Here is a 115,343-nt window from a genome sequence, read left to right as displayed (position 1 = left end):
TCCTTCATGCCCATGTGTTTTCACTCCTGAGAAGTGGTGGGTGGGGCGTGACCCAGCCTGGCACGAGGGAACAGAAGCCGCATTCCGGACAGTTGCGCTGTGTGATCGTCGCGGGTCACGCCTCCCGCGGCGGCAGTTTCGGGCGCCGCCGGTCCGGCACGTCCGAGTGGTCGGGCGGCACCGTGGCCCCGTGCCGTTCGAGCAGGTCGAGCGCGAGCCTTACGGCGTCGTCGAGTTGGGCGTGCCGGCCCTCGGCCCAGTCGAGCGGGGTGCGCAGCACTTCGAGGTCCGGCTCGACGCCCTTGTTCTCGATGTCCCAGCCGTACGCGTCGAACCAGGCCGCGTTCATCGGCACCGTGATCACCGTGCCGTCGCCGAGCCGGTGCCGTCCGGTCATGCCGACGACGCCGCCCCAGGTGCGCTGGCCGACGACCGGGCCGAGTCCGAGCAGCTTGAACGCGGCCGTGATCATGTCGCCGTCGGACGAGGTGGCCTCGTCCGCGAGGGCAACGACCGGTCCGCGCGGGGCGTTTGAGGCGTACGAGACGGGCTGGGCGTTGCGGGTCAGGTCCCAGCCGAGGATCGTGCGGGTGAGCTTCTCGATCACCAGCTCGCTGATGTGGCCGCCCGCGTTGCCCCGTACGTCCACGATCAGGGCGGGCCGGGAGACCTCCATGCGCAGGTCGCGGTTGAACTGGGCCCAGCCGGAGCCGCCCATGTCCGGGATGTGCAGGTAGCCGCACTTGCCGTGGCTCAACTCCCGTACGACGTCCCGGCGTTTGGCCACCCAGTCCTGGTACCTGAGGGGGCGCTCGTCGATCAGCGGGACGACCGCCACGCGCCTTGCCCGCCCCTCGCCCTCGGCCGGCTGGAAGGTCAGCTCGACCGTCGTGCCGCCCGCGCCCGCGAGCAGCGGGTAGGGGCCGGTCACCGGGTCGACCGGGCGGCCGTCGACGTGGGTGAGCACCGCGCCCTCGCGGATGCCCGCCCCGGCGAGCGGCGAGCGCGCCTTGGAGTCCGAGGACTCGCCCGGCAGGATCCGCTTGACCAGCCAATTCCCGTCCCTGCAGACCAGGTTGGCGCCGAGCAGGCCCTGGGCGCGCTGGTAGTGCGGCGGGCCCTCGTTGCGCCGCGAGGGCGTGACGTACGCGTGCGATGTGCCGAGTTCGCCGAGGACTTCGCGCAGCAGGTCGGCGAACTCGTCGGGGGACGCGACCCGTTCGACGAGCGGGCGGTACTGGTCGAGGACCGCGTCCCAGTCGATGCCGCACATGCCGGGGTCCCAGAAGTAGGCGCGGATGATCCGGCCTGCCTCGGCGTACGACTGGCGCCATTCGGCACCCGGGTCGACCTCGTGCAGGATGCGGCGCAGGTCGATCCAGACCGTCGAGTCGCCGTCGCCGGGCTCGGTGGCGGGGACGGCGCGCAGGTCGCCCTCGTCCACGACGACGAGCCGGGTGCCGTCGCCGCTGAGCGCGAACCAGTCGAGGTGGTCGACGAGTTCGGTCCTGCGGGCCTTGGCGATGTTGAAGTACTCCAGGCTCGGCCGGCCCGAGGTGTCCGTCGGGTTGGCGAAGGTCTCGCCGAGCGCGCCGGAGATCGGCCAGCGCATCCAGACCAGGCCGCCGTCGCTCACCGGCTGCAGCGCGCTGTACTTCGACGCGGCCACCGGGAACGGCGTGACCCGGTTCTCCAGGCCCTCGGTCTCCACGATGACGGTCGTGCCCTCGCCCCCGTTCTCGGCCGGGTCGAGCCCGCCCGCCGCGGGCCGCCCGTCCGGAAGCAGCGCGAACGGCGAGGGCGTCGCCGACGACAGCGGTACGAGATAGGGGCGGCAGCCGAGGGGGAAGGAGAGGTCGCCGGTGTGCACGTCGTAGACCGGGTCGAAGCCGCGCCAGGAGAGGAACGCCAGATAGCGGCCGTCGCTCGTGAAGACCGGATTCTCGTCCTCGAAGCGGCCGTTGGTGACGTCGACGATCGTGCGGTCCTTGATCCGGGCCAGCTTGATCTGCCGCAGCGAGCGGCCGATGCCGGGGTGCGACCAGGCCAGCCACGCCCCGTCGGGCGAGAACGCCAGGTCGCGCACCGGCCCGTTGATGGACCGGATCAGCTCGGTCACCTCGCCGTTGGATTCCTCGGTGGCGTCGATGAGCAGCAGCCGCCCGTCGTCCGAGGCGATGGCGAGCCGTTCCCCGTCCGGGTCGGCGACCATCTCCTGGACGACGCCCAGCTCACCGGAGGCGAGCCGGCGCGGCTCCCGGTCGCCGCTGGCCCGCGGCAGATAGGCGATCTCGACCGCGTCCGCGCCGTCGGCGTCCGTGATGTACGCGACCTGTCCGCCCGAGCCGGTCATCTCCGGGAGCCGGACCCGTACGCCCGGGGTGTCCGTGATGGTGCGGGCCGGGCCGTCGCGGTGGGTGAGCCAGTACAGGCTGCCGCGGACGACGACCGCGCTGGCCCGGCCCGTCTCGTCGACGGCGAGCGCGTCCAGGTTGGTGGCGGCCGGGACCTGGTAGATGCGGCGGCCGGTGCGTGGGCCGCCGAGGCGGACGTCGAGCTTGCGCGGCTTCGAGTCGGCGGTCAGCTCGTCCACGATCCACAGCTCGCCCGCGCACTGGTAGACGACGCGCTCGCCGTCGCCGGCCGCGTGCCGGGCGTAGAAGTCGTCGTGGTCGGTGTGGCGGCGCAGGTCGGAGCCGTCGGGGCGGCAGGAGTAGAGGTTGCCGATGCCCTCGTGGTCGGAGAGGAAGGCGATCCGGCCGCTCACGAACATCGGGCTGGCGAAGTGCCCCCGCAGATCGGGCAGCAGCCGCTCGCCGTGCAGCCAGAGCCGGCCGGTGGCGCCGCCGCGGTACCGCTTCCAGGCGGCCGGCTCGTGCGGCGGCCGCCCGGTGAGCAGCAGGGTGCGGCGCTCGCCGTCCAGGTCGGCGACCGCGATGTCGTCGACGGGGCCCCAGGGCAGCTTGCCGCCGGGGGAGCCGTCGGTCGGCACCGAGTAGGCCCAGGTGAAGTACGAGAAGGGCTGGCCGTGGGAGGCGACGGCGAGGACGTCGCCGTCGGGGGACCAGCCGCACACCTTGGTGTCGGTGTTGCCCCAGTAGGTGAGCCGGGTGGCGGGCCCGCCGGCGACCGGGACGACATGGATCTCCGGGTCGAGGCTGCGCCAGGTCGTGAACGCGATCCGGGTGCCGTCGGGGGAGAACCGGGGGTGCCCGATCCGGGTGCGGTCCACGGTCAGCCGCCAGGCCCGCTCGGGCCCGTCGGCCCCCGGCTCGACGGGGGCCACCCAGAGGTCGTCCTCGGCGGCGAAGCAGAGGAGGTTGCCGTGCAGATGCGGAAAGCGGAGGTATGCGGCGTCTCTCACCTGACCATGCTTTTCCGGTATGTAGGGGGCGGCAACCCGAACGGCAGAACTCGGCGCACCGTCGTCGGAGCGTGACCCAGCACACGTACGAAACGGTTTCGTTTCGCTGGGCTCCGGCGTACGGTCGTAGGGGAACGAAACGGTTTCGTTCACTTCGCATCTCCGGAAGGAGCCCCCGTGGCGCGCAGCCGCATCACCCCCGAGCGCGAGGCCGAGCTGTACGGCGCCGTGCTCGACCTGCTGCGCGAGGTCGGGTACGACGCGCTGACGATGGACGCCGTCGCCACGCGCACCAGGTCCAGCAAGGCCACCCTCTACCGCCAGTGGGGGAGCAAGCCCGAACTGGTCGTCCGGGCGCTGCGGTCCGACAAGCCGGTCTCCTTCGAGGAGATCGACACGGGCTCGCTGCGCGGCGACCTCCACGCGCTGGTCGACGCGATGGACGACGGTCGCCTGGAGAAGGACTCCGCGCTGATGCGGGGCCTGGCCCAGGCCGTCCACGGCAACCCGGATCTGCACCAGGCGATGCGGGAGCTGCTCATCGCGCCCGAGCTCACCGGGCTCGACGCGATGCTCCAGCGCGCCGTCGACCGGGGCGAGGTGCGCGAGGGCCACCCGGCGCTCAAGTACGTCGTCCACATGACCGTCGGAGCCGTCGTGGCTCCCCTCCTCATCGAGGACATCCCGCCGAACCGGGCGTTCCTCTCCGACTACGTCGATGCCGTGATCCTCCCCGCCCTCGGCATCTGACCCGCCCCGTACCGCCCCACCTGACGCACCGCTCACGTCGTCGGGCCGGTTCGACCTGCCCTGAACACCCCACGACCTGACCGGGAGTACGCACTCGTGGCCACGTTCCTCTACAAACTCGGCCGGTTCTCGTTCCGGCGACGGCACTTCGTCGTCCTGATCTGGGTCGCGCTGCTCGCCCTCGCGGGCGTCGGCGCCGCCAACGCGTCGGGCACCGGCTCGACCTCCTTCTCCATACCGGGCACCGAGGCCCAGCGCGCCTTCGACCTGATCGAGGAGCGCTCGCCGGGCGCCAAGGCCGACGGCGCCACCGCCCGCGTCGTCTTCAAGGCCCCCGCCGGGGAGAAGATGACCGACCCGGCGAACAAGTCCGCGGTCGACCGGGTCGTACGCGAACTGCGGGGCGGGGGCGAGGTCGCCTCCGTCGTCGACCCGTACCGCGCCAAGGCGATCAGCAAGGACGGCACGACCGCGTACGCGCAGGTCTCGTACGACGTGTCCGGGATGAACCTTCAGGAGTCCTCGCGCGAAGAGCTGAAGGCGGCCGGGCAGGACGCGCGGGAGGCCGGGCTCACCGTCGAGATCGGCGGCGACGCGCTGCAGGCGATTCCGGAGACCGGCGCCACCGAGATCATCGGCGTCGGGGTCGCGGCCGTGGTCCTGGTGATCACCTTCGGCTCGCTCGTCGCGGCCGGGCTACCGCTGCTCACCGCGCTGATCGGCGTCGGCATCGGCGTCTCGACGATCACCGCGCTCGCCTCGGCGCTCGACCTGTCCAGCACCACCTCGACGCTCGCCATGATGATCGGCCTCGCCGTCGGCATCGACTACGCGCTGTTCGTCGTCTCCCGCTACCGGGCCGAGCTCGCCGAGGGGCGCGCACCCGAGGAGGCGGCCGGACGGGCCGCCGGAACGGCCGGCTCCGCGGTGGTCTTCGCCGGGCTCACCGTCGTCATCGCACTGGTGGGCCTGGCCGTCGTCAACATCCCGATGCTCACGAAGATGGGCATCGCCGCGGCGGGCACGGTCGCGATCGCGGTCCTGATCGCCCTGACGATGATCCCGGCGCTGCTCGGGTACGCGGGTGGCCGAGTGGTCGGACGCAAGGCCCGCAAGAACCCGGACTCCGGGGCGGCCAAGGACAACCTGGGCACCCGCTGGGCCCGCTTCGTGCTGCGCAAGCCGCTGGTCGTGCTGCTCGTCGGCGTGGTCGGGCTCGGCGCGGTCGCGGTGCCGGCGAGCAAGCTGGAGCTGGGCCTGCCGGACGACGGCTCGCAGCCGACGAGCACCACGCAGCGCAAGGCGTACGACCTGGTCTCGGAGGGCTTCGGCCCCGGTTTCAACGGCCCGCTGATGGTGGTCGTCGACGCGGCGGACGCGGACGACCCGAAGGCGGCCGCGGGCCAGGTCGGCCGGACCGTCGCGCAGCTCGACGGGGTCGCCGCGGTCACCCCGGCCCAGTTCAACAAGGCCGGCGACACGGCGATGCTCACCGTCGTACCGAAGTCCAAGCCGAGCAGCGCCGAGACGGAGGCGCTCGTGCACGACATCCGGGACGCCGGCGGGCAGATCGCCGCGGACACCGGGGCGAAGACCATGGTCACCGGCACCACGGCGATGAACATCGACGTGTCCGAGAAGCTCGACGAGGCGCTGCTCCCGTATCTGGCGCTCGTCGTGGGCCTCGCCTTCCTGCTCCTGATGGTGGTCTTCCGCTCGGTGCTCGTCCCGCTCAAGGCGGCGCTCGGCTTCCTGCTGTCGGTGGTCGCCGCGCTCGGCGCGGTCGTCGCGGTGTTCCAGTGGGGCTGGCTGGGCTCGCTGTTCGGGGTGGAGCAGACCGGCCCGATCATGTCGATGATGCCGATCTTCATGGTCGGCGTGGTCTTCGGCCTGGCGATGGACTACGAGGTCTTCCTGGTCACGCGGATGCGTGAGGCGTACGTCCACGGGGAGCGGCCCGGCCAGGCCGTCGTCACCGGCTTCCGGCACGGGGCACGGGTCGTCACGGCGGCCGCGGTGATCATGATCGCGGTGTTCGCGGGCTTCATCGGGTCGAGCGAGCAGATGGTGAAGATGATCGGCTTCGGCCTCGCCATCGCGGTCTTCTTCGACGCGTTCGTCGTACGCATGGCCATCGTGCCCGCCGTCCTCGCGCTGCTCTCGCACCGCGCCTGGTGGCTGCCGAAGTGGCTCGACCGGATCCTGCCCGACGTCGACGTGGAGGGTGAGCAGCTGCGCGAGCGGCTCGGCGACGCGTCCGAAGGAACGGACCGGGAGCGGGAGTTGGCCGGGGTCTGAGCCGGCGCTCCCTCGACATGAGGCGGCCGGGACCGGGGCGATGCCCGGGTCCCGGCCGTTTCGGTCTGCTGCTCGCGCCGTTCGGTCTGCTGTTCGCGGTTCAGGCCGGGGTGGTCGCGGTGGGCGTGGTCGAGGCGGGGGCGGCGCTCGGCGTGGCGGCGACCGCGTACGTGCGGCGCAGGAAGCGGAGCAGGGCGACGCAGTCGAACTGCAGCACCGTGACCCCGGCCTCCGAGTGGAACTCGATCACCGTCTGGACCCGGCCGCACGGCCAGACCTGGACGTCACCGCTGCGGGTCGGATTGCGCAGCCCCTTCTCCAGAAGCGGACGCGGCAGCTCCCACTCCACGTCGCCGGGGGAGCCCGGCATCGCGACGTGGATGTCGGCGCCCTGCTCGGAAGGGTCGTACCGCAGGGCGACGCGGATCGCGCGATGGCCGTCCGGGGCGTCCGTGACGAGATGGGCCCGTGCTTTTTCCTCGACCAGGGCGGCGGACATCACGCGCTCCCTCAACTCCGTGTTGCTGTTGCGTACGTACGGCGACCACGTAGAGACGACTGATTTCGTTACGTCCCTAATGTCGCATATTTCCCGAGGGGTGCGCGGGTCGAAGTGACCTCCGCCTCATGTGACACAGCGGACAAAGTGCCCCGGCGGTCCGGAGGTTGAGCGCCCACGATCCGGGGTACGGCGCGGCCGCCCCGTCTCCCTCGTCCCTCACGCCTGCCCGGAAATCCGGCGCGCAAGGGTCGTGGAACGCCGAAATCCGCAGCGAGATGCCCCCGGCCCGGCGACGAGCAGACCCGGAATCCGCACCGATAGGTGAACGTTGCACCATGGAGGGTCGGCGGCGGCGCGAGCGGCGGCCGGAAGCAGACACGGAAAGGGCACGGACGTGGACGTCCAGGGCAGTGTGGCGTCGGGGTTCGAGCCCGTCGAAGACGCCTTCGCGAGGAACTTCGCCGAGCGGGGCGAGCGCGGCGCGGCCGTCGCCGTCTACCGGCACGGCCGCAAGGTCGTCGACCTGTGGGCGGGCAGCCGGGACGTGGACGGCGAGGAGCCCTGGGAAGAGGGCACCGCGCAGATAGTCCGCTCCGCGACCAAGGGCGTCGCCGCCGCGGTGCCGCTGCTCCTGCACCAGCGCGGGCTCCTCGACCTGGACGCGCCCGTCGGCACGTACTGGCCCGAGTTCAAGGCCCACGGCAAGGACCGCACCCTCGTCCGGCACCTGCTCTCGCACCGCGCGGGCGTGCCCGTGCTCGACCGGCCGGTCGGGATGGCCGAGCTGTCCCGCGGCCCCGCCGCCGTCGCCGCGCAGGCCCCCGTCTGGGAGCCCGGCACGGACCACGGCTACCACGCGCAGACGTACAGCTGGCTCGTCGGCGAACTCGTGCAGCGCGTGACCGGACGCAGCATCGGCACGTGGCTCGCCGAGGAGGTCGCCCGGCCGCTCGGGCTCGACCTGTGGCTCGGGCTTCCGGAAGCCGAGGCGCACCGGGTCGGACGGGTCGGGCCCGTGGAACCGCCCGCGGCCCTGCCGGGAAGCGAGCTGCGGCTGCGGCCCAAGCGGAACGTGGCCGAGGCGTACGCGGACCCCGAGTCCCTGACCCGGCGGGCCTTCGCCGCGCTCAACGAGCCGGACGAGAACGCGGCGGAATACCGGGCCGCGGAGCTTCCCGCGTCCAACGGCATCGCCACGGCCCGCGCCCTCGCCCGGTTCTACGCCGGGCTGATCGGTGAAGTCGACGGCCACGCACGGCTGTTCGCGCCCGCGACGGTGGCGTTGGCGCGTACGGAGGAGTCGGCGGGGCCGGACCGGGTGCTGGTCGTGAACACGCGGTTCGGGCCCGGGTACATGCTGCACGGGCCCGCCTCGCCGCTCCTCGGGCCCGGGTCGTTCGGGCACCCGGGGCGCGGGGGGCCGCTCGCGTTCGCCGACCCGGAGTCGGGGGTCGCGTTCGGGTACACGACGAACGGGCTCCAGTCGGGGGTCACGGCCGACCCCCGGGCGCAGGCCTTGGTACGGGCGGTACGCGCGGCTCTGGCCTGAGCCCGTCCGGCCTCTCGTCTCGCCCTTCGGGCTCGATCGGGTCCCCTCCCCGCCCCTTCCCGAAAGCCTGCGGCGCCGTCGTGGTTGCTCGCGCAGTTCCCCGCGCCCCAAATGGGGCACGTCATCCCGTCCCCTTCCCCCCCCGCCGCTGTGGGCAGGCGTTCCGCAGGGCGGAACGGGTGGGCACAGCGGCCACCACGACGGTGGGAGAGCCGAAGAGGGAAGCCTCTCCGGCGGTTGAGGAGCGGGGGTCCGGGGGCGGAGCCCCCAGGGGATCAGGCCGTGTGCAGCATCAGGCCGATCCCGACCACCATCAGGCCCGCCGCCGCGATCCTCGGCAGTCCGAAGCGTTCCTTGAAGAAGATCGCCCCGATCGCCGCCCCCACGATGATCGACGACTCCCGCAGCGCGGCGATCGGCGCGAGGGCCGCGCGGGTCTGGGCCCACAGGACCAGGCCGTACGCCGCCACGGAGAGGCCCGCCCCGGCGAGCCCGTGCGCCGCGTGCGGGCGGAGGAGGGAGGCGAGCCGGGAGCGGTGCCGGTGGAGCGCGTACGCCGGGATCGCGAGGCCCTCCAGGATCATCAGCCAGGCGACGTACCCGAGCGGGGTGCCGGAGGCGCGTACGCCCACGCCGTCCACCACCGTGTACGCGGCGATGGAGAGCCCCGTCGCGAGCGCGGCGAGCAGCGCCGGCCAGTGCGGGCGGCGGCCCGAGCCGCGGATGCCCCACAGGGCGAGCCCGACGAGACCCGCGCAGGCCACGGCCACCCCGGCCAGCTGCCAGCCGTCGAGGCGCTCGCCGAGGAGGACCGCCGCGGCCACGGTCACGACGAGCGGTGCCGTACCGCGGGCGATCGGGTACATCTGGCCGAAGTCGCCCAGGCTGAACGACCGCATCAGCAGCGCCTGGTAGGCGACGTGGAGGAGCGCGGAGGCGAGCAGCGCGGGCCAGGCGCCGGCGGCCGGGAACGGCGCGAAGCAGGCGAGGACGGCGCCGATGAGGGCGCCGCCCCCGGATATGAGCGTGAACGCGACCAGCTGGTCCTTGATGCGGTGCGCCATCGCGTTCCAGCTGGCGTGCGTGACGGCGGCGAGGACCACCGCCCCCGCGACCAGCGGCGTCACCGGTCGGACTCGCGTACGTCCACCAGCGTGCCGCCCGCGTGCGCGATCAGTTCCTTCGGGTCCATCGGGAACACCGTGTGCGGGGTGCCGGCGGCCGCCCACACCACGGCGTGGTCGAGCAGGCCGCGGTCGGCGAGGACCCGGGTGCGGGTGCGGTGCCCGAAGGGCGGCACCCCGCCGATCGCGTACCCGGTGGTCTCCCGTACGAAGTCCGCGTTCGGGCGCGTGACCTTCTCGGCGCCCAGCTCGCGCCGGACGAGCTCCATGTCCACCCGGGACGCCCCGTCCATCAGGACCAGGACCGGAACCTGGTCCGCCGCGAAGATCAGCGACTTGACGATCTCGCCGAGCGCGCAGCCCACCGCCTCCGCGGCCTGCGCGGCGGTACGGGTGGCGTCCGGGAAGGAGCGGACCTCGGACAGGACGGATTCCAGGCCGAGTTCACGCAGGGCCTCGGCGAAACGGGGGTGGGCGGCGGTGCCGGAAGAGCTGGTCATGGCCGCACGCTAGCCGTACGTGTACGGGGCACGCGACCACAATCCGGCCCGCCCGCCCGGAACTACGCCCCGCCCCGCAGCACCGAAGCCACCAGCGGTCCCGCCGACGTGCCGCCGCGGCCGCCCTCCTGGATGACCGCCGCCGCGGCCAGGTCGCCGCGCCAGGCCGTGAACCAGCCGTTGGGCTTCTTCTGCCCGTCGACCTCGGCCGAGCCGGTCTTGCCGCCGATGTCGGGGCCGAGCCCGGACATCGCCTCGGCCGCCGAGCCGGACGTCGCCGTGTACTCCAGGAGCTGCTTCAGCTGGGCCTGCGCGGAGGCGTCCAGCTTGCGCGGCGCCTTCGCGAGGGCACGGCCGTCCACGTCGGGGGAGACCAGGTACGGCTGGTTGAACGTGCCGGTCTTGGCGGTCGCGATGACCGACGCCACGTTCAGCGGGTTCGCCCGCACCCCGCCCTGGCCGATGAGCGAGGCGGCCATCTGCGCGTCGGACTGCACCGGCACCGCGCCGTCGAAGGTGGAGACGCCGCTGGTCCAGTTGCCCCGGCCGAGCCCGAAGACCTCCTGGGCCTGCTTGGTCAGGTCGTCGTCCTTCAGCTTCTTCGCCTGCGAGATGAACGCGGTGTTGCAGGACGCCGCGAAGCTGGAGCGGAACGTGCCGTTCTTGATCTCGAACTTCTCGACGTTCTGGAACTTCCAGCCGCCGTACGTCTCGTACTTGGGGCACGGGTGCGGCTTGTCGATGCCCGCGAGGTTCTTCTCCAGAAGCATCGACGCGGACACGATCTTGAACGTGGAGCCCGGCGCGAGCGAGCCCTGCAGCGCCACGTTCATGCCGGTGGTGTTGGAGTTGGCGGCCGCGAGCACCTCGCCCGTGGACGGCTTGAGCACCACGACGGAGGCGCGCTGCCGCTTGGCCACCTCGGCCTCGGCGTTGGCCTGCGCCTTCGCGCTGATCGTCGTCTCGACGGTGCCCGGGGTGCCCTTGCTGAGGGTGAGCAGCGTCTTGTCCGGCAGCGCCTTGTCGTCGGACTTGCCCGACTTCTCGGCCCCCGAGTCGCCCCGCACGATGCGGAGTTCGACACCCGGCTCGCCGCCCGCCTTGTCGCCGTACTTCTCGCGCAGCGAGTCGAGGACCGTGCCGAGCGACGGGTACTTCTTCGCCGTCAGTTCCGTGCCGTCCCGGTCCACGGCCTTGATCGGCGGCTTCCCGGACTCGTCGGCGCGCAGCGAGTCGCCCTCGCGCAGCTCCGGGTGGATCACGGACGGGGCCCAGCGCACGACCGGCTTCCCGCTCTTCTCGTCACGCACGACGGTCAGCTCGGACTCGTACGCGAAGGGCTTGCTCGTTCCCTCGTACGACGCCGTCGCCGAGACCGAGAACGGCACCTTCCCGTCGCTCGCCCGGCCCGGCTGCAGCTTCACGTCGGTGAGGTGCGCGTCCTCGCGGTACGAGGTGAGGGCGGTCCGGGCGGCCGCGGCGTCGTCGGTCTTCGCGGCGGCCGCGGCGGCGTCGCCCTTCGCCCACGCGGTGAGGAACTCCCCGCCGGTGGCCCGGACTTCGGCGGCGGTCAGCGGCCCCAGCTCGGCCTTGGGCTCGCCCGCGGCCGTACGGTCCCCACCCTGGGCCGAGGTGTTCTCGCTGCCGCCCCCGGTCAGGGCGTACGCGGTGAAGCCCGCGCCCGCGGCGACCGCGACGACGGCGGCCCCGATCAGCGCGATCTTGGCCTCCTTGCGCATCCCGCTCGTCGAGCCCGAGGCTCCGGTGCCGTACCCGCCCTGGGGTTCCATGCGCTCTCTCCTGCCCACAGCTGCTTCCTCCGCGGATGCCCCGCGCTTCCCGACCCCCGCCGAATGGGCACCCTATAGGCCCCGGGTGACAAGCCTCACCGGCCGGGCGGCCGCGCACAGGACGGACGGCGCACCGTTATACGAACGGGATCAACACCCCCGTACGAGAAGGGGATCGACGCCGTCTGTCACACCCACGTGTCGAACCACATCCGCGCCCGCCACGAGTCGACCGGGATCGGGGTGCCCGTGTAGATCGGCCAGAAGTAGACGAAGTTCCAGATGATCAGCAGGACCAGGACGCCCGCGCCGACCGCGCCCACCGTGCGGCGGCGTTCCGTCGAGCCGGGGCGGCCGAGGATCGCGCCGATCATCATCGCGACGGCCAGGCACAGGAACGGCACGAAGACCACGGCGTAGAAGTAGAAGATCGTCCGCTCCTGGTACGCGAACCAGGGCAGGTACCCGGCCGCGATGCCGCACAGGATCGCGCCCGCGCGCCAGTCGCGGCGGAAGAGCCAGCGCCACAGGGCGTACGCCACCGCGAAGCAGGCCGCCCACCACAGCAGCGGGGTGCCGAGCGCGAGGACCTCCGCCGCACACTTGCCGGACGCGGTCGCCGGGCAGCCGTCGATGCCGGGCGCCGGGGACTCGTAGTAGTACGAGACGGGCCGGCCGAGGACGAGCCAGCTCCACGGGTTGGAGTCGTAGGTGTGGCCGGAGGTCAGGCCGATGTGGAACTGGTAGACCTCGTACTCGTAGTGCCACAGGGAGCGCAGCCAGTCCGGCAGGAACGTCCAGCTGCCGCCCTTGCCGTCGGTCGCCGCCCAGTTCCGGAAGTAGCCGTTGTCGGTGACGATCCAGCCCGTCCAGGAGACGACGTACGTGCCGAGCGCGACCGGCACCGTCGACACGAACGCCGGGAGCACGTCCCGCTTCAGGACCGTCAGGTACGGGCGGCCGGCGCCGGCGACGCGGCGGGCGCCCACGTCCCACAGGACCGACATCAGGCAGAACGCCGCCATGATGTAGAGGCCGTTCCACTTCGTCGCGAAGGCCAGGCCCAGGCAGAGCCCGGCTGTGATCCGCCAGGGCCGCAGGCCGAGCCGGGCGGTCTCCGCGATGTCCGCGTCCGGGCGCACCAACCCGTCGTCGTCGACCGGGAGTTGGGCGAGGAGCCGGGCGCGCGAGCGGTCCCGGTCCACGACCAGGCAGCCGAACGCCGCGACGACGAAGAACATCAGGACCAGGTCGAGCAGCGCGGTCCGGCTCATCACGAAGTGCAGCCCGTCCACCGCGAGCAGCGCGCCCGCCAGGCAGCCGAGGAACGTGGAGCGGAACAGGCGGCGCCCGATCCGGCAGATCAGCAGCACCGACAGCGTGCCGAGCACGGCCGTCATGAACCGCCAGCCGAACGGTGTGAAGCCGTGCATCCACTCGCCGAGCGCGATGACCCACTTGCCGACCGGCGGATGCACCACGTACGCCGCGTCATGGCCGAGCGGCACCTCGGAGCCGAGCCGGATGACCTCGTCGTTGTAGTCCTTCGGCCAGTTCACCTCGTAGCCGCGGTGCAGCAGCGCCCAGGCGTCCTTGGCGTAGTACGTCTCGTCGAATATCACCTTGTCCGGCCGACCCAGGTGCCAGAACCGCAGCGCGCCCGCGACGAGGGCGACGAACAGCGGCCCCGCCCAGGCCAGCAGCCGGTTCAGGGGCGCGGCCCGGTCGGCGTCCACACCGAAGGCGGCCCACAGACGGGGCCCGGGTTCGGTGAAGGCGGGGACCAGGCGGGCGCGGACGTCGGCTCTGGGCCGCGCCGTGTACCCGAATCGGCGCAGCCGCAGCTGCCAGGCCCGCTCCGCGGGCTCCTCCGTCTCGGTGGCCGGGCCCGCTTGCGCGTCGGTGGAGTCCGTCGTGGACGCTGCACTGGTCACCGCGCCATCGTAGGGAACGACACTGTGGGCAGGCCGGGGTACTCGCCTCCCGGGCGGGGCAGGCCGGGGGCGCGCGGGTGGCCGGGGCGGGGCCGGGACGCCTGGCGGGGCGGGACTCGGACGCCGGGTCGGGGCGGGGCGGCGCGGGGCGCGGGCAGCTGGTCGGGGTCGAAGCCGCCCCCTGGTCGGAGTTGGCGTCCGACCCCAGGTCGGGCCACGACGCGCCCCGGACCCCTGGTTGGAGTCGGACTCGGATGCCCGGCCGCCGGGGCGGGGCGGGACTCGGACGCCGGGTCGGGGCGGGGCGAGGCCCGGGCCCCTGGTCGGGGCGGGGCGGGGCCCGGATGGCTGGTCGGGGGTGGACCCGCACCCCTGGTCGGAGTCGGACGCGAGGTCGTAGCCGGGGGACGGCTCGGGCCCAGGGGCGGGCCGGGGCGGCGGGGGAGGGGCCGGAGGCTCGGTCGGGGTGCGTTCCGTTCCCTGGGAGGATGGGCCCGTGACAGCAGGAACGCTCGTACTCGCAGGGACCCCCATCGGCGACACCTCCGACGCCCCGCCCCGGCTCGCCGCCGAGCTGGAGTCGGCCGATGTCGTGGCCGCCGAGGACACTCGTCGGCTGCGCCGGCTCACGCAGGCGCTCGGGGTGCAGCCGGGTGGTCGGATCGTGTCGTACTTCGAGGGCAACGAGGCCGCCCGTACGCCGGAGCTGGTCGAGGCGCTCGTGGGCGGGGCGCGGGTGCTGCTCGTCACCGACGCGGGGATGCCGTCCGTCTCCGACCCCGGGTACCGGCTGGTCGCGGCTGCCGTGGAGCGGGACATCCGGGTGACCGCCGTGCCCGGCCCGTCCGCCGTGCTCACCGCGCTCGCCCTGTCCGGGCTTCCGGTCGACCGGTTCTGCTTCGAGGGCTTCCTGCCGCGCAAGGCGGGCGAGCGCCGCAGCCGCCTCGCCGAGGTCGCGGGCGAGCGCCGCACCCTCGTCTACTTCGAGGCCCCGCACCGCCTCGACGACACCCTCGCCGCGATGGCCGAGGCCTTCGGCGCCGACCGCCGCGCCGCCGTCTGCCGCGAGCTGACCAAGACGTACGAGGAAGTGAAGCGCGGGCCGCTCGGCGAGCTCGCCGCGTGGGCCGCCGAGGGGGTGCGCGGCGAGATCACCGTCGTCGTCGAGGGCGCGACGGAGACCGCCGTGGAGCTGGACGCGGACGAGCTGGTCCGGCGCGTGCAGGTGCGCGAGGAGGCCGGGGAGCGGCGCAAGGAGGCGATCGCGGCGGTCGCGGCGGAGGCGGGCCTGCCCAAGCGGGAGGTGTTCGACGCCGTGGTCGCGGCGAAGAATGCGGCTCGCAGCGCGCCACGGGACGGCAAAGGACTATCGTGAAAGGCAAAGCGTAGGCCGCGCACCAGGCCTTTTTCCTCTGGAGAAGGCCAAGAGAGCTCCAATTCTCGACAGGCCTGATGCGCTCCCCCCGGGCGCGGGCGTCCACTGGTGTCAGGGACGCCGACCGTCCCGGTACGTGCTTGTCCGGCGGACAAGAGGAGCTGGCATGAGTGAGACCACCGGCCGCACCACCACGAGTATGCCGAGCGAGGCCGTCGCCACCGTTCACGAGTCGTACTCCTTCGCCTGCATGCGCTGCGGGCACGGCTGGGAGCAGTCGTACGAGATCGAGCACTTCGTCGACGGCGCGGGCAACGAATTCGTGATGTACGTGGTCGACGGCCAGCGGGTGCCATCCCCGCTGACCAGGCCCACGTGCATGAACTGCGGCGGCCACGTCGTACGGATCATGCGGGCGGGGCAGGTGTCCTCGGTCCATCAGATCCCCTACGGGCAGCCGTTCGAGTACGCCGGTCAGCCCGCGGCGGAGAAGCCCGAGGCGGCCCGGGCGCCGGAGTCCGGTGCGGACGCGGCCCGGAAGTCCGAGCACCACTGGCACCTCTCCGACCTGCTGCATCCGTTCCGGCACCACCACGAGAACGACCGGTCGGAGCCGCCTTCGTAGCGCGGAGCGGCCTTCGTAGGATCGGAGGCATGAGCCCGAAGGACGTCAAGGACGCCAAAGACGCACCGCCGCCGCTGCCGGAACCCCTGCGGGTTCCGGTCGCGGACTCGCACACGCACCTCGACATGCAGTCCGCCACGGTCGAGGAGAGCCTCGCGGACGCGGCGGCCGTCGGCGTGACCACGGTCGTCCAGGTGGGCTGCGACCTGAAGGGCTCCGCCTGGGCCGCCGAGACCGCCGCCGCCCACGAGGCCGTGCACGCGACGGTCGCCCTGCACCCCAACGAGGCCCCGCGGATCGTCCTCGGCGACCCTGGGGGTACCTCCCAGCCCCCTAGGGCTGGGGGAGGCTGGTCGCGGCAGGGCGCGCGCCAGCCGGGCGGGGACGCCGCGCTGGACGAGGCGCTCGCCGAGATCGACCGGCTGGCCGCCCTGCCGCAGGTCAAGGGCGTCGGCGAGACCGGGCTCGACTACTTCCGCACCGGGCCCGAGGGCAAGGAGGCGCAGGAGCGGTCGTTCCGGGCGCACATCGAGATCGCCAAGCGGCACGGCAAGGCCCTCGTCATCCACGACCGCGAGGCGCACGCCGACGTCCTGCGGATCCTGAAGGAGGAGGGCGCCCCCGAGCGCACCGTCTTCCACTGCTACTCCGGCGACGCGGCGATGGCCCGGATCTGCGCGGAGCAGGGCTACTTCATGTCGTTCGCCGGCAACGTCACCTTCAAGAACGCCCAGCCGCTGCGCGACGCCCTGGAGGTCGCGCCGCTCGAACTCGTCCTGGTCGAGACCGACGCCCCGTTCCTGACACCCGCGCCGTACCGCGGTCGGCCCAACGCGCCCTATCTCATTCCGGTCACGCTCCGGGCGATGGCCGCGGTGAAGGGCGTCGACGAGGACGTGCTGGCGGAGGCGGTGCGGGCCAACACGGCGCGCGCATTTGATTACTGACCGATAACGCGCCGGGCACCCGATCCCGGGCCAGAGCCGCCACCCACGGTCACTTCGTGACGCCACGTGTTCGTGCGGCTTTGGAGAGTGACGGACGCTCCGCTAGGTTCTGCTCGCCCGAGTTCAGGACCCGTACTGGAGCGCTCGTCGTGAACGTTGATGAATGGCGCGGCTCGACCGACGAACGGCGCGGCTCGACCGTCGCGCCGCCGCGGACCCCCGCCCCGGACGCCCCGCCGCAGGCCCCCGCGGCGACCGGCGGAAGGGCCGAGGCGCGGCGGGCGGCCCGGCGGCGGCAGAGCGCCGAGCGGCCCGAGGCGCTGCGCCGGCTGCTCCCGCAGGCCCTGGTCGTCGCCTTCCTCGCCGGCGGCACCACGGCGTTCATCGCCAAGGACAAGGCCGTCCAGCTCTCCGTCGACGGCAAGCCCCGCACCCTGCACACCTTCGCGGACGACGTCGGCGAGCTGATCGCCGACGAGGGCCTGGCGGTGGGCGCCCACGACATCGTGGCCCCCGCCCCCGGCACCGCCCTGACCAGCGGCGACGAGGTCGTCGTCCGCTACGGCCGGCTGGTCCGCCTCACCCTCGACGGGGAGCGCCGCCAGTTCTGGACGACCGCCCGCACCGTCGAGGGCGCCCTGCGCCAGCTCGGCGTCCGCGCGGAGGGCGCCTACCTCTCCGCCGACCGCTCGAAGCGCATCGCCCGCGACGGCCTCGAACTCGACGTCCGCACCGAACGCACCGTCACGGTCATGGCCGACGGGCGGGAGCGGACCGTCCGCACCAACGCCGCGACCGTCCGCGAGGCCGTCGCCGAGGCCGGGATCTCGCTGCGCGGCCAGGACACCACCTCCGTGCCGCCCGACTCGTTCCCGCGCGACGGCCAGACCCTCACCGTCCTGCGGATCACCGGCAGCCGCGAGGTGCGCGAGGAGCCCATCGCCTTCGACGTGCGGCGCACCGAGGACGCGACGCTCTACCGCGGCACCGAGGTCGTCGAACGCGCCGGCCGGCAGGGCGCGCGCCGCGTCACGTACGAGCTGCGCACCGTCAACGGGGTGCGGCAGCGGCCCCGGCGGATCGAGTCGCAGCTGGTGCGCGCCCCGCAGACCCAGCACGTCAAGGTCGGCACCCGGCCGCTGCCGACCAGCGTGCAGGGCGCCGACGGCCTCGACTGGAACGCGCTCGCCCAGTGCGAGTCCGGGGGCCGCCCCGACGCGGTCGACCCGTCGGGCACCTACGGCGGGCTGTACCAGTTCGACCAGGGCACCTGGCAGAGCCTCGGCGGCACCGGCCGCCCGCAGGACGCCCCGGCGGCGGAGCAGACGTACCGCGCGAAGAAGCTGTACATGCAGCGCGGGGCGAGCCCGTGGCCGCACTGCGGGTCGCGGCTGTGAGCGGCTGCAAGGCGAGGGCGGGGGTCCCCGGGCGTCCCTTTACCCTTGTGCGGTGAGCAACAGCCCCGATTCCCTCCTCGGTCCGGCCGACATCCGTGAGCTGGCCGCCGCCCTGGGCGTACGCCCCACCAAGCAGCGCGGCCAGAACTTCGTCATCGACGCCAACACGGTCCGCCGTATCGTCCGCACCGCCGAGGTGCGGCCCGACGACGTGGTCGTGGAGGTCGGCCCGGGGCTCGGTTCCCTGACGCTCGCGCTCCTGGAGACCGCGGACCGGGTCACGGCCGTCGAGATCGACGACGTGCTCGCCGCCGCACTGCCCGCGACCGTCGAGGCCCGCATGCCGGAGCGCGCCGACCGGTTCGCGCTCGTGCACTCCGACGCGATGCTCGTCGACGAGCTGCCGGGCCCGCAGCCCACCGCCCTGGTCGCGAACCTGCCGTACAACGTCGCGGTGCCCGTCCTGCTGCACATGCTCGCCACGTTCCCGAGCATCGACCGCACGCTCGTCATGGTGCAGTCCGAGGTCGCCGACCGCCTCGCCGCCACCCCCGGCTCGAAGGTGTACGGCGTCCCCTCCGTGAAGGCCAACTGGTACGCGGAGGTCAAGCGCGCCGGCGCCATCGGCCGCAACGTCTTCTGGCCCGCGCCGAACGTCGACAGCGGCCTGGTCTCGCTGGTCCGCCGCACCGAGCCGGTCGCGACGACCGCGTCCCGCGCGGAGGTCTTCGCCGTCGTCGACGCCGCGTTCGCGCAGCGCCGCAAGACCCTGCGGGCCGCGCTCGCCGGCTGGGCGGGCTCCGCCGCGGCCGCCGAGCAGGCCCTGGTCGCCGCCGGGGTCTCCCCGCAGGCCCGCGGCGAGTCCCTCACCGTCGAACAGTTCGCGAAGATCGCCGAGAACCGGGGAGCGGGCCAGTGAGCGAGCCCATGAGCGTGACGGTACGGGTGCCGGCGAAGGTCAACGTCCAGCTGGCCGTGGGCGGCGCCCGCGCGGACGGCTTCCACGACCTGGCCAACGTGTTCCTGGCGGTCGGCCTGTACGACGAGGTCACGGCGACCCCCGCCGACGAGCTGCGGGTGACGTGCTCCGGCCCGGACGCGCACCAAGTGCCGTTGGACGCGAGCAATCTGGCGGCGCGCGCGGCGCTGGCCCTCGCGGAGCGGCACGGACGCAGGGCCGACGTGCACCTGCACATCGCGAAGGACATCCCCGTCGCCGGCGGCATGGCGGGCGGCAGCGCGGACGCGGCGGGCGCCCTGATGGCGTGCGACGCGCTCTGGGGCACGAACGCCTCCCGTGCCGAACTCCTCGACATCTGCGCCGAGTTGGGCAGTGACGTGCCGTTCAGCCTGGTCGGCGGCGCGGCCCTCGGCGTCGGCCGGGGCGAGCAGCTGACCCCGCTGGAGGTCGGCGGCGCGTTCCACTGGGTGTTCGCCCTTGCCGACGGCGGCCTCTCCACGCCCGCCGTGTACCGGGAGTTCGACCGCCAGTGGGAGGGGCTCGACGTCCCCGTCCCCGAGGCCTCGCCCGCGCTGATCGAGGCGCTGCGGGCGGGCGACGCGGAGGCGCTGTCGGGGGTACTCGCCAACGACCTGGAGCCCGCCGCGCTCGCCCTGTTCCCCGCCCTGGAGCAGACCCTCGCCGCGGGCACCGACGGCGGCGCCCTCGCGGCCCTCGTCTCCGGCTCGGGCCCGACCACCGCGTTCCTCGCCCGGGACGCCGAGTCCGCCGAGGCCGTCGCCGAGGCGCTGCTCAAGTCGGACACGTGCCGCGCGGTCCGCGTCGCCGAGGCCCCGGCGCCGGGCGCGACGGTGGTCGAGGGTCCGTAACCCCCGTACGTCGTGAGTACCCGTACTCAGACGGGAGTTGAGTAGCCGCGCCCTGACGCGGGCGCGGCCCCGGCCGGGACCGTACCGGCATGGACTCCACCGTCACGCGGCTCGCCGCGGCCACGCCCGACACCCGGGACCGCTACATCGACCTGCTGCGCGTCGCCTCGCTCGGCACCGTCGTGCTCGGGCACTGGCTGATGGCGGCGGTGGCGACGGGCGCGGGCGGACGCGTCGAGGTCGGCAACCTGCTCGCCGTCGTGCCCGAGCTCCAACTGCTCACCTGGGCCCTGCAGATCATGCCGGTGTTCTTCTTCGTCGGCGGCTTCGCGCACGCCCAGTCCTACCGCTCGCTGTGCCGCCGCACCGGCTCCGACCGGGTCTACGCGGCGTTCCTGCGCGCCCGGCTGCAACGGCTCCTGCGCCCCACGATCGCCTTCGTCCTGGTCTGGGGCGCGCTCGCGCTCGGGCTCCAACTCCTCGGCGCGGGCGGCGGGTTGCTGGACGTCACGCTGCGGCTCGTGACCCAGCCGCTCTGGTTCATCGGCATCTACCTCGCGATGGTCGCGTTCACGCCGCCGCTCCTCAGGGCGCACGAGCGGTGGGGCTGGGCCGCGTTCGCCGCGCTCGTCGCCGCCGCGGGCACGGTCGACCTGCTGCGCTTCGCGCTCGGCGTCCCGTACGTGGAGTTCCTGAACTTCGCCTTCGTCTGGCTCGCCGTGCACCAGCTCGGGTTCCTGCGCGCCGACGGCCGGCTCCGGGTACGGGGCGTCCCGGCCGCGCTCGCCGGGTGCGGGCTCGCGGGGGCGGTCGCCCTTGTGACGTACGGGCCGTACCCGCTGTCCATGGTCGGCATGCCCGGCGAGAAGATCTCCAACATGGCCCCGCCCACGTTCGCCCTGCTCTGCCACGGGCTCTGGCTGGTCGGCGCGGTCGAGCTGGTCCGGGGACCGGTCGGGGCGTGGCTGCGGCGGCCGCGGGTGTGGCGCGGGGTGATCGCCGCGAGCGGCGTCGCCATGACGGCCTTCCTCTGGCACCTCACGGCGATGCTCGGCGTGTACGGCGCGCTCCTCGCCCTCGACGTGCCGCTGCCGCGTCCGGCGAGCGCGCAGTGGTGGGCGCAGGCGCCGCTGCGGGTGGGGGCGGCGGTGCTGGTCACGGCGCTCCTGGTCGCCGCGTTCCGCCGCTTCGAACGCCCGGTGTCCGCTTCGGTGGTCGTCGGCTCCGGCCCCTTGGCGGCCGTCGGCATCACGTTCTGCCTGTTCGGCGTGCTCGGGCTTTCGATGGTCGGCTTCGGGGGGTTGCTGGAGGGGCGTACGGCGACGCTGATCGCGGTGGAGGTGTCGGCGCCGGTGGCGGTGGGGATGGTGCTGGGCGGGTGGGCGCTGGTCGCGGGCGGGTGTTTTCTTCCCCACCCCGCCCCTTCCCGAAAGTCCTAGCGGACGGCTCCCGGGCCGTCGTTCGGCTGCGGCGCCGTCGTGGCCGTTCGCGCAGTTCCCCGCGCCCCTGAAGGCCTGCGGCTGCGCCGCTGTCTTCCCCGGTGAGATGCCGCACGAAGTGCGCATCTCAAGGGGCGCGGGGAACTGCGCGACCAGCCACGACGGTGCCGCAGATGAACGACGGCCGGCGATCAAGCCCCTCCGGCGTCTGAGGAGCCGGGGGCCGGGGGCGGAGTCCCGGTACCGAGCCCCGGTCGGCCCGCGCGCAACGACTACGCTGGGACGTCGGCACAAACCCCCGTCCCAGGAGTGAAATGGCAGTCAACCTCGTCAATGTCGAGGCAGTCAGCAAGGTGTACGGCACCCGTGCCCTGCTCGACTCGGTCTCCCTCGGCGTCTCCGAGGGCGACCGCATCGGCGTCGTCGGCCGCAACGGCGACGGCAAGACCACCCTGATCCGGATGCTCGCCAAGCTGGAGGAGGCCGACACCGGCAGGGTCACGCACAGCGGCGGCCTGCGCCTGGGCGTCCTGACGCAGCACGACTCCCTCGACCCGGCGGCCACCGTCCGGCACGAGGTCATCGGTGACATGGCCGACCACGAGTGGGCGGGCGACGCCAAGGTCAGGGATGTGCTGACGGGCCTCTTCGGCGGGCTCGACCTGCCGGGCTTCGAGAAGGGCCTCGACACCGTCATCGGCCCGCTCTCCGGTGGCGAGCGCCGCCGTATCGCCCTGGCCAAGCTGCTGATCGCCGAGCAGGACCTGATCGTCCTGGACGAGCCCACCAACCACCTCGACGTGGAGGGCATCGCCTGGCTCGCCGGGCATCTGCGGGAGCGCCGCTCGGCGCTCGTCTGCGTCACCCACGACCGCTGGTTCCTCGACCAGGTCTGCACCCGCATGTGGGACGTGCAGCGCGGCGACGTCTACGAGTACGAGGGCGGCTACAGCGACTACGTCTTCGCGCGGGCCGAACGCGAGCGGATCGCGGCCACCGAGGAGGCCAAGCGGCAGAACCTGATGCGCAAGGAGCTGGCCTGGCTGCGGCGCGGCGCCCCGGCCCGTACGTCCAAGCCGCGCTACCGCATCGAGGCCGCCAACGAGCTGATCGCCGACGTGCCGCCGCCGCGCGACACCTCCGAGCTGATGAAGTTCGCCAGCGCCCGGCTCGGCAAGACGGTCTTCGACCTGGAGGACGTGACCGTACAGGCCGGCCCGAAGGTGCTGCTCAAGCACCTGACCTGGCAGCTCGGCCCCGGCGACCGGATCGGTCTGGTCGGCGTGAACGGCGCGGGCAAGACCTCGCTGCTCCGTACGCTCGCGGCCGCCGCCCGCAGCCAGGGCGAGGAGCAGCCGGCGGCCGGCAAGGTCGTCGTCGGCAAGACGGTGAAGCTGGCGTACCTCTCGCAGGAGGTCGCCGAGCTGAACCCGAACTGGCGGGTCCTGGAGGCCGTGCAGCAGGTCAAGGACCGGGTCGACCTCGGCAAGGGCCGGGAGCTGACCGCCGGCCAGCTGTGCGAGCAGTTCGGCTTCGGCAAGGAGAAGCAGTGGACGCCGGTCGGGGACCTGTCCGGCGGTGAGCGGCGGCGGCTGCAGCTGCTGCGGCTCCTGATGGACGAGCCGAACGTCCTGTTCCTCGACGAGCCCACCAACGACCTCGACATCGAGACGCTGACGCAGCTGGAGGACGTCCTCGACGGCTGGCCCGGCTCGATGGTGGTCATCTCCCACGACCGGTTCTTCATCGAGCGCACCACGGACCGGGTGTTCGCCCTGCTCGGCGACGGCGCGCTGCGGATGCTGCCGCGCGGCATCGACGAGTACCTGGAGCGCAGGCACCGCATGGAGGAGGCGGCCGCCGCCGCTGCCGCCCCGGCCGCGCCCGCGCCGCAGAGCGGTACGGCGCCCGTGAAGTCCTCGGCGGACGCCCGGGCGGCGAAGAAGGAACTGCAGAAGATCGAGCGGCAGTTGGACAAGATCTCCGCAAAGGAGACAAAGCTGCACGCGGAGATCGCCGAGAACGCCACCGACTTCGCCCGCGTCGCCCAGCTCGACGCCGAGCTCCGCGAACTCGCCGGGGAGCGCGACGAGTTGGAGATGCGCTGGCTGGAACTCGCCGAGGACGCCTCCTGAGCCCCTCCCGCAACCGCCCGCTCACGGCCCGCGAGGGGCGGTAACAGCGGCATCACAGGCCGGTCCTCCCTTGGGAACAAGGGGGCGACCGGCGCGGCTTGATGTCGGTGGTCAGTGGTAGAAAGAACTCCCGCTCGACTGACATACAGGTACGGGGACAATGCCCGATTCGCTCCTTTCCGGGGGAAATTGACCAACGGAATTGCGGGGGAGGTCGGTCGGGCTGCGGGACCCGTGTGAAGAGGTACGCCGCTGATGAGTCAGCCGCCCAGCCAACCGCCGCAGCCGCCGGGTGGTGCCGGGGCACCGCAGGACCCTCAGCAGGGGATGTCCGAGGCGCCCGGCCAGCCGCCGCAGACGCCTCCGGTGCCGCCGGCCCCGCCGTCCGCCCCGCCCGCCGCGCCTGTGCCCGCGGCCCCGCCGAGCGCACCTCCCGGCACCCCACCGCCCCCACAGCCCGGGTACGGCTACCCGCAGCAGGGCCAGCCCGGCGTGCCCGCGCCGGACAACCCGTACGCCCAGGCCCAGCCGGGCCCGTACGGACAGCCGGGGCAGCCCGGGCAGCCGGGGGTTCCCGGTCCGGCGTACGGATACCCGCAGCAGCCGCAGTACCCGGGCGCGCCCGTGCCCGGCATGCCCGGCGGCCCTGCCGGGTCCGGCGGCTCGGGCAGCCCGTTCAAGGGCAAGCCCGCCGCGATCATCGGCGCGGCCCTCGCCGCGGTCCTCGTGATCGGCGGCGGCGTCTGGTTCGCCACCAGCGGGGACGACGAGCCGGCGAAGAAGCAGCCCGTCGCCAAGGGCGGCGGCGGTGACGGCAAGCCCACCGGCGGCGGCGAGGAGACCGCGGGCAGCCGCGACGGCGGCGAGGACGACCTCAACTCCGGCCGCAAGCCCGGTGAGGCCAAGGTCTGGGCGGCCAAGAACGAGATCGACGTCCCGCGCAACGGCGCCGAGCTCATGAACATCTGGACCGTGGGCGACAACGTCATCCAGGCCGGGTACAACGAGGTCACCGCGTTCAAGTCGAGCGACGGCAGCAAGGCCTGGAGCGTCAAGCTGCCGCACGCCGTGTGCGACACCCCGCCCCGCCCCTCCGAGGAGGGCATGGTCGTCGTGGCCTACAAGGACACGGACAACCAGGAGAAGAGCAAGTGCAACCAGCTCCAGATGATCGACCTGAACACGGGTGAGAAGGGCTGGCAGAAGAAGACCGAGACGGGCGGCCTCTTCGACTCGACCGTCACGCTCGACCTGGAGATCGCCGGGGAGAACGTGATGGTGGCCCGCTCCCAGTCCGGCAGCGCGTACAGTCTGAAGGACGGCGAGGAGCAGTACACGCTGAAGAAGGACCGGGGCTGCTTCCCCAACTCCTTCGCCGCCGACGGCGATGCGGTGCTCGCCGTCGACTCCTGCCTGGCCCAGCCGGACAAGAACGAGCAGCTCAAGTCGATCGACCCGAAGACCGGCAAGGTCAAGTGGCGCTTCAAGACGCCCAAGGGCTTCGAGGTGCAGAAGGTCTACTCGGTCAAGCCGCTCGTCGTCTCCCTGGTGAACCGGGACGACAAGTCCTGGAACATCGTCGCGTTCAAGGAGAACGGCAAGGTCCGCTCGCAACTCGACGGCGGCAAGGACACGTTCACGCAGCGCTGCGGCATGTCCATCCTGGAGAAGGAGCTGCAGAGCTGCCAGGGCATGGTCGCCACGGACGACCTGTTCTTCATGGCCACCGAGGAGAAGAAGTCCGGCGACTTCGACCGCAGCAACGAGATCATCGCGTTCGACCTCGACACCGGCAAGCCCAAGTGGCGCGGCAAGACCGAGGAGCCCCGCTCGCTGCTCCCGCTCGCCGCGGACTCCTCCGGCAACCTCGTCGCGTACGTCGAGCCGACCTTCGAGAAGGGCGGCCAGACCGTGCAGTTCGGCCCGGACGGAGGCAAGCCGAAGCTGCTGCTCCAGCACCCGGAGAGCACCACCAGCCTGGAGAACTCGATGGTCGGCATGGGCCAGTTGGCCTTCGCCGACGGCCGCCTCTACGCCACGTCCTCGCGGCTCATGGGCCGCGACGGCGAGGAGGAGACCCGCATGCTGTCCTTCGGCAAGTAGCACCCCCGGGGCGTTCCCCGGTCCCGTGAGCCGCCGCTCGCGGGACCGGGGAACGCCCCACCGCTCGTACGACCGGCCCGCCGCCCCCCTTCGTCCCCAGCCTCCGCTCCGCAGTGCCGGAGGAAAGAGACAGGCAGACAGGTAGAGATCAGATGACCCAGCCGCCGCAGCCGCCCCAGCCGCCGAACCAGCCCCCGCAGGGCGGGTTCGGCGCCCCGCAGGACCCGCCGAAGGACGGCTTCGGCAAGCAGCAGAGCCCGCCGCCCGCGAGCCCGCCGCCGGCCGGTCCGCCGCCCGCGGGCGCTCCGCAGAGCCCGCCGCCAGCCGGCGGCTTCGGCGCTCCGCCCCCGCCCGCCCCGGGCACGCCCCCGCCCGCGTACGGCTACCCGCAGGGCCCCGGCACCCCGCCGCCGCCCCCGCAGGGCCAGCCGGGCGCTCCGGGCGCTCCGGGCCAGCAGGGGTACGGCTACCCGGGCGCTCCCGGCGCTCCGGGCCAGCAACCGCCGTACGGCTACCAGCAGTTCCCGCAGCAGCCGCAGCCGGTGACCCAGCCGATGGGCGGCCCCGGCGGTCCCGGCGGCAAGAAGATCAACGCGCAGCTGGCGATCATCGTCGCCGCGGTGGTCGCGGTCGCGCTGATCGTCGGCGGCGGCTTCTGGTACGCGTCCTCGTCCGGTGACGAGCCGAAGGAAGAGGCGAAGACCGGCGAGACCAAGGGCGGCGAGAGCGGCCCGTCCGGCGGCGGCGACGAGAAGGTGCCGTCGGACCCGGCGGCCCAGGTCCGCTTCCAGCTGCCCGCCCCGAAGGTCCCGGCGGACACGACGCTGAGCGTCAAGGGCTCCTGGCTCACCGACGACGTGTACGCGAAGAGCGGCCCGAGCAAGATCGTCGGGTACGGACCGGAGGACGGCAAGGAGCTGTGGACGCTCCCGCTGTCCGGCCCGACCTGCGCCGGCTCCCGCCAGGTCTCGGACGACGGCCTGGCCGCCGTGGTCTTCGAGGCCGCGGGCAAGAAGGAGTACAACGGCTGCAGCCAGATCGCCGTCTTCGACACCAAGACCGGCGACAAGCTGTGGCAGAAGAGCGTCAGCGACGGCGGTGACAAGGCCGACTTCCAGGAGATCGTCATCTCCGGCCAGACCGTCGCCGTCGGCGGCGGCACGGACGGCGGCGCCGCCTTCGACCTGAAGTCCGGAAAGCCCCGCTGGACCCCCAAGCCCTCGGACACCTGCAAGGACGCGGGGTACGCGGGCGGCGAGCAGCTCGTCGCGGTCCGCGAGTGCGGCTCGTACGACAACCCGCGGGTCGAGGTCCAGCTGATCGACCCGGAGTCGGGCACGCCGAAGTGGACGTACAAGCTGCCCGCCGGCATCGACAACGCCAAGGTGATGTCGACGAAGCCGGTGGTGTTCGGCGTGGACTCGGGTGACATCACGGCCACCGGTGTCACGGACATCTTCGCCCTGGACGAGGCGGGCAAGCTGCGCAGCAAGGCGGCTCTCGGCGAGCGGGAGTACCAGTTCGACTGCGATGTGAACATGGTCCAGGAGTGCTCCGGCGTCGCCGTCGGCAACGACCGGGTGTACGTGCCGACGGCCCAGCACCAGGGCAGCGGCGACTACGGCATGACGAACGAGATCGTCGCCTTCGACCTGGCCACCGGCGAGACCGTCGGCCCGAAGGCGGACGCGGGCGAGAGGTACCAGATGCTGCCGCTGCGGATGGACGGCAACAACATCCTGGCGTACAAGGTCCCGCCGTACGACAAGGGCGGTCAGGTCGTCACCATCGACCCGAAGACCATGAAGCAGACCGTGCTGCTGGAGAACCCGGCGCAGGAGGACATCCGCGACGCCGAGACGCAGTACTCGCTGCCGGACGGGGCCGAAATGCTCTACGGCGACGGCGGCTTGTTCATCTCGGACAAGCTGATGTCGAAGCCGAGCGCGGCCGACACCCGCAAGCGGCACCTCGCCGTGGTGTTCGGCACGAAGTAGCCGAAGCGGGCCACAGCGCCGCGGGCCGTCTCCCTTCGCTGGAGGGAGACGGCCCGCGTGGTGTTTTCGGGCAGGACGGGCGGCATCTCTCCGGTAGGGGGCGCGCGATGTCGAACAAGCGTGTAGCTTCCGGGGAACGGCGGGCCCGGGGGTCCCGTCTCCGACGGGTCGAAGGGGATCTGGGGGGTAGCGCGATGGCCGTGCGGCTCATGGTGGTCGACGATCACCGTCTGCATGCCGAGGCTCTCGCCTCGGCCCTGAAACTCCGCGGCCACCGGGTGCTCGCCGCGGCCGCCCCGGCCGCCGGCGCGGCCGACCTGGTGGTGCAGCGGGCGCCCGAGGTCTGCGTCCTGGGCACGGCGGCCCCGGCCGAGCCGGGCGCGTTCGACCCGGTGGTGCGGATCAAGCGGGACCGTCCGCAGGTGGCCGTCCTCGTCCTCGGGCCGGTGCCGTCGCCGCGCGGGATAGCGGCCGCGTTCGCCGCCGGCGCCTCCGGTTACGTACGGCACGACGAGCGGATCGAGGGCGTCGAGCGGGCCATCATGAAGGCCAGGGCGGGGGAGGCGGCGGTGGCGCCCGGGCTGCTGCAGGGGGCGTTCGCCGAGCTGCTCAACCCGGCGGCGCAGCCCGACGACGAGGGCAACCGGCTCCTTCAGCTGCTCACGCCGCGCGAGGTCGAGGTCCTGGTGCGGGTCGCCGACGGCGAGGACACCCGGCTGATCGCGGCCGGCATGGGCATAGCGCCGAGCACGGCCCGTACGCACGTCCAGCGGGTCCTGATGAAGCTGGACGTCGGCTCCCGCCTGGAGGCGGCGGCGCTGGCCGCGCGTACGGGCCTGCTCGACCGGGCCACGACGGCGGCTACGCCTGAGGGGCCTCGGCCGGAGCCGGAGCCTGGGCCGGCCTGAGCCGCAGCCAGACCAGGAAGAACAGGCCGAGGGCGAGCATCGCCAGGCCGGTCCACAGGTTGATGTTGACGTCCTGCGCCTTCTTCAGGTCGGCGTCGGACGCGGTGATCCCGGCGATCGTGACGATCACGCCGTAGACCACGAACAGGCCGCCGATGATGCGCCGGATGTCGAAGAGCCGGGCGGCGGTGGCGGACTTGGCCTCCAACTCGGAGACTTCACGCTGCAGTTCGGACATTCTGGGTGCCTCCGATCGGATCAGAAGGAGTACGGGACGTAGCAGGCGGCGGCGAGGACGATCGCGCCCCAGCCGAGCAGCGCGGGCTTGCGGTACCAGACCTGGTCGGCCTCCTCCGGAAGCTCCTCCATGCCGGGCGACTTGGTGCCGTACACCAGACCGGCCAGCTCGGCCTCCGGCTTGGGCGCGGTGAACAGGGTGACGAGGACCATCACCACGGCGCCGGCGACGAAACCGACGATCGCGGAGACGAAGTTGGCGCCCTGGTCGGAGGGGATGTCGATGACGCCCTGCTTGTAGATGACGAAGTAGTTGACCATCGCCGCGGTGGTGCCCGCGACCAGGCCCCACACACCGGATTTCATGGACGCCCTCTTCCAGAACATGCCGATGATGAAGACCACGAACATCGGCACGTTGAAGAAGGAGAACAGCGTCTGCAGGTACCCCATGATGTTGCTGAAGCTGGCGGCGAGGAAGGCCGTGCCGATCGAGGCGACCACACCGATCGCGGTGATGAGCCGCCCGAACTTCAAGTAGTACGTGTCCTCACGGCCCTTGACCACGTACTTGGCCCAGATGTCCGCCGTGAACACGGTGTTGAAGGACGAGACGTTCGCGGCCATGCCCGCCATGAACGCGGCGAGCAGACCGGTCACGGCTATGCCGAGCACGCCGTTGGGCAGCAACTCCTGCATGAGCAGCGGGATCGCGTCGTTGTACGTGAGGTCGGAGCCCGCGGTGCCGATCTTCGGGACGAGGACGGCGGCGACCAGGCCGGGGATCATCACGATGAAGACGATGAAGATCTTCGGGAACGCGGCGATCAGCGGCGTGCGCTTGGCGGCGGACAGGTTCCGCGCGGACAGGGCGCGTTGCACCTCGGCGAAGTTGGTCGTCCAGTAGCCGAAGGACAGCACGAAGCCGAGGCCGAGCACGATCGTCAGCCAGTTCGCGCCCAGCGGGTTGGGGTCGCCGATGCCCGTACCGCCCCACGCCGTGAGGAAGTTGCCGCCGTGCTGCCCGGTGAGCGATTCGCTGAGGCCGTCCCAGCCGCCGACCCGCTTGAGGCCGAGGATCGTGAGCGGGATCAGCGCGGCGAGGATCACGAAGAACTGCAGGACCTCGTTGTAGATCGCCGAGGAGAGACCGCCGATCGTGATGTACGCGAGGACGAAGAACCCGGCGACGACGATCGACACCCACTGCGGCCAGCCGAGCAGTGCCTCGACGACGATCGACAGGGCGTACAGGTTGACGCCCGCGATCAGGATCGACGCGAAGGCGAACAGGACCGAGCTCAGCAGATGTGCGGACTTGTCGAACCGCTGGAGCAGGAACTCGGGAACGCTTCGGACCTTGGAGCCGTAGTAGAACGGCATCATCACCAGGCCGAGGAAGACCATGGCCGGGATCGCGCCGATCCAGTACCAGTGCACGACGGCCACGCCGTACTGCGCGCCGGTCGCGGCCATGCCCAGGATCTCGGTGGCGCCGAGGTTGGCGGCCACGAAGGCGAGGCCCGTGACCCAGGCGGGCAGGGAACGCCCGGAGAGGAAGAAGTCGAGGCTGGTCTTCACGCTGCGCCGGGCGGCGAAACCGATGCCCAGGACGACGGCGAAGTAGATCGCCAGGATCGCGTAGTCCAGCCCGTTGGTGGGGAGCCGTAGCCCGTCGGCCAAGTAGTGCATGGGGGGTCTCTCGCTGTCTCTCGCTTCGTTGCGCGAACTGATCAGACCGGAACCTACGCCCCCAGCTTCAGAAACTGAACACTTGTGTTGGTGTTCTTTGTTTGATTGTGATCGTTGACGGTGCTGTTCAGTTATGGTTTCTTATGTTGGTTTCTGTTTGTGTGTACGTGGCTGAGATGGGGGAGTCCCAGACGTGAAGAAGACCTCGACCCGGCTCGCCGACGGTCGTGAGCTCATCCACTACGACCTGCGCGACGACACCGTCCGCACGGCCGTCGACCCCCGCCCCCTCGACCCGGTCGGCGCCGGCTCCGAGATCCGCGAGGACCCGCTGCTCGGCGACTTCGTGGCCGTCGCCTCGCACCGCCAGGCCCGCACCTACCACCCGCCGGCCGACGAGTGCCCCCTCTGCCCCTCCACCGGCGAGCGGCACACCGAGATCCCGGACTCCTCGTACGACGTCGTCGTCTTCGAGAACCGCTTCCCGTCCCTCGCCGGGGACTCCGGGCGCTGCGAGGTCGTCTGCTTCACCTCCGACCACGACGCGTCCTTCGCCGACCTCACCGCGGAGCAGGCCCGGCTCGTCCTGGACGCCTGGACCGACCGCACCGCCGAGCTGTCCCACCTCGACTCCGTCGCGCAGGTCTTCTGCTTCGAGAACCGCGGCGCCGAGATCGGCGTGACCCTCGGCCACCCGCACGGCCAGATCTACGCCTACCCGGACGTCACCCCGCGCACCGCCCTGATGCTCCGCAGCCTCGCCGCCCACCGGGACCGCACCGGCCGCAACCTCTTCGACGACGTCCTGGCCCGCGAATCCGCCGGCGAGCGGGTCGTCCTGGAGGGCGAGCACTGGATCGCGTACGTCCCCTACGCGGCGCACTGGCCGTACGAGGTGCATCTGCACCCCAAGCGGCGCGTGCCCGACCTGCTCGGGCTCGACGAGGCGGCGCGCACCGAGTTTCCACAGGTCTATCTGGAACTCTTGCGGCGCTTCGACCGGATCTTCGGCCCCGGTGAACCGCCCACGCCGTACATCGCGGCCTGGCACCAGGCGCCGTTCGCGGACCTGGCGGAGTTCGGAGTGCGCCGCGACGACTTCGCGCTGCACCTCGAGCTTTTCACCATTCGCCGCACTTCCGGCAAGCTGAAGTTCCTCGCGGGTTCCGAATCCGGCATGAGCGTGTTCATCAACGACGTGCCGCCGGAGACCGCGGCCGAGCGACTGCGAGAGGTAGCGAGTAAATGAGCGGCAAGTACCTGGTCACCGGTGGCGCGGGCTATGTCGGCAGCGTGGTGGCGGCGCATCTGGTCGAGGCCGGCCACACCGTGACCGTGCTCGACAACCTCTCCACCGGCTTCCGCGAAGGCGTCCCCGCGGGCGCCGAGTTCATCGAGGGCGACATCCGCGACGCCGCCAAGTGGCTGGACTCCTCGTACGACGCGGTGCTGCACTTCGCCGCGTTCTCGCAGGTCGGCGAGTCCGTCGTGAAGCCGGAGAAGTACTGGGAGAACAACGTCGGCGGCACCATGGCGCTGATCGCCGCGATGCGCTCGGCCGGCGTCCGCAAGCTGGTGTTCTCCTCGACGGCCGCCACGTACGGCGAGCCCGAGGAGGTCCCGATCCGCGAGACCGCCCCGACCGCGCCCACCAACCCGTACGGCGCCTCCAAGCTCGCCGTCGACCACATGATCAGCGGCGAGTGTGCGGCCCACGGGCTCGCGGCCGTCTCGCTGCGCTACTTCAACGTGGCCGGCGCGTACGGGGAGTTCGGCGAGCGGCACGACCCCGAGTCGCACCTCATCCCGCTCGTCCTCCAGGTCGCGCAGGGCCGCCGCGAGGCCATCTCCGTCTTCGGCGACGACTACCCGACGCCGGACGGCACCTGCGTACGCGACTACATCCACGTCGCCGACCTCGCCGAGGCCCACCTGCTCGCCCTCGACGCCGCGACCTTTGGCGAGCACCTGATCTGCAACCTCGGCAACGGCAACGGCTTCTCCGTCCGCGAGGTCGTCGAGACCGTGCGCGAGGTCACCGGGCACCCGATCCCCGAGGTCATGGCCCCGCGCCGGGGAGGCGACCCGGCCGTCCTGGTCGCCTCCGCGGACGCCGCCCGCGAGAAGCTCGGCTGGAACCCGTCCCGCGCGGACCTCGCCGGGATCGTCGCCGACGCGTGGGCGTTCGCGCAGCGTTCTCCGGGGGCGGGCGAGTGACGGTCACCGAGACCTTCGAGTCGCTCTACGGCCACGCCCCCGACGGAGTCTGGGCGGCCCCCGGGCGCGTCAACCTGATCGGCGAACACACCGACTACAACGACGGGTTCGTGATGCCCTTCGCGCTGCCGCACACCGCGGTCGCCGCGGTCCGCCGCCGCGACGACGGCGTGCTGCGGCTGCACTCCGCGGACGTCGAGGGCGCCCCCGTCGAGCTCCGCGTCGACGAGCTCACCCCGTCGGGCGGCTGGACGGACTACGTCGCGGGCGTCGCCTGGGCGCTGCGCGACGCCGGGCACACGGTGGGCGGCGCCGACGTCCACATCGAGTCGACGGTGCCGACGGGCGCGGGCCTGTCCTCGTCGGCGGCACTGGAGGTCGTCACGGCCCTCGCGCTCTGCGAGCTGTACGAACTCGGCCTGCAGCGCTGGCAGTTGGCCCGCCTCTGCCAACGCGCCGAGAACGTGTTCGTGGGCGCCCCCACCGGCATCATGGACCAGACCGCCTCCGCCTGCTGCACGGACGGCCACGCCCTGTTCCTCGACACCCGCGACCTCGCCCAGCGGCAGGTCCCCTTCGACCTCGCGGCGCACGGCCTGTGCCTGCTCGTGGTCGACACCCAGGTCAAGCACGCCCACAGCGACGGCGAGTACGGCAAGCGCCGCGCGGGCTGCGAGACCGGCGCGGACCGACTCGGCGTCACGGCCCTGCGGGACATCCCGTACGAGGACCTGGACGCGGCCCTCGACCGGCTCGACGACGCGGAGGTACGGCGGCTCGTCCGGCACATCGTCACGGAGAACCGGCGCGTGGAGCGGGTCATCGACCTCCTCGCGGCGGGTGACGTGCGGGCGATCGGCCCCCTCCTCACCGAGGGGCACGCGTCCCTGCGGGACGACTTCCGCATCTCCTGCCCGGAGTTGGACCTGGCGGTCGACACGGCCCTGTCGGCGGGGGCGCTCGGGGCGCGGATGACCGGGGGAGGGTTCGGGGGGTCGGCGATCGTGCTGGTGGAGGCGGCCTCGGCGGAGACGGTTTCGAAGGCGCTGCGAGCGGCCTTCGAGACCGCGGGCTTCCGGGCGCCGCGCGTCTTCACGGCCACCCCTGCGCCGGGGGCGCGCCGCGTCTCGTAGCCCTCAGCGGGCGGCTCCGGCGGTGCGTCGTTCGTCTGCGGCTTTCGCCGTGGCCACTCGCGCAGTTCCCCGCGCCCCTATCGGGGCACGGATTCCCCCGCCCCCGCCCCCCCCGCTGTGGGCAGGCGTTCCGCAGGGCGGAACGGGTGGGCACAGCGGTCACCACGACGGTGGGAAAGCCGAACGACGACCCCCGGACAGCCCCTCCGGCGTTTGAGGAGCGGGGGGTCGGGGGCGGAGCCCCCGGAGCGTTCGGGTCGGCCAGTTGTGTCTCAACTCCGGACCCAGTTCTGCGAATCAGCCGACGGGGCGGGCGGCCCGCCGTACTCTGATGGGCAGCACCGGTGGGGGCCGGTGCTGATCAGGGGGCGAGACAGCCGGGTACGTCGCCCGGAGTGGGGGTAGCAGTCAGATCACGGCGGCGGCCGTGATCCCGCACTCCGGGCGCCGTACCCGTGCCGCTGTCGCAATGTCCGTCTCCCACCGGGGGGTTCGGGGGGCCGGAGCGCTCCCCGGAACACGAGCCTGGGGGTATCACGTGGTCCGTATCCGGGTTTTGGTCGTCGACGACCACCGCATCTTCGCCGAATCGCTCGCCGCCGCACTCGCCGCCGAGCCCGATGTCGACGTGGCGGCCGCCGGCAGCGGCCCCGCCGCGCTGCGCTGCCTGGAGCGCGGCGCCGCCGAGGGCCGCCGGTTCGACGTCCTGCTCGTCGACGCCGACCTCGGCGCGGCCCCGCACACCGCGGCGCCGCTCCCCGGGATGCGCGCGGCACCCCCGCCCGACCGGAACGGGACCGCGCATGGGCACGGGGACGGGGACGAGCAGGGCCCCGCGGACGGCATCTCCCTGGTCGCCGACGTGCGCGCCGCCAGACCCGGCGTGCGCACGGTCGTGCTCGCCGAGAGGGACGAACCGCGCCGCGCCGCCCGCGCCCTGCAGGCCGGGGCGTCCGGCTGGGTCGCCAAGGACTGCTCGCTGTCCCGCCTGCTCACCGTCGTACGCGGAGTGCTGCGGGACGAGACGCATCTGCCGCCCGCCCTGCTGACCGGCGTCCTGCGCGAACTCACCGCGGCCCGCAAGCACCGCACCGAGAGCGAGCGGCTCGTCGAGTCCCTGACGCCGCGTGAACGGGAAGTGCTGCGCTGCATGGTCGCGGGCCTGGGGCGCAAAGCTGTCGCCGAGCGCCTCTTCCTGTCACCGCACACCGTCCGGACGCATATGCAGAACGTCCTGGGGAAACTCGGAGTCCACTCCACCCTCGCGGCCGTCGCGCTCGCCCGGCGCGCGGGCGTCGCCCCCGCCGACCCGGGGCCGGGCGCGCTAGCCGGGGATGTTGTCGAACGGGGCGGTCAACTGGCGTAGCAGCCCGGCGAGTTCGCCCCGCTGCGTACGCGACAGCTCCGCCAGGATGGCCCGCTCCTGGTCGAGCAGACCGGCCAGCGCCTGGTCCGCCCGGTCCCGTCCCTCCGGGGTCAGCCGGACCAGCACACCGCGCCGGTCACTGGGGTCGGGAAGCCGCTCGACCAGGCCTTTCTTGGCGAGCCTGTCGATGCGGTTGGTCATCGTGCCGGACGTGACGAGCGTCTGCGTGAGCAACTGACCCGGCGACAGCTGGTACGGGGCGCCGGCCCGGCGGAGCGACGTCAGTACGTCGAACTCCCAGGGCTCCAGGTTGTGCTCGGAGAAGGCAAGGCGACGGGCCCGGTCGAGATGGCGGGCGAGCCTGCTCACCCGGCTCAGCACCTCGAGCGGTTCCACGTCCAGGTCGGGGCGCTCCCTGCGCCACGCCGCGACCAGCCGATCGACCTCGTCCTCCATGGCGATCAGTGTAGTGGGTCCCTCGATGTGAAGTCTCTTGACGTCGAGAGATATTCTCGCTTCGCTGTGGGCATCGTCGCGAAGCAAGTGCCTTCCGGATCTGCACCGCGTACCTGGCAGGGAGCTCGAACATGCATTCCGCACCAACCTGGGACCCGCAACAGTACCTCCGTCACTCCAGCCACAGGACCCGCCCCTTCCTCGATCTGCTAGAGCACATACCGGAGTTGCCCACCGCAGCCCCCCGCATCGCCGACCTCGGCTGCGGCCCCGGCAACGTCACCGCCCTCCTCGCCGACCGCTGGCCCACCGCCCACATCACCGGGTTCGACAGCTCACCGGAGATGCTCGCCAAGGCCGCCGACCTCGCCGGCCCCACCCCCGGCGGCGGCCGGCTCGACTTCCGGCCCGCCGACGCCGCGGACTGGGTGCCCGACGAGCCGTACGACCTGATCGTCTCCAACGCGGCGCTCCAGTGGGTGCCCAACCACCCCGAGTCCTTCCCCGTCTGGATCGACTCGCTCCGCCCCGGCGGCACCCTCGCCTTCCAGGTGCCCGGCAACTTCACCTCGCCCAGCCACGCGCTGCTCGGCGAGCTCTGCGACGCCCAGAAGTGGCGGGACCGGCTCGGCGACCACGGCCGGCGGTTCGTGCACATCCTCGACCCGGCCGACTACCTGATCCGGCTCACCGACCTCGGCTGCGAGGCCGACGCCTGGGAGACCACGTACTCCCAGCTGCTGCAGGGCGAGGACCCCGTGCTCGACTGGGTCAAGGGCACCGCCCTGCGCCCCGTCCTCACCGAGCTCGCCGACGACCCGGACGCGGCCGCGGACTTCCTCGCCGAGTACCGGGACCTGCTCCGCAAGGCGTATCCGCCGGGCCCGCACGGCACCGTCTTCCCGTTCCGCCGGATCTTCGCCCTCGCCCACAAACCCGGCTGACGCACTCCGCACGACCCATCCCGTACGACACGTAACGACACATCCCGTACGAAAAAGACGGGCACAGCGGCCGATCGCCGCCGTGCCCGTCCCGCGTTCCCGGTCCGTCGTGCTCGCCGGGCTCAGTTCTTGCGGTGCCCTATCAGCCGCGGCTTCGCCTCCAGGCCGTCCAGGCCGTGCCACGCCAGATTCACCAGGTGCGCCGCCACCTCCGCCTTCTTCGGCTTGCGGGCGTCCAGCCACCACTGGCCGGTCAGCGCGACCATCCCCACCAGCGCCTGCGCGTACAGCGGCGCCAGCTTCGGGTCGAAGCCGCGGGCCTTGAACTCGCGGCCCAGGATGTCCTCCACCTGCGTCGCGATGTCCGAGATCAGCGAGGCGAACGAACCCGTGGACTGCGGAATGGGGGAGTCGCGGACCAGGATCCGGAAACCGTCCGTGTACTCCTCGATGTAGTCGAGGAGCGCGAACGCCGCCTGCTCGCACAGCTCCCGCGGATGCCCGGCCGTCAGCGAACCCGTCACCATGTCCAGGAGCTGGCGCATCTCCCGGTCCACGACCACCGCGTACAGACCCTCCTTGCCGCCGAAGTGCTCGTACACCACCGGCTTGGAGACGCCCGCCTTCGCGGCGATCTCCTCCACCGACGTGCCCTCGAAGCCCTTCGCCGCGAACAGGGTGCGGCCGATCTCCAGGAGCTGCTGCCGCCGCTCGGCCCCGGTCATCCGCGTACGCCGACCGCGCCGAGCCTTGTCGGTGCGGTCACTGCTCGTGCTGCTCGGGGTGCTTGAGTCGGTCGCCACGACCCCCATCATGCCGTGTCCGGCTCAGGCCGCGTCCGCCACCTGCGGCTTGCGCCGGGAGTCGATACGCGACTGGGACGGCCAGCGCACGTCCCGCGCCCAGCCGAGCAGCTCGAACCAGCGGATGAGGCGCGCCGACGAGTCCAGCTGGCCCCGCATCACCCCGTGCCGCGCGGACGTCGGGTCGGCGTGGTGCAGGTTGTGCCAGGACTCGCCGCAGGACAGGATCGCCAGCCACCACACGTTCCCGGACCGGTCCCGGGACTTGAACGGGCGCTTGCCGACCGCGTGGCAGATCGAGTTGATCGACCACGTCACGTGGTGAAGGAGCGCGACCCGGACGAGCGAGCCCCAGAAGAACGCCGTGAACGCGCCCCACCACGACATCGTCACCAGGCCGCCCACCAGCGGCGGGATCGCGAGCGACAGCATCGTCCAGTAGATGAAGTCACGCGAGATCCGCCGGATCGCCGGGTCCTTGATCAGGTCCGGCGCGTACTTCTCCTGCGGCGTCTGCTCCTCGTCGAACATCCAGCCGATGTGCGCCCACCACAGGCCCTTCATCAGCGCCGGAACGGTCTCGCCGAACCGCCACGGCGAGTGCGGGTCGCCCTCCGCGTCGGAGAACTTGTGGTGCTTGCGGTGGTCGGCCACCCACCGCACCAGGGGGCCCTCCACCGCCATCGAGCCCGCCACCGCGAGCGCGATCCGGAGCGGCCGGTTCGCCTTGAACGAGCCGTGCGTGAAGTAGCGGTGGAAGCCGATCGTGATGCCGTGGCAGCCCAGGAAGTACATGAAGACGAGCAGGCCGAGATCCAGCCAGCTCACCCCCCACCCCCAGGCCAGCGGCACCGCGGCGAGCAGTGCGAGGAACGGAACCGTGATGAACAAGAGCAGGGTGATCTGTTCGAGCGAACGCTTCTGCTCCCCGCCGAGCGTGGCGGACGGCAGCGGCGCCTCGTCGCCCGGCTTCCGCTGCGCGGATTCCTTCGGGGCGTCGTCGATCACTTCGGACCTCGTGGTCATGGGCGTCCCCTGTGGGGTCGAGGGTTTTCGGCAGGTGCGCCGGGTCACGGGAATCCTTGCGGTCCTTCCGCCGGTCCGGCGCGGTCTCGCCACGCTGTTCCTACGGTTGCGTAACCTACGGCGACGTAAGTATGGCAGCGCTCGCCCCGGCCACAAGTGGCCACCGGTGAGGCCTGTCGGGCCGCGACCTATCCTGGTGGCGTCGGACAGCGTGGTCCGCTCTGAGTCTTCCCCGGAATCCGGAGATCCAGCTCGGATCAACCGGAACGCCGAGTTCCCTCCAGATACGAGCTCAACACTGCAAGGAGCCGCACCTGTGAGCAGTGCCGACCACCAGACCGCAAGCACCAGCACCGGAGCCACCGCCGGCGCCACCACGAGCGCCGCCCTGCGCGCCGACATCCGGCGCCTCGGCGACCTCCTCGGCGAGACCCTCGTACGGCAGGAGGGCCCCGAGCTCCTCGACCTCGTCGAGCAGGTCCGCGCCCTGACCCGCGAGGACGGCGAGGCCGCCGCCCGCCTCCTCGGCGAGACCGAGCTGGAGACCGCCGCCAAGCTGGTGCGCGCCTTCTCCACCTACTTCCACCTCGCCAACGTCACCGAACAGGTGCACCGCGGCCGCGAGCTCGCCGTCCGCCGCGACGCCGAGGGCGGCACCCTCGCCCGCACCGCCGACCTCCTCAAGGACGCCGACCCCGCGCACCTGCGGGAGACCGTCGCCCACCTCAACGTGCGGCCCGTCTTCACGGCCCACCCCACCGAGGCCGCCCGCCGCTCCGTCCTCAACAAGCTCCGCCGCATCGCCGAGCTCCTGGAGTCGCCGGGCTCCGCCGCCGACCGGCGCCGCCTCGACCTGCGCCTCGCCGAGAACATCGACCTCGTCTGGCAGACCGACGAGCTCCGCGTGGTCCGCCCCGAGCCCGCCGACGAGGCCCGCAACGCCATCTACTACCTGGACGAGCTGCACGCCGGCGCCGTCGGCGACGTCCTGGAGGACCTCACCGCCGAACTGCAGCGCGTCGGCGTCGAGCTGCCGCCCGGCACCCGCCCGCTCACCTTCGGCACCTGGATCGGCGGCGACCGCGACGGCAACCCCAACGTCACCCCCGAGGTCACCTGGGACGTCCTGATCCTGCAGCACGAGCACGGCATCACCGACGCCCTCGAACTCGTCGACCACCTGCGCGGACTGCTCTCCAACTCGATCCGGTACGCGGGCGCCACCGAGGAGCTGCACAGCTCCCTGCAGGCCGACCTGGAGCGCCTCCCCGAGATCAGCCCCCGCTACAAGCGCCTCAACGCCGAGGAGCCGTACCGCCTCAAGGCCACCTGCATCCGGCAGAAGCTCGTCAACACCCGCGAGCGCCTCGCCAAGGGCACCCCGCACGAGGCCGGCCGCGACTACCTCGGCACCGCCGAGCTGCTCCAGGACCTCACCCTGCTGCAGACGTCCCTGCGCGAGCACCGCGGCGGCCTGTTCGCCGACGGCCGGATGGACCGCACGATCCGCACCCTCGCCGCGTTCGGCCTCCAGCTCGCCACCATGGACGTCCGCGAGCACGCCGACGCCCACCACCACGCGCTCGGCCAGCTCTTCGACCGGCTCGGCGAGGAGTCCTGGCGGTACGCCGACATGCCGCGCGACTACCGGCAGAAGCTCCTCGCCAAGGAGCTCCGCTCCCGCCGCCCCCTCGCCCCGCGCCCGGCCCCGCTCGACGCCGCGGGCCAGAAGACCCTCGGCGTCTTCGAGACCGTCAAGAAGGCCCTCGCGATCTTCGGCCCCGAGGTCATCGAGTCGTACATCATCTCGATGTGCCAGGGCGCCGACGACGTGTTCGCCGCCGCCGTCCTCGCCCGCGAGGCGGGCCTGATCGACCTGCACGCCGGCTGGGCGAAGATCGGCATCGTGCCGCTCCTGGAGACCACCGACGAGCTCCGCGCCGCCGACGTCATCCTCGACGAGATGCTCGCCGACCCCTCGTACAGGCGTCTTGTGTCTCTCAGGGGCGACGTCCAGGAGGTCATGCTCGGGTACTCGGACTCCTCCAAGTTCGGCGGCATCACCACCTCGCAGTGGGAGATCCACCGCGCCCAGCGCCGCCTGCGCGACGTCGCCCACCGGTACGGCGTGCGGCTTCGCCTCTTCCACGGCCGCGGCGGCACCGTCGGCCGCGGCGGCGGCCCCTCGCACGACGCGATCCTCGCCCAGCCCTGGGGCACCCTGGAGGGCGAGATCAAGGTGACCGAGCAGGGCGAGGTCATCTCCGACAAGTACCTCGTGCCGTCCCTGGCCCGGGAGAACCTCGAACTGACCGTCGCCGCCACGCTGCAGGCCTCCGCGCTGCACACCGCGCCCCGCCAGTCCGACGAGGCCCTGGCCCGCTGGGACGCCGCGATGGACACGGTCTCCGACGCCGCGCACGCCGCGTACCGCAAGCTGGTCGAGGACCCCGACCTGCCGACGTACTTCCTCGCCTCCACGCCCGTGGACCAGCTCGCCGACCTGCACCTCGGCTCGCGGCCCTCCCGCCGGCCCGGCTCGGGCGTCTCGCTCGACGGGCTCCGCGCCATCCCGTGGGTGTTCGGCTGGACCCAGTCCCGGCAGATCGTCCCCGGCTGGTTCGGCGTCGGCTCCGGTCTGAAGGCGCTGCGCGAGGCCGGCCTGGACACCGTCCTGGACGAGATGCACGAGCACTGGCACTTCTTCCGGAACTTCCTCTCCAACGTGGAGATGACGCTCGCGAAGACCGACCTGCGCATCGCCCAGCACTACGTGGACACCCTCGTTCCGCAGGAGCTGCGGCACATCTTCGAGACCATCAAGGCCGAGCACGACCTCACCGTCCGCGAGGTCCTGCGCGTCACCGGCGGCGAGAAGCTGCTCGACAGCAACCCCGTGCTCCAGCAGACCTTCGCCATCCGGGACGCCTACCTCGACCCGATCTCGTACCTCCAGGTCGCCCTGCTCAAGCGCCAGCGCGACGCCGCCGCGGCCGGCGCCGAGCCCGACCCGACGCTGAGCCGCGCCCTGCTCCTCACGGTCAACGGCGTCGCCGCGGGCCTGCGCAACACGGGCTGACCGCAGGGGAGTTGGCCTTCGCCCCTCCTGGCCGCACGGGTGCCCGGCACGGATCTTGTTCCGCGCCGGGCGCCGGTGTGTTCGGGGGGGGCGGGTCCTGGCGGCGGTTCCGCTCCGGCACCGGCGCGCCGCAGCCGCCCGCCGCGGGCCTCCGCAACACCGGCTGGCGGCCGGGGAGTTGCCCGGCTCGCCCCTTCGCTCCTCGCCCCTCGCCTCTCGCCCCTCTCCCTCCGCCTCTCGCCCCTGCCTCCGCCCGCGAACGCACCGGCGCCCGGCACGGATCGCTCCGCGCCGGGCGTCGGTGTGTGCGGTTCTAGCTCGCCGCGCCCGCCCTGCGACGGCGGGCGACCAGCCAGCCGCCGACGCCGAGCAGGGCCGCGGCGGCCACGGACATCCCCACGACGGGCGCACTGCTGCCGGTCTCGGCCAGGTCGCCGCCGCCCTGCCCGGACGGGGGCGTCGCGGACGGCGCGGGCGCGGCGGAGGACTCCGAGGGCTCGGGCGCGCCGGGCTTCCCGGGCGTCTCGGGCTTTCCGGGGGACGACGGCTCGGACGCCGAGGGGGCCGGAGCGGTCGGCTCGCCGCCCTCCTCACCGTCCTCGCAGTCCGTCCAGAACACCTTGTGCTTCGCCCGGCCGTGCTCGCCGTCGAACGTCCAGAACAACTTGTAGTGCCCGTCCGGCAGCGACAGGTCCTGCGTACGCCCGTGCCCCTCCGCGTCCGGCGTGAGCGAACCGGACTTCACCTTCTCGCCCTTCACCCCGGCCGTCGGGGCCCACGACTCGATCCACCACGTGGCGGTCTGCCCGGCGTCGAAGCCGAACGCGTCGAGGTAGAAGGTGCAGACGTGCGGCTCGTTCTTGCGGAGTTCCTCGCCGGTGCCGGCGTCATGGATCTTCACCGTCCCGTTGTCGCCGGGAGGCGTCGCATGGGCGGGAGCCGCAAGGAACAGAGCGGAAGCTGCGGCCACAGCCGCCGCGCAGGTCAGGGTACGCATGGGCGTCCTACTTCTGGAGAGGGGTGCCATGGGATGCGGGGGGGATGCCGTGGGGGGGGGTGCCCTGAGGGGGCGGCTCAGCTTCCTGCCCGGCGGCGGGCCGGTCAAGGCGCAGAAATCCGCATCCGCCCCGTGCGCCCCGCAACGCCCCAATGGTTCACCGTAACGATCGGGTGAACGACCCGTCCCCGTACCCGATTCGGCACCCTCACAACGTCGCGAACGACGCCACGAGCAGCACCCCGCCCGTGAGGCCCACGCCCCACGCCAGCCGTGCATGCCGCAGACCGCCGCCGATCACCACGGCCGCAAGGAGCAGCGCGCCGCCCAACGGCACCCACGCGTGCAGAAAGCCCGGGCCGCCCGTCCGTACGACCTCGTCCGTGCCCGGCTTCACCGCGACCGGCACGCGGGCGCCCTTGCGCTCACCGATCGACCGGTCGATCACCACAGTCCTGCGCGGCTTCCCGGAGGCGTCGGCCGGCGCGAACGAACCCGAACACGCCTCGCCCTCGCAGCGCGCGACCGTCATCACGCCCTGCTCGCGGTCCTCCACGAACATCACGTGCTGCGCCGTCGCCCACGACGTCCACACCCCGGCCACGAGCAGCAGCAGCGCCAGCAGGACGGACCCGGCACGCCGACCGAACAACAGCAGACCCGGCTTGGCAGTAGCGGCAGACATGGCCGCGATCCTTGGCCAAGAATGAGCCCTCGGTCAAGCTCGGCCGCGAACGAGGGCCTCGGGGAGACGCGCCCTAGCTCCGGCTCAGGAGTTGTACGTACTCTGCGCCCGCTCCAGGCCCTCGATGACCAGCGCCTCCACCGCGTCCGCGGCCCGGTCCACGAAGTAGTCGAGCTCCTTGCGCTCCGCCCCGGAGAAGTCCTTCAGGACGAAGTCCGCGACCTGCATCCGGCCCGGCGGCCGACCGATCCCGAACCGCACCCGGTGATAGTCCGAACCCATCGCCTTCGTCATCGACTTGAGGCCGTTGTGCCCGTTGTCCCCGCCGCCCAGCTTCAGCCGCAGCACACCGAAGTCGATGTCCAACTCGTCGTGCACGGCGACGATGTTGGCCGTCGGCACCTTGTAGAAGTCCCGCAGCGCCGTCACCGGCCCGCCCGACAGATTCATGTACGACATCGGCTTGGCCAGCACCACCCGGCGGCTGCCCGGACCCGGCGGACCCACCCGGCCCTCCACGACCTGCGCCTGCGCCTTCCCGTGCCGCTTGAAGCCGCCGCCCATCCGCTGCGCCAGCAGATCGACGACCATGAAGCCCACATTGTGGCGATTGGCCGCGTAACCCGGCCCCGGATTCCCCAGACCCGCAATCAGCCAGGGCGCGTTGGCGTCGCTCGACATTCAGACCGTCTCCCCAAACAGAACAACAGGCACAAACGAACCGATGCCGGGCACCGTCGCAGCACGACGGTACCCGGCACCGGAACAGCGGCGGATCAGGCCTCCGCGGACTCTTCCTCGGCCTCGGCCGGGGCCTCCTCGGCCTGCGCGGCCAGGACCTGCAGGACGACGGCGTCCTCCTCGACGGCCAGGGTGGTGCCCTTGGGCAGCGGGATGTCCTTGGCCAGGACGGACGCACCGGCGTCCAGACCGGCGATGGAGACCGTCACGGACTCGGGGATGTGCGTGGCCTCGGCCTCGACCGGCAGGGAGTTCAGAACGTGCTCGAGCAGGTTGCCGCCCGGGGCCAGCTCGCCCTCGGTGTGCACCGGAACCTCGACCTGGACCTTCTCGCCGCGCTTCACGAGCAGCAGGTCGACGTGCTCCAGGATGCCCTGACGCAGCACGTCACGCTGGACGGCCTTGGGGATGACCAGCTGCGACTTGCCGTCGATGTCCAGGTTGATCAGGACGTTCGGGGTCTTCAGCGCCATCAGGGTGTCGTGGTGCGGCAGCGTCACGTGCACCGGGGCCTCGCCGTGACCGTAGACAACGGCGGGCAGCTTGTCGGCGCGACGCAGACGGCGGGCGGCACCCTTGCCGAACTCGGTGCGGGTCTCGGCGGAGATCTTGACCTCAGACATGCTTTTCACTCCTCGTACGGGTGAGAAACGGACAGGTCACCCGGCCACGAACGGCCTGCTACGAAGAGCGCGTCGATAACGGATCCGCACGAAAAAGTGCGGCCTCCCTCGCCGAGCAACTTCAGCAGTCTACTCGGCGGGAAGGCCGCACCAGAAATCGATCTACGAGGGGCCCGGGGGAACCCGAGGGGCCTACTGCTCCTCGAAGAGGCTCGTCACCGAGCCGTCCTCGAAGACCTCGCGCAGCGCACGCGCGATCGTCGGCGCGATCGACAGCACCGTGATCTTGTCCAGCTCCAACTCGCTGGGCGTGGGCAGGGTGTTGGTGAACACGAACTCGCTCACCTTCGAGTTCTTCAGACGGTCCGCGGCCGGGCCCGAGAGCACGCCGTGCGTCGCCGTCACGATGACGTCCTCCGCGCCGTGCGCGAACAGGGCGTCCGCGGCCGCGCAGATCGTGCCACCGGTGTCGATCATGTCGTCGACCAGGACGCAGACGCGGCCCTTCACGTCACCGACGACCTCGTGCACGGTGACCTGGTTCGCCACGTCCTTGTCGCGCCGCTTGTGCACGATCGCCAGCGGGGCGCCCAGACGGTCGCACCAGCGGTCGGCCACCCGCACGCGGCCGGCGTCCGGGGAGACGACCGTCAGCTTGTCCCGGTCGACCTTCGCGCCCACGTAGTCCGCGAGGATCGGCAGGGCGAACAGGTGGTCCACCGGGCCGTCGAAGAAGCCGACGATCTGGTCCGTGTGCAGGTCGACCGTCACGATCCGGTCGGCGCCCGCGGTCTTCATCAGGTCCGCGACCAGCTTCGCCGAGATCGGTTCACGTCCGCGGTGCTTCTTGTCCTGCCGCGCGTAACCGTAGAACGGCACGATCACCGTGATGGACCGAGCGGAGGCCCGCTTCAGCGCATCGATCATGATCAGCTGTTCCATGATCCACTTATTGATCGGAGCCGTGTGGCTCTGGATCAAAAAGCAGTCCGCACCACGTGCCGACTCCTGATAGCGCACATAGATCTCGCCGTTGGCGAAGTCGAACGCCTTGGTCGGAACGACGCCGATGCCCAACTGGTGGGCGACCTCCTCGGCCAGCTCGGGGTGGGCGCGGCCGGAGAAGAGCATCATCTTCTTCTCGCCGGTCGTCTTGATCCCGCTCACAGCACAGTCTCCTCAGACGTGTTCATCGCAGCCCTGAATACGAGCCAGCCGAAATAACGTGCACCTATCACGGTACGCCGCCTCAGACGCACCTGTTTCCGGTCAGCCTTCGCCTTCCGTCTCCGAGGCGGCCGCCTGAGCCGCCTTCGCAGCCGCACTCCCGGGCCGCTTCCGAGCCACCCAACCCTCGATATTCCGCTGCTGGCCGCGGGCGACGGCCAGCGAACCGGGCGGAACATCCTTCGTGATCACAGACCCCGCAGCGGTGTACGCACCGTCCCCGACCGTGACAGGAGCCACAAACATGTTGTCCGAGCCGGTCCGGCAGTGCGACCCGATCGTCGTGTGGTGCTTGTCCTGGCCGTCGTAGTTCACGAACACACTCGCCGCCCCGATGTTGGAGTGCTCGCCGATCGTCGCGTCCCCCACGTACGACAGGTGCGGCACCTTCGTCCCCGCCCCGATCGTCGCGTTCTTCATCTCCACGTACGTACCGGCCTTCGCCTGCGCGCCCAGCCGCGTCCCCGGCCGCAGATACGCGTACGGGCCCACCAGCGCCCCGTCGCCGATCTCCGCGCCGTCCGCCACCGTGTTGTCCACGCGCGCGCCCGCGCCCACCGACGTGTCCGTCAGCCGGGAGTTCGGGCCCACCTCCGCGTCCGCGCCGATGTGCGTGGCGCCGAGCAGCTGCGTACCGGGATGCACCACCGCGTCCGCGTCGAACGTCACCGACACGTCCACGAACGTCGACGCCGGGTCCACCACCGTCACGCCGGCCAGCATCGCCCGCTCCAGAAGCCGGTCGTTCAGCGTCCGCCGCGCCTGGGCGAGCTGCACCCGGTTGTTGATCCCCGCGATCTCCCGGTGGTCCGCCGCGACCGAGGCGCCCACCCGGTGGCCCGCCTCCCGCAGGATGCCGAGCACGTCCGTCAGGTACTCCTCGCCCTGACTGTTGTCCGTACGCACCTTGCCGAGGGCGTCCGCGAGGAGCGCGCCGTCGAAGGCGAACACACCCGAGTTGATCTCCCGGATCGCCCGCGTCGCCGCGTCCGCGTCCTTGTGCTCCACGATCGCCGTCACCGCGCCCGCGGCGTCCCGCACGATCCGGCCGTACCCGGTCGCGTCCGGGACCTCCGCCGTGAGGACCGTCACCGCGTTGCCGTCCGCGGCGTGCGTGCCCGCCAGCGCCTGCAGAGTCTCCCCGGTCAGCAGCGGGGTGTCGCCGCACACCACGATCACGGTGCCGTCCACCGGGCGCTCCGCCGCCAGCTCCTCCAGGCCCATCCGCACCGCGTGCCCGGTGCCGTTCTGCTCCTCCTGCACCGCCGTGCGGATCGCGGCGTCGGACTCGGCGAGGTGCGCGACGACCTGCTCCCGCGCGTGCCCGACGACCACGACGAGCCGCTCGGGGCTCAACTCCTGCGCGGCGGACACCACATGGCCGACGAGGGAACGCCCGCAGATCTCGTGCAGGACCTTCGGAGTCTTGGACTTCATGCGGGTGCCCTCACCCGCTGCAAGGACGACAACGGCGGCCGGGGGTGTGGCGCTCACGGAAATGCCCTTCGGCTCAGGATGTGTTGCGGGGTGGACATCCGCAGGATACCGGGGCGTTGTGGGGCGGAAATGGGGACGGGTCCTGACCGGCTAGGTCAGGACCCGAACTTGAGTAGCTCCCGGGGGAGGACTCGAACCCCCATGATCAGAACCAAAATCTGACGTCTTGCCCTTAGACGACCCGGGATGGGCTTTATGTCCGTTTCCGCGTGCGGGTCGCAGACACGGCCCCTACTATGCCGCACCAGGCGCCCTCCATGCGACGGTACAGGTCGGCGCTCTGTAAGACGTAGATCACCAGGCAGCCGTGGTAGCCGTCGCCGGTGTTCTTTCGGTTGGTCTTCGGGTTGTGCTTCTTGAGCGTTGTCCGCTGGAGTTCCCCGACGTCGATGCCCGCCAGGTCTGCCCAGAACTGCTCGGCTCGTTCGACGTCCGCCGACTCGTGAATGCTGACCCGGAACCGCACGCGTTCGCGCGGCACGTCCAGCAGGTCGAGCCATGCGAGGTAGAGCGTGATCACGTCCGGATCGCTGTTGATGAACTGGAGCGACTCGCGGCGCTGGTGCGACTTGTCCTTGGAGCCCTCGGCCCAGTAGAGCGCGACGCCTGTCATGAATAGCTCTCGATCGGTCATTTCGCCTATCTGCGCTGCCGCCTCCCTCTTGATCCTGCTGCGTTCCTCGTCCCGGATCTGCAGCTTCTCCTCCCAGGCGCGCTTGGAGAGTGCGGACGCCTCTTCGAGGCTGCGGGCCCCCTCCGGTCGCGGCAGGTCTCGCACCCAGAGGGATATCGAGCTCTTGGAGCAGCCGAGCTCCTCTTGGATGCGGTTGTACGTCCACCCCTGCAGTCGTAGTTCGCGGGCGCGAGCGCGGAGGTCGTCCTTGGCCCGGTGGCGGCGGGCGGGGGAGGGTTCGCCGTTGACCAGGTGGTTGAGGAGGTCGTTGTTGTAGACCTTCAGCTCGTTTCGGATCTCGCGGAGGCTGAGGCCTGCTCGGCGGAGCTCGATGGCCTGTTGTCGGAGGGTCTCGAGGTCGGCGTAGCGGCTCGTCTTGTCGTTCATGCAGGCAAGCATTGTCCGGAATGCGGACGTCCGGGTCGAAAGTTTGGGCGATTCAGCAGTTCGGGTAATACCGGCGCGTTTCGCTTCCGTTCGAACGTCGGAGGTGCCAGTGCCCCAGTGCCGGAAGTGTCCGGTCGAGTGTCGGGGCGCGCCCGTACGCTGGAAGGCATGACCACGACGGGGGTAGAGGACCACGAGGCGGCCGGGGGGCCGTGGTGGTGGGGGCGGCGGCGCAGTGCCGCGTTCGACGTGGGGCTCGCGGTGGCCTCGGCGGCGGAGTGCGGGGCGGAGGGGGTCGCGTTCGCGGGGCGGGCCGGGCTGCCGGTGGCGCTGGGCGTGGTGCTCGGCGTGGTGGCTGGTTCCGTACTGGTGCTGCGGCGGCGGTGGCCGATCGCGGTGGTGCTGGTGTCGATCGCGGTGACGCCGGCGAACATGGGCTTTCTGCTGACGGTCGTCGGCCTGTACTCGCTGGCGGCCTCGGACGTGCCGCGGCGGATCACGGGCGCGCTCGCCGGGATGTCCCTCGCGGGCACGATGATCGTGACGTTCGTGCGGTCGCAGCAGGACATGGTGCAGGGGGATCTGGAGCTGGGCGAGTGGTTCGTGCCGTTCGTCGCGGTGACCGCTTCCCTGGGCGTGACGGCCCCGCCGCTGCTGCTCGGGCTGTACGTCGGCGCGCGGCGGCGGCTGATGGAGTCGCTGCGGGAGCGGGCGGACAGCCTGGAGCGGGAGCTGCAGCTGCTCGCGGAGCGCGCCGAGGAGCGCGCGGAGTGGGCGCGGAACGAGGAGCGCACGCGGATCGCCCGTGAGATGCACGACGTGGTGGCGCACCGGGTGAGCCTGATGGTGGTGCACGCGGCGGCACTGCAGGCGGTGGCCCGCAAGGACCCGGAGAAGGCGGTCAGGAACGCCGCGCTCGTGGGCGACATGGGCCGCCAGGCGCTGACCGAACTCCGGGAGATGCTGGGGGTGTTGCGTACGGGGGAGGCGGTGCGCGGCGAGTCCCCGGCGCCGTTGGCCGCGGTGGGGGAGGCGGCCGCGGCGGCGGCTTCGCGGGCGCAGACCGAGGACGGCCCGTGCCTGGCGGACCTGGAGGAGCTCCTCGGGCAGTCCCGCTCGGCGGGCATGGCGGTCGTGCTGTCGGTGGAGGGGGAGCCGGCGGGCTACCCGGCGGAGGTCGAGCAGACCGCGTACCGCGTGATCCAGGAGGGCCTGACGAATGTGCACAAGCACGCGTCGGGCGCCAAGACGTACGTGCGGCTCGCACATCGTGGGGCGGAAGTGGCGATGCAGGTGGAGAACGAGCCGCCACCGGAGGGCGTGCGCGACGAGGCGCGGCTGCCGAGCGGGGGCAACGGCCTGGTGGGCATGAAGGAGCGGGTCGGCGCGTTGGGCGGGGTGTTTGTGTCGGGCCCGACGGACGCGGGCGGGTTCCGGGTCTCGGCGGTGATTCCGGCGGGGCGGTAGGGGCGCCGCCGCGGTTGCGGGGTTCGACGGGGAGGTGTCCGGGTCAGCTCGCCGTCAGGCGTACCGGCATCGTTCCGGAGATGAGGGTGTCGAGGGCGGCGTCGATGTCGGCGCCCGCGTACCAGTCGCCGGAGTGGTCGAGGGCGTAGACGCGGCCCTCGGCGTCGATGGCGACGAGGGCCTGGGTGTCGGTCTCTTCGCCGAGGGGGCACATCTCGGTGTCGAGGGCGCGGCCCAGGTCGCCGAGGGTGCGGGCCATGTGGAGGCCGAGGAGCGGGTCGAAGTGCACGGAGACCGGGGCGATCTGGCGGCCGGGTCCGCTGGGCGTGACGGTGAGGCCGCCGAACTCGGCCCAGACCTCGACGGCGGCGGGGAAGACGGTGTGCCGGTGCCCGGCGGGCGAGGTGTGCTGGCGCAGCGCGTCCGCCCACTGCTCGGCCTGCTTGATGTCCCAGCGGCCGGGCTGCCAGCCGGACTCGCGGAGCGCCGCGTCGACGGTGACGGAGAAGCGGGTCGTGGAGGTGCGCGCTGCGGCGCGGTCGGTGGCGGGCATCAGCCTCGTCCTTCCGTCGGCTCGGCGGACATCAGGCCTGGTCCTCGGTGGTCTCGGCGGCGTCGGCGGGGGCGACGACGCGCACGCCGAAGTGGGCGATGAGCGCGGTGCAGGAGCGGCAGGGCGCGGCGAACGCGCCGTGCAGGGGGTCGCCGGCCTCGCGGATGCGCCGGGTGGTGAGCTTGGCGTGCTTGAGGGCCTTGCGGGCCTCGGCCGGCGTGAGGGGCTTGCGCTGGGCGCGCTTGGAGCGGCCGGCCTCGACGGCGCTCAGGTGCCGGGACAGCAGCAGGGCCTCGGGGCAGCGCCCGGTGAACCGCTCGCGCTGCCCGCTGGCGAGGGTGTCGAGGAAGTCCTGGACCAGCGGGTGCAGCTCGGGGGCGGTGTCGCCGCGCCCTGCGGTGGAGGTGAGGGTCTCGCCGCGTACGGAGAGCGCCGCGGCGACGGTGGGCAGGATGCCGTCGCGGCGGTGCCGGAGTGCCGGGGGAGGGGTCGTCCCGGTGGCGCTCCAGCTGAGGCGCGGATCGCCCGCGCCGTGCGGTTGTGCGGTGTGCATGTGTGCTCGAGTCCCCTCCCTTGCCTGCCACGGTGACTTCTGGTGGCACCTCCGCACTCCCCGGAGCGGCTCCCGCTGCCTGGGCCCACTCCCCGGAGTGCGGGGACAGCCTGCCAAATGCGGTGGCTGGTGCGGAAGCTGGGTCTGTGTGTGTTGGGCCGTTTTGGTCGTACCGTCACGTACGGGTGACCGCAGGTCACGGAAGCGGAGGCCCGGTGACCGGGGGTGCGGCAGCGCTTAGGCTGTGGCGTGTCGGCCGTGCGCGGCCGTCCCGTCAGAGGACTCGATGGACGCGTGACGCGGTGCATTCGTCGGGGGCTCGGCGGACTGGATCCGAACCTTCAGATGTGCCGCAGGGGGCAACCGCCATGACGACAGGTCGGCTCGGCCTCGGGGTATCGCCCGGTTCCCAGGTCGGTTCCCAGGCCGGTTCCCGGGCCGGGGGCGCCGCACCGCCGAACGCGGCGTACGCCGGTCAGCTCGTGCACTTCCCGGACCCGGTGCGGGCCGCGCGCCATCCGCGGGGGGTGCGCGTCGGGTCGGACGGCTTCCCGGACTTCTCGCCGTACGCGCGCGCCGCGGCGGAGATCGCCGACCCGCCGGAGGGCTTCGGCGTGGACGAGCTGCGGCTCACGGACTACGTGTCGGCGAACGCGGCGCTCGCGGCGGACGGTCATGAGCTGTGGGACACGATCCCCGCGGTGGCGACGCCGCACGGCTGGACCTGGCACCACGTGGCCGGTACCCGCCGCCTGGAGCTGATCCCGGTCGAGGTGAAGGCTCTCCTCCGGCATCACGGCGGCATCGCGACGGCCGCGGTGGACCAGCAGAAGCGGGGCACGCGCCCGTTGCAGGAGGTCCGGCCCGCGCACTTCCGGCTGCCGAAGTCCCGGCTCGCTGTTTCGGAGCAGCAACTCCTCGGCATAGAGGAGGACTTGGGGTACCGGCTGCCGGGCGCCTACCGCTCGTTCCTGAAGGCGGCGGGCGGCTGCGCCCCGGCCGGGGCGGCCCTCGACGCCGAGCTGGGGCTGCTCGTGGACCAGCCGTTCTTCACGGTGCGCGACGAGGCCGCGGTCAACGACCTCTTCTACGTCAACAAGTGCCTGCGCGACCACCTCACCAAGGACTACCTGGGGGTGGCGTTCGTGCAGGGCGGCCTCATCGCGGTGAAGGTGCGCGGTGACCGGCTCGGCTCGGTGTGGTTCTGCCCGTACGACGACGCCCGGGATCGGGACGGCATGACGATCGACGAGCGGGTGGAGCAGCTGCTGCTGCCGTGCGGCGACGACTTCGACGCGTTCCTGTCCCGACTCGCGGGCAACCCCCCGGAGTTGGAGACGGTGGCGAACCTGATGGTGGACGGCGGCTTCGCGCGTGCCGTGCCGGTCTCCGCGGTGGGGGAGTGAGCAGACGATGGTGACGTTCGCACAGGCGCAGGAGCGCGCCGAGGAGTGGATCAACGGCGACGTGCCGGCGTACCAGCACCGCGAGGTGCGGGTGCGGGAGTTCGACCTGGGCTTCGTGGTCTGGGCGGAGGACCGGGAGGACGGGCCGCGCTCCGAGGGCGGCCTGCAGCGCCTGGTCATCGCCCGCGACAGCGGCGAGGCCACCCTCTGGCCGGGCCTCCCGGTCGGCGAGGTGATCAGGCGGTACGAGGAGGAGTACGCGGCCGCCGAGACGCCCGCCGCCGCGCCCGCCCCCGAGCGGGTGGACCTCAACCAGACGTCGTTCCTGCTGAGCCCGCCGGAGTGGTTGCAGGAGGCCGCGGACCAGATGGGGATCGGGGGGCGGGGAGCGCAGGCCGAGGATGTCGGTACGCCTGCGGCGCCGGGTGCTCCTGCCGCTCCTGCTGCTCCTGCCGCGCCGTCCGTGCCTCAGCCTCCGTCCGTGCCCCAGCCTCCGGCTGCGCCCTCGGCTCCTTCGGCTCCGGCGGCTCCTTCGGCTCCGGTCGCGCCCGAGGCGCCGGCCGCGCCTGCGCCGCCCGTCGTGCCGCAGGCCCCCGGGGGGCCGGACGGTTCCGGCGCCGCGACGCCCTGGGCCGGTACGGACACGAACGCGGACGACGACGACCGTTCCGTCTCGCTGCCCAACACCGTGACCGCGCCCGCCCTTTCGGACTCGGACGACGACGCGGCGCAGCCCGCGGTCCCGCCCGACGCCAAGACCGCGCTCATGGAGGGCGGCAGCCGGCTCCCGCCGACCGCGGTGTCCCCCAAGTACGAGCGTGAGGACCGGTCGGCCACGCCGCCCCCGCCGTCCGCGCCGCCCGCCGGGCCCGCAGGCGCGGACGCCGACGACGTGTCATCGGCCGCCTCGCCGCACGACTTCGACGAGGCACCGTCGTCGGCTCCCCCGGCTCCGTCCGCGCCTGCCACTCCCGCCGCTCCTGCCGCTCCCGCGGCGCCCGCCGGGTCGACTCCGCCGCCCGCGTCCGGTCCGGGTGCGCCCGGGACGCCGGCCGGTGGGTACGTACCGACGCAGCTCGTCTCCTCGCTCGGCCCCGACGGGCCGCAGCCGCCCGGTGCTCCGACGCCTCCCGGCCCGCCCGCTCCTCCCGGCCCTCCCGGCCCGCCGAGCGACGGCGGTGGCGTGCACCAGGCGGCCACAATGTTCGCCGACCCGTCCGCGATGGGCGCTCCCGGTGCCCCCGGAGCCCCTGGTGCGCCCGGTGCTCCGCAGCCTCCCGGTCCGCCCGGGCCTCCCGGCGCGCCCGGTGCTCCGCAGCCTCCCGGTCCGCCTGGACCTCCCGGCGCCCCCGGTGCGCCCGGCGCTCCGCAGCCGCCCGGGCCTCCCGGTGTGCCCGGTTCCGGCTCGGGCTCCGGCTCCGGTGGGATGCATCACGCGGCGACGATGTTCGCCGACCCGTCGGCGATGGGCGCCCCCGGTGCACCTCAGCCTCCTGGTCCGCCCGGGCCTCCCGGCGCCCCCGGTGCGCCTGGCGCCCCGCAGCCTCCCGGTCCGCCCGGGCCTCCCGGTCCGCCCGGGCCTCCCGGTGCCCCGGGTGCGCCCGGTGGCGGTGGCTCGACTCCGCCTCCCCCGGCGGCTCCTGGCGCGCCCGGTGCGCCCGGTGCTCCGGGTGAGGGCGTGCACCACGCCGCGACGATGCTGGCCGGTCCCGCGGTCGGCGGCCCCGGCGCGCCCGTCGGGCCTCCCGGTCCGCCGCCGGGCCCGCCGCCCGGCGCACCCCAGCCCCCGCAGCCGCAGGGCCCGCCTCCCGGTCAGGCGCCGCCTCCCGGTCAGGCGCCCGCGTACGGCTATCCGCAGCAGCCGCCGTCCGGGCAGCCGACCGTCGGGCCCGGCTACCAGGCCGTGCTGCGCTACCGCGCGCAGGACGGGTCCGAGCAGCAGCTGATCCGGCGCTCCGCGCCCGGAATGCCGCACCCGGAGTGGCAGATCCTGCACGAGCTGCGCGGCATGAACGTGCCGCCGCAGCAGGTCCTGGAGCTGCACACGGAGCTGGAGTCCTGCGAGCTGCCCGGCGCGTACTGCGCGCGGATGATCCGGGAGCAGTGGCCGCAGGCGCGGATCACGTCGATCGCCGCGTACGGCACGGACCACGCCTCGCGACAGCAGGGCATGCAGCAACTCCTCGCCCACCAGGGCGAGTTGCACCAGGTCGCCGACGGCCCGGCGCGGCCCGCGCCGGTGCGGGTGCCGGTGCAGCCGGTGCAGCCCGCGCCGCCGATCCCGCCGGACGGGGTGGCGCAGGAGCTGGCCGGGGCGTTCGGTCCGCAGGGTGTGTTCCGCTACGACCAGCGGGCGGTGTCGCGGCAGGGCGTGCCGGACATCGTGGCGCACACGCTGATGTGGTCCGGCCTGCCGATGGACGTGAGCCCGTTCTTCTGGGCGCAGGCGCAGCCGGGCCGGCCGGTGCCGACGCTCGCCGAACTGGCGCAGGAGCGCGGTGTGCAGCCCGCGGCCGACGCCGGGTCGTACCTCGTCATGGGCAGCGACTTCGGCCGGGCGATCTGTGTGCAGTACGGCACGGCGAACATCGTGGCGGTGCCGGTCGAGGCCGGGCCGGGCGGTACGTCGGTCGCGCCGCAGTTCGTCAACACGGGGCTGCCGGAGTTCGCCCGCTGTCTCGCTCTTCTCGGGCGGATGTGGCGACTGCGGTACGGGCTCAACCAGGAGCAGGCGGGCCGCTGGACCGTCGACTTCCAGCAGCAGCTGGCGGCGCTCGACGGGGCGGCGCTCGGCTCGCCGGACAGCTGGTGGTCGGTGCTCCTGGAGCAGATGTGGGACGGCCTGTTGTAGGCCGGTCCCCGCTCCGCGGACGCTTCCCGGCGCCGGGTTCCGCCTTCACGGGCGGGCCCGGCGCCGCGTCGTTTCCGTACGGACCGGTCCCGTCGTACGACCCCCGGAATTCCGACTTCGCCCGGTTTTCGCGCATCCTTGACCGAGGACATGGGTGGAGTGTCGCGGTATGAGCGCTTCGGCATGATCCATCAAGATGTGCGCCGAAGAGATCCCGAAGCGCCACCGCAGCGACCAGCGCGTCTCGCCGCCCACGCGAGCGCCGGAGAAGAGGTTCCAGGATGAGTGCAGCGCCGTCGTCCCCCGGCTTCCCTGTCGTACGGGGCCGTGGCTATCGGCCGCAGCAGGTGGACGCCTTCGCCGCCGGGCTCTACGCGGAGCGGGACGCCGCCTGGGAGCGGGCGGCGCGGCTGACGGTCCTCGCCAAGGAGATGGAGGAGGAACTCGGCCGGCTGCGCGCGGTCGTGGCGCAGCTGCCCCCGCAGACGTACGAGACGCTGGGCGCCCGCGCGCAGCAGCTCCTGGCCACCGTGCAGGAGGAGGCCGACGACGTGCTCGGCACCGCACGCGCCGACGCGGAGCGGGAGACGGAGGAGGCCGCGGCGTACGGGCAGCGGCAGCGCGAGGAGGCCGCCGCGTACGCGGAGTCGGTGCGGGACGCGGCCGAGGAGCACGGGCGGCGGGTCCTGGAGGCGGCGCAGGGCGAGGTCGACGAGATCCGCGCGACCGTGCGCAGGGGCAACAAGGAGTTGCGCAGCGAGGCCCTCGCCGTGCTGCGGGACACCCGTGAGCGGTGCGAGAAACTCCTCGCCGACCAGGCGAAGGCGCACGCGGAGCGGCGCGAGACCGAGCGGCGCGAGGAGGCGCAGCGGGTCGCGGCGGCCGAGGCGCACGAGGCGGAGCTCGAAGCGGCCGGCGAGGCGCGGCGCGCGGAGGCCGAACGGGCGCTGGCCGAGGCGGAGGAGGCGGCCCGGCACGGCCAGGAGGACGCCGACGCGCGCGCGGCGGAGATCCTCGCGGAGGCCCGGCTGCGGGCGGACCGCCTGGAGCGCGAGACGGAGCGGTTGCTGCGCGAGCACGAGGAGGCGGGGGACGAGCTGCGGGCGCACATGGACCACGTCCGCAGCAGCCTCGCCGACCTGGCGGGCGGGGCGACGGTGCCGGGGCAGGTGTCCGGGGACTAGGGCGCCGTACGCGTTCGTGTTCCGTCGGCTCGGTGGCCGTCCGCCGGGTCGGCTCGGTGGCCGTGGGCGGGCGGGCACCGTCGGCTCGGGCGCCGTCGATCGCCCTCCGGGCTCGTCCTCAAACGCCGGACGGGCTGATAGTGGTCCCCGCTCAAACGCCGGACGGGCTGGAATGGCCGGAGTCGGACTTCAGGGACCGTCCCGCCTTCGCGCCCCCGCCAGAATCCACCCCTCCACCGCCTCGTACCGGCGGCGCTGTTCCGTGCGGGTTGCCGGGCGGGTTAGGAGGGTGGCGAGCCAGCCGATGAGGAAGCCGAGGGGGATGGACGCGATGCCGGTCGTCGTGAACGGGAACCAGTTGAAGTCGTGGTTCGGGAAGGCCGAGCCGGGGTGGCCGGAGACCAGGTTCGTGCCGGTGGTGAGGACGAGCACGGCGACGGTGCCGCCGGTCAGGGTCCAGATCAGGGCCGTACTCGTGTAGCGGCGCCAGAAGAGGCTGTAGACCAGGGCCGGGGCCAGGGCGGACGCGCCCAGGCAGAAGGACATCGACACCAGCGGCTGCAGATTCAGATGCTGCACCGACACCGCGAGCGCGATCGCCGTCCCGCCCACCACGGCCGTCGAGACCCGCGCGAGCCTCAACTCCCGGCGCGGGGAAGGGGGTTCGGCGCGGTGTGCGAGGACGTCGTGGGCCAGTGAGTTCGCGCAGGCGAGGATCATCCCGGCGACCGAGGCGAGCACCGTCAGGAACACCATCGCCGTGACGGCCGTGAACACGAACGTCTCCAGGGCCGGCGCCTCCGGGCCGAACACGGCCTGCGCGGTGAGCAGCAGCGCCGTGTCGCCCTGCCCGTCGCTCGCGGCGAGCCGTGCCCGCCCGACGAGCGCGGTCGCGCCGAAGCCGATCACGGAGATCAGCAGCGCGAAGACGGTCACGGACGAGACGGCCCAGGACAGGGAGCGGCGTACGGCGGGGGCGCTGCGCGGCGCGTACATCCGCATCGTGACGTGCGGCAGGCAGGCGCCGCCGAGCACCACGGTCAGCTCGGAGGAGATCATGTCGAGCCGCGGCGCGGCGCCGCCCGCGAACTGCAGCCCTGATTCCAGGAATCGGGGGCCCGCGCCGCTGCCGCGTTCGGCGGCGGAGAGCAGTGCGCCGGGGCTCCAGCCGAAGCGGTGCAGGACGAGCCCGGCGAGCAGGGCGCCCGCGCCGAGCAGCAGCACCATCTTGAGGACCTGGATGAGGGCGGTGCCCTTCATGCCGCCGATCGCCGCGTAGCTGATCATCAGGGCGCCGAGCAGCAGGACGCAGCCGGCTCGCACCCCCGGCCGGTCGACGCCGAGGATGAACACCAACACCTCGCCCGCGACGGCCAGTTGGACGACCATCAGGGGGAGGAGCGCGGCGAGCGTCGCGCCGCAGGCGGCGATCCGCACGCCCCGCACCACGCCCTGTTCGTTCCGTACGGCTTCCGTGAGGCGGCGCGCGAACACGTCGCCCATCGTGAACCGGCCCGCGTTCCGCAGCGGTTCGGCGAGCAGGAACATCAGCAGGACCAGGGACAGGGCGGTGGACAGGGCGAGCACCACGCCGTCGTAGCCGGTCAGCGCGATGACGCCGATCGTGCCGATGAGGGTGGCCGCCGAGATGTAGTCGCCGGCGACGGCGAGTCCGCCGCGCAGCGGGGACAGGGTGCGGGAGCCGGTGTAGAACGTGTCGAGGTCGTCGCGGTCGGGCCCGCTCAGGACGCAGAGCAGCAGGGTGAGCGTGGCGACGGCGGTGAAGGCGATCAGGCAGGCCGTCCGCGTGCCGGGCGAGCCGAGGTCGGGCGGCTGCAGGGCGAGGATCCGGGTGGCCGTCGACGTCATCGCCTGGCCTCCAACTCGGCCTGGCGGCGCAGCCGTTCGGCGAGCGGGTCGACGGCGCGGCGGGCCCGCCACTCGTACACGGCGAGCGCGGCCAGCGTCACCGGCAACTGGCAGGCGCCGAGCAGCAGCCCGGCGCTGAGCCCGCCGTCGACGCGCAGGGTCATGAGGCCGGGCGCGTACGCGGACAGGACGAGGAAGAGCGTGAAGTACCCGAGCGCGGTGACGGTGGCGACCCGGCGCAGCCACTTGTACGCGGAGCGCAGCACGCGGATGTCGCTGTGCCGCCCGAGCGCGGGCCCGCAGGGCCGCCGCCGCGGCACGACCACCTCCGGGGCCCGCGGCATCCAGGGGTACGTGAGGTGCGGCGCAGCGGGATCGGCGTACGGGGAGGGGGAGTTCGGGGGAGCGCCGTGCGGGTCGTGTGGGCGGTGCCGGGCGTGCGGGTCGTGCATCGGGGGGCTCCTTGCCGGCTCTGGTCCGGGGGAGGACCGCGGGGGAGGCCCGGTACGTTACTCGCAGGTAGCGGGAAGGTGGAGGGTTTCCCGGGGGATTCTCACGACCTGGTCAGTCGGCGCGGGGCGCCTGGGGCTGAGGGTTCCCGTGTGACGACTGAGGCATCTCCGACGGGCGGCCGCCCCTGGGCTCCCGCTCCGGCTCGGGCTCCCGTTCCACCTCCCGCTCCACCCCCAGCTGCGCCTCCTGCTCGGGCTCCCGCTCCGCCTCCCGCCGCAGTACGGGAAACCTGCGCGGCGCCACCGTGAGCAGCACGACGAGGGCGAGTCCGGCCGCGCAGGCCGCGCCCAGGTAGACCGAGTCGACGGCGGCGTCGATCGCGCGGCGCACCGCCGCGTCGCCCGGGTTGCGGGCGGCCGAGTCGAGGTCGGTGGCGCCGCCGAGCCGGGAGGTCAGGACGCCGTTGGCGACCGCGCCGAACACGGCGGCGCCCGCGGTCTGGCCGATCTGGCGGCAGAACAGCACGGACGCGGTGGTCGTGCCGCGCTCCGCCCAGCCGACCGTGGACTGCACGCCGACGATCAGCGGCAGCTGGAACAGGCCGAGCGCGGCGCCGAGCAGCAGCATGATCAGCGCGGGCTGCCAGGCCGCGCCCGGGTACGGCACGAGCTGGAAGCTCAGCAGGATCAGCGCGGCCGCGGCCATGCCGACGACGGCGGTGTCGCGGAAGCCGATGCGCCGGTACACGTGCTGGCTCAGGGCCGCGGACACCGGCCAGCTGAGCGTCATCACGCTGAGCACGAACCCGGCCGCCACCGGGTCGAGGCCGAGGACGGACTGCGCGTACGTCGGCAGGAACACCGTCGGCGCGACCATCAGGAGGCCGAGCGCGCCCAGGGCCAGGTTCACGGCGGCGATCGTGCGGCGCCGCCACACCCAGCCGGGGATGATCGGCTCGGCCGCGCGGCGCTCGACGAACACGGTGACGACGGCGAGCAGCGCGCCCGTGCCGAAGAGCGCGAGGGACGGGGCCGACAGCCAGGGCCAGGCGACGCCGCCCTGAACGACGGCGGTGAGCAGCACGCCGCCGCAGGCGAACACGGCCGCGGCGCCCGCCCAGTCGATCCGGGCGCTGCGGCGTTCCCGGGCCGGCTCGTGCAGATGGCGGGCGATCAGCCACAGGGCGACGGCGCCGACGGGCAGGTTGAGCAGGAAGATCCAGCGCCAGTCCGCGTACGCCGCGAGCACCCCGCCGAGCCCCGGACCCGCCACCGCCGACACGGCCCACACGGTGGACAACTTGGCCTGGATCCTGGGGCGTTGCTCCAGCGGGTACAGGTCGGCGGCCAGTGTCTGGACGGTGCCCTGGATGGCGCCGCCGCCGAGGCCCTGCACGATCCGGAACGCGATCAGCGCGGCCATGTCCCAGGCCCCGGCGCACAACAGCGAGCCGACGAGGAACAGGCTGATCCCCGCGATCAGCACCGGCTTGCGGCCGAAGGTGTCGGAGAGCTTCCCGTACACGGGCAGGGTGACGGTGACGGCGAGCAGATAGCCGGAGAACAGCCAGGAGAAGACGGAGAAGCCGCCGAGGTCGCCGACGATCTGCGGGACGGCCGTCGCGATGATCGTCGAGTCGAGGGCGGCGAGCGCCATCGCGAGCATCAGGGCCGCCACGACCGCTCCGCGCCTGCGCGTCCCCGTACGCCCGGAGTCACGCCCGGAGCTCCGCCCGGAGGCGCCTTCCCGTATGCCGTCCGCTGCCGTCACCGGCCCAAGTCCTTTCCCCATACATCCATCCGCGCGCCGTCGGACACCTTCTCACCTCGGGCGGCGCGGCGGGAGGGGTCAGGGGCGGGGCCCGGGCCGGGCGGGGTTCAGAGGGTGCGCTTGAGCACCAGGTATCCGCCGGCCAGGCCCGTGACCTCGTACGTGGCGTCCGGATGCAGCTCGCGGGCCGTGCGCAGCGGGTCCTCGTACCGGCCGCGGGTGTTGTCGAGGGCGATGTACTCGGGCGTGACGCCCTCGGTGCCGCCCAGCCAGAACACCCGGCAGCGGGACGTCAGCCGGCTGATCGGCGCGATGTTCGCCTCGACGGTCGCGCCGTCCGGGATCCGGTCGAAGAGCTTCTTCGCGTCGGCGACGTGCGGGCCCTCCCGGTACGTGGCCGCCTCGGTGAGCGTGGCCAGCGGCAGCGCCGTGGTCAGGGCGAGCGCGGCGGCGGCGACGGCGGTCGGCAGCTGGGCCGCGTACCGGCGCAGCCACGGCCGGGCGCTGCCGCGGGTCAGCCGCAGGGCGTCGACCAGGGCGAGGGCGACGACCGGCATGAGGACGGCGCTGTAGTGCCAGTCCGTACCCCAGTAGTGGCTGTCGCCGGAGACGAAGCGCCAGCCGAGCGTGGGCAGGGCGACGATCAGGAGCGGGGAGCGCAGCGCGAGCAGCCCGCTGGTCGGGATCAGCAGCCAGCCGAGGGTGCGGAGCTTGGTGTCCAGGCCGTCGAGCGGGGTGGGGCCCTCGCTGACCTTGGCCCAGTAGTCGTAGCCGCCCGCCGTGTTGAAGGCCGGGATGAGCACGGTGAACGTGAGCAGCGCGGCCAGCGCCCCGAACGCGGCGAGGCCGAGGGCGTACGGAAGGACGCGTGGCTGCGACTTCCTGGCTCGCAGGGCGACGACCAGGGCGAGCGCCGAGCAGGTGAGGCCCAGGTCCTCCTTGACGAACACCAGCGGCAGCGCCCACCACAGCGCGGCCCGCCACCGCTCGCGCAGCACGGCCTCCAGGGAGAGGGCGATCAGCGGCACGGCGAACGCGATCTCGTGGAAGTCGAAGTCCACGGCCCGCTGCAGCCCCCAGGACAGCCCGTACGCCACCCCGATCGCGAGGCCGCGTGCCCGCCCGAGCAGCCGGGCCGCGACCCGGGTCACCACCGCGGCGGACAGCGCGAACAGCGCGGCCTGCGCGAGCAGCAGCGTCACCGGCGACGGGAAGACCCGGTAGAACGGCGCGAGCAGCGCGGTGACGGGGGAGAAGTGGTCCCCGAGTATGTGCGCGCCCGGGCCCTTCAGGTCGGCTATGGGCGCTTGCAGCTGGGCGTAGGCGCGGACGGCCTGCTCGAAGATCCCGAGATCCCACGACCGGTTCTGCATCCGGAACCACCGCAGCACGGAAACGAGCGCGTACGCGAGGAAGAGGACGGCGGCGAGGAGGTACGGGTCGTACTTCGCGGGCGGAACCGGGCGGGGGGTGGACATCGGGTCATGGTCTCAGAGGGCGTGCCCCGATAGGGGCGCGGGACTGTGACATCAGCGGCTCCGCCGCGGGGCGCGACCAGCCACGACGGCGCGGCAGCCGAAAGGCGGCCGGGGTCCGGGGGCGGAGCCCCCCGGGAGGAACCGGCGTACGCTGGAGACCCCCGGCCCGTAAGACGTGTCGGGCGTCGCGCGTTGCCCGCTTCCCGGACGGAAAAGCCCTTCATGAGCCTGCACGGACTGCTCGACGCGGTCGTCAAGGACGCCGCCCTCACCGACGCGGTGAAGGCCGCCGCCGACGGCCACCGCATGCACGTCGACCTGGTCGGCCCGCCCGCCGCCCGCCCCTTCGCCCTCGCCGCGCTCGCCCGCGAGACGAAGCGCCCGGTGCTCGCCGTGACCGCCACCGGCCGGGAGGCCGAGGACCTCGCGGCGGCGCTGCGCTCGCTGCTCGACCCGAGCGGCGTCGTGGAGTACCCGTCGTGGGAGACGCTGCCGCACGAGCGGCTCAGCCCGCGCAGCGACACCGTCGGCCGCCGCCTCGCCGTGCTGCGCCGCCTCGCGCACCCGAGCACGGACGACCCGGAGACCGGCCCGGTCAGCGTCGTCGTCGCGCCCGTGCGGTCCGTGCTGCAGCCGCAGGTCAAGGGGCTCGGCGACCTGGAGCCGGTGAGCCTGAAGCAGGGCCAGACCGTCGACCTGAACGACACGGTCGAGGCCCTCGCGGCGGCGGCGTACGCAAGGGTCGAACTGGTCGAGAAGCGCGGCGAGTTCGCGGTCCGCGGCGGCATCCTCGACGTGTTCCCGCCGACCGAGGAACACCCCCTGCGCATCGAGTTCTGGGGCGACGACGTCGAGGAGATCCGCTACTTCAAGGTCGCCGACCAGCGGTCCCTGGAGATCGCCGAGCACGGCCTGTGGGCCCCGCCCTGCCGCGAGCTGCTCCTCACCGATGACGTACGGGAGAGGGCCGCGGCGCTGGCCGAGCAGCACCCGGAGCTGGGCGAGCTGCTCGGGAAGATCGCCGAGGGCATCGCCGTCGAGGGCATGGAGTCCCTCGCCCCGGTCCTCGTGGACGACATGGAGCTGCTGCTCGACGTGCTGCCGGAGAACGCCATGGCCGTGGTGTGCGACCCGGAGCGGGTGCGGACGCGCGCCGCCGACCTGGTCGCCACCTCGCAGGAGTTCCTGCAGGCCAGCTGGGCCGCCACGGCCGGCGGGGGAGAGGCCCCGATCGACGTGGGCGCGGCCTCCCTGTGGGGCATCGCGGACGTCCGGGACCGGGCGCGTGAGCTCGGCATGATGTGGTGGTCGGTCTCCCCGTTCGCCGCCGACGAAGAGCTCACGGAGACATTTGCCGCTGACGCGGCGGGGGACACCTTCAAGCTCGGCATGCACGCCCCCGAGTCGTACCGCGGCGACACCGCCCGCGCCCTCGCCGACACCAAGGGCTGGCTCGCCGACGGCTGGCGCACGGTGTACGTGACGGAGGGCCACGGCCCCGCCGCCCGTACCGTCGAGGTGCTCGGCGGCGAGGGCATCGCCGCCCGCCTGGACGCGGACCTGGCGGAGATCTCCCCGTCCGTGGTGCACGTGGCCTGCGGCTCGGTCGAGTACGGCTTCGTGGACGAGACGCTGAAGCTCGCCGTCCTCACCGAGACCGACCTGACCGGGCAGAAGGCCGCCGGCAAGGACGGGCAGCGGATGCCCGCGCGGCGCCGCAAGACCATCGACCCGCTGACCCTCGAATCCGGCGACTACATCGTGCACGAGCAGCACGGCGTGGGCCGCTACATCGAGATGGTGCAGCGCACCGTGCAGGGCGCCACCCGCGAGTACCTGGTCGTCGAGTACGCCCCGGCCAAGCGCGGCCAGCCCGGCGACCGGCTGTACATCCCCACCGACCAGCTGGAGCAGATCACCAAGTACGTCGGCGGCGAGGCCCCCACACTGCACCGGCTCGGCGGCGCCGACTGGACGAAGACGAAGGCGCGCGCCAAGAAGGCCGTCAAGGAGATCGCGGCCGACCTGATCAAGCTGTACTCCGCCCGCATGGCCGCCCCCGGCCACACCTTCGGCCCGGACACCCCGTGGCAGCGGGAGCTGGAGGACGCGTTCCCGTACGCGGAGACCCCGGACCAGCTGACGACGATCGCCGAGGTCAAGCAGGACATGGAGAAGTCGGTCCCGATGGACCGGCTGATCTGCGGCGACGTCGGATACGGCAAGACGGAGATCGCCGTCCGCGCCGCGTTCAAGGCGGTCCAGGACGGCAAGCAGGTCGCCGTCCTCGTCCCCACGACGCTCCTGGTCCAGCAGCACTACGGCACGTTCACCGAGCGGTACGGCCAATTCCCCGTCAACGTACGCGCGTTGAGCCGCTTCCAGACCGAGTCCGAGTCGAAGGCGACCCTGGAGGGCCTGAAGGACGGCTCGGTCGACATCGTCATCGGCACGCACCGGCTGTTCTCGTCCGAGACGAAGTTCAAGGACCTGGGCCTGGTCATCGTCGACGAGGAGCAGCGCTTCGGCGTCGAGCACAAGGAGCAGCTGAAGAAGCTCCGCGCCAACGTCGACGTGCTGACGATGTCCGCGACGCCCATCCCCCGTACGCTCGAAATGGCCGTCACCGGCATCCGCGAGATGTCGACGATCACCACCCCGCCGGAGGAGCGGCACCCGGTCCTCACCTTCGTCGGGCCGTACGAGGAGAAGCAGATCGGCGCGGCCGTGCGGCGTGAACTGCTGCGCGAGGGCCAGGTCTTCTACATCCACAACCGGGTCGAGTCCATCGACCGCGCGGCGGCCCGGCTCCGCGAGATCGTCCCCGAGGCGCGCATCGCGACGGCCCACGGCCAGATGTCCGAACAGGCCCTGGAACAGGTCGTCGTGGACTTCTGGGAGAAGAAGTTCGACGTCCTCGTCTCCACGACGATCGTCGAGTCCGGCATCGACATCTCCAACGCCAACACCCTCATCGTCGAGCGCGGCGACAACTTCGGCCTGTCCCAGCTCCACCAGCTGCGCGGCCGCGTCGGCCGAGGCCGGGAACGCGGCTACGCCTACTTCCTCTACCCGCCGGAGAAGCCGCTCACGGAGACCGCCCACGAGCGCCTCGCGACCATCGCCCAGCACACCGAGATGGGCGCGGGCATGTACGTCGCGATGAAGGACCTGGAGATCCGCGGCGCGGGCAACCTGCTCGGCGGCGAACAGTCCGGCCACATCGCGGGCGTCGGCTTCGACCTGTACGTACGGATGGTCGGCGAGGCGGTGGCCGACTACCGGGCGTCCCTGGAGGGCGGCGTCGAGGAGGAGCCGCCGCTGGAGGTCAAGATCGAGCTCCCGGTCGACGCGCACGTCCCGCACGACTACGCCCCCGGCGAGCGCCTCCGCCTCCAGGCCTACCGCGCCATCGCCTCCGCCAACTCCGAGGAGGACGTCAAGGCGGTACGCGAGGAACTCGTCGACCGCTACGGCAAGTTGCCGGAGCCGGTGGAGAACCTGCTGCTCGTGGCCGGGCTGCGGATGCTGGCCCGCGCGTGCGGGGTCGCCGAGATCGTGCTGCAGGGCAACAACATCCGCTTCGCGCCGGTCGAGCTGCGGGAGTCCCAGGAACTCCGCCTCAAGCGGCTCTACCCGGGCACGGTCGTCAAGCCCGCCGGCCAGCAGCTGCTCGTGCCCCGCCCGAAGACGGCGAAGGTGGGCGGCAAGCCGGTGGTCGGCCGTGAACTCCTGGCGTGGGTCGGGGAGTTCCTCACGTCGATCCTGGGGTCGTAGGGGTACGGGTCCGGGTACGGGTACGAGTGACCGGTCACGCGGGGGTGCACGCCTCTGCGATGGACAGGCTGTTCTCGTAGAGGTGGTGCCGGGTGATCCGGCCGCCCTCGACGGTGAGCCGCAGCGCGAACGGCCCCTCGTAGCGACGGCCGGTCGCGCGGACGGTGCCGGAGACGTGCCCGAACAGAACTGCGTCGGCGCCGTCGACGAGCAGTGTGTCCAGGGAGGCCTGCGCGTCCTCGACGTACGCCGCCAACTCGGCGCCCTGCGCGGCGCATTCGGCCCCGGTCGCGCGCGGCCGGATCCACGGCACGTTGGGGTTCTCGGCGAGCAGCCAGTCGACTTCGTCGGCGAACAGCTCGGTGAGCCGCGCGGCGTCCGAGGCGAGCCGGGCGGCGAGGAATTCCTGGACGACGGTGCGGGTGGTGTGGGTGACGGTCATGCGGCCATCGTGCCGGTGGGGTGGGGGAGGGGGCGATTACCTGCGAGGTAAGGGGGCGTTCGTCTGCGGCGCCGTCGTGGCCGCTCGCGCAGTTCCCCGCGCCCCTGAAGGGGCGCACCTTGCTGTGGGCAGGCGTTCCGCAGGGCGGAACGGGTGGGCACAGCCCACCCACCCGGGGGGAGCCGACCACGAAACCCGATAGCCCCTCCGGCGATTGAGGAGCGGGGGGCCGGGGGCGGAGCCCCCTGGGGTCAGCCGGGCTGGAACAGCAAGCCCGTCAACGTACGGAACACCTCCTCCGGATCCCGCCCGGCCAAGGGCCCCTCCAGGTTCCGCCCCAGCAACAACGTCGCGAACCCGTGCGCCAACGCCCACGCCGCCACGCCCGCGAGCCGCGCATCCTCCCCCCGCGCGGACGACTCCAACTCCTCGACTCCCGCCCGGAGTTGCTCCCCGGCCCGCTCCCGCGCGGCCACCAGTGCGGGATCGTCCTCCCGCAGCAGCTCCGGCGCGAACATCACCTGGAAGTGCGCCGGATGCTCCCGGCAGAACCGCACGTACCGCACCCCTCGCTCCCGCAGTCCCGGCGCGTCCGCGAGGGCGTCGGCGAGGAGCTCGTACCCCTCCGTCGCGATGGCCGTGAGGAGGCCGGCGCGGTCCTTGAAGTGGTGTGCGGGCGCGGCGTGCGAGACGCCCGCGCGCCGTGCCAGGTCGCGCAGGCTGAGCGCGGTGGGCCCGGAGTCGCGGATCACGTCGAGGGCGGCGGTGAGGACGGCGCGGCGCAGATCGCCGTGGTGGTACGCGCGCTGGCTGGTCATGGACAGCAGGCTACGCCGAATCTAGGCATTGACAAGTTCCGGGCCGCGGATGCAATCTAGGCAGTGTCAAGTTCGCCCGTACGGCCGCCATGCAGGATCACCCGCGATCACCCGCAGGAGAGCGTCATGCCGAACCCGGACCAGCCCACCGACACCGACGCCGCCCCCGGCCACTCCGACCTCGCACCCGACCGCGTGCGCCGGCTCTGGCACCTGCTCGAACCGCTGCACGCCGTCCTCTACTACGCCCCCGAGGCCTTCGCGGAGGCGGCCGCGCTCGGCTACCGCACCGACGAGCGCTGGCCCAGCTACTTCGCCTGGCGCGCGGCCCCGCTGGGCGCGGCGGGCCCGGAGCGGGTGACGGCCGCGTTCTACAGCTTCAGCCCGGAGACGGTCGGCCGGTACGTGCCCGCCGTCTGGGACGTCGCCGCCCCGGACGCCGTCCTGGCCGCCCGCCGCCGCGCCGTGGACCGCACGTACCGTGCGCTCTTCGGAGCCAAGGCCGACGCACCCGAGCTCGCCGAGGCCGCCGCCCTCACCCGCCGCGCCGCGGAGGCCGCCGCCCGGGACGCGGCCGACGGCGCCGACCGCCCCCTCGCCGCCGCCAACGCCGCGCTGCCCTGGCCGGACGAGCCGCACCAGATCCTCTGGCAGGCCGCGACCGCGCTGCGCGAACACCGCGGCGACGGCCACCTGGCCGCGCTGCGCGAGGCCGAGCTCGACCCGGTCGAGTCGCTCGTGTCGTTCGCGGCCGTCGGCGCCGCCTCGACCGGCACGTTCGCGAGCCGCGGCTGGACCGCCGGGGAGTGGTCGGCCGGACGCCGCCGCCTCGCCGCCCGCGGCCTGGTGGACGACGACGGCGGGGCGACCGAGGCGGGCCGGGCCCTGCGCGCCGAGGTCGAGGACCGTACCGACGAGCTGGCCGCGGCGCCCTGGCGCGCCCTCGGCGCCTCCGGCGCGGACCGGCTCGCCGACCTCCTCGGCGACCCCTGGGTCACCGTCCTCGGCTCCGGCCTCCTGCCCGCCGAGAACACCCTGGGAATCGGGAGGATCTGACGCCGCCCGGACCGGTACGGTCAAGTCGGTCGGCAGGAGTCGAGGCCAAGCGCCGAAGGGCGAGGGGCGACGGGGAGGCAACGCAGATGACGGTGCTCGCGACGGTCGTGGGACTGTCCAGGTTTCCGGTGAAGTCCATGCGCGGCGAGGACCGCGACCGCCTGGACCTCGACGCGCGCGGCGCCGTCGGTGACCGGCTCTGGGCGCTGCGGCACGCGGACGGCAAGCTCGGCAGCGGCAAGAACAGCCGCCGCTTCCGCAAGAGCGCGTGGCTGATCGACTGCTCGGCCGCGTACGACGACGCCGCAGGCACCCTCACCGTGCAGCTGCCGGACGGCGCCCGCGTCGCCCCCGGCGACCCGCGGCTCGCCGAACTCTGCGGCCCCGACGCCGAGTTGGTGCGGGAGGCCGAGGACGCGCAGCCCCCCTCGTACCAGGACCAGGCGCCCCTGTCCCTCGTCTCCACGGCCTCCCTGCGCGCACTCGGCGAGCTGCTCGGCGACGGTGCGCCCGCCGACGTGCGCAGGTTCCGCAAGAACATCGTGGTCGAGGCCGAGGGGAGCGAGCCGTGGGCCGAGGAAGGCTGGATCGGACGCGAACTCCGCGTCGGCGGCGCCCGGTTGAGGATCACCGAACGCGTCCCGCGCTGCGTCATGACGACCCTGCCCCAGCCCGGCCTGCCCGCCGACAACCGCGTCCTGAAGACCCTGAGCGACACCCGTGACATGTGCTTCGGGGTGTACGCGGAGGTCGTCACGCCCGGACCGGTCGCCCTCGGGGACCGGCTCGGCGAGGTGTGACGGGGGCGCGGAAATTCGGTACCGGCGCGGCTGACCAGCGGCTACGGTGCGCCGCATGGACGCCGAGACCCCAGCCCCCGCCCGTGCCCGCATCCCCGGTCCCTCCCGTACGGACCTGAAGATCACCACGCTCGCCGAGCGGCCCGAACTCACCGCGGGATTCTGGGCGTTGGGCGACGCGTGGCCGACGTTCGTCGTCGAGGACCCGATCGGCTGGATCCTCTGGGGCCGCATCGTTTCCGAGCTGCCCGAGCACGTCCTCGTCGCCACCGACGCCGACGGCCAGCTCGTCGCCCGCGCGCTCAGCGTGCCCTTCGCCCTGCACGCGAAGGGGCGCGGCGCACTGCCCGACGGCGGCTGGGACCGCGTCCTGATGTGGGCCTTCTCCGACCGCAGGCACGGCGTCGAGCCCGACACCGTCAGCGCCATCGAGGTCACCGTCGCGCCCGGCGCGCAGGGCGGGGGACTCTCGTACGCGATGCTCGGCGCGATGCGGGACCGGGCGCGGGCGGCGGGCTTCGACACCCTCGTCGCGCCGGTCCGGCCCAGCGCCAAGCACCTCGAACCGCGCACGCCGATGGCGGAGTACGCGCGCCGGGTCCGCCCCGACGGGCTCCCGCACGACCCCTGGCTGCGGGTCCACGTCCGCGCCGGCGGCGTCGTCGAGGCGGTCGCGCCCACGTCCATGACGGTCTCCGGGACCCTCGACGAGTGGCGCACCTGGACCGGCCTCCCCTTCGACGAGCCGGGCCCCGTCGACGTCCCCCGCGCGCTGGCCCCGGTCCACTGCGACCCGGACCAGAACCACGCGGTGTACGTAGAGCCCAACGTCTGGGTCCGCCACGCCCTCTGAGACCCCCAGGGTGCTCCGCCCCCGGCCCCCGGCTCCTCAATCGCCGGAGGGGCTTCCCGGGTTCGTCCTCGGCTTCCCCGCCACGGTGGGGGACGCCCCTCCCTCCCTCCCTCCCCCACCCACAGCGGGGTGGGGGAGGGGCGGGATTCCGTGCCCCGACAGGGGCGCGGGGAACTGCGCGAGCAACCGCGACGGCGGGTCAGCCGAACGACGGCCGGGGGTTGAGGGCGGAGCCCCAACCCAGGGGCGCGGGGAACTGCGCGAGCAACCACGACGGCGCCGCAGACGAACGACGGCCGGGAAGCGGGGCCGAGGGGCGGCAGCCCCCGCACCGGGGTCCGGGGCGGGCCCCGGGGTGAGGGGGCCGGGGGGAAGTCCGGGTCGGTTGTCCGTCGCGGGAGCTACTCTCGACCCTGCACCCCGCACACGCCCGTTCGGTTTCCAGGAGCCGCCCCCATGCACGGCCACGGCTATGCACCGCCGCCCCAGCGCCCTTCGTCCGCGCAACTCGCCGGGCTGCGCGTGCTCTTCGTGGCGCTCGCGCTGCTCTCCTGCGGGCTGCTCTCCTGGGCGCCGCTGCTGCGGCTCGCGATCGTGACGCGGGCGGCGCGGGACTGGTGGCTGTTCGCGGTCTCGGCGTTCGTCACGTTCGCCTCCCTGATGCTGATCGGCAGCGAGCCGACCGACGACCTCGACACCGTCCAGGAGAACCTCGGCCTGCTCGGTCTCTTCGGCGGAGCGATCGCCGCGATCGCGTACTACCTGTTCGCGGAGATCCGCCACTTCGCCGCCCAGCCGTCGTACGCCGCCCCGTTCGTCCCCCACCAGCCCCCGCACGCGCAGGGCCCGCTCGCCCAGGGCCCCAACGCCGCGTACGGATACCCGCCCCGGCCCGGCCCCGCCCAGCAGCAGACCCGCCCGAGCAGCATGCCGGCCCCGGCTCACCAGCCGCAGCCCCAGCCGCAGGCACAGCCCCACCCGCAGCGCCCGGCGCCCGCCCGCATCGACCAGGTCCGCGCCGAACTCGACGAGCTGAGCAGCCTGTTGCGCCAGGACGGAACCCGTCAGGACGGAACCCGTCAGGACGGCACCCCACCCGGTCGTGCTCCCGGTGACGGGGACGGCGGGCGCCGGTGAGCGGACGCCTCGTCTCCGGTCGGTACGAACTCTCCCAGCAGATCGGCCAGGGCGGCATGGGCCAGGTCTGGACGGCCTACGACCAGCGCCTCGACCGCCGCGTCGCCGTGAAACTCCTCCGCCCCGACCGCGTCGCCGGCGCCGAGGCCGACGAGCTGCGCCGCCGCTTCGTACGCGAATGCCGCGTCACCGCCCAGGTCGACCACCCCGGCCTCGTCACCGTGCACGACGCGGGCAGCGACGGGGACGACCTGTTCCTCGTCATGCAGCATGTCGACGGCACGGACCTCGCCGACCACATCGCACGCCACCAGCCGTACCCCTGGCCGTGGGCCGTGGCCGTCGCCGCCCAACTGTGCGCCGTGCTCTGCGCGGTGCACGCCGTGCCGATCGTGCACCGCGACCTCAAGCCGCGGAACGTCATGGTGAAACCGGACGGCACCCTCACCGTCCTCGACCTCGGCGTCGCCTCCGTCATGGACACCGACACCACCCGCCTCACCCACACCGGCTCGCCCATCGGCAGCCCGGCGTACATGGCCCCCGAGCAGGCCATGGGCGGCGCCGTCGGCCCGTACACGGACCTGTACGCCCTCGGCATCCTGCTCTACGAACTCCTCAGCGGGAACGTCCCGTTCGACGGCGCCACCGTCCTCGGCGTCCTCCACAGCCACCTCTACGAAGCGCCGATACCCGTCCGCAGCAAGCGCCCCGAGATCCCCGAACCGCTCGACGCGCTCGTGACGCGGTTGCTCGCCAAGGAGCCCAAGGAGCGTCCGGACTCCGCGCAGGAGGTCTTCGAGGCGCTCGCCCCGCTGCTGCCCGCCCGCGGCGCCCCCACCGGCATGCTCGACCCGACCCGCCCCTTCCTGCGCCCCGGCGCCCCCTGGCCGGACCGCGCAGGCACGCCCACGCCCGTGCCGGTCCCGCCGCGCCCCGCCGCCCCGCCGTCCGCCGCGGGCACGTCGCAGATCGCGCAGGCCGTCGACGACGTGAAGCGTCTCCTCGGCGAGGGCCGCGTCACCCAGGCCGTCGACCTGCTCGGCGCGATCCTCCCCACCGCCGAGGCCCAGCACGGCCCCCGCTCCACGGTCGTCCGCACGCTGCGCAAGCAGTACGCGGCCACGCTCATGGACGACGGCCAGTACCGCCGCGCCCTGCCCGAGCTGCGCCGCCTCGCCGACGAGCGCAGCGCCGAGGCCGGCCAGGCCGACCCGGCGTCCCTGCAGTTCCGGTACGACGCGGCGTACTGCCTGGAGCAGCTCGGCGAACCCGCCGCGGCCCTCGCCGAGTACCGCGCGCTGCTGCCGTTCTACGAGAACCAGTACGTGGCGAGCACCGTCGGCGACCCCGGCACGGCGCTCGAACTGCGCCGCCGCATCGGCCAGTTGCTGCTCGCCCTCGGCGACCGCGCCGGCGCCCACGACACCCTGGCCCGCCTCCTGTACGACGCGGAGCGGGTGCACGGGCCCGGCCACCCGCTGCCCGGCGAGATCCGCAGAACGCTGGCCTGGCTGGGGCAGGTCCGCGGCTGAGATCCGCCCGGTGAGGCGCCCGCGCCGGGTGGTGCGTGCCCTCAACTCCCGCCGAATCGTTGGTCGAACCAGTGGCCGAACCCCCGGCCACTGCCTACCATCGATCAACGCAAGGCCCTTGTGCAACGAAGCACAAGCTCGCCGTCACGCCGCCGGGAGGCCCTCTTGCACCGCCGCCGTCGCACCGCGCTCGCCCTCTCCGCCGCGCTCCTCACCGCGGCCCCGCTCCTGACCGCCTGTGGCGACGAGGCACATCCCGGCGCCGCGGCCGTCGTCGGCGGCGAGCGCATCACGGTCGCCCAACTCCAGTCCCGCGTACAGGAAGTGCGGGCGGCGCAGCAGTCGGCCACGGAGAAGTCCGGGCAGTACGCGCAGGTCGTCGAGAAGACCGGCGGCCTCACCCGCGACACCCTGCAGTCCCTGGTCCTCGACCGGGTCCTGCACCGCGCGGCCGCCGACGCCGGCGTGCACGTCAGCCGCAAGGAGGTGCAGGGGCTGCGCGGCAACCTGGAGAAGCAGGCGGGCGGCGCGAAGGCCCTCGAAGCGGGGTGGCTGCAGCAGTACAACATTCCGGCGTCCCGCATCGACGAAAGCCTCCGTACGGAGATCGAGGCCCAGAAGCTGTACAGCAAGCTGGGCGCCGACCCGAACACGGCCCAGGGCCAGGCCGCCTTCTGGAAGGCCCTCTCGAAGGCGTCCCAGGAGCTGGAGATCAACCTCAATCCGCGGTACGGGAAGTGGGACGTCCAGAAGAGCCGCCGAGTCGACGCGAAGCCCCCGTGGCTCCACACCACGAAGCAGCAGGCCTGACCCCGGGGCTCCGCCCCGGGCCCCGGTGCGGGGGCTGCCGCCCCTCGACCCCGGTTCACGGTCGACTTTCGGCTTTCCCGCCGTCGTGGTCGCTCGCGCAGTTCCCCGCGCCCCTATCGGGGCACGTCGTCCCGCCCCATTCCCGGCCACCACGACGGCGGGAAAGCCGACAACGCACCCCGGAAGCCTCTCCGGCGATTGAGGAGCGGGGGGCCGGGGGCGGAGCCCCCTGGGGGTACGCGGCGCGTTAGGTTCGAGGGGTGAACGCAGAAGACCCCCGCCCCGGCCGCCTCGTCCTCCTGACGACCACCCACCGAGTCGCCCCCGGCCTCCTCTCCTGGCCCGCCTGGAACGAACTCCACCAAGCGGACAGCGTCCTCTGCGCAGACCCCGACCACCCCCAGCTCCCGTACCTCCGCGACGCGGGCGTCACCGTCGACACCGCCGCCCCGACCGCCGAAGAGCTCGTGGACGCCTGTGCGGGCGGCCGTACCGTGGTCGTCGTCGCCACCGGCGAGGGCGAGCCGCGCCTGACCGACGGCCTCGCCCGGCTCGCCGGCTCGGGCCGGGTGCAGATGCCGGACCTGGAGCTGCTGCCCGGCTCGTACGACCTGCCCGGCGCGCGCCTCCTCGACCTCGTGCAGGTGATGGACCGGATCAGGCGTGAATGCCCGTGGTCCTCGCAGCAGACCCACCGGGGCCTCGCCAAGTACGGCATCGAGGAGGCGTACGAACTCGTCGAGGCCATCGAGGACGGCGACCGCACCGAGCTGCGCGAGGAGCTCGGGGACGTGCTCCTCCAGGTCGTGTTCCACGCCCGGATCGCGGAGGAGCACGAGGACGAGCCGTTCTCCGTCGACGACGTCGCCGGCACCATCGTCAGCAAGCTCATCCACCGCCACCCGCACGTCTTCGGCGACGACACCGCCGAGACCCCCGACGACGTCAAGGCGCACTGGCTGCGCACCAAGGCCGAGGAGAAGCAGCGCGCGTCCGTGACCGACGGCGTCCCCCTCGGCCAGCCCGGCCTGGCCCTCGCCGCGAAGCTCGCGTCCCGTACACGCACCGCGGGGCTCGACGTCGCGCTGCCCGCGGGGGAGGGCGTCGGGTACGAGCTGCTCGCCCTCGCCGTGCGCGCCGAGGCCGCCGGCACCGACCCGGAGGCCGCCCTGCGCGCCGCCGCCCGCGCCTACCGGGACGCGATCCGTGCCGCGGAGGGCCAGGCGTGACCGGCACGACGGACGGCTGCCCGTACGAGAACGCCGCCGCCGCAGGCCCCCAACCCCCGCTGTTCACCTGGGAGTTCGCCAGCGACCCCTACCCCGCGTACGCCTGGCTGCGCGAGCACGCGCCCGTGCACCGCACCCGGCTGCCGAGCGGCGTCGAGGCCTGGCTCGTGACGCGGTACGCGGACGCCCGGCAGGCCCTCGCCGACCAGCGGCTCAGCAAGAACCCCGAGCACCACGACGAGCCCTCCCACGCCAAGGGCAAGACGGGCATTCCGGGCGAGCGCAAGGCCGAGCTGATGACGCATCTGCTCAACATCGACCCGCCGGACCACACCCGGCTCCGGCGGCTCGTGTCGAAGGCGTTCACACCGCGCCGCGTCGCCCAGTTCGCGCCCCGCGTGCAGGAGTTGACCGACCAGCTCATCGACCGGTTCGCCGCGAAGGGCGAAGCCGACCTCATCCACGAGTTCGCCTTCCCGCTGCCCATCTACGCGATCTGCGACCTGCTCGGCGTCCCCCGCGAGGACCAGGACGACTTCCGGGACTGGGCGGGCATGATGATCCGGCACGGCGGAGGACCGCGCGGCGGCGTCGCCCGCTCCGTGAAGAAGATGCGCGGCTACCTCGCCGAACTCATCCACCGCAAGCGCCTCGACCCCGGCGACGACCTGATCTCCGGGCTCATCAAGGCCAGCGACCACGGCGAGCACCTCACCGAGAACGAGGCCGCGGCGATGGCGTTCATCCTGCTCTTCGCCGGTTTCGAGACCACGGTCAACCTCATCGGCAACGGCACGTACCAGCTGCTCCGCCACCCCGGTCAGCGCGAGCGGCTGCAGAAGTCCCTCGCCGCGGGGGAGACCGACCTGCTGGAGACCGGCGTCGAGGAACTCCTCCGGTACGACGGCCCGGTGGAGCTCGCCACCTGGCGCTTCGCCACCGAGCCGCTCAGCATCGGCGGCCAGGACATCGCAGCCGGCGACCCGGTCCTCGTCGTCCTCGCCGCCGCCGACCGCGACCCGGACCGCTTCACCGACCCCGACACCCTCGACCTCGCCCGCCGCGACAACCAGCACCTCGGATACGGGCACGGCATCCACTACTGCCTGGGCGCACCGCTCGCCCGCCTGGAGGCCCAGTCGGCGATCGCGACGCTCCTGCGCCGCCTCCCCGACCTGCGGCTCGCGGCAGAACCTACCGATTTGCGGTGGCGCGGCGGGCTCATCATGCGCGGACTGCGCACGCTGCCCGTGGAGTTCACACCGGAGTGATCCCCCGGGCGCCAGGGGCCCGCACGGACCAGGTTTCTGACACGGCGTCAGCACTGTGACTTTCACGTGATCTGCGCTGTATCGGGTTGTGACAAGCGTTCGACTGTCGCTACGTTTCACCCTCGGCTCGGACGCCACGGCTGTCACACGCCACGGCTGCAGACGCCATGCCTGTCGTCGCGCGAAAGGGAACCGCATGCTCTCCGGGAACGGTCGTCACCGACGCCCCCGCCAGGCCCCGGCCCTCGTGGTCGCGGCCGGAGTGACCGGATCAGCGATCGCCATCCCGCTGCTCGGCGCGACCGGCGCCAGTGCCGCGGACGCCACCGTCGACGCCAACACCTGGGACCGCCTCGCCGACTGCGAGAGCGGCGGCGTGTGGAACGCCGACACCGGCAACGGCTACTACGGCGGCCTCCAGTTGACCCAGGCGGACTGGGAGGCCTTCGGCGGTCTGAAGTACGCCCCGAGCGCCGACCTGGCCAGCCGTGCCCAGCAGGTGGCCGTGGCGGAGAACGTGCTCGCCGAGCGCGGGCCGCTGGCCTGGCCCACCTGCGGCCTGGTCGCCGGCTTCCCGCTCACCGACCCCGCGGACGGCGACCAGTCGGACCAGCCGAGCGAGGAGCCGAGCGAGGAGCCCACCGAGTTCCCGTCGGACGACCCCTCAGCCGAGGACCCGACCCCGCCCGGCGACACCTCCGTCGAGGAGCCCGCGGACACCCCGACCGACTCCCCGACCGACGCCCCGTCAGACGACACAAAGGGCGAAACGGACGGCGAGGCGGACGGCGGGACGGGCGGCGGATCCGACGGCAAGGGCAGCGGCGACAGCGCGGACGAAACGGGCAACTCCGGCCAGAACGGCTCCGGAAAGCATCGCGGCGAACCCGCCCCCGAGTCCCCGGACTCCCCGGAGGAGGGTCGCGACTCCAACTCCTCGGGCCGGCACGCCTCGCGCGGCGACGGCTCCCGCGGCGACGCCGAAGGCGCGTACACGGTCCGCGTCGGCGACAGCCTCTCCGCGATCGCCGACGCCCGTGGCGTCGACGGCGGTTGGCCCGCGCTCTACGCCGCCAACGAGGACGCGATCGGCTCCGACCCGGACCTCATCCTCCCTGGCCAGCGGCTCGACCTCGGCTGACCGGCGGCCGGCCGGTGTGGGTGCGAGCAGGGTGAAACTGGGCGGAATCCGGCGGCAGTTCGCTGCTGAATGTCCGTTATAAAGACACTTCGCCCGGGGTGAGAGATGAGTCTCATCAGCCCTGATCGGCTTGGTATTTCCACCGAGCGCACGGCTACGGTCGTCACCGCTCGCCACTGGCGGGCCCCGATGGCCGTCACGCCGAATCCTGCCGGCGGCCCTTGGGAACAGTCGTCGCGTCAAGCGCCGTAGGCAGGAGCGGGGGACCCAAGGTTTGCGCCGGGCCCGGCCGTTGAGGCTCCACGCGGAGCCCGCAGCGGTGCAGGGAACGGCTTGGGGTGAAGTCGCCGCGTATGTCCCGGATTTCGGGGTGTACGGAACGAGGCGGCCGGGCAACTCACACGGCCCGAACCCGACAGCTCACCTCGCAGGCGTCGGTGAGGGGATTACTCCATGCTGTTCTCCGGCAAGGGCAAGCACCGTCGTCTGACCAAGGCCGAGAAGGCCGGCCGCGCCCTCGCGCTCGCCGGTGTCGCCGGCGCCGCGGTCGCCGCCCCGCTGGCCACCGCGGGCTCCGCCTCCGCCGCCACCGCCTCCGAGTGGGACGCCGTGGCCCAGTGCGAGGCCGGCGGCAACTGGTCCATCAACACCGGCAACGGCTACTACGGCGGCCTGCAGTTCTCGGCCTCCACCTGGAACGCCTACGGCGGCACCAAGTACGCGGCCACCGCCGACCAGGCCACCAAGGCCCAGCAGATAGAGATCGGCGAGAAGGTCCTCGCCGGACAGGGCAAGGGCGCCTGGCCGAACTGCGGCACCGGCCTCTCCAACGCCGCCTACGACGGCGGCGGTTCGGCGCAGCCCGCCGAGCAGGCCCCGCAGCAGCAGGCCGCCCCGCAGCCCGAGCGCAAGGCCGAGCAGCCCGCCTCCCGCTCGCAGGAGCGCGCCCCGCAGAAGACCGTCGAGACCCCGACCGGCAAGAAGGTCAAGAAGGGCGACGGCGAGTACAAGGTGAAGAAGGGCGACACCCTCTCCTCCATCGCCGAGGCGCACGACGTCAAGGGCGGCTGGGCGAAGCTGTTCGACCTGAACAAGGACATCGTCGACGACGCCGACTTCATCTACCCGGGCCAGCAGCTGCACCTGAAGTAAGCGGCCCGCGCGGCGCCCCCCACACTCCCCGCCCCGGCGTGCATTCCCCCGTACGCGCCGGGGCGGGGGCATGCCCGTACCGCGTGCCGTACCGCCTGCACCACCGCGTGCGCTGTTGAGCGGGGTGGCGCACACCCGCGTACCGCTCGGTAGTGTTGTTGCTCTTTTGCCCCGCAATGCGATTCTTCGGGCCTCTTTTCGTCCCAGCGGGCGGGCGGCCGGGTGGCCGAGCCTCAGCGGGCGGTTAGGCTCGTGAGACGCAAGGCAAAGAAGGTCGGCCGCAAGGGCGCGGCCCTCGTGCAAGCACAGCTTGCGTCACATCCCAGAAGGAGATGCTCGTGCCGTCCATCGACGTCGTCGTAGCCCGGGAAATCCTGGACTCCCGAGGCAACCCCACGGTCGAGGTCGAGGTCGGCCTCGACGACGGGAGCACCGGCCGTGCCGCCGTCCCGTCCGGCGCCTCCACCGGTGCCTTCGAGGCCATCGAACTCCGTGACGGTGACCCGAACCGTTACCAGGGCAAGGGTGTCGAGAAGGCCGTCCTCGCGGTCATCGAGCAGATCGGCCCGGAGCTGGTCGGCTACGACGCCACCGAGCAGCGCCTGATCGACCAGGCCATGTTCGACCTGGACGCCACCGACAACAAGGGCTCGCTCGGCGCCAACGCCATCCTGGGCGTCTCCCTCGCCGTCGCCCACGCCGCCTCCGAGGCGAGCGACCTGCCGCTGTTCCGTTACCTCGGCGGCCCGAACGCGCACCTGCTGCCGGTGCCGATGATGAACATCCTGAACGGCGGCTCGCACGCCGACTCCAACGTGGACATCCAGGAGTTCATGATCGCCCCGATCGGCGCGGAGTCCTTCTCCGAGGCGCTGCGCTGGGGCACCGAGGTCTACCACACGCTGAAGAAGGTCCTGAAGAGCAAGGGCCTGGCCACCGGCCTCGGCGACGAGGGCGGCTTCGCCCCGAACCTCGGCTCCAACCGCGAGGCCCTCGACCTCATCCTCGAGGCCATCAAGGAGGCCGGTTACGTTCCCGGCCAGCAGATCGCCCTCGCCCTCGACGTCGCCGCCTCCGAGTTCTACAAGGACGGCAAGTACAACTTCGAGGGCAAGGACCGCTCCGCCGCCGAGATGACGGAGTACTACGAGGAGCTCGTCTCCGCGTACCCGCTCGTCTCCATCGAGGACCCGCTGTTCGAGGACGACTGGGCCGGCTGGAACGTCATCACCGAGAAGCTCGGCTCCAAGGTCCAGCTCGTCGGCGACGACCTGTTCGTCACCAACCCGGAGCGCCTGGCCCGCGGCATCGAGGAGAACTCGGCCAACGCCCTGCTCGTCAAGGTCAACCAGATCGGTTCGCTGACCGAGACCCTGGACGCCGTCGAGCTGGCCCAGCGCAACGGCTTCAAGTGCATGATGTCCCACCGCTCCGGCGAGACCGAGGACGTCACCATCGCCGACCTGGCCGTCGCCACCAACTGCGGCCAGATCAAGACCGGCGCCCCGGCCCGCTCCGAGCGCGTCGCCAAGTACAACCAGCTGCTGCGCATCGAGGAGATCCTCGACGACGCCGCGGTCTACGCCGGCCGCAGCGCCTTCCCGCGCTTCAAGGGCTGAGCCGTAGTCACCAGGTAGTTACGTACGTCCCCGCACCCGGTCCCGTACCGTGTGCGGGGACGTACGTGCGTGTGAACGGGAGGCGGGGACATGGCCGTGAAGGACCGGGACCGGTTCTCCACCGCGACCAGGATCCGGTTGCTCGGCGAGCAGACGGCCGCCCGGGTCTACCGCTCCCAGACCAAACGGCAGGCCCGCCGCTCCCGCCTCACCGGCCGCGCCGCGCTCCTCGCCCTCGTCGTCTGCTCGCTGATCGTGGCGCTCGCGTACCCGATGCGGCAGTGGGTGGCGCAGCGCGCCGACATCGCGGAGCAGGAGCAGAAGCTGGCCGAGGCCCGCGAGCAGACCGAGAAGCTCAAGGACGCCAAGGCCCGCTGGCGCGACCCGGCGTACGTGGAGCGGCAGGCCCGCGAGCGGCTGCACATGGTCCTGCCCGGCGAGACCGGGTACACGGTCGTCGACCCGAGCGGCGGCCGGGTGCGCCCCACCGAACCGGGAGCCGCCGACCGCGCCTGGTACAGCAACCTGTTCGACGGCGTGGACAAGGCGGACCGCCGCGCCGCCGAGAACGACGACTGACCCCTCCTTCCCCCTTCTTCGACCCTCACCGAGAGACACGAGCAACCGGCATGGAAACGCCCCCGCCCTCCACCCCGCGCACCGAGCCGACCGACGCGGACGTCGCGGCCTTCAAGCAGCAGCTCGGCCGGCCCCCGCGCGGCCTGCGGGCCATCGCGCACCGCTGCCCCTGCGGCCAGCCCGACGTGGTGGAGACGGCGCCGCGACTGCCCGACGGCACGCCCTTCCCGACGCTGTACTACCTGACGTGCCCGAAGGCCGCCTCCGCGATCGGCACGCTCGAGGCCAACGGCGTGATGAAGGAGATGACGGAGAGGCTCGCCACGGACCCGGAGCTCGCCGCCGCCTACCGCGCCGCGCACGAGGACTACATCCGCCGCCGCGACGAGATCGAGGAGCTGACCGGCTTCCCGAGCGCCGGCGGCATGCCGGACCGCGTGAAGTGCCTGCACGTCCTGGTCGCCCACTCGCTCGCCGCGGGCCCGGGCGTCAACCCGCTCGGCGACGAGGCCCTCGCGATGCTCCCCGAGTGGTGGCGCAAGGGCGCCTGCGTGACGACCGCCGAGACCGCCGAGTCGCCCGAGGAGCCCGCCCAGTGACCCGTGTCGCCGCCATCGACTGCGGTACGAACTCGATCCGCCTGCTCGTCGCCGACGCCGACCCGAAGACCGGTCAACTCGTCGACCTGGACCGGCGGATGACGATCGTCCGGCTCGGCCAGGGCGTCGACCGCACGGGCCGGCTGGCCCCCGAGGCCCTGGAGCGCACCTTCGCGGCCTGCCGGGAGTACGCGGCGATCATCGAGGAGCACGGCGCCGAGCAGCTCCGCTTCGTCGCCACCTCGGCCTCCCGCGACGCGGAGAACCGGGACGACTTCGTGCGCGGCGTCGTCGACATCCTGGGCGTCGAGCCCGAGGTGATCACCGGCGACCAGGAGGCCGCGTTCTCCTTCGACGGTGCGACCAAGGAGCTCGCCGAGTCCGGCCTGCGCACGCCGTACCTGGTCGTCGACATCGGCGGCGGCTCCACCGAGTTCGTGGTCGGGGACGCCGACGGCGTGGCCGCCGCCCGCTCCGTGGACGTCGGCTGTGTGCGCATGACGGAGCGCCACCTCGTCCGGGACGGCGCGGTCACCGACCCGCCCGCCGAGGCGCAGGTCGAGGCGATCCGCGCGGACATCGGCGCCGCCCTCGACCTGGCCGCGCAGACGGTGCCGATCGGCTCGGCGCACACGCTGGTCGGCCTCGCGGGCTCGGTCACCACGATCGCGGCGATCGCGCTGGGCCTGGAGGAGTACGAGTCGGCGAAGATCCACCACTCCCGGATCTCCTACGCCCAGGTCAAGGAGATCACCGAGCGGCTGCTCCGCTCGACGCACGCCGAGCGCGCGGCCATCGGCCCGATGCACCCGGGCCGGGTGGACGTGATCGGGGCGGGCGCTCTCGTACTGCTGATGATCATGGAGCGGATCGGTGCGGACGAGGTCGTGGTGAGCGAGCACGACATCCTCGACGGCATCGCCTGGTCCCTCGCCTGAGCGCTGCCGCACCACGTCTGAGCGTGGAAAACGGGCCGGAAGCCGAGCTTCCGGCCCGTTTCGCGGAGCAACTTCGTGAAGTTCTTCACAAGGAAAAGGGGCCCGTTGGGCCCCTCTGTGCGTCTCTCGCGCCGAATGGGGGCCGCCGCGGAGCCTCACCCGGGGTTTCAGGAGTGTGTCAGCCGCGGGAAACCGGTGTGAAACCGGGGCGTGGTCCACTCGGGGCCGCGCCCGGAGCGGCAGCTCAGCGGCCGTCTCAACGCGCTCGCCCCGCCTGATGGTTCCCCCGGGACGTCATGACCTCGGTCACGTGGGCGGCGGAGTGTAGCAGAGGGTGTCGAGACCCTTGTGAAGGGGCTCACGAGCGACCCCCATGCGAGGGGTGGATACTCGATGGCATGAGCACCACGGAGCGTCCCCGGATCCTCGTAGTAGGCGGTGGGTACGTAGGCCTGTACGCAGCTGCGCGCATCCTCAAGAAGATGCGCTACGGCGAGGCGACCGTCACGGTCGTCGACCCGCGGTCGTACATGACGTACCAGCCCTTCCTCCCCGAAGCTGCCGCCGGCAGCATCTCGCCTCGGCATGTCGTCGTACCGCTGCGACGCGTGCTGCCCAAGGCTGAGGTGCTCACCGGCCGAGTCACCACCATCGACCAGGACCGCAAGGTCGCCACGGTCGCGCCGCTCGTCGGCGAGGCCTACGAGCTGCCCTTCGACTACCTGGTCATCGCGATGGGCGCGGTCTCCCGCACCTTCCCGATCCCCGGCCTCGCCGAGCAGGGCATCGGCATGAAGGGCATCGAGGAGGCCATCGGCCTGCGCAACCACGTCCTCGAGCAGCTCGACAAGGCCGACTCCACGACCGACGAGGAGGTCCGCCGCAAGGCGCTGACCTTCGTCTTCGTGGGCGGTGGCTTCGCCGGTGCGGAGACCATCGGCGAGGTCGAGGACATGGCCCGCGACGCGGCGAAGTACTACAGCAACGTGTCCCGCGAGGACATGCGCTTCATCCTCGTCGACGCCGCCGACAAGATCCTTCCCGAGGTCGGCCCGAAGCTCGGCCAGTACGGCAAGGAGCACCTGGAGAGCCGCGGCGTCGAGGTCTACCTCTCGACCTCCATGGACTCCTGCGTCGACGGCCACGTCGTCCTGAAGAACGGCCTCGAGGTCGACTCCAACACGATCGTGTGGACCGCCGGCGTGAAGCCCAACCCGGCGCTGTCCCGCTTCGGTCTGCCGCTCGGCCCGCGCGGCCACGTGGACACCCAGGCCACGCTCCAGGTGCAGGGCTCGGACTACATCTGGGCCGCCGGCGACAACGCCCAGGTGCCGGACCTCGTCGGCCGCGCCGCGGGCAACGAGAACGCCTGGTGCCCGCCGAACGCCCAGCACGCGCTGCGTCAGGCCAAGGTCCTCGGCGACAACGTGATCTCCGGCATGCGGGGCTTCCCGCAGAAGGAGTACAGCCACGCCAACAAGGGTGCGGTCGCCGGTCTCGGCCTGCACAAGGGCGTCGCGATGATCGTCATGGGCAAGATGAAGATCAAGCTCAAGGGCCGTCTCGCCTGGTACATGCACCGCGCGTACCACGGCATGGCGATGCCGACGTACAACCGCAAGATCCGGGTCTTCGCGGACTGGACGCTCGGCATGTTCCTCAAGCGCGAGGTCGTGTCCCTCGGCGCGATGGAGACGCCGCGCGAGGAGTTCTACGAGGCCGCCAAGCCCGCCCCGGTCGCGCCGCCGGCCGCCGAGGCCGTCGACGCCAAGTCGGAGAAGGCCAAGGCCTCCTGAGCCCCGGCTCACCCGTCAGACCCCGCAGGGGCCGCCCGCCATCCGTGGTGCGGGCGGCCCCTGCGGGGTTTCCGCGTACTTCTGGGACCCCCGGGGCGGACTGGCTGCCTCAGGCAACTGTTTTGCGATCCCTTTATGCCACAACGGGACTGCGCGCACCCCCTGTTGGTGTTTACGTGGTGTTGGACCTACCGGTAGCTACCAGGAAGGTGACACGCCATGGCAGACGCCGCGCTGCGGCTGAGGACCCTCGCCGAGCAACTCCTCGGAGCCCCGCTCCCCGTCCGCGTCCGCGCCTGGGACGGCAGCGAAGCCGGCCCGCCCGTCTCCCGCCACCGCCCTTCCACGGAAGCGCTGCGCGCTGCCCCTGCCGATTCCAGCGCCCCCACCCTCGTCGTACGCAACCGCCGCGCCCTGCGCCGGATCCTCTTCAAGCCCGGCGAACTCGGCCTCGCGCGCGCCTGGGTGGCCGGTGACCTGGACGTCGACGGGGACCTCTACCAAGCCCTCGACCTGATGGCCGGGCTGATCTGGGAGCGCGGCGAGGACGCGGTCCGCCCGTCCCTGCGCGACCCGGACACCCGCGCCGCGGTCCGCGAGCTGCTCGCCCTCGCCGGGCCCCTGCTGCTGCCCCCGGCGCCGCCCGCCGAGGAGGTCGGCCGGCGCAGCGGCCCGCTGCACACCAAGATCCGCGACCGCCAGGCCATCAGCCACCACTACGACGTCGGCAACGACTTCTACGAGCTGGTCCTCGGCCCGTCCATGGTCTACTCGTGCGCCTACTGGGACTCCCCGGACGCGACCCTGGAGGACGCCCAGCGGGACAAGCTCGAACTCATCTGCCGCAAGCTGGAGTTGACGCCCGGGCAGCGGCTGCTCGACGTCGGCTGCGGCTGGGGCTCCCTCGCCGTGCACGCGGCCCGCGAGCACGGCGTGCAGGTCGTCGGCGTCACGCTCTCCCAGGAGCAGGCCGCGTACGCCCGCAAGCGGATCGCCGACGAGGGGCTCACCGACCGGATCGAGATCCGCGTCCAGGACTACCGCGACGTCCGGGACGGCCCGTACGACGCGATCTCCTCCGTCGGGATGGCCGAACACGTCGGCTCGGTGCGGTACTTGGAGTACGCGCACGACCTGTACGCCCTCCTGAAGCCCGGCGGGCGGCTCCTCAACCACCAGATCGCCCGGCGGCCCGTCCAGGACGAGTCGGGGTACAGCGTGGACGCCTTCATCGACGCCTACGTCTTCCCCGACGGCGAGCTGGCCCCCGTGGGCCGTACGGTCTCGCTTCTGGAGGACGCCGGGTTCGAGGTGCGGGACGTGGAGGCGATCCGCGAGCACTACGCGCTGACGCTGCGGGCCTGGGTGGCGCGGCTTGAGGGGGCGTGGACTCGGGCCCTCGACCTGGTCTCGCCGGGCCGGGCGCGGGTGTGGCGCCTCTACATGGCCGCTTCCGCGCTGGCCTTCGAGCGGAACCGGATCGGCGTGAACCAGGTGCTGGCGGTCCGGACTCCGGAGTCCGGGACGTCCGGGATGCCGCTGCGGGCGCGGGACTGGCGGTAGCCGGGGCTCCGCCCCGCGCCCCGTCAGGGGCGCGGGGAACTGCGCGCTCAGCCACGACGGCGCCGCAGGCTTTCGGGAAGGGGCGGGGAGGGGAAGAAGAAGGCCCGGGCACGACGTGTGCGCGCCCGGGCCCCGACTTCCGTACCCCTACTCCGCCTTGATCGCCGACAGCATGTTCAACCGGGCCGCCCGCCGCGCCGGCCACAGCGCGGCCAGGACGCCCACCGCAGCCGCCAGGGCGAGGAACAGGCCCATGCGGTCCCACGGCAGGATCAGCTCGTACGTCGCGAGGGACGGGGCGATCAGCTCGCCCGCCGCCCAGCCGAAGAACACGCCGAGCCCGATGCCGAGCACTCCGCCGAACAGCGAGATCACCAGGGACTCCAGGCGGACCATCCGCTTGACGCCCTTGCGGTCGAGCCCGATCGCGCGCAGCATCCCGATCTCCTGGGACCGCTCGAAGACCGACATGGCCAGGGTGTTGATCACGCCGAGCACGGCGACGACGACGGCCATGGCGAGCAGCCCGTACAGCATGTTCAGCATCAGCGTGAACATCTGGGCGATGCCGTCGGAGATGTCCTTGCGGTCCTCGACGGCGACGGCCGGGTTGTCGCCGAGGGCCGCGCGGATCGCGTCCTTGGTGGCGGGCGTCGCGCCGTCGGAGGTCTTGACGAGGACCCGCATGTCGCTGATCTCCCGCTGGTGCGGGGCGAGTTGGCCCTTGTCGAGCATGATGCCGCGGAGCATCTCGTTGCCCTCGTAGACGCCGCTGACCCGCAGCGTGCCCTTCTTGCCGTCCTCGTACGTGACGGTGAACCGGGAGCCGGTGTGCCAGCCGTGCCGCTTCGCGGTGTCGCTGTCGACGACGGCGGTGCCGGCGCCGAGCCCGGACCACGAGCCCTGCGTGAACTCGGGTGCGGCAAGGGAGCCGATGGTCTTCGCGTCGACGCCCGTCAGGTACTCCTGCTCGCCGCCGATCCGTGCGGGCGAGTTGCGCAGCGGACTGGTGGCGGTGACGCCGTCGAGGTCCTTGAGCTTCTTCTCCACGTCCGGCGAGAGCGTGCTGAAGTTCTGCATCGAGACCGCGTAGTCGGCCCGCATCGAGTCCGTGGCCATCCGGCCGATGGACTTCTGGGCGCTGCCCGCGATCACGGTCATGCCGGTGATCAGGGTGAGCCCGATCATCAGGGCCGACGCGGTGGCCGCCGTACGCCGCGGGTTGCGCACCGAGTTCTGCCGGGCGAGCTTCCCGGAGACCCCGAAGACCTTCAGGAGCGGGGCGGCCGCGGCGATCACCGGCCGGGACAGCAGCGGCGTCAGGACGAACACGCCGACCAGGAGCAGCGCGGCGCCCAGGCCCATCGGCAGCTTGCCGTCGTCGCCCATCCGCGTGCCGGCGAGCACGGCGGCGATGCCGGCGGCGGAGAGGAGAGCGCCGACGGTGTTGCGGACGACGAGGGACTTGGTGGTCGCGGTCGCGTGGACGCTGTTCATCGCGGCGACCGGCGGGATCTTCGCGGCGCGGCGGCCCGGCAGCCAGGCGGCGAGCATCGTCACCACGACGCCGACGACCAGCGAGGTCAGCACGGTGGACGGCGAGACGACCAGCGGTCCGTCCGGCACGGTCCCGCCGAACGAGCCCATCAGGGCCCGCAGTCCGGCCCCGATGCCGACGCCCGCGGCGAGGCCGACCACGCCCGCGACCGCGCCGACCACGAACGCCTCGATCAGCACGGACCGGGTGACCTGGCGGCGGGAGGCGCCCACGGCGCGCATCAGGGCGAGCTCCTTGGTGCGCTGGGCGACGAGCATGGTGAAGGTGTTGGCGATGATGAAGATGCCGACGAAGAGGGAGATCCCGGCGAAGGCGAGCAGGCCGGTCTGCATGCCGCTCATGCCGTTCTCGATCTGCTTCGCCTGCTCGTCGGCGAGCGCGGCGCCGGTGGTGGCCTCGGCGGTCTTCGGCAGCACCTTCTCGATCTCGGACTTCAGCGCGGCCTGGCTGGTGCCGGGCGCGGCCTGTACGTCGATCTCGCTGAACTCGCCGGACTGCCCGTACAGCTTCTGCGCGGTCGCCGTGTCGAACAGGGCGAGGCTGCCGCCCGCGGCGACGTTGCCGTCGTCGGTGGTGAAGATGCCGGAGACCTTCGGCGTGAGGACGGGCCCGTCGACGGACATCCGCACGGTGTCGCCGACCTTGAACCCGGCGCGCTCGGCGGTCTTCGCGTCGAGGGCGATCTCGTCGGCGCCGGACGGGGCGCGGCCCTCCTTCATCGGGTACCGGGAGTCGTCGTCGCCGTAGTAGTTGGCGCCGGTGGTCGACCAGCCCTCGCCGATCAGCTTGCCGTCCTTGTCGGCGAGCGCGGCGAAGCCGGAGACGCTGCCGGTCGCGGAGGCGGCGCCGGGCACGCTGCCGGCCTGGTCGAGCAGCTCCTGGCTGAGCCGCGGCGCGTAGCCGGGCCGGTCCTCGGCGCCGGACTTCGGCTGCACGGCGACGTCGACGTGCTCGAAGCCCTTGGCGGAGCTCTTCTGGAACGCGTCGGAGACGGTGTGGGTGAAGACGAGGGTGCCGGACACGAAGGCCACGCCGAGGAGTACGGCGAGCACGGTCATCAGCAGCCTGGCCTTGTGCGCGAGCACGTTGCGCAAGGCGGTACGGAACATGGTTCCCGAGGTCCTGTTCTGGAAGTCGGAGGAAGTCAGTGCGGGTGGCTGCTGCGGCTCAGCTGGTCCGGCCCTTGGCGTCGAAACGCTTCATGCGGTCCAGGACCGACTCGGCGGTCGGCTCGCGGAGCTCGTCGACGATGCGGCCGTCGGCGAGGAACACGACGCGGTCCGCGTAGCCGGCGGCCACCGGGTCGTGCGTGACCATGACGACGGTCTGGCCCAACTCCCGTACGGAGTTGCGGAGGAAGCCGAGGACCTCGGCGCCGGAGCGGGAGTCCAGGTTGCCGGTCGGCTCGTCGCCGAACACGATGTCGGGCTTGGAGGCGAGGGCGCGGGCCACGGCGACGCGCTGCTGCTGGCCGCCGGAGAGCTCGCTCGGCCGGTGCCCGAGCCGCCCGGACAGGCCCACCATGTGGATGACCTGCTCGACCCACTGCTTGTCGGGCCTGCGCCCGGCGATGTCCATGGGGAGCGTGATGTTCTCGTACGCGGTGAGGGTGGGCAGCAGGTTGAAGGCCTGGAAGATGAAGCCGATCTTGTCGCGGCGGAGCCGGGTCAGCTGCTTGTCCTTCAGGGACGCGAGCTCGGTGTCGCCGATGCGCACGGAGCCGGAGCTGAACGAGTCGAGCCCGGCGACGCAGTGCATCAGGGTCGACTTGCCGGACCCGGACGGGCCCATGATCGCGGTGAACTCGGCCTGCCGGAAGTCCACCGTGACCCGGTCGAGGGCGACGACCTGGGTCTCGCCCTGGCCGTAGACCTTGGTCAGCTCGGTGGCACGCGCGGCTACTGCGGTCGCCTGGTGAGCGACGGGGGTGGTGGTCACGGGTGGGGGCTCCTGTCGGCACGACGTCAACTTCTCGTTTCCATCGTGCTGGCGGATCCGGGCCCGGAAGTCAGCCCCAGCGCTCGTTCGCCGCTTCCTCTTCAGGCTGACCGAAGGGGGCGGTCGTCATACCTGGGGAGGACCCCCGACCCTGAGCCGGCTCGCCGTTCACCCCCGGACGGGGCGACAGAATTCCGTCATTCCGCTACGGGCCGTCCACACCTGTGAGGGGCCGTTCCGTAAGCCTCGAAGACCGCTTCCGGGCGCTGACGCACCCTCAGACGTCAATAAAACAAGACAACATCGGGCTGTAGTTCGGCCGTTCGGGGGATGCCTCCCGATAGGCTCAGGACCCCGCACACCGCGGAGTCCACGGCCTGCCCGGATGGTGGAATGCAGACACGGCGAGCTTAAACCTCGCTGCCCCTCGGGGGCGTACCGGTTCAAATCCGGTTCCGGGCACCTCTCCATCCACCCCCCGGCGTCCCGCGCCCCGGACAGGGGCTAGCGCTCCTGCACGGGATGCCCGCTGAGGACCGAGACCCGGTTGAAGGCGTTGATGGTGACCGCCACCCAGATCACCGCCGAGATCTGGTCCTCGTCCAGCACCGCGCGGGCGGCGGCGTACGCCTCGTCCCGCAGGGCCGCGTCGGCCGGTGCCGTGGTCGACTCCGCGAGGGCGAGGGCCGCGCGCTCGCGGGGCGTGAAGACCTGGGTGTCCCGCCAGGCGGCGAGCACGCCGAGCCGCTGACTCGTCTCGCCCGCCCGAAGGGCCGCCCGGGTGTGCACGTCGAGGCAGTACGCGCAACGGTTGATCTGGGAGACGCGCAGGTTGACCAGCTCCACCAGGCGCCGGTCGAGCCCCGCCTCCGCCGCGGTCGCGCGCACGGCCTCCGAGGTCTGGACGAGTGCGCGGTACGCGGCGGGGCTCTGCTTGTCGACGTAGACCCGGCTGGGGTCGGTGTGGACGGCCTGCTCGGTCAAGTCGCGCTCCTTGGAGGGGAGTCGGGGCGGCGCACCGGGTGAGGTGTACGTTCCGGTGGCGCCGACCTATGATCACCGGTAGAAGTTGAATATAAAACAATTCTGGAGGGTGGTCCACGGTGAGCAATGTCGAGACGAAACCCATGGAGCTGCGCTGCGGCGCCTCCGTGGACGGCGGTCACCCGGCCGACGCCGCGGCCCGCGTCGAGGTCCTGACCGCGCGCGACGTCCCCCTCGGCGGACCGCGCGCCATGACCGTACGCCGTACGCTCCCGCAGCGCGCCCGCACCCTCATCGGCGCCTGGTGCTTCGCGGACCACTACGGGCCCGACGACGTCGCCGCGACCGGCGGCATGGACGTCGCCCCGCACCCGCACATCGGCCTGCAGACCGTCAGCTGGCTGTTCAGCGGCGAGATCGAGCACCGCGACAGCCTCGGCAGCCACGCCTTCGTGCGGCCCGGCGAGCTGAACCTGATGACCGGCGGCCACGGCATCTGCCACTCGGAGACCTCCACGCCGGACACCACCGTCCTGCACGGCGTCCAGCTCTGGGTGGCCCTGCCGGAGCAACACCGGGACGCGGCACGGGACTTCCAGCACTACGCGCCCGAGCAGGTGCACGTCGACGGCGCCGCCGTCCGCGTCTTCCTCGGCTCGCTCGCCGGCCAGGACTCCCCGGTGACCACGTTCACCCCGCTGCTCGGCGCCGAGCTCGTCCTCGAACCCCGCGCGAGCCTCACCCTCGACGTCGACCCCGGCTTCGAGCACGGCCTCCTGGTCGACCAGGGCCTCGTGCGGTTCGCCGGCGCCGAGGTGCGCCGGGCCGACCTCGGGTACGTGCACCCCGGCCTGGACTCGCTCACCCTGACCAACCTCACGGACGAGCCGGCCCGGGCCGTGCTGCTCGGCGGCCCGCCCTTCGACGAGGAGATCGTCATGTGGTGGAACTTCATCGGCCGCAGCCACGACGACATCGCGCGCGCCCGCGAGGACTGGGAGAACGCCACCGACCGCTTCGGCGCCGTCGAGGGCTACCCGGGCGACCGCCTGCCCGCCCCCGCCCTGCCGAACGCCGTCATCACCCCGCGCCGCAACCCGCCGCGCGCCTGACCCCCGTACGCCGTAACTCCGCAGTACCCCGCATTCCCGTACGACCTGAGGAGGACCCATGACCGGGACCGAGACCGCGGCGACCGTGCGCCGGGTGGACGACGAGCAGCTCTACGAGATCGTCGTCGACGGCGAGCGCGCCGGGCTCACCGCCTACCGCGACCACGGCGACCAGCGCGTCTTCTACCACACCGAGACCGCAGAGGCGTACGCCGGACAGGGCCTCGCCGGGCGCCTCGTGCGGGAGGCGCTCACCGACGTGCGGGCCGCGGGGAAGCGGTTCGTCCCGGTATGCCCGTACGTCAAGAAGTTCCTCGCGAAGCACGAGGAGTTCGCGGACATCGCCGACCCCGTGACGCCCGAGATTCTGCACTGGATCCGGGAACAGCTGGGCTGACCCCTGTCGTTCTCAGGGTGCGGACGGAAAGATCCTCCCCGAGCACTAGGGTGCATCTTTTGCTTACGCATTACTCTTGTCGTAAGGCCACGCAGGGTGGCCATGGAGGAGTGAAATGAGGAGCAGCAACCCGGTCTTCTCGCGACGGGGGTTCAGCCGCGACAACGGCTACGCGGGCTTCGGCTCGGCGCCGCAGGCCGGGGGCCCCGCGGTCGGTACCCAGGGCAACCCGTACGCGGGCGGCAACCCGTACGCGGGCGGTAACCCGTACGCCCAGGCGCCGACGAACCCGTACGCGCAGAACCCCTACGCGCAGCAGGACCTCCAGTACGGCGCCCCGCAGGCTCCGGTCAGCACCAGCGGCAAGATGACGATGGACGACGTCGTCATGCGGACGGGCATGACGCTCGGCCTCGTGATCGCCGGCGCCACCGTCGCCTGGGTGATGAACGTCGGCCTCGGCATCGCCATCGGCGCCGCGCTCATCGCGATGGTGCTCGGTCTCGTGCAGTCGTTCAAGCGCAAGGCCAACCCGGCGCTGATCCTGGCGTACGCCGCCTTCGAGGGTGTCTTCCTCGGCGCGATCAGCAACTACATCAACACGTACGTCGCCGAGGGCGCGGCCATGCAGGCCGTGCTCGGCACGATGGCCGTCTTCGTCACGATGCTGGTGCTCTACAAGACCCGCATCGTCCGTGTGACGTCCCGCTTCACCCGCTACCTGATGATCGCGACGACCGCGTTCCTGGTGCTGACCGCCGTGAACCTGCTGTTCATGGTGTTCGGCGGCGGTGACGGCCTGGGCTTCCGCAGCGGCCCCCTGGGCATCGTCTTCGGCATCGTCGGCATCCTGCTCGGCGCCTTCTTCCTCGCCCTGGACTTCAAGCAGGTCGAGGACGGCATCGCGTACGGCGCTCCGCGCGAGGAGTCCTGGCTGGCCGCCTTCGGTCTGACCATGACCCTGGTGTGGATCTACCTGGAGATGCTGCGCCTGATCTCCATCCTGAACAGCGACTGACGCACGTCCCGGTCGTGACAAGGGCCCGCGAAGCGAATGCTTCGCGGGCCCTTCGTCGTGTCGGGAGAGTGGTCGGGGGCGGGTCTGACCTGCGCGGACTCACTTCAGTCTGCGCGCGGCCCGCCTCATGTCGTGCTCGTGGACGAGCGCCTTGGCGTGCCCGTACGCGAGGTCGTACTCCGCGCGGAGCCAGCTGACCTTCTCGTCGAAACGGAGGAAGGACGGGCCGTCGTCGAGCTTGCGAAGCCACTCGGCGACCTCGCGGCCGGTGCAGTGCGGGATGCGGGAGAGCAGGTTGCGGTGGGTCTCCTCGGAGAAGACTAGGGACATCGGCGCCTCCGGACGCTGTCGATGCGAGTCCTTCCCGTCACCGTGCCTCAGCGACCCGGTGTTGGCAACAGCCCCGGAAGGGCGCATAGGGTCGCAGAGTGCTTGATACGACGCCCCTGACGGATGCCGTGGACCAGTTCGCCGACCGCCTGCGGGCCGCCCCGGAGAGCCGTCTGCAGCGCGCCGCCGCACCCGAAGCCCGTGCGCTGGCCCGCGAGTTGGCGGTGCGCGCGCAGTCCCTGGAGGACCCGGAGACCGAGCCGCGGGAGATGCCCGACGCGGGTCTGTTCGCGGTCGCCGACCAAGTCACCGTCGCGGGGCGCGACTTGGCCCTCGTGTTGACGGACGAGGAGCAGCTCGCGGAGGCCGTCGCCCTCGTCCAGGAAGCGCAGAAACGCGCCGGAGTGTGATCACTCCGGCGCGTGTGCGGTACGTGCGTGGGGGCTGTGGCCCCTGGGGCGCCCGGGCCTGCGGGGGTGCGGCTCAGGCGGAGGCTATGACGCGGTCGGCCAGGATGTAGACGTTCTCCTCGCCGCAGCCGAACGTCAGCGTGTACGCGCCGGAGACGCCGGAGCCGCCGAGCAGCACCGGGGTCTCGCCCGCGTGCAGGGCCGCGGCCAGACGCTCCGCGGTCTCGCGGTGGCCGGGGGTCATGCACAGCGTCGTACCGTCCGTGAAGACGTACACGTCGAGGGTGCCGAGGGGGCCGGGGCGGACGTCGGAGAGCGCGGTGCGGTCCTGGGCGAGCTCCTCCAGGCAGCGCAGCGTGTACTCGTGGTCGCCGGCGGCGCCGTCGCGGATCTGCTGGACCGGGACGAAGTCGGGGTGCGAGGGGTGGCGGCGGCGGGCCGCGGCCAGCTCGGGGGAGTCCTCGGGGAACTCGTCGGCCGCGGCGGCGGCCGGCTCGTCGGCGGGCTCGGCCAGCTCGTGCTGCAGCTCCCGCTCCAGGCCGACGAAGTCCGACTGGCGGGGCAGGAACAGCTCCTCCGCGAGGTGCGGGGGCAGTCCGCCGAGCAGCGACGGGGCGTCGGCGGCGTCGCGGGCCTCCTGCGCGGCCCAGAAGGCGCGCGCCTCGGCGAGCTCGCGCTCCCGCTCCTCGGCCAGGGCCTCGGCGACGGCGGCGCGGATCGCGTCGGTGCCCTGGGCGGGCAGGGCGGAGTCGGCGGCGCCGCGGGCGTGCGGCACGGTGGCGAGGTCGGCGCCGGCGGCCAGGCTCGTGGCGAGCTCGGTGCGCAGGGCGGTGACCTCGGCGAGCTGCTTCCGGAGGCCACGCACGGTGTGCAGTGCGGCGGCTCCCACGGCCGTGGCGGCGGCGGTGGCGAGCAGCAGGGCAAGAGTCATGGCGCTCACTGACGTACTCCCGGTTCCAAGTCGACCCCCGACTTACTACAACAGCTTCCTTGAGACGGCTGAGGGCTGTCAGTGCATTAGGTCACGAAAGGGACAGGTCTTTCTACCCGAGGTTTCTCCCCATAACGCTGTGACCTGCGAAAATGCTAATCCCCCAGGACATAGGTCACATCCTGGGGGAGGTTGTGTCACAGCCCGGACTCAGGGGGTCACAGGGGGTGTGCGAAATGCGCGAGTTGTCCCGTGTGTCCCCCCGAGTCGAGTCGGGTGTCAGCTGAGGCGCTCGATGACCATGGCCATGCCCTGGCCGCCGCCGACGCACATGGTCTCCAGGCCGAACTGCTTGTCGTGGAACTGGAGGCTGTTGATCAGCGTGCCGGTGATGCGGGCGCCGGTCATGCCGAAGGGGTGGCCGACGGCGATGGCGCCGCCGTTGACGTTCAGCTTGTCCTCGTCGATGCCCAAGTCGCGGGCGGACGGGATGACTTGGGCGGCGAAGGCCTCGTTGATCTCGAACAGGTCGATGTCGGAGACGCCGAGCCCGGCACGCTTCAGGGCCTGCTTGGACGCCTCGACCGGGCCGAGGCCCATGATCTCCGGGGACAGGCCGGAGACGCCGGTGGAGACCACGCGGGCCAGCGGCGTCAGGCCCAGCTCGCGGGCCTTGGTGTCGGACATGACGACGAGGGCGGCGGCGCCGTCGTTCAGCGGGCAGCAGTTGCCGGCGGTGACCAGGCCGTCGGGGCGGAAGACCGGCTTCAGGCCGGAGACGCCCTCCATGGTGACGCCGGCGCGCGGGCCGTCGTCCTTGCTGACCACGGTGCCGTCGGGGGTCGTGACGGGGGTGATCTCGCGCTCCCAGAAGCCGTTCTTGATGGCTTCCTCGGCACGGTTCTGCGAGCGCACGCCGAAGGCGTCCATGTCCTCGCGGGTGATGCCCTTCAGGCGGGCGAGGTTCTCGGCGGTCTGGCCCATCGCGATGTACGCGTCCGGCACGAGGCCGTCCTCGCGCGGGTCGTGCCAGGTGGTGCCGGTCTGCTCGGCCACGGCGGCGGTACGGGCCTCGGCCTCGGCGAACAGCGGGTTGTGCGTGTCCGGCAGCGAGTCCGAGTTGCCCTTGGTGAAGCGGGACACCATCTCGACGCCGGCCGAGATGAACACGTCGCCCTCGCCGGCCTTGATGGCGTGCATCGCCATGCGGGTGGTCTGCAGCGAGGAGGAGCAGTAGCGGGTGATCGTGCAGCCCGGCAGGTGGTCCATGCCCATCTGCACGGCGACGATCCGGCCCAGGTTGTTGCCCTGCTCGCCACCCGGCAGACCGCAGCCGAGCATCAGGTCGTCGATGTCCTTCGGGTCCAGCTCGGGGACCTTGGCGAGGGCGGCCTGCACGATCGTCGCGGTCAGGTCGTCCGGGCGGAGGTCCTTCAGGGAGCCCTTGAAGGCGCGGCCGATCGGGGAGCGGGCGGTGGAGACGATCACGGCTTCGGGCATGAGGGGGCTCCCAGAGGTAGGGGCGGCGCGCAGCGCCTCGTACAGGGGTGGTGGTCGGGCTGGCGGGTGGGGGGACCGTACGGGAAGTTACCTGCACGTACGGCGAAGGTCATCGCTCTTGCCGTGTGACACCCGCCTCTTTTCTAAGCGCTTGCTCAGAGTTCTGGGCTTCGTTGTCGGGCCCGTTCCGGGGTGCGGCGGGCGGCCGGGAGTCCGCCCCCGCGGCCTGCGCGTGCTCGTCCTCCGCGTGCGCGTGTTCCGTGGGCTCCGCGTGCCCGGCGCCCGCCGGGGCCTCCGGGGCGTGGATGCGCCGGCGCCTGCGGTGCTTGAGGAGGGCCCACGGGCCGCGCGGCCCGGTCGGCATCGCGGCCGTGACCTCCGTACCGCCCTCGGCCGCCGCCTCCGCCGCCGCGCGGGCGACCGGCAGGAAGCCCTCGTCGCGGGAGGTGTCCGGGCGCTCCTCCTCCGGCCACACGCCGACCGACGCGCACACCGTGGGCAGCACGGCCATCGCCGCCGTCGCGTACCCCTCGGCCGACGGGTGGTAGTTGTCCGGGCCGAACAGCTCGCGCGGGTTGGCCGTGAACTCCGGGCCGAGCAGGTCGCCGAGCGAGACCGTGCGGCCGCCCTGCTCGACCACGCCGATGGTCTGGGCGGCGGCGAGCTGGCGGGAGACGCGGCGGGCGAGCCAGCGCAGCGGCTGGTAGACCTGCTCGACCGAGCCCAGGTCGGGGCAGGTGCCGACGACCACCTCCGCGCCCGCCGTACGCAGCCGCCGCACCGCCGCCGCCAGGTAGCGGACCGAGCGGGTCGGGGGCATGCGGTGGGTGACGTCGTTGGCGCCGATCATGATCACGCAGACGTCGGGCACCGCCGAGGAGTTGGCCAGCAGCAGCGTGACCTGGCGGGCCAGGTCGTCGGACTGCGCGCCCGGGAGCGCCACGTTCCGCAGCAGCACCGGGCGTTCGGCCACCGCCGCGAGGCCCTGCGCGAGGAGCGCGCCCGGCGTCTGCCCGGAGCGGTGCACGCCCTGGCCGGCGGCCGTGGAGTCGCCGAGCAGGGTCAGGCGCAGCGGGGCGCGGGTGTCGGCGGGGTCGAGGAACGCCCTGCCGTACAGGCCGTCGGCGTTCGGCGGCTGCACCGGATCCGCGCCGGGCGCGGTCCCCACGCTCCGTTTCGCCAGCTGCACCTCGGCGAGCAGCACGCCGACCGCCGCGGCGCCCAGAAGCCCGACTCCGCCGCCGCCGTACGCGGCACCCGCGGCGATCCGCCGCGCCACCCTTGCCCTCGACATGGACCGAAGCCACCTCCTCGTAGCGCCGTACATCAACTCCTTGCCCGGTACGTACCGTCGGTCAATCTCCGGTACCTGCGAAGGAGGGGGCGACCCCTGCCGGGACGTGGTCGAAGCGGCCTGAGGGGGATGCGGTCGAAGTGCCGGGACGGACATCGAAATTCCGCTTAGGCTGGCGGCATTCCTAGGGAGAACCGGAGACAACGGTGCAATTCCACGACTCGATGATCAGCCTCGTCGGCAACACCCCGCTGCTGAGGCTCAACAACGTGACCGCCGGCATCAAGGCGACCGTCCTGGCCAAGGTCGAGTACTTCAACCCGGGCGGCTCCGTGAAGGACCGCATCGCGCTGCGCATGATCGAGGCGGCCGAGGAGAGCGGCGAGCTGCAGCCGGGCGGCACCATCGTGGAGCCGACCAGCGGCAACACCGGCGTCGGCCTGGCGATCGTGGCCCAGCAGAAGGGCTACAAGTGCATTTTCGTGTGCCCGGACAAGGTCTCCACGGACAAGATCAACGTGCTGCGGGCGTACGGCGCGGAGGTCGTCGTCTGCCCCACCGCCGTGGACCCGGAGCACCCGGACTCGTACTACAACGTCTCCGACCGGCTCGTCCGGGAGACGCCCGGCGCGTGGAAGCCGGACCAGTACAGCAACCCCAACAACCCGCGCTCGCACTACGAGACGACCGGTCCCGAGCTGTGGGAGCAGACGGAGGGGAAGATCACCCACTTCGTCGCCGGCGTCGGCACCGGCGGCACGATCTCCGGCACCGGCCGCTACCTGAAGGAGGTCAGCGACGGCAAGGTCCGCATCGTCGGCGCCGACCCCGAGGGTTCGGTGTACTCCGGCGGTTCGGGGCGGCCGTATCTCGTCGAGGGCGTCGGTGAGGACTTCTGGCCGACCGCGTACGACCAGAACGTGACCGACGAGATCGTCGCCGTGTCCGACAAGGACTCCTTCCAGATGACCCGGCGCCTCGCCAAGGAGGAGGGCCTGCTCGTCGGCGGCTCCTGCGGCATGGCGGTCGTGGCGGCCCTGAAGGTCGCGGAGGGGCTCGGCCCGGACGACGTGGTCGTGGTGCTGCTCCCGGACTCCGGCCGCGGCTACCTCTCGAAGATCTTCAACGACGAGTGGATGAACGACTACGGCTTCCTGGAGCAGCCCGGTGACGAGCCGCGCGTCGGCGACGTCCTGGAGCACAAGGAGGGCGGCATCCCGAAGCTGGTGCACATGCACCCGGAGGAGACCGTCGGCGAGGCCATCGACGTGCTGCGCGAGTACGGCGTCTCGCAGATGCCGATCGTGAAGCCGGGCGCGGGCCACCCGGACGTGATGGCCGCCGAGGTCATCGGCTCGGTCGTCGAACGCGAGCTGCTCGACGCCCTGTTCACCCAGCGTGCCTCGCTCTCCGACCCGCTGGAGAAGCACATGTCCGACCCGCTCCCGCAGGTCGGCTCGGGCGAGCCGGTGGCCGACCTGATGTCGGTGCTCTCCGCCACGACCGGCGCGGACGCGGCGATCGTCCTGGTCGAGGGCAAGCCGACGGGCGTGGTCAGCCGCCAGGACCTGCTCGCGTTCCTGGCCCGCGAGAAGGCCTGACGGCCGGAACTGGCAGGTACGGGCCCGGTGTTGGGGTTCGGGAAAACGGTACGAGCGCGACACGTCCGCGCAGCACCCGCTTAACACGGCTCCGGCACATTGGTGGATGTCGGCGCACAGGACTCCTCCGGAGCGGCTCCCGGACCTCCTGAACGCCTCGGACGCGAACCGCCGGTCCTGACCCGGCCCGCGTCCCCCGCGGGGACCGCCGTCGTCCCGCCCCCGGTCTCAGGGCCGGGGTGCGGCGGTCCCTGCGGCTTTTTGTTCCCCGCCCCGCCCCTTCCCGGCTGTATCGATGTGCGGCTGGCGCCGCGTGGCTCCGGCGGTGTCCGTCCGGCTTTCCCGCCGTCGTGACTGAGCGCGCAGGTCCCCGCGCCCCTTTCGGGGCGCGATCGCCGCAGGCTGGTCAGCTCACGTGGTCGGCCGTTGCCGGGGTCGGGGCGGGCTCCACGGACCGGCGCCCCCGCCCCGCCACCAGCCAGTACAGCGCCGCCGGCACCAGCAGGCCCACGATCCAGGAGATGTCCGCGCCGCCGAGCGGGGCGACCAGGGGGCCCGTGTAGAAGTGGGTGACCAGGAACGGGAGTTGGACGCCGATGCCGATGGCGTAGACCGTGAGCGCGTCCCAGCGCCAGGCGCCGTAGCGGCCGTTCGGGTCGGAGAGGGCCGGGAGGTCGTACTTTTCGCGGGAGATCAGGTAGTAGTCGACCAGGTTGATCGCCGACCAGGGCGTGAAGAAGGTCAGCAGGAAGAGCAGGAAGTCCTTGAACGCGGTGAGGAAGCTGTCCTTGCCGAGGAGGGCGACGGCCGTGCCCGCGACCATGATGAGCGCGATGTGGACGGCCCGGCCGCGCGGTGAGAGGACCCGCTGGCCGCGGAAGCCGCTGATGCTCGTCACGATCGACATGAAGCCGCCGTACGTGTTCAGGACGTTGATGGTGAGCTTGCCGAGCGCGATCACGAAGTAGAGGAGGGCCGCCACCAGGCCCCCGCCGCCGAGCCCCACCACGTACGACACCTGGTTGTCCATGAACGCGCCGCCCGCCGTCGCCGCGACGAGCACGCCGAACGCCATCGACCACTGCGAGCCGAGCGCCGAGCCGGACAGGGTCCACCAGAACGTGGCGCGGGTCGAGGTCGTACGCGGCAGATAGCGCGAGTAGTCCGCGACGTACGGGCCGAACGCCAGCTGCCAGGAGGCCGAGAGGGAGATCGCGAGCAGGAACATCGGCAGGTCGAAGTGCGCGTCGGCGAGGAGCGTCGCCAGGTCGGCGCGGTCCAGGAGGCGGATGCCGAGGTAGACGAAGGCGAGGGCGCAGATCACGCTGGCGGCGCGGCCGACGGCGTGGATCAGGCGGTAGCCGACGGCGGCCATGAGCCCGGAGACCGCGGCGAAGATCAGGATGCCGGGGGTCTCGCCGAGGTGCGTCAGCTCGCCCACGGCCTGCCCGGCGAGGACGCTGCCGGAGGCGAAGAACCCGACGTACATGAGGATGACGAGGAGCAGCGGCACCACGGCGCCGCGCACCCCGAACTGCGCGCGGGACTGGATCATCTGCGGCAGGCCGAGCTTCGGGCCCTGCGCGGAGTGCAGCGCCATGACGGCCCCGCCGAGCAGGTTGCCGACCGCGAGGCCGATGACCGACCAGACCACGTCGCCGCCGAAGACCACGGCGAGGGCGCCGGTCACGACGGCGGTGATCTGCAGGTTGGCGCCCAGCCAGAGGGTGAACTGGGAGAAGGCGGTACCGTGCCGTTCTTCGTCCGGGACGACGTCGATGGAGCGCTGCTCCAGGAGTGAGCCTGCCATTCGTCCTCCTGCGTCGGAGCTGCTGGAGCCGTGCGGCGGTGCCGTGTTGCTCGGCTGCATATCGTCATGCAGAGTTCTGGGTGGCTGAATATTTTGTCAATACCTCGGCGCGAAAACGCTGCTTACCCGGTTACGAAGGAGGGGGCCCGGTGACGGACAGTCCTGCCGCCCGGCTGCAACAGCTCTTCGAGGGGCACCGCCTCACCCCCACGCAGCGCCGGATCGCCCACTGCATGGTGCGGCGCGCCGCCGAGGTGCCGTTCCTGTCGAGCGTGGAGCTGGCCGAGCTCGCCGGCGTCAGCCAGCCCTCGGTGACGCGCTTCGCGGTGGCCCTCGGCTTCGACGGCTACCCGGCCCTGCGCCGCCACCTCCGCGAGGTCGCCCCGGCCGAACAGGCCCCGGGCGCCGGGGAGTTCAACGAGTACCAGCAGGCGGTCGAGGCCGAGATCGAGAACCTGCGGCACCTCGCCGCCGCCCTCGCCGACCCCGCGCCGGTCGAGCGGGCCGGCGAGCTCCTCGCCGCGTCCCGGCCGCTGCCCGTGCTCGGCCTGCGCGCGGCGGCCTCGCAGGCGTACGGCTTCGCCTACTTCGCGGCCAAGGTGCACCCGGACGTACGGCTCCTCGACGAGGGCGGCACGATGCTCGCCGACCGGATCGACGCCGCCGTACGCGCCGGGGCGACCGCGCTGCTCTGCTTCGCCCTGCCCCGGCACCCGCGCGAGGTGATCGAGACGCTCACCTACGCGCGGGCGGCCGGGCTCACCGTCGTGACGGTGGCGGACAGCGCCTTCGCCCCGGTCGCGAAGGTGTCCGACCTGCTGCTGCCCGCGGCCGTCGGCACGGGCCTCGCCTTCGACACGGCCTGCGCCCCGATGCTCCTCGGCCGCGTCCTCCTGGAGGCCATGGCCGACGCCCTGCCCGACGCCCAGTCCCGCCTGGAGGAGTTCGACACCCGGGCGGCGGAGCGGGGGTTGTTCGTCGAGTAGGCCCCGGGCTGCTACTCCTCCCTGCGGGCCTTCAGGACCGCCTTGTTGACGCCCCACAGCGCGATGCCGATGAGGAGCAGGACGCCGGCCCGGATGTAGACGTTCGCCGGCCGGTCCGCGAGCGGGCTGGCGAGGATCAGGGCCGTGATCGCGCCGAGGACCGGCAGGATCGTCGGCGTACGGAAGTGCTCGTGCTCGACGCGGTCCTTGCGCAGTACGAGCACCGCCACGTTGACCACCGCGAAGACGCAGAGCAGCAGGAAGGCCGTCGTGTCGCCGAGGCCCTCGATCTCGCCGGTGGAGACGAGGCCGATCGCGAGCAGCGAGACGAACACGATGCCGACGACCGGAGTGCGGCGGCGTTCCAGGACGCGTCCCATGGCCTTCGGCAGGATCCGCTCGTTGGCCATGCCGTAACAGAGCCGCGAGGCCATCATGATGTTGATCAGCGCCGAGTTGGCCACGGCGAACAGGGCGATCAGGGCGAAGAGTTTGTGCGGGAAGTCGATCCCGCCGGCCTTGACCACCTCGAGGAGCGGACCGCTGGAGCCGGCCAGCGTCTTCGTGTCGACGAGCAGTGACGACACCAGCGCGACCAGGACGTAGATCGTGCCCGTCACCGTGACGCCGATGAAGATCGCCTTCGGGAACGTACGGGTCGGGTCCTTCGTCTCCTCGGCCATGTTCACCGAGTCCTCGAAGCCGACGAACGCGAAGAAGCCGAGCGCGGTCGCGCCGAGGATGCCGGTCATCAGCGCGAAGCCCGTGCCGCCCGCCTCGAACTCGGTCAGGCGCGAGGGCTCCCCGCTCCCGGTGAGCACCGCGTACGCGCCGATCCCGAGGATGATCAGCAGGCCGGTCAGCTCGACCAGGGTGAGGACCACGTTCGTCTTCACCGACTCCGAGACGCCGCGCAGGTTCAGCGCCGCGAGCGCCACGATGAACAGGATCGCGATCAGCGTGGGCGGCAGGACGCCGGCCGTGAGCTCGTCGAGATAGTCGCCGCTGAACGCGCGGGCGGCGGCGCTCGCCGAGGACAGGCCTGAGCACATCACCATGAAGGCGACGATGAACGTGAGGAACGGGACCTTGAACGCCTTCTGGGTGTAGAGCGCGGCCCCGGCGGCCCTCGGGTACTTGCCGACGAGCTCGACGTACGAGGCCGCCGTCAGGATCGCCACGACGAAGCCGATGACGAACGGCAGCCACAGGGCTCCGCCGACCTTGCCCGCGACCTTGCCCGTGGTGGCGTAGATGCCGGTGCCGAGGATGTCGCCGATCACGAAGAGAATCAGCAGCTTCGGACCGATGGCCCGTTTGAGTGAGGGCTGCGAGGGCTCGGGTACCGGCCTCGCCGCTGTGGAGTCGGTGGTGGACATCTGTGGAAACCTCCCCCGATCGCTGAAGCGTCAGGTGGATGTTCTGCCCGTGCCGCGCACGGGGATGCGCGGCGGCCGTTTCTCAGAGGTTCTTCAGAGGTTCGGCAGCGGTTCTTCGAGGTTCGGCAGGGGTTCTTCGCGCCCCCGGGGGCCCGGCAGGGGTTCTTCAGTGTCGGGCCTCACCGTGCGTCGAGCACGTCGAGGGCCCGCGGGTGCTCGCCGCCGGACTCCGCCACGACCTCGTCGATCGTCTGCGGCCTGCGGATCGTCGCGAACCGCACCCCGCCGTCCGTCCCCGCGGAGAACCCGTGGATGCCGGGCCGGGCGAGGCTGTTGTACGCGTAGTGGTGGGCGAAGTAGTACGCGCCGGTGTCCAGGGCGGCCGCGATGTCGCCGGGTTCGAGGAGCGGCAGCGGCCGGTTCTCGGCGAGCAGGTCGCCCGCGAAGCAGGCGGGCCCGGCCACGTCCTGGGCGACGGCGCCCCCGGTCTTCGGCCGCCCCTCGGCGTCGTACGCGGCGATCCGCAGCGGCCAGGACTGCGGGGCGTAGACCGTGCGGGCGGCGAGCTGGGCGCCGGCGTGGGTGACGGCGATGCGGCGGTTGCCGGCGGCCTTGGTGTACTCGACGCGGGCGACGATCGTGCCGTGCTTGGCGAGCAGCGCCCGGCCGAACTCGGTGACCAGCGCGTACCGCCCGTCGAGCAGTCCCGGCACGGTGCGCTGCAGCAGCCGGGCGTACTCGGCGAACGTGGGCGACTCCGAGTCCGAGTCGAAGTTGACCGGCAGACCGCCGCCGATGTCGATCGTGTCGACCTGCCGCCGGCCCGCCGACCGGTTGATCTCCTCGGCCAGCTCGTACACCGTGCGGACGCCTTCGGCGAGCAGGTCGAGGGGGACGCCCTGGGAGCCGGAGTGGGTGTGGAGCCTGGTCAGCCAGGGCCGGTCGAGGAAGGCGCGGACGATCCACTCGCGCGCCCCGGTGTCCCGCAGGCCGACCCCGAACTTCGAGGTGGCGGTGGCCGTGGAGAGCGCGTCGATGGACCCGGCGCCGGTCTGCGGGTTGACGCGCAGGCCGATCGCGGAGCGGGTGGGCGCCGAGCGGGTCAGGTTGTCGAGGCGGGCCAGCTCCTGCGGGTTGTCCGCGTTGAGGGCGATGCCGAGGGCGAGGGCCTGGCGCAGCTCGGCCGGGGTCTTCGCGGGGGAGTCGAGCACGGTGTGCGAGGGCTTCACGCCGGCGGCGCGGGCCAGGGCGAGCTCGCCGGGGCTGGCCACCTCGGCGCCCAGGCCGGACTTCCGGAGCAGCCGCAGCACGGGCACGAGCGGGGCCGCCTTCACGGCGAAGGCGTGCAGCACCGGGGCGGCCGTGACCTCGGCGAACGCGGAGCGCAGGGCGGCGGCGGAGCGGCGGATGCCGACGACGTCCAGGAGGGCGGCGACCGGGGTGTCCGGGCCGACGACGCCCTGGGCGACGGCGGCGCGGACGGCGGCGTCGCGGCGGGCGACGGCTGCGGCGGCGGGGATGTCGGGGGAGATCGCCGTCGTGGCGTCCATGTCACCTATGGCCATGGCTCCATCCCATCATCGACGGCCGTCCGCTGCCGAGGCTCCCCCAGGGATTGACTAGGGATATTCATAAAGTCAGGATGTGAATAGGGATGTGTGTGTGCCGTGTGCCGTGTGGACGAGCCGCGGCACGGAGGAAGCAGCAGCGTCCGGAGAACGCGTCCGGAGGAAGCGTCCAGAGAAGAGGTAGCGATGTCAGGACCCCGCCCTGTCCGAGCGCCGCGCGGCACGGAGCTGAGCGCTCCGGGCTGGCAGCAGGAAGCCGCGCTGCGGATGCTGCAGAACAACCTCGACCCCGAGGTCGCCGAGCACCCCGACAAGCTCGTCGTCTACGGCGGCACCGGCAAGGCCGCCCGCGACTGGCGCTCCTTCGACGCCATGGTCCGCACCCTGCGCACGCTCAAGCAGGACGAGACGATGCTGGTCCAGTCGGGCCGCCCCGTCGGCGTCATGCAGACCCACGAGTGGGCCCCGCGCGTCCTGATCGCCAACTCCAACCTCGTCGGCGACTGGGCGAACTGGGAGGAGTTCCGCCGCCTCGAACAGCTCGGCCTGACCATGTACGGCCAGATGACGGCCGGCTCGTGGATCTACATCGGCACGCAGGGCATCCTCCAGGGCACGTACGAGACGTTCGCCGCCGTCGCCGCGAAGAAGTTCAACGGCACCCTGGCCGGGACCATCACGCTCACCGCCGGGCTCGGCGGCATGGGCGGCGCCCAGCCGCTCGCCGTCACCATGAACGACGGCGTCGCGATCTGCGTCGACTGCGACCCGCGCGCCATCGAGCGCCGCATCGAGCACAAGTACCTGGACGTGAAGGCCGACTCGCCCGCGCACGCGCTGCAGCTCGCCGTCGAGGCCCGGGACGCGCGCCGCCCGCTCTCCATCGGCCTGCTCGGCAACGCGGCCGACCTCTTGCCGCAGCTGCTCGCCGAGGGCGCGCCGATCGACATCGTCACGGACCAGACCTCCGCCCACGACCCGCTGTCCTACCTCCCGTCGGGAGTCGCCTTCGAGGACATGCAGACCTACGCGGCCAAGGACCCGGCGGGTTTCACGGACCGCGCCCGGGAGTCCATGGCCCGGCACGTCGAGGCGATGGTCGGCTTCATGGACGCGGGCGCCGAGGTCTTCGACTACGGCAACTCGATCCGCGGCGAGGCCCGACTCGCCGGGTACGAGCGGGCGTTCGCGTTCCCCGGCTTCGTACCGGCGTACATCCGGCCGCTGTTCTGCGAGGGCAAGGGGCCGTTCCGGTGGGCGGCGCTGTCCGGGGAGGCGTCCGACATCCACAAGACGGACAAGGCGATCCTCGACCTCTTCCCGGAGAACGAGTCGCTGGCCCGCTGGATCCGGATGGCCGGGGAGCGCGTGCACTTCCAGGGCCTCCCGGCACGCATCTGCTGGCTCGGCTACGGCGAGCGGGACAAGGCGGGCGAGCGGTTCAACGACATGGTCGCGAGCGGGGAGTTGCAGGCCCCGCTCGCCATCGGCCGCGACCACCTCGACTGCGGCTCGGTGGCCTCCCCGTACCGCGAGACCGAGGCGATGCTCGACGGCTCGGACGCCATCGCCGACTGGCCGCTGCTCAACGCCATGGTGAACGTGGCGTCGGGCGCGAGCTGGGTGTCCCTGCACCACGGCGGCGGCGTCGGCATGGGCCGCTCCATCCACGCGGGCCAGGTCACGGTCGCCGACGGCACGCCGCTCGCGGGCGAGAAGATCCGCCGAGTCCTGACGAACGACCCGGGCATGGGGGTCATCCGCCATGTCGACGCCGGGTACGAGACGGCGGAGGCGGTTGCTTCGGCCAAGGGCGTACGGGTTCCGATGCGAGAGGGAGAGCAGTGACGAACCCCGAGGCGACGCGCCCCGAAGGGGCGCGGGGAACTGCGCGGGCAACCACGACGAACGGGCAGCCGCCGACGGGCGCGGACTTCACGGCGATGTGGCGCGACCTGGCCCCCATCGGCCGCGACAAAGACACCCGCGGGTACCGCCGCTTCGCCTGGACCCCCGCGGACGCGGACTGCCGGGCCTGGTTCAAGGACCAGGCCGAACTCCGCGGACTCACCTACGAGTTGGACCGCAACGGCAACCAGTGGGCCTGGCTCGGCGACCCCGCCCAGGGCGACGCGGTCGTCACCGGCTCGCACCTGGACTCCGTCCCCGACGGCGGCGCCTTCGACGGCCCCCTCGGCGTCGTCTCCTCGTTCGCCGCGCTCGACGAACTCCGCCGCAGAGGAGCGCAGTTCACAAAACCGCTCGCCATCACCAACTTCGGCGACGAGGAGGGCGCCCGCTTCGGCCTCGCCTGCGTCGGCTCCCGGCTCGCCGCCGGACAGCTCACCGTCCCCGCCGCCCGCAGGCTCCGCGACGCGGACGGCGTCACGCTGCCCGAGGCGATGGAGAAGGCCGGGTACGACGCCACCGCGATCGGCCCGGACCCCGAACGCCTCGCCCGCATCGGCGCGTTCGTCGAGCTGCACGTCGAGCAGGGCCGCGCCCTCGACCTGTCCGGCGACCCGGTCGGCATCGCCAGCGCCATCTGGCCGCACGGCCGCTGGCGCTTCGACTTCCGCGGCGAGGCCAACCACGCGGGCACCACCCGCCTCGTCGACCGCCGCGACCCGATGCTCCCGTACGCGGAGACCGTGCTCGCCGCCCGGCGCGAGGCCCAACTCGCCCATGCCGTAGCCACGTTCGGGAAGATCGCGGTCGAGCCGAACGGCGTCAACGCCATCCCGTCGCTCGTGCGCGGCTGGCTCGACTCGCGCGCCGCCGACCAGGAGAGCCTCGACCAGGTCGTCGCGGGCGTCGAGAAGGCGGCCCGCGAGCACGCCGAACGGCACGGCGTCGACCTGAACGTCGTCCGCGAGTCGTTCACGCCCGTCGTCGAGTTCGAGCACGCCCTGCGCGACGAGCTCGGCGCGATCCTCGGGGCCGGCGCCGAACGCCCCGTGCCCGTCCTCGGCACCGGCGCGGGACACGACGCGGGCATCCTGTCCGGCTCGATCCCCACCGCCATGCTGTTCGTACGCAACCCCACGGGCGTCTCGCACTCCCCGGCCGAGTTCGCGGCCGAGGACGACTGCGTGGCCGGGGTGCTCGCACTCGCCGACGTACTGGAGGGCCTCGCGTGCCGATGACGACCTACTGGGCCGAGCACGCCTGGCTCGACACCCACGTCGAGCCCGGCGTCGCCCTCGACGTGACCGCCGACGGCCGGATCGGCGCCGTACGCAAGGGAGTCGAGGCCCCGCCGCCCGGCGCGGTCGTGCTGCGCGGCCTCACCCTGCCCGGCCTCGCCAACGCCCACTCGCACGCCTTCCACCGCGCGCTGCGCTCCACGGTGCAGGTCGGCTCGGGCACGTTCTGGACCTGGCGCGAGGTCATGTACCAGGTCGCGGCGAAACTCGACCCGGACACGTACTACACGCTCGCGCGGGCCGTGTACGCGGAGATGACGCTCGCCGGGATCACCGCCGTCGGCGAGTTCCACTACCTCCACCACGCGCCCGGCGGCACCCCCTACGCCAACCCCAACGCCATGGGCGAGGCGTTGATCGCCGCCGCCCGGGACGCGGGCCTGCGCATCACCCTCCTCGACACCGCCTACCTCTCCTCCGGCTTCGGCGCCGCCCCCGACCACCACCAGCTCCGCTTCAGCGACGGCACGGCGGACGCCTGGGCCGAACGCGCCTCCGCGCTCAAGGCCGGCGACGGGGTGCGGATCGGCGCGGCCGTCCACTCCGTACGGGCCGTCCCCGCCGGGCAGTTGGGCACGGTCGCGGCGTGGGCGCAGGAACGGGACGCACCGCTGCACGTCCACTTGTCCGAGCAGACCGGCGAGAACGACGCCTGCCGGGCCGCGCACGGCTGCACACCGGCGCGGCTGCTCTCCGACCACGGCGTGCTCGGCCCGCGCACCACCGGCGTCCACAACACGCACCTGACGGCCGGCGACATCGCGCTCATCGGCGACTCCGGCACCGGCACCTGCATGTGCCCCACCACCGAACGCGACCTCGCCGACGGCATCGGCCCCGCCGCCGACCTGCAGCGGCGCGGCTCCACGCTGTCCCTCGGCAGCGACAGCCACGCCGTGATCGACCTCCTGGAGGAGGCGCGGGCGATGGAGCTGAACGAACGCCTGCGCACCCGCACCCGCGGCCACTGGACGGCGGCCGCACTGCTGCGCGCCGCCACGGCCGACGGGCACGCGGCGCTCGGCTGGGACGACGCGGGCGCCCTGGAGGCGGGCCTGCACGCCGACTTCACGACGATCGCCCTCGACTCGGTCCGTACGACGGGGGTGCTGCCGCGGCTCGGGGCGGAGGCGGCGGTCTTCGCGGCGACGGCGTCGGACGTCCGCCACACGGTGGTCGGTGGCCGCCATGTCGTACGGGACGGGGCCCATGAGCTGGTCCCGGACGTGCCGTCGGCGTTGGAGGAGGCGATTGCTGCCCTGCGCGAGTAGCGCTCTTTCGTCCCCCACCCCGCCCCTTCCCGAAAGTCCTGCCGGACGGGCCTCCTCGAACGCCGGAGGGGCTCAACCTGAGCCCCTCCGGCGTTCGAGGAGCACCGAGAGGAACCCATGAGCACCACCACCCTCATCACCAACATCACCAACCTCGTCACCAACGACCCCTCCCTGGGCGAAGGCCCGCTCGGGCAGATCCAGGACGCCGCCGTCGTGCTGGAGGGCGAGCGGGTGGCGTGGGTGGGCCCCGCCAGGAACGCCCCCGACGCCGACCGCGCGCACGACGCGCAGGGCCGCGCGGCCATCCCCGGCTTCGTCGACTCCCACTCCCACCTCGTCTTCGCCGGCGACCGCACGCAGGAGTTCAACGCCCGTATGGAGGGCCGGAGTTACTCCGCCGGCGGCATCCGTACGACGGTCGCCGCGACCCGCGCCGCCACGGACGAGGAGCTGGAGGCCAACCTCGTCCGGCACCTGCGCGAGGCGGCTCGGCAGGGCACCACGGTCTTCGAGACGAAGTCGGGCTACGGCCTGACCGTCGAGGACGAGGCCCGCGCCCTGCGCATCGCCGCCCGCCACACCGACGAGGTCACCTTCCTCGGCGCGCACATCGTCTCCCCGGACTTCGCCGACGACCCGGCCGCATACGTGGAGCTGGTCACCGGCGAGATGCTCGACGCCTGTGCGCCGCACGCCCGTTGGGTCGACGTGTTCTGCGAGAAGGGCGCCTTCGACGGCGACCAGGCCCGCGCCGTCCTGACCGCGGGCGCCGCCAAGGGCCTGCACCCGCGCGTGCACGCCAACCAGCTGTCGTACGGCCCGGGCGTGCAGCTCGCCGTGGAGCTGGACGCGGCCAGCGCCGACCACTGCACGCACCTCACCGACGCGGACGTGGACGCGCTCGCGAACGGGAGCACCGTCGCGACGCTGCTGCCCGGCGCCGAGTTCTCCACCCGCGCCGAATGGCCGGACGCACGCCGCCTGCTGGACGCGGGCGCCACGGTCGCGCTGTCCACGGACTGCAACCCGGGCTCGTCGTACACGTCGTCGATGCCGTTCTGCATCGCCCTGGCGGTACGGGACATGGGGATGACGCCGGACGAGGCGCTCTGGGCGGCCACGGCGGGCGGTGCGCGGGCGCTGCGCCGCACCGACGTCGGCCGGATCGCCCCGGGCGCCCGCGCCGACCTGGCGCTGCTCGACGCCCCGAACCACGTCCACCTCGCCTACCGGCCGGGCGTGCCGCTGGTCCGCGAGGTCTGGCAGAAGGGCACGCTGCTGGGCTGAGCAGAAGGCCCGTACAACGCCGAGGCGGCGGTGGCGGCGGCGCTCCACGAATGAGAGCGCCCCCGCCACCGCCGCCGCTGGCGTGCGTGGCACGAGGTACTGCGTCACTGCTCGGGCGAGGTCACTCCTCGACCGTCAGCCCCTTGCGCAGCCGTACGAGCGTGCGCGAGAGCAGGCGGGAGACGTGCATCTGCGAGATGCCCAGTTCGTCGCCGATCTCGGACTGCGTCATGTTCGCCACGAACCGCAGCGAGAGGATCTTCCGGTCGCGCGGCGGGAGTTCGGCGATCAGCGGCTTCAACGACTCGACGTACTCGATGCCTTCGAGCCCGTGGTCCTCGTAGCCGATGCGGTCCGCGAGCGCGCCCTCGGAGTCGTCCTCCTCGGGCTGTGCGTCCAGGGAGCTCGCCGTGTAGGCGTTGGACGCGGCCATGCCCTCGACGACCTCGTCGTTCGAGATGCCGAGGCGCTCCGCCAGCTCGGTGACCGTGGGTGCGCGGTCGAGCTGCTGGGCGAGTTCGTCGCCGGCCTTGGCGAGGTCGAGGCGCAGCTCCTGGAGCCTGCGCGGAACGCGCACCGACCAGCTGGTGTCGCGGAAGAAACGCTTGATCTCGCCGACGATGGTCGGCATCGCGAAGGTCGGGAACTCGACGCCGCGGCTGAGCTCGAAGCGGTCGATGGCCTTGATCAGACCGATCGTGCCGACCTGGATGATGTCCTCCATCGGCTCGCTGCGGGAGCGGAACCGGGAGGCGGCGAACTTGACCAGGGCGAGGTTGAGTTCGACGAGCGTGTTGCGTACGTACGCGTACTCGTGCGTGCCTTCCTCGAGCGTTTCGAGGCGCCCGAAGAGGGTCTTGGACAGGGCCCTTGCGTCCAGCGGGCCGACTTCGTCGTACGGGGGGATCTCGGGGAGTTCCGGCAGATCCGTGAGCTCGTCGACGGCGGCGGCGGAGTCGGGGCCGGTCGCGGCCTCCAGGACGTCCGTGCCGTCCACGGCCGCACCGTGCAGGGCGTCGCCGAGGGCGTCGCCGTCGTGCAGGGGTTCCGCGGCCTCGCCGCGGGGGGCCGGGAGCGTGTGGAGCTCGTTCTCGAAGTGGTCCGGTGAAGGTTTCGACGTCGCGTTGCGGGTAGGCGATGCGTCGAGCCGGGGTGACATGAAGTCCTCCATCGTTCTCGGCATATGGCTGCCGATGCCAATACGTGCACTACGGTGTGCGGCGCCTCCAAAGCCGGCGTGTTTGATTGCTGTCCTTACTAGGCCTACCCGCTTCCGGCTGCCGCTTGCAAGTGGCTTACCTGGGCTTTTGTCCGTTTTCGGGGGGATGTTCGGGTACCCGGCGGCGTAGGGAAGGCGTAGGCTTTCCGGGCGTCAGACCACCAGCTCGAGACCTGCGGAAGAGAGACGGCATGGACCGCCAGACGGTCGGCAGCGCGAACCGGGGCCGGCTTCGGGTCGAAGTGCGCAACGACGGTGAGAGCGCCGTCGTGACGCCGGTGGGTGAGCTCGATCACCACACCGCGGATCTGCTGCGCGAACCCTTGGAGAACTGCCTTGACCAGGGACGTTCTCGCCTCGTCGTCGACTGCTCACGGCTGGAGTTCTGCGACTCCACCGGACTCAACGTCCTGCTCGGCGCCCGCCTCAAGGCGGAGGCGGCGGGCGGCGGCGTCCACCTCGCGGGGATGCTTCCGGTGGTCGCCCGGGTCTTCGAGATCACCGGTGCGGAGGCCGTCTTCACGGTGCACGAATCCGTCGAGTCGGCCCTGGCCGACTGACCGTGCGTGAGGTGCGGCACGCTCACCCCAAGAGTTGTCGCACCGTGACCTGCGCTGCCTCTGTGTGATCGGCACGTAACCCGCATCACACGGCCCGAAGTCAAGAAGTGGGTGTTCTCACCGATCGGCCGGGCAGGAGACTGCTGGATCTGTTGAATGCCGGCGGGAGCAGAACCGCTTCTGCCGCAGTCATCGTCCCGAGTACTGAGTCCTACGACCACAACCAGGGCACTCGACCCGCGAGCGCCCCGCAGAGCCTCGACCCGAGTGCTCGACCCGACATGTTGTCCCGACAGATCGAGCGGATCGGCGGATCGAACAGATCCGGCACAGATCTCAAGACTGGTGAATCGGTGAGGTGAAGCGCTGATGAGCACCACCCGGCCCTTCTCGCCGGGCGACCGCGGCCCGGAGCCGGGAGCCACCGGTGAGGTGGGCGAACCGGCCGGCGCGCCCACGCCGCGCCAGGTCCGCAAGCTCAGCCTCGACGGCGCCAGCGGCGTCGTGCCGATGGCCCGTGACTTCACCCGGCAGGCGCTCTACGACTGGGGCTGGCTGCCCGCCGCCGGCGCCGACCAGCGCGCGGCCGCCGAGGATGTCCTGCTCGTCGTCTCCGAACTCGTCACCAACGCCTGCCTGCACGCCGACGGCGCCAGCGAGCTCTGGGTCGGCTGCGACAACAAGGTGCTCCGCCTGGAGGTCTCCGACCGCGGTGCGGGCCAGCCCTCCCCGCGCACTCCGCACCGCGCGGGGCGGCCCGGCGGCCACGGCATGTTCATCGTGCAGCGGCTCTGCCTGGACTGGGGCGTCGTACGCGTACCCGGGCAGCCGGGCAAGACGGTCTGGGCCGAACTGGCCGCGCCCGCCTAGGCCGTAGGCCTCACGTCGGCCTCGGCGTGCCTGGCCCGTAGGCCTCCCGTCGGCCTCCGTCCGGCGGGACTCCCCAGGGCCCCCAAGGGTTACCGCTGGTTCGCGGGATCCTCGCGGCGCCCCCTCCGTACCCCCTCGACAGCCCGAGATCCGGGCTGTCTTTTGTCTTCCCTCCACAAGGTCCCCGGCGTACCTTGAGCGCCCGATCTGATGTGCCGTCAGGAACTGTCGGTGACGCACGGGCAGTTGGAAGAGGGGAACTCAAGGTGCCGAACCCGAAGAGCCCGGGCAGCCCGGGGAGCCCGAAGACGCATTCCGCAGGCGGCCGGTCGACGGGCAGGCGCTGTGCCGCCCTCGTGGGGGCCGCCGCCCTGGCCGGATCGGCGGTGCTGCTCGCCGCGCCCGCCGCGCACGCGGAGGTCGTGGACGTCGACTACCAGTGCAAGACGCCGATCGGAAACAAGGGCGCCGTCTCGCCCATCGACATCAAGGCCGTCGAGAGCGGCGGCGCGCACAAGCTCACCATGTCGTTCCAGAAGGGCGTCTCGTCCAGCCCGGTGGAGCTCGGCAAGGGCGCGATGAAGCCGAGCGCGCTGATCAAACTGGGCGGCGCGGACAGCGGCACCGTGCCGGTCTCGGGCCCGCCCAACGCGGAGGCGATCCCCGCCAACACCCCCATCAAGATAAGCGACTTGACGGGTACGTACACGCCGAAGAAATCCGGCAAGGTCACCTTCACCGCGTCCACGCTGACGATCAAGGCGATGGGCACGACGACCACGTGCACGCCCAAGAACAACCCGAAGCCCTCCCTCACCCTCGACGTGCAGGCGGCCGGTGGCAGGGGCTCGTCGGGCGGCGAGGAACTCCCGCAGACGGGCCCGGAGGACTCGGCGGTCGCGCTCGGCACGCTGGGCGGAACGGTGGTGCTCGTCGGCGCGGCGGGCGTCCTGTGGCTGACCCGCAGGGGCCAGGCGGTACGGGGCTAGGGGTCGGGCGGCCGGTCCGTATCCGTCGACCGCCGCACCGCCCCCGGCCTCCGGCCTGGTCCTCAAGCGCCGGACCGGCTGCCCCCCCCGACCTTCGCGTACGTACGCCCCGAACACCCCGCACCGCCCCAGGAGTCGCCCATGCCGCCCCTCCTCCCACGCGTTGCCGTCGTCGTTCTCCTCCTCGCCGGGGGCCCGGCCGTGCTGCCCGGGTCGCCGGCGTACGCCGAGCGCGGCGGCGACTGGTCGCTCGCGCCCGCCGGAGGGCAGGACGGGCGGCCGTACTTCTACCTGGAGGGGGCGCCCGGGGCCGTCCTGGAGGACACCGTCACCGTGACCAACCCGGGCGACCGCGCCCGGACCGTCCGACTGCGCGGGGCCGACGCCCGCAACGACGCCGACGGATCGTTCGCGATCGAGGCCGACGGGAAGTCGCGGGACGGCGGGGCCTGGATCAGGCTCGCCGAGCAGAAGGTGACGGTGCCGCCGCGCACCCGGGCCGAGGTGCCGTTCACGGTGACCGTGCCGGACGGGGCGGTGCCGGGCGACCACCCGGCGGCGATCGTGGCGAGCGGCGCGGGCCGCACCAGCGGCGTACGGCTGCATCTGCGGGTCGGCGGGCCCACCCTGTCCGCGCTCACCGTGGAACGCGTCCGGCTCGCCGACGACGGCCGCCGCATCACGTACGACCTGGTCAACCGGGGCAACACTGTGCTCGCCCCGAAGCTCGCGGTACGGGCCGACGGGCTGTTCGGCGAGGCCCTCGACCGGGCCCCGCGCGGGCTGCCCGTCGAGCTGCTGCCCGGCCGTCGGGTCACCCTCAGCGAACCGTGGCCGGACGCGCCCGCCCTCGACTCGGTCGACGTGCGGCTGACGGCGACAGCGCAGGGCGGCGCCCGCGACACGGCTGTCGCCTCGGCCACGTTCGTGCCATGGGGCGCGATGGCGGGCCTGGCCGGCGCGCTGACCGCACTCGCCGCGGGCGCCCGGTGGCTGCGCGGACGCCGGGACCGCGAGCCCGACAAGGCCGAACCACCGCAGAACGACCGCGAGTTGACGGGAGCGGCAACGTGAACGCCAGGACGACCCCCCGACCCTGCCGAACCACGACCACACGCCGGGTGGGCTGGGCGGCACGGGTGTTCCGGTCGGGCGGGGCTGCACGGGCGTTCGTCCTCCTCCTCGCGGTCGCCCTCGCGTTCGTCCTGGTCGTCCCTGCCGCGCCGGCCGCGCAGGCCGCCGTGCGGGACGATGCGGATCGGCCCGGTGTCGAGTTGTCCGCCGAAGAGGCCGGGAAGGGCGGGGACGTCACCGTCAGCGGGGACGGGTGGCCGGGCAAGGCGCTGCTGATGCTGTTGATCTGCGGGCAGGCCGAGGGCGAGGCGGAGCCTGTGGGCGGGACCAACGCCTGCGCCAACGCCGACGGCCGGGCCGTCACGACGGACGGCGACGGGACGTTCCGTAAGAAGCTCCCCGTCGCCGAGCCGCCCGTGGCCTGCCCCTGCGTCGTCCGGGTGGCGACGGTGACCGGTGAGAAGGCCGCCGCGCAGGCCGCGTTCACGGTGGCCGGGCATCCGGTGAAGGAGATCCCCGAGCAGCCCGCCGGCGGCAAGCTCGCGGTGCTCGCCTCGACCCGCCTCGAAGGGTCGAGCAACATCCTGACCTGGTTCGGCGCCCCCGCGAGCCGCACCCTCGTGCTGACCGTCGGCAATCTCGGCTCGGCGCCCGTGAAGGACCCGGTCTTCAAGGTCGGCACCGCCCACGGGGTGTTCGCCCCGCAGTGGGAGGAGCAGCAGTGGCGCGGCACCCTCGCCCCCGGCCGGAAGGCGCAGGTCGAGCTGCCGGTCCAGCTCGCCCCGGGGGCCTACGGCGACTACGTCGTGTCGCTGCGGTACGGCGGCAAGGTGCTCGCCGAGCAGCCCTGGGACGTGGGCCGGCCGTGGGGCGTGACGCTGTTCTGGATCCTGCTCTGTCTGGTCGTGCCCGCCGCCGTCTTCCGGATCGGCCTGGCGGTCGTCGACCGGGTCCGCCCGCGCACCGCCCGTGCGGGTGCCCAACACGCCTGGCGTGTAC

At 72.4% G+C, this 115,343-nt stretch carries 94 protein-coding genes, 2 tRNA genes and 1 riboswitch (2 of these 97 cut by a window edge); of the genes, 57 read left to right on the top strand and 39 right to left on the bottom strand.

The annotated features are described in order from the left end of the window. Both ACIDOF_RS26525 and ACIDOF_RS26520 read right to left on the bottom strand, forming a co-directional pair. Positions 1–14, bottom strand: partial view of a hypothetical protein gene (locus tag ACIDOF_RS26525; protein ID WP_409008610.1) — the beginning only. 223 nt of this gene lie to the left of the window's left edge; 14 of the gene's 237 nt are visible here — the first part of the coding sequence; it begins with the start codon at positions 12–14; its stop codon lies off the left edge, out of view. Positions 15–115: 101 nt separating this feature from the next. Beyond that, the gene (locus tag ACIDOF_RS26520) at positions 116–3,364 is read right to left on the bottom strand and encodes a S41 family peptidase (RefSeq protein ID WP_409008609.1); all 3,249 of its coding nucleotides are present in this window, start codon (positions 3,362–3,364) and stop codon (positions 116–118) included. Between the two features lie 177 nt (positions 3,365–3,541). On the opposite strand from ACIDOF_RS26520, the gene ACIDOF_RS26515 reads away from it, so the two are divergent. Both ACIDOF_RS26515 and ACIDOF_RS26510 read left to right on the top strand, forming a co-directional pair. After that, positions 3,542–4,114, top strand: a complete 573-nt coding sequence (locus ACIDOF_RS26515; protein WP_409008608.1) for a TetR/AcrR family transcriptional regulator — start codon at positions 3,542–3,544, stop codon at positions 4,112–4,114. Positions 4,115–4,210: 96 nt separating this feature from the next. Next, on the top strand, positions 4,211–6,412 hold the full coding sequence (locus ACIDOF_RS26510) for an MMPL family transporter (protein ID WP_409008607.1): 2,202 nt from the start codon (positions 4,211–4,213) through the stop codon (positions 6,410–6,412). Positions 6,413–6,512: 100 nt separating this feature from the next. Here ACIDOF_RS26510 and ACIDOF_RS26505 read toward each other — a convergent pair whose 3' ends face one another. Next, the gene (locus ACIDOF_RS26505; RefSeq protein WP_409008606.1) at positions 6,513–6,911 is read right to left on the bottom strand and encodes an SsgA family sporulation/cell division regulator; all 399 of its coding nucleotides are present in this window, start codon (positions 6,909–6,911) and stop codon (positions 6,513–6,515) included. Positions 6,912–7,308: 397 nt separating this feature from the next. On the opposite strand from ACIDOF_RS26505, the gene ACIDOF_RS26500 reads away from it, so the two are divergent. Next, on the top strand, positions 7,309–8,463 hold the full coding sequence (locus ACIDOF_RS26500; protein WP_409008605.1) for a serine hydrolase domain-containing protein: 1,155 nt from the start codon (positions 7,309–7,311) through the stop codon (positions 8,461–8,463). Positions 8,464–8,738: 275 nt separating this feature from the next. On the opposite strand, the gene ACIDOF_RS26495 is transcribed toward ACIDOF_RS26500, so the two are convergent. The 4 genes from ACIDOF_RS26495 to ACIDOF_RS26480 form a co-directional block, all read right to left on the bottom strand. Continuing rightward, the gene (locus ACIDOF_RS26495; RefSeq protein ID WP_409008604.1) at positions 8,739–9,590 is read right to left on the bottom strand and encodes an EamA family transporter; all 852 of its coding nucleotides are present in this window, start codon (positions 9,588–9,590) and stop codon (positions 8,739–8,741) included. Further along, the gene (locus ACIDOF_RS26490) at positions 9,587–10,087 is read right to left on the bottom strand and encodes a YbaK/EbsC family protein (protein WP_409008603.1); all 501 of its coding nucleotides are present in this window, start codon (positions 10,085–10,087) and stop codon (positions 9,587–9,589) included. The genes ACIDOF_RS26495 and ACIDOF_RS26490 overlap by 4 nt, the downstream gene beginning before the upstream one ends. Before the next feature lie 62 nt (positions 10,088–10,149). Continuing rightward, complete coding sequence (locus ACIDOF_RS26485; RefSeq protein WP_409008635.1) at positions 10,150–11,826, bottom strand: penicillin-binding transpeptidase domain-containing protein; 1,677 nt, start codon at positions 11,824–11,826, stop codon at positions 10,150–10,152. A gap of 239 nt (positions 11,827–12,065) precedes the next feature. Beyond that, positions 12,066–13,811, bottom strand: a complete 1,746-nt coding sequence (locus ACIDOF_RS26480; RefSeq protein WP_409008602.1) for a dolichyl-phosphate-mannose--protein mannosyltransferase — start codon at positions 13,809–13,811, stop codon at positions 12,066–12,068. 496 nt (positions 13,812–14,307) lie between these two features. Between ACIDOF_RS26480 and rsmI the strand changes: the two genes are divergently transcribed. The 11 genes from rsmI to ACIDOF_RS26425 all read left to right on the top strand — a co-directional run bounded on the left by rsmI (position 14,308) and on the right by ACIDOF_RS26425 (position 28,567). Beyond that, entirely contained in the window at positions 14,308–15,186 is an 879-nt protein-coding gene (gene rsmI / locus ACIDOF_RS26475; RefSeq protein ID WP_409008601.1) for a 16S rRNA (cytidine(1402)-2'-O)-methyltransferase, read from the top strand. Between the two features lie 166 nt (positions 15,187–15,352). Then, on the top strand, positions 15,353–15,811 hold the full coding sequence (locus tag ACIDOF_RS26470; RefSeq protein ID WP_409008600.1) for a hypothetical protein: 459 nt from the start codon (positions 15,353–15,355) through the stop codon (positions 15,809–15,811). Positions 15,812–15,840: 29 nt separating this feature from the next. Further along, a complete protein-coding gene (locus ACIDOF_RS26465) occupies positions 15,841–16,758 on the top strand; it encodes a TatD family hydrolase (protein ID WP_409008599.1) in 918 nt (305 codons plus the stop codon). A gap of 149 nt (positions 16,759–16,907) precedes the next feature. Beyond that, positions 16,908–18,155 (top strand): ubiquitin-like domain-containing protein, encoded by a 1,248-nt coding sequence (locus ACIDOF_RS26460; RefSeq protein ID WP_409008598.1) that lies wholly within the window; start codon positions 16,908–16,910, stop codon positions 18,153–18,155. Between the two features lie 52 nt (positions 18,156–18,207). Beyond that, positions 18,208–19,074: a 16S rRNA (adenine(1518)-N(6)/adenine(1519)-N(6))-dimethyltransferase RsmA gene (gene rsmA, locus ACIDOF_RS26455; protein ID WP_409008597.1), complete on the top strand. Its 867-nt coding sequence runs from the start codon at positions 18,208–18,210 to the stop codon at positions 19,072–19,074. Positions 19,075–19,082: 8 nt separating this feature from the next. Next, positions 19,083–19,985: a 4-(cytidine 5'-diphospho)-2-C-methyl-D-erythritol kinase gene (locus ACIDOF_RS26450; protein ID WP_409008634.1), complete on the top strand. Its 903-nt coding sequence runs from the start codon at positions 19,083–19,085 to the stop codon at positions 19,983–19,985. An 89-nt stretch (positions 19,986–20,074) separates the two neighbouring features. Further along, positions 20,075–21,424, top strand: a complete 1,350-nt coding sequence (locus ACIDOF_RS26445; RefSeq protein ID WP_409008596.1) for an acyltransferase family protein — start codon at positions 20,075–20,077, stop codon at positions 21,422–21,424. Positions 21,425–21,738: 314 nt separating this feature from the next. Next, entirely contained in the window at positions 21,739–23,559 is a 1,821-nt protein-coding gene (locus tag ACIDOF_RS26440; protein ID WP_409008595.1) for an ABC-F family ATP-binding cassette domain-containing protein, read from the top strand. A gap of 327 nt (positions 23,560–23,886) precedes the next feature. Next, the gene (locus tag ACIDOF_RS26435) at positions 23,887–25,662 is read left to right on the top strand and encodes a PQQ-binding-like beta-propeller repeat protein (RefSeq protein ID WP_409008594.1); all 1,776 of its coding nucleotides are present in this window, start codon (positions 23,887–23,889) and stop codon (positions 25,660–25,662) included. A 152-nt stretch (positions 25,663–25,814) separates the two neighbouring features. Continuing rightward, complete coding sequence (locus ACIDOF_RS26430; protein ID WP_409008593.1) at positions 25,815–27,659, top strand: PQQ-binding-like beta-propeller repeat protein; 1,845 nt, start codon at positions 25,815–25,817, stop codon at positions 27,657–27,659. Positions 27,660–27,853: 194 nt separating this feature from the next. Continuing rightward, positions 27,854–28,567 (top strand): LuxR C-terminal-related transcriptional regulator, encoded by a 714-nt coding sequence (locus ACIDOF_RS26425; RefSeq protein WP_409008592.1) that lies wholly within the window; start codon positions 27,854–27,856, stop codon positions 28,565–28,567. Here the strand turns inward: ACIDOF_RS26425 and ACIDOF_RS26420 are convergent. Both ACIDOF_RS26420 and ACIDOF_RS26415 read right to left on the bottom strand, forming a co-directional pair. Further along, complete coding sequence (locus ACIDOF_RS26420) at positions 28,521–28,805, bottom strand: hypothetical protein (RefSeq protein ID WP_409008591.1); 285 nt, start codon at positions 28,803–28,805, stop codon at positions 28,521–28,523. The two genes, ACIDOF_RS26425 and ACIDOF_RS26420, sit on opposite strands and share 47 nt — an antisense overlap. Positions 28,806–28,825: 20 nt before the next feature. Continuing rightward, positions 28,826–30,496 carry a sodium:solute symporter family protein gene (locus tag ACIDOF_RS26415; RefSeq protein ID WP_409008590.1) on the bottom strand — a complete coding sequence of 557 codons (1,671 nt, stop codon included), beginning with the start codon at positions 30,494–30,496 and terminating at the stop codon, positions 28,826–28,828. 193 nt (positions 30,497–30,689) lie between these two features. Between ACIDOF_RS26415 and galT the strand changes: the two genes are divergently transcribed. From galT to ACIDOF_RS26395, 4 genes are all read left to right on the top strand, one after another. Next, positions 30,690–31,745: a galactose-1-phosphate uridylyltransferase gene (gene galT / locus ACIDOF_RS26410; protein ID WP_409008589.1), complete on the top strand. Its 1,056-nt coding sequence runs from the start codon at positions 30,690–30,692 to the stop codon at positions 31,743–31,745. Further along, on the top strand, positions 31,742–32,713 hold the full coding sequence (gene galE / locus ACIDOF_RS26405) for a UDP-glucose 4-epimerase GalE (RefSeq protein ID WP_409008588.1): 972 nt from the start codon (positions 31,742–31,744) through the stop codon (positions 32,711–32,713). The genes galT and galE overlap by 4 nt, the downstream gene beginning before the upstream one ends. Next, positions 32,710–33,846, top strand: a complete 1,137-nt coding sequence (gene galK, locus ACIDOF_RS26400) for a galactokinase (RefSeq protein ID WP_409008587.1) — start codon at positions 32,710–32,712, stop codon at positions 33,844–33,846. The genes galE and galK overlap by 4 nt, the downstream gene beginning before the upstream one ends. A gap of 538 nt (positions 33,847–34,384) precedes the next feature. Continuing rightward, positions 34,385–35,212 carry a LuxR C-terminal-related transcriptional regulator gene (locus tag ACIDOF_RS26395; protein ID WP_409008586.1) on the top strand — a complete coding sequence of 276 codons (828 nt, stop codon included), beginning with the start codon at positions 34,385–34,387 and terminating at the stop codon, positions 35,210–35,212. Here the strand turns inward: ACIDOF_RS26395 and tamR are convergent. Then, a complete protein-coding gene (tamR, locus tag ACIDOF_RS26390; protein WP_282512666.1) occupies positions 35,171–35,668 on the bottom strand; it encodes a MarR family transcriptional regulator TamR in 498 nt (165 codons plus the stop codon). The genes ACIDOF_RS26395 and tamR overlap by 42 nt on opposite strands. A 131-nt stretch (positions 35,669–35,799) precedes the next feature. Here tamR and ACIDOF_RS26385 point away from each other — a divergent pair, with 131 nt between their 5' ends. Next, positions 35,800–36,612 carry a trans-aconitate 2-methyltransferase gene (locus ACIDOF_RS26385; protein WP_409008585.1) on the top strand — a complete coding sequence of 271 codons (813 nt, stop codon included), beginning with the start codon at positions 35,800–35,802 and terminating at the stop codon, positions 36,610–36,612. 122 nt (positions 36,613–36,734) lie between these two features. On the opposite strand, the gene ACIDOF_RS26380 is transcribed toward ACIDOF_RS26385, so the two are convergent. Continuing rightward, the gene (locus ACIDOF_RS26380) at positions 36,735–37,427 is read right to left on the bottom strand and encodes a TetR family transcriptional regulator (RefSeq protein WP_409008584.1); all 693 of its coding nucleotides are present in this window, start codon (positions 37,425–37,427) and stop codon (positions 36,735–36,737) included. Positions 37,428–37,439: 12 nt separating this feature from the next. Further along, positions 37,440–38,441 (bottom strand): acyl-CoA desaturase, encoded by a 1,002-nt coding sequence (locus ACIDOF_RS26375; RefSeq protein WP_409008583.1) that lies wholly within the window; start codon positions 38,439–38,441, stop codon positions 37,440–37,442. A 316-nt stretch (positions 38,442–38,757) separates the two neighbouring features. Between ACIDOF_RS26375 and ppc the strand changes: the two genes are divergently transcribed. Further along, a complete protein-coding gene (gene ppc / locus ACIDOF_RS26370; protein ID WP_409008582.1) occupies positions 38,758–41,520 on the top strand; it encodes a phosphoenolpyruvate carboxylase in 2,763 nt (920 codons plus the stop codon). A gap of 313 nt (positions 41,521–41,833) precedes the next feature. On the opposite strand, the gene ACIDOF_RS26365 is transcribed toward ppc, so the two are convergent. From ACIDOF_RS26365 to ACIDOF_RS26330, 8 genes are all read right to left on the bottom strand, one after another. Then, a complete protein-coding gene (locus tag ACIDOF_RS26365; RefSeq protein ID WP_409008581.1) occupies positions 41,834–42,517 on the bottom strand; it encodes an LPXTG cell wall anchor domain-containing protein in 684 nt (227 codons plus the stop codon). 208 nt (positions 42,518–42,725) lie between these two features. Beyond that, positions 42,726–43,202 (bottom strand): hypothetical protein, encoded by a 477-nt coding sequence (locus ACIDOF_RS26360; RefSeq protein WP_409008580.1) that lies wholly within the window; start codon positions 43,200–43,202, stop codon positions 42,726–42,728. Between the two features lie 84 nt (positions 43,203–43,286). Next, positions 43,287–43,883: an aminoacyl-tRNA hydrolase gene (gene pth, locus ACIDOF_RS26355; protein ID WP_409008579.1), complete on the bottom strand. Its 597-nt coding sequence runs from the start codon at positions 43,881–43,883 to the stop codon at positions 43,287–43,289. A gap of 95 nt (positions 43,884–43,978) precedes the next feature. Next, positions 43,979–44,566, bottom strand: coding sequence for a 50S ribosomal protein L25/general stress protein Ctc (locus ACIDOF_RS26350; RefSeq protein WP_409008578.1), 588 nt, complete (start codon positions 44,564–44,566; stop codon positions 43,979–43,981). A 192-nt stretch (positions 44,567–44,758) separates the two neighbouring features. Beyond that, the gene (locus tag ACIDOF_RS26345; RefSeq protein ID WP_409008577.1) at positions 44,759–45,733 is read right to left on the bottom strand and encodes a ribose-phosphate diphosphokinase; all 975 of its coding nucleotides are present in this window, start codon (positions 45,731–45,733) and stop codon (positions 44,759–44,761) included. A 102-nt stretch (positions 45,734–45,835) separates the two neighbouring features. After that, on the bottom strand, positions 45,836–47,287 hold the full coding sequence (glmU, locus tag ACIDOF_RS26340) for a bifunctional UDP-N-acetylglucosamine diphosphorylase/glucosamine-1-phosphate N-acetyltransferase GlmU (protein WP_409008576.1): 1,452 nt from the start codon (positions 47,285–47,287) through the stop codon (positions 45,836–45,838). 119 nt (positions 47,288–47,406) lie between these two features. Then, positions 47,407–47,477 (bottom strand) — tRNA-Gln (locus ACIDOF_RS26335). Between the two features lie 6 nt (positions 47,478–47,483). Beyond that, a complete protein-coding gene (locus ACIDOF_RS26330) occupies positions 47,484–48,350 on the bottom strand; it encodes a helix-turn-helix domain-containing protein (protein WP_409008575.1) in 867 nt (288 codons plus the stop codon). 168 nt (positions 48,351–48,518) lie between these two features. Here ACIDOF_RS26330 and ACIDOF_RS26325 point away from each other — a divergent pair, with 168 nt between their 5' ends. After that, positions 48,519–49,817, top strand: a complete 1,299-nt coding sequence (locus ACIDOF_RS26325) for a sensor histidine kinase (RefSeq protein ID WP_409008574.1) — start codon at positions 48,519–48,521, stop codon at positions 49,815–49,817. A 43-nt stretch (positions 49,818–49,860) separates the two neighbouring features. Here ACIDOF_RS26325 and ACIDOF_RS26320 read toward each other — a convergent pair whose 3' ends face one another. Both ACIDOF_RS26320 and ACIDOF_RS26315 read right to left on the bottom strand, forming a co-directional pair. Beyond that, positions 49,861–50,370, bottom strand: a complete 510-nt coding sequence (locus ACIDOF_RS26320) for an SUKH-3 domain-containing protein (protein WP_409008573.1) — start codon at positions 50,368–50,370, stop codon at positions 49,861–49,863. Positions 50,371–50,401: 31 nt separating this feature from the next. Then, positions 50,402–50,923 carry a YwqJ-related putative deaminase gene (locus tag ACIDOF_RS26315; protein WP_409008572.1) on the bottom strand — a complete coding sequence of 174 codons (522 nt, stop codon included), beginning with the start codon at positions 50,921–50,923 and terminating at the stop codon, positions 50,402–50,404. Positions 50,924–51,291: 368 nt separating this feature from the next. Here ACIDOF_RS26315 and ACIDOF_RS26310 point away from each other — a divergent pair, with 368 nt between their 5' ends. From ACIDOF_RS26310 to ACIDOF_RS26300, 3 genes are all read left to right on the top strand, one after another. Continuing rightward, a complete protein-coding gene (locus ACIDOF_RS26310; RefSeq protein ID WP_409008571.1) occupies positions 51,292–52,329 on the top strand; it encodes an SMI1/KNR4 family protein in 1,038 nt (345 codons plus the stop codon). Positions 52,330–52,336: 7 nt separating this feature from the next. Further along, positions 52,337–55,180, top strand: coding sequence for an SUKH-4 family immunity protein (locus tag ACIDOF_RS26305; RefSeq protein ID WP_409008570.1), 2,844 nt, complete (start codon positions 52,337–52,339; stop codon positions 55,178–55,180). 281 nt (positions 55,181–55,461) lie between these two features. Further along, entirely contained in the window at positions 55,462–56,364 is a 903-nt protein-coding gene (locus ACIDOF_RS26300) for a cellulose-binding protein (protein WP_409008569.1), read from the top strand. Between the two features lie 189 nt (positions 56,365–56,553). Here ACIDOF_RS26300 and ACIDOF_RS26295 read toward each other — a convergent pair whose 3' ends face one another. The 4 genes from ACIDOF_RS26295 to ACIDOF_RS26280 form a co-directional block, all read right to left on the bottom strand. Beyond that, entirely contained in the window at positions 56,554–58,233 is a 1,680-nt protein-coding gene (locus tag ACIDOF_RS26295) for a cation acetate symporter (protein ID WP_409008568.1), read from the bottom strand. Next, the gene (locus ACIDOF_RS26290) at positions 58,230–58,685 is read right to left on the bottom strand and encodes a DUF485 domain-containing protein (protein ID WP_409008567.1); all 456 of its coding nucleotides are present in this window, start codon (positions 58,683–58,685) and stop codon (positions 58,230–58,232) included. Before ACIDOF_RS26290 ends, ACIDOF_RS26295 begins: the two co-directional genes overlap by 4 nt. A gap of 112 nt (positions 58,686–58,797) precedes the next feature. Then, complete coding sequence (locus ACIDOF_RS26285; protein ID WP_409008566.1) at positions 58,798–60,477, bottom strand: MFS transporter; 1,680 nt, start codon at positions 60,475–60,477, stop codon at positions 58,798–58,800. Positions 60,478–60,563: 86 nt separating this feature from the next. Further along, positions 60,564–61,934: a DUF2079 domain-containing protein gene (locus ACIDOF_RS26280; RefSeq protein ID WP_409008565.1), complete on the bottom strand. Its 1,371-nt coding sequence runs from the start codon at positions 61,932–61,934 to the stop codon at positions 60,564–60,566. Between the two features lie 222 nt (positions 61,935–62,156). On the opposite strand from ACIDOF_RS26280, the gene mfd reads away from it, so the two are divergent. After that, entirely contained in the window at positions 62,157–65,711 is a 3,555-nt protein-coding gene (gene mfd / locus ACIDOF_RS26275; protein ID WP_409008564.1) for a transcription-repair coupling factor, read from the top strand. 34 nt (positions 65,712–65,745) lie between these two features. Here the strand turns inward: mfd and ACIDOF_RS26270 are convergent, their stop codons facing one another. Beyond that, positions 65,746–66,153 (bottom strand): nuclear transport factor 2 family protein, encoded by a 408-nt coding sequence (locus tag ACIDOF_RS26270; RefSeq protein WP_409008563.1) that lies wholly within the window; start codon positions 66,151–66,153, stop codon positions 65,746–65,748. A 251-nt stretch (positions 66,154–66,404) separates the two neighbouring features. Next, complete coding sequence (locus tag ACIDOF_RS26265) at positions 66,405–66,971, bottom strand: TetR/AcrR family transcriptional regulator (protein ID WP_409008562.1); 567 nt, start codon at positions 66,969–66,971, stop codon at positions 66,405–66,407. Between the two features lie 126 nt (positions 66,972–67,097). Between ACIDOF_RS26265 and ACIDOF_RS26260 the strand changes: the two genes are divergently transcribed. The 16 genes from ACIDOF_RS26260 (at position 67,098) to ACIDOF_RS26185 (ending at position 85,049) form a co-directional block, all read left to right on the top strand. Beyond that, positions 67,098–68,027 (top strand): SCO6745 family protein, encoded by a 930-nt coding sequence (locus tag ACIDOF_RS26260; protein ID WP_409008561.1) that lies wholly within the window; start codon positions 67,098–67,100, stop codon positions 68,025–68,027. 86 nt (positions 68,028–68,113) lie between these two features. Further along, on the top strand, positions 68,114–68,827 hold the full coding sequence (locus ACIDOF_RS26255; RefSeq protein WP_409008560.1) for an MOSC domain-containing protein: 714 nt from the start codon (positions 68,114–68,116) through the stop codon (positions 68,825–68,827). 55 nt (positions 68,828–68,882) lie between these two features. Continuing rightward, the gene (locus tag ACIDOF_RS26250; protein ID WP_409008559.1) at positions 68,883–69,680 is read left to right on the top strand and encodes an N-acetyltransferase; all 798 of its coding nucleotides are present in this window, start codon (positions 68,883–68,885) and stop codon (positions 69,678–69,680) included. 456 nt (positions 69,681–70,136) lie between these two features. Beyond that, complete coding sequence (locus ACIDOF_RS26245) at positions 70,137–70,817, top strand: hypothetical protein (RefSeq protein WP_409008558.1); 681 nt, start codon at positions 70,137–70,139, stop codon at positions 70,815–70,817. Further along, the gene (locus tag ACIDOF_RS26240) at positions 70,814–72,352 is read left to right on the top strand and encodes a protein kinase domain-containing protein (RefSeq protein ID WP_409008557.1); all 1,539 of its coding nucleotides are present in this window, start codon (positions 70,814–70,816) and stop codon (positions 72,350–72,352) included. The genes ACIDOF_RS26245 and ACIDOF_RS26240 overlap by 4 nt, the downstream gene beginning before the upstream one ends. 165 nt (positions 72,353–72,517) lie before the next feature. Continuing rightward, positions 72,518–73,162 (top strand): SurA N-terminal domain-containing protein, encoded by a 645-nt coding sequence (locus ACIDOF_RS26235; RefSeq protein WP_409008556.1) that lies wholly within the window; start codon positions 72,518–72,520, stop codon positions 73,160–73,162. A gap of 260 nt (positions 73,163–73,422) precedes the next feature. Next, entirely contained in the window at positions 73,423–74,391 is a 969-nt protein-coding gene (locus tag ACIDOF_RS26230) for a nucleoside triphosphate pyrophosphohydrolase (RefSeq protein WP_409008555.1), read from the top strand. Next, the gene (locus tag ACIDOF_RS26225; RefSeq protein ID WP_409008554.1) at positions 74,388–75,662 is read left to right on the top strand and encodes a cytochrome P450 family protein; all 1,275 of its coding nucleotides are present in this window, start codon (positions 74,388–74,390) and stop codon (positions 75,660–75,662) included. The genes ACIDOF_RS26230 and ACIDOF_RS26225 overlap by 4 nt, the downstream gene beginning before the upstream one ends. Before the next feature lie 262 nt (positions 75,663–75,924). After that, the gene (locus ACIDOF_RS26220) at positions 75,925–76,803 is read left to right on the top strand and encodes a transglycosylase family protein (protein WP_409008553.1); all 879 of its coding nucleotides are present in this window, start codon (positions 75,925–75,927) and stop codon (positions 76,801–76,803) included. Between the two features lie 234 nt (positions 76,804–77,037). Next, a riboswitch (cyclic di-AMP (ydaO/yuaA leader) is annotated at positions 77,038–77,252 on the top strand. Between the two features lie 4 nt (positions 77,253–77,256). Then, a complete protein-coding gene (locus tag ACIDOF_RS26215; RefSeq protein ID WP_409008552.1) occupies positions 77,257–77,955 on the top strand; it encodes a transglycosylase family protein in 699 nt (232 codons plus the stop codon). A gap of 338 nt (positions 77,956–78,293) precedes the next feature. Further along, positions 78,294–79,574: a phosphopyruvate hydratase gene (gene eno, locus ACIDOF_RS26210; RefSeq protein ID WP_282541484.1), complete on the top strand. Its 1,281-nt coding sequence runs from the start codon at positions 78,294–78,296 to the stop codon at positions 79,572–79,574. 90 nt (positions 79,575–79,664) lie between these two features. Then, the gene (locus tag ACIDOF_RS26205) at positions 79,665–80,153 is read left to right on the top strand and encodes an FtsB family cell division protein (RefSeq protein WP_409008551.1); all 489 of its coding nucleotides are present in this window, start codon (positions 79,665–79,667) and stop codon (positions 80,151–80,153) included. A 50-nt stretch (positions 80,154–80,203) separates the two neighbouring features. After that, positions 80,204–80,752 (top strand): DUF501 domain-containing protein, encoded by a 549-nt coding sequence (locus ACIDOF_RS26200; protein WP_409008550.1) that lies wholly within the window; start codon positions 80,204–80,206, stop codon positions 80,750–80,752. Then, positions 80,749–81,690: an exopolyphosphatase gene (locus tag ACIDOF_RS26195; protein ID WP_409008549.1), complete on the top strand. Its 942-nt coding sequence runs from the start codon at positions 80,749–80,751 to the stop codon at positions 81,688–81,690. Before ACIDOF_RS26200 ends, ACIDOF_RS26195 begins: the two co-directional genes overlap by 4 nt. 398 nt (positions 81,691–82,088) lie before the next feature. After that, positions 82,089–83,486, top strand: a complete 1,398-nt coding sequence (locus ACIDOF_RS26190) for an NAD(P)/FAD-dependent oxidoreductase (protein ID WP_409008548.1) — start codon at positions 82,089–82,091, stop codon at positions 83,484–83,486. 219 nt (positions 83,487–83,705) lie between these two features. Continuing rightward, the gene (locus tag ACIDOF_RS26185; RefSeq protein WP_409008547.1) at positions 83,706–85,049 is read left to right on the top strand and encodes a class I SAM-dependent methyltransferase; all 1,344 of its coding nucleotides are present in this window, start codon (positions 83,706–83,708) and stop codon (positions 85,047–85,049) included. A gap of 147 nt (positions 85,050–85,196) precedes the next feature. On the opposite strand, the gene ACIDOF_RS26180 is transcribed toward ACIDOF_RS26185, so the two are convergent. Together ACIDOF_RS26180 and ACIDOF_RS26175 are read right to left on the bottom strand one after the other, a co-directional pair. Continuing rightward, the gene (locus ACIDOF_RS26180; RefSeq protein WP_409008546.1) at positions 85,197–87,716 is read right to left on the bottom strand and encodes an ABC transporter permease; all 2,520 of its coding nucleotides are present in this window, start codon (positions 87,714–87,716) and stop codon (positions 85,197–85,199) included. Between the two features lie 58 nt (positions 87,717–87,774). Next, entirely contained in the window at positions 87,775–88,545 is a 771-nt protein-coding gene (locus ACIDOF_RS26175) for an ABC transporter ATP-binding protein (RefSeq protein WP_409008545.1), read from the bottom strand. Positions 88,546–88,924: 379 nt separating this feature from the next. On the opposite strand from ACIDOF_RS26175, the gene ACIDOF_RS26170 reads away from it, so the two are divergent. Further along, positions 88,925–89,007 (top strand) — tRNA-Leu (locus ACIDOF_RS26170). Positions 89,008–89,049: 42 nt separating this feature from the next. Here the strand turns inward: ACIDOF_RS26170 and ACIDOF_RS26165 are convergent. Beyond that, on the bottom strand, positions 89,050–89,529 hold the full coding sequence (locus ACIDOF_RS26165; protein ID WP_409008544.1) for a carboxymuconolactone decarboxylase family protein: 480 nt from the start codon (positions 89,527–89,529) through the stop codon (positions 89,050–89,052). Between the two features lie 119 nt (positions 89,530–89,648). Between ACIDOF_RS26165 and ACIDOF_RS26160 the strand changes: the two genes are divergently transcribed. The 3 genes from ACIDOF_RS26160 to ACIDOF_RS26150 all read left to right on the top strand — a co-directional run bounded on the left by ACIDOF_RS26160 (position 89,649) and on the right by ACIDOF_RS26150 (position 92,056). Further along, complete coding sequence (locus tag ACIDOF_RS26160; protein WP_409008543.1) at positions 89,649–90,641, top strand: pirin family protein; 993 nt, start codon at positions 89,649–89,651, stop codon at positions 90,639–90,641. 58 nt (positions 90,642–90,699) lie between these two features. Continuing rightward, the gene (locus ACIDOF_RS26155; RefSeq protein ID WP_409008542.1) at positions 90,700–91,038 is read left to right on the top strand and encodes a GNAT family N-acetyltransferase; all 339 of its coding nucleotides are present in this window, start codon (positions 90,700–90,702) and stop codon (positions 91,036–91,038) included. 115 nt (positions 91,039–91,153) lie between these two features. Then, positions 91,154–92,056, top strand: a complete 903-nt coding sequence (locus ACIDOF_RS26150; RefSeq protein WP_409008541.1) for a Bax inhibitor-1/YccA family protein — start codon at positions 91,154–91,156, stop codon at positions 92,054–92,056. A 99-nt stretch (positions 92,057–92,155) separates the two neighbouring features. Here ACIDOF_RS26150 and ACIDOF_RS26145 read toward each other — a convergent pair whose 3' ends face one another. Then, entirely contained in the window at positions 92,156–92,386 is a 231-nt protein-coding gene (locus tag ACIDOF_RS26145; RefSeq protein WP_409008540.1) for a DUF4287 domain-containing protein, read from the bottom strand. 98 nt (positions 92,387–92,484) lie between these two features. Here ACIDOF_RS26145 and ACIDOF_RS26140 point away from each other — a divergent pair, with 98 nt between their 5' ends. Then, positions 92,485–92,796, top strand: coding sequence for a hypothetical protein (locus tag ACIDOF_RS26140; RefSeq protein WP_409008539.1), 312 nt, complete (start codon positions 92,485–92,487; stop codon positions 92,794–92,796). Positions 92,797–92,869: 73 nt separating this feature from the next. Here ACIDOF_RS26140 and ACIDOF_RS26135 read toward each other — a convergent pair whose 3' ends face one another. From ACIDOF_RS26135 to ACIDOF_RS26125, 3 genes are all read right to left on the bottom strand, one after another. After that, positions 92,870–93,736, bottom strand: a complete 867-nt coding sequence (locus ACIDOF_RS26135; protein ID WP_409008538.1) for a hypothetical protein — start codon at positions 93,734–93,736, stop codon at positions 92,870–92,872. A 270-nt stretch (positions 93,737–94,006) separates the two neighbouring features. Then, complete coding sequence (locus ACIDOF_RS26130; RefSeq protein WP_409008537.1) at positions 94,007–95,227, bottom strand: acetyl-CoA C-acetyltransferase; 1,221 nt, start codon at positions 95,225–95,227, stop codon at positions 94,007–94,009. Positions 95,228–95,336: 109 nt separating this feature from the next. After that, positions 95,337–96,521 carry an SGNH/GDSL hydrolase family protein gene (locus tag ACIDOF_RS26125; protein ID WP_409008536.1) on the bottom strand — a complete coding sequence of 395 codons (1,185 nt, stop codon included), beginning with the start codon at positions 96,519–96,521 and terminating at the stop codon, positions 95,337–95,339. 206 nt (positions 96,522–96,727) lie between these two features. On the opposite strand from ACIDOF_RS26125, the gene ACIDOF_RS26120 reads away from it, so the two are divergent. Continuing rightward, a complete protein-coding gene (locus ACIDOF_RS26120) occupies positions 96,728–98,122 on the top strand; it encodes a cystathionine beta-synthase (RefSeq protein ID WP_409008535.1) in 1,395 nt (464 codons plus the stop codon). A 406-nt stretch (positions 98,123–98,528) separates the two neighbouring features. Here ACIDOF_RS26120 and ACIDOF_RS26115 read toward each other — a convergent pair whose 3' ends face one another. After that, positions 98,529–99,932: a purine-cytosine permease family protein gene (locus ACIDOF_RS26115; RefSeq protein ID WP_409008534.1), complete on the bottom strand. Its 1,404-nt coding sequence runs from the start codon at positions 99,930–99,932 to the stop codon at positions 98,529–98,531. A 149-nt stretch (positions 99,933–100,081) separates the two neighbouring features. Here ACIDOF_RS26115 and ACIDOF_RS26110 point away from each other — a divergent pair, with 149 nt between their 5' ends. After that, the gene (locus tag ACIDOF_RS26110; protein WP_409008533.1) at positions 100,082–100,918 is read left to right on the top strand and encodes a MurR/RpiR family transcriptional regulator; all 837 of its coding nucleotides are present in this window, start codon (positions 100,082–100,084) and stop codon (positions 100,916–100,918) included. 11 nt (positions 100,919–100,929) lie between these two features. On the opposite strand, the gene ACIDOF_RS26105 is transcribed toward ACIDOF_RS26110, so the two are convergent. Together ACIDOF_RS26105 and ACIDOF_RS26100 are read right to left on the bottom strand one after the other, a co-directional pair. After that, the gene (locus tag ACIDOF_RS26105) at positions 100,930–102,297 is read right to left on the bottom strand and encodes an APC family permease (RefSeq protein ID WP_409008532.1); all 1,368 of its coding nucleotides are present in this window, start codon (positions 102,295–102,297) and stop codon (positions 100,930–100,932) included. 179 nt (positions 102,298–102,476) lie between these two features. Continuing rightward, a complete protein-coding gene (locus tag ACIDOF_RS26100; protein ID WP_409008633.1) occupies positions 102,477–103,847 on the bottom strand; it encodes a diaminopimelate decarboxylase in 1,371 nt (456 codons plus the stop codon). Positions 103,848–104,051: 204 nt separating this feature from the next. Between ACIDOF_RS26100 and hutU the strand changes: the two genes are divergently transcribed. The 4 genes from hutU (at position 104,052) to hutI (ending at position 109,632) form a co-directional block, all read left to right on the top strand. Further along, positions 104,052–105,713, top strand: a complete 1,662-nt coding sequence (gene hutU, locus ACIDOF_RS26095; RefSeq protein ID WP_409008531.1) for a urocanate hydratase — start codon at positions 104,052–104,054, stop codon at positions 105,711–105,713. Positions 105,714–105,808: 95 nt separating this feature from the next. Continuing rightward, positions 105,809–107,011, top strand: coding sequence for an allantoate amidohydrolase (locus ACIDOF_RS26090; protein WP_409008632.1), 1,203 nt, complete (start codon positions 105,809–105,811; stop codon positions 107,009–107,011). Next, a complete protein-coding gene (locus ACIDOF_RS26085) occupies positions 107,008–108,342 on the top strand; it encodes a formimidoylglutamate deiminase (protein ID WP_409008631.1) in 1,335 nt (444 codons plus the stop codon). The genes ACIDOF_RS26090 and ACIDOF_RS26085 overlap by 4 nt, the downstream gene beginning before the upstream one ends. A gap of 117 nt (positions 108,343–108,459) precedes the next feature. Next, entirely contained in the window at positions 108,460–109,632 is a 1,173-nt protein-coding gene (hutI, locus tag ACIDOF_RS26080) for an imidazolonepropionase (protein WP_409008530.1), read from the top strand. Between the two features lie 121 nt (positions 109,633–109,753). On the opposite strand, the gene ACIDOF_RS26075 is transcribed toward hutI, so the two are convergent. Beyond that, a complete protein-coding gene (locus tag ACIDOF_RS26075; RefSeq protein WP_409008529.1) occupies positions 109,754–110,803 on the bottom strand; it encodes an RNA polymerase sigma factor SigF in 1,050 nt (349 codons plus the stop codon). A gap of 239 nt (positions 110,804–111,042) precedes the next feature. Between ACIDOF_RS26075 and ACIDOF_RS26070 the strand changes: the two genes are divergently transcribed. From ACIDOF_RS26070 to ACIDOF_RS26050, 5 genes are all read left to right on the top strand, one after another. Next, positions 111,043–111,411, top strand: coding sequence for an STAS domain-containing protein (locus ACIDOF_RS26070; RefSeq protein WP_409008528.1), 369 nt, complete (start codon positions 111,043–111,045; stop codon positions 111,409–111,411). Positions 111,412–111,780: 369 nt separating this feature from the next. Further along, a complete protein-coding gene (locus tag ACIDOF_RS26065; RefSeq protein WP_409008527.1) occupies positions 111,781–112,281 on the top strand; it encodes an ATP-binding protein in 501 nt (166 codons plus the stop codon). 356 nt (positions 112,282–112,637) lie between these two features. Next, positions 112,638–113,270 (top strand): LPXTG cell wall anchor domain-containing protein, encoded by a 633-nt coding sequence (locus ACIDOF_RS26060; RefSeq protein WP_409008630.1) that lies wholly within the window; start codon positions 112,638–112,640, stop codon positions 113,268–113,270. 141 nt (positions 113,271–113,411) lie between these two features. Beyond that, on the top strand, positions 113,412–114,344 hold the full coding sequence (locus ACIDOF_RS26055; RefSeq protein ID WP_409008526.1) for a WxL protein peptidoglycan domain-containing protein: 933 nt from the start codon (positions 113,412–113,414) through the stop codon (positions 114,342–114,344). Between the two features lie 47 nt (positions 114,345–114,391). Further along, positions 114,392–115,343, top strand: the 5' portion of a protein-coding gene (locus tag ACIDOF_RS26050; protein ID WP_409008525.1) for a hypothetical protein. Its footprint extends 203 nt past the window's final position; 952 of the gene's 1,155 nt are visible here — the first part of the coding sequence; it begins with the start codon at positions 114,392–114,394; the stop codon falls past the right edge of the window.

The organism is Streptomyces sp. Da 82-17 (assembly GCF_046098215.1).
Taxonomy (GTDB): Bacteria; Actinomycetota; Actinomycetes; order Streptomycetales; family Streptomycetaceae; genus Streptomyces.
Note: the sequence above shows the minus strand (reverse complement) of the source record. Positions and strands in the feature narration are given on the sequence as shown.

Excerpts from the sequence above, each read along its gene's own strand:
- ACIDOF_RS26145 (WP_409008540.1), bottom strand. The coding sequence starts at position 92,386 with ATGTCCCTAGTCTTCTCCGAGGAGACCCACCGCAACCTGCTCTCCCGC.
- hutI (WP_409008530.1), top strand. The coding sequence starts at position 108,460 with ATGAGCACCACCACCCTCATCACCAACATCACCAACCTCGTCACCAAC.
- ACIDOF_RS26380 (WP_409008584.1), bottom strand. The coding sequence starts at position 37,427 with ATGATGGGGGTCGTGGCGACCGACTCAAGCACCCCGAGCAGCACGAGC.
- ACIDOF_RS26435 (WP_409008594.1), top strand. The coding sequence starts at position 23,887 with ATGTCCGAGGCGCCCGGCCAGCCGCCGCAGACGCCTCCGGTGCCGCCG.
- ACIDOF_RS26360 (WP_409008580.1), bottom strand. The coding sequence starts at position 43,202 with ATGTCTGCCGCTACTGCCAAGCCGGGTCTGCTGTTGTTCGGTCGGCGT.
- ACIDOF_RS26485 (WP_409008635.1), bottom strand. The coding sequence starts at position 11,826 with ATGCGCAAGGAGGCCAAGATCGCGCTGATCGGGGCCGCCGTCGTCGCG.
- ACIDOF_RS26445 (WP_409008596.1), top strand. The coding sequence starts at position 20,075 with ATGGACTCCACCGTCACGCGGCTCGCCGCGGCCACGCCCGACACCCGG.
- ACIDOF_RS26245 (WP_409008558.1), top strand. The coding sequence starts at position 70,137 with ATGCACGGCCACGGCTATGCACCGCCGCCCCAGCGCCCTTCGTCCGCG.
- ACIDOF_RS26430 (WP_409008593.1), top strand. The coding sequence starts at position 25,815 with ATGACCCAGCCGCCGCAGCCGCCCCAGCCGCCGAACCAGCCCCCGCAG.
- ACIDOF_RS26150 (WP_409008541.1), top strand. The coding sequence starts at position 91,154 with ATGAGGAGCAGCAACCCGGTCTTCTCGCGACGGGGGTTCAGCCGCGAC.
- ACIDOF_RS26310 (WP_409008571.1), top strand. The coding sequence starts at position 51,292 with ATGACGACAGGTCGGCTCGGCCTCGGGGTATCGCCCGGTTCCCAGGTC.
- hutU (WP_409008531.1), top strand. The coding sequence starts at position 104,052 with ATGTCAGGACCCCGCCCTGTCCGAGCGCCGCGCGGCACGGAGCTGAGC.
- ACIDOF_RS26255 (WP_409008560.1), top strand. The coding sequence starts at position 68,114 with ATGACGGTGCTCGCGACGGTCGTGGGACTGTCCAGGTTTCCGGTGAAG.
- ACIDOF_RS26505 (WP_409008606.1), bottom strand. The coding sequence starts at position 6,911 with ATGTCCGCCGCCCTGGTCGAGGAAAAAGCACGGGCCCATCTCGTCACG.
- ACIDOF_RS26065 (WP_409008527.1), top strand. The coding sequence starts at position 111,781 with ATGAGCACCACCCGGCCCTTCTCGCCGGGCGACCGCGGCCCGGAGCCG.
- ACIDOF_RS26305 (WP_409008570.1), top strand. The coding sequence starts at position 52,337 with ATGGTGACGTTCGCACAGGCGCAGGAGCGCGCCGAGGAGTGGATCAAC.
- ACIDOF_RS26350 (WP_409008578.1), bottom strand. The coding sequence starts at position 44,566 with ATGTCTGAGGTCAAGATCTCCGCCGAGACCCGCACCGAGTTCGGCAAG.
- ACIDOF_RS26215 (WP_409008552.1), top strand. The coding sequence starts at position 77,257 with ATGCTGTTCTCCGGCAAGGGCAAGCACCGTCGTCTGACCAAGGCCGAG.
- ACIDOF_RS26450 (WP_409008634.1), top strand. The coding sequence starts at position 19,083 with ATGAGCGTGACGGTACGGGTGCCGGCGAAGGTCAACGTCCAGCTGGCC.
- ACIDOF_RS26130 (WP_409008537.1), bottom strand. The coding sequence starts at position 95,227 with ATGCCCGAAGCCGTGATCGTCTCCACCGCCCGCTCCCCGATCGGCCGC.
- ACIDOF_RS26465 (WP_409008599.1), top strand. The coding sequence starts at position 15,841 with ATGAGCCCGAAGGACGTCAAGGACGCCAAAGACGCACCGCCGCCGCTG.
- ACIDOF_RS26300 (WP_409008569.1), top strand. The coding sequence starts at position 55,462 with ATGAGTGCAGCGCCGTCGTCCCCCGGCTTCCCTGTCGTACGGGGCCGT.
- ACIDOF_RS26415 (WP_409008590.1), bottom strand. The coding sequence starts at position 30,496 with ATGCACTACTTGGCCGACGGGCTACGGCTCCCCACCAACGGGCTGGAC.
- ACIDOF_RS26295 (WP_409008568.1), bottom strand. The coding sequence starts at position 58,233 with ATGACGTCGACGGCCACCCGGATCCTCGCCCTGCAGCCGCCCGACCTC.
- ACIDOF_RS26385 (WP_409008585.1), top strand. The coding sequence starts at position 35,800 with ATGCATTCCGCACCAACCTGGGACCCGCAACAGTACCTCCGTCACTCC.
- ACIDOF_RS26105 (WP_409008532.1), bottom strand. The coding sequence starts at position 102,297 with ATGTCCACCACCGACTCCACAGCGGCGAGGCCGGTACCCGAGCCCTCG.
- ACIDOF_RS26265 (WP_409008562.1), bottom strand. The coding sequence starts at position 66,971 with ATGACCAGCCAGCGCGCGTACCACCACGGCGATCTGCGCCGCGCCGTC.
- ACIDOF_RS26375 (WP_409008583.1), bottom strand. The coding sequence starts at position 38,441 with ATGACCACGAGGTCCGAAGTGATCGACGACGCCCCGAAGGAATCCGCG.
- ACIDOF_RS26440 (WP_409008595.1), top strand. The coding sequence starts at position 21,739 with ATGGCAGTCAACCTCGTCAATGTCGAGGCAGTCAGCAAGGTGTACGGC.
- ACIDOF_RS26185 (WP_409008547.1), top strand. The coding sequence starts at position 83,706 with ATGGCAGACGCCGCGCTGCGGCTGAGGACCCTCGCCGAGCAACTCCTC.
- ACIDOF_RS26315 (WP_409008572.1), bottom strand. The coding sequence starts at position 50,923 with ATGCACACCGCACAACCGCACGGCGCGGGCGATCCGCGCCTCAGCTGG.
- ACIDOF_RS26085 (WP_409008631.1), top strand. The coding sequence starts at position 107,008 with ATGACGACCTACTGGGCCGAGCACGCCTGGCTCGACACCCACGTCGAG.
- ACIDOF_RS26115 (WP_409008534.1), bottom strand. The coding sequence starts at position 99,932 with ATGGCAGGCTCACTCCTGGAGCAGCGCTCCATCGACGTCGTCCCGGAC.
- ACIDOF_RS26425 (WP_409008592.1), top strand. The coding sequence starts at position 27,854 with ATGGCCGTGCGGCTCATGGTGGTCGACGATCACCGTCTGCATGCCGAG.
- ACIDOF_RS26100 (WP_409008633.1), bottom strand. The coding sequence starts at position 103,847 with ATGGACGCCACGACGGCGATCTCCCCCGACATCCCCGCCGCCGCAGCC.
- ACIDOF_RS26090 (WP_409008632.1), top strand. The coding sequence starts at position 105,809 with ATGTGGCGCGACCTGGCCCCCATCGGCCGCGACAAAGACACCCGCGGG.
- ACIDOF_RS26280 (WP_409008565.1), bottom strand. The coding sequence starts at position 61,934 with ATGTCCACCCCCCGCCCGGTTCCGCCCGCGAAGTACGACCCGTACCTC.
- ACIDOF_RS26290 (WP_409008567.1), bottom strand. The coding sequence starts at position 58,685 with ATGCACGACCCGCACGCCCGGCACCGCCCACACGACCCGCACGGCGCT.
- ACIDOF_RS26470 (WP_409008600.1), top strand. The coding sequence starts at position 15,353 with ATGAGTGAGACCACCGGCCGCACCACCACGAGTATGCCGAGCGAGGCC.
- ACIDOF_RS26320 (WP_409008573.1), bottom strand. The coding sequence starts at position 50,370 with ATGCCCGCCACCGACCGCGCCGCAGCGCGCACCTCCACGACCCGCTTC.
- ACIDOF_RS26155 (WP_409008542.1), top strand. The coding sequence starts at position 90,700 with ATGACCGGGACCGAGACCGCGGCGACCGTGCGCCGGGTGGACGACGAG.
- ACIDOF_RS26190 (WP_409008548.1), top strand. The coding sequence starts at position 82,089 with ATGAGCACCACGGAGCGTCCCCGGATCCTCGTAGTAGGCGGTGGGTAC.
- ACIDOF_RS26490 (WP_409008603.1), bottom strand. The coding sequence starts at position 10,087 with ATGACCAGCTCTTCCGGCACCGCCGCCCACCCCCGTTTCGCCGAGGCC.
- ACIDOF_RS26070 (WP_409008528.1), top strand. The coding sequence starts at position 111,043 with ATGGACCGCCAGACGGTCGGCAGCGCGAACCGGGGCCGGCTTCGGGTC.
- ACIDOF_RS26325 (WP_409008574.1), top strand. The coding sequence starts at position 48,519 with ATGACCACGACGGGGGTAGAGGACCACGAGGCGGCCGGGGGGCCGTGG.
- galE (WP_409008588.1), top strand. The coding sequence starts at position 31,742 with ATGAGCGGCAAGTACCTGGTCACCGGTGGCGCGGGCTATGTCGGCAGC.
- pth (WP_409008579.1), bottom strand. The coding sequence starts at position 43,883 with ATGTCGAGCGACGCCAACGCGCCCTGGCTGATTGCGGGTCTGGGGAAT.
- ACIDOF_RS26365 (WP_409008581.1), bottom strand. The coding sequence starts at position 42,517 with ATGCGTACCCTGACCTGCGCGGCGGCTGTGGCCGCAGCTTCCGCTCTG.
- ACIDOF_RS26125 (WP_409008536.1), bottom strand. The coding sequence starts at position 96,521 with ATGTCGAGGGCAAGGGTGGCGCGGCGGATCGCCGCGGGTGCCGCGTAC.
- ACIDOF_RS26205 (WP_409008551.1), top strand. The coding sequence starts at position 79,665 with ATGGCCGTGAAGGACCGGGACCGGTTCTCCACCGCGACCAGGATCCGG.
- ACIDOF_RS26180 (WP_409008546.1), bottom strand. The coding sequence starts at position 87,716 with ATGTTCCGTACCGCCTTGCGCAACGTGCTCGCGCACAAGGCCAGGCTG.
- ACIDOF_RS26260 (WP_409008561.1), top strand. The coding sequence starts at position 67,098 with ATGCCGAACCCGGACCAGCCCACCGACACCGACGCCGCCCCCGGCCAC.
- ACIDOF_RS26330 (WP_409008575.1), bottom strand. The coding sequence starts at position 48,350 with ATGAACGACAAGACGAGCCGCTACGCCGACCTCGAGACCCTCCGACAA.
- ACIDOF_RS26250 (WP_409008559.1), top strand. The coding sequence starts at position 68,883 with ATGGACGCCGAGACCCCAGCCCCCGCCCGTGCCCGCATCCCCGGTCCC.
- mfd (WP_409008564.1), top strand. The coding sequence starts at position 62,157 with ATGAGCCTGCACGGACTGCTCGACGCGGTCGTCAAGGACGCCGCCCTC.
- ACIDOF_RS26055 (WP_409008526.1), top strand. The coding sequence starts at position 113,412 with ATGCCGCCCCTCCTCCCACGCGTTGCCGTCGTCGTTCTCCTCCTCGCC.
- ACIDOF_RS26420 (WP_409008591.1), bottom strand. The coding sequence starts at position 28,805 with ATGTCCGAACTGCAGCGTGAAGTCTCCGAGTTGGAGGCCAAGTCCGCC.
- ACIDOF_RS26200 (WP_409008550.1), top strand. The coding sequence starts at position 80,204 with ATGGAAACGCCCCCGCCCTCCACCCCGCGCACCGAGCCGACCGACGCG.
- ACIDOF_RS26285 (WP_409008566.1), bottom strand. The coding sequence starts at position 60,477 with ATGGGGAAAGGACTTGGGCCGGTGACGGCAGCGGACGGCATACGGGAA.
- ACIDOF_RS26075 (WP_409008529.1), bottom strand. The coding sequence starts at position 110,803 with ATGGAGGACTTCATGTCACCCCGGCTCGACGCATCGCCTACCCGCAAC.
- tamR (WP_282512666.1), bottom strand. The coding sequence starts at position 35,668 with ATGGAGGACGAGGTCGATCGGCTGGTCGCGGCGTGGCGCAGGGAGCGC.
- ACIDOF_RS26270 (WP_409008563.1), bottom strand. The coding sequence starts at position 66,153 with ATGACCGTCACCCACACCACCCGCACCGTCGTCCAGGAATTCCTCGCC.